The 112146-nt window shown below is 59.6% G+C and carries 106 protein-coding genes and 2 pseudogenes (2 of these 108 running past the window's edge); 58 read left to right on the forward strand and 50 right to left on the reverse strand.

Going from position 1 to position 112146, the window contains the following annotated elements; genetic code table 11:
- On the forward strand, nt 1-1067 hold the 3' portion of the coding sequence (fumC, locus tag ET34_RS0112500; RefSeq protein WP_031522537.1) for a class II fumarate hydratase. 331 nt of this gene lie to the left of the window's left edge; only the last 1067 of its 1398 coding nucleotides appear in the window; its start codon lies beyond the left edge, outside the window; its stop codon occupies nt 1065-1067.
- Here the strand turns inward: fumC and tus are convergent.
- The 6 genes from tus to ydgH form a co-directional block, all read right to left on the reverse strand.
- Nucleotides 1064-1993 (reverse strand): DNA replication terminus site-binding protein, encoded by a 930-nt coding sequence (gene tus, locus ET34_RS0112505; protein ID WP_031522539.1) that lies wholly within the window; start codon nt 1991-1993, stop codon nt 1064-1066. The two genes, fumC and tus, sit on opposite strands and share 4 nt — an antisense overlap.
- 892 nt (nt 1994-2885) lie before the next feature.
- On the reverse strand, nt 2886-4166 hold the full coding sequence (gene rstB, locus ET34_RS0112510; RefSeq protein WP_031522540.1) for a two-component system sensor histidine kinase RstB: 1281 nt from the start codon (nt 4164-4166) through the stop codon (nt 2886-2888).
- Nucleotides 4166-4885 (reverse strand): two-component system response regulator RstA, encoded by a 720-nt coding sequence (gene rstA / locus ET34_RS0112515; RefSeq protein WP_031522542.1) that lies wholly within the window; start codon nt 4883-4885, stop codon nt 4166-4168. The genes rstB and rstA overlap by 1 nt, the downstream gene beginning before the upstream one ends.
- Nucleotides 4886-4960: 75 nt before the next feature.
- Entirely contained in the window at nt 4961-5683 is a 723-nt protein-coding gene (folM, locus tag ET34_RS0112520) for a dihydromonapterin reductase (RefSeq protein ID WP_031522543.1), read from the reverse strand.
- Nucleotides 5684-5708: 25 nt separating this feature from the next.
- On the reverse strand, nt 5709-7091 hold the full coding sequence (locus ET34_RS0112525) for an amino acid permease (RefSeq protein ID WP_031522546.1): 1383 nt from the start codon (nt 7089-7091) through the stop codon (nt 5709-5711).
- Between the two features lie 188 nt (nt 7092-7279).
- Entirely contained in the window at nt 7280-8224 is a 945-nt protein-coding gene (gene ydgH / locus ET34_RS0112530) for a DUF1471 family protein YdgH (RefSeq protein ID WP_031522548.1), read from the reverse strand.
- Nucleotides 8225-8746: 522 nt separating this feature from the next.
- On the opposite strand from ydgH, the gene pntA reads away from it, so the two are divergent.
- From pntA to ET34_RS0112545, 3 genes are all read left to right on the forward strand, one after another.
- On the forward strand, nt 8747-10276 hold the full coding sequence (gene pntA / locus ET34_RS0112535; protein ID WP_031522549.1) for a Re/Si-specific NAD(P)(+) transhydrogenase subunit alpha: 1530 nt from the start codon (nt 8747-8749) through the stop codon (nt 10274-10276).
- 10 nt (nt 10277-10286) lie between these two features.
- Entirely contained in the window at nt 10287-11675 is a 1389-nt protein-coding gene (gene pntB / locus ET34_RS0112540; RefSeq protein WP_031522550.1) for a Re/Si-specific NAD(P)(+) transhydrogenase subunit beta, read from the forward strand.
- A gap of 135 nt (nt 11676-11810) precedes the next feature.
- Nucleotides 11811-12932, forward strand: a complete 1122-nt coding sequence (locus ET34_RS0112545) for a mechanosensitive ion channel family protein (RefSeq protein WP_031522551.1) — start codon at nt 11811-11813, stop codon at nt 12930-12932.
- Between the two features lie 130 nt (nt 12933-13062).
- Here ET34_RS0112545 and uspE read toward each other — a convergent pair whose 3' ends face one another.
- From uspE to ogt, 3 genes are all read right to left on the reverse strand, one after another.
- Nucleotides 13063-14013: a universal stress protein UspE gene (uspE, locus tag ET34_RS0112550; protein ID WP_031522552.1), complete on the reverse strand. Its 951-nt coding sequence runs from the start codon at nt 14011-14013 to the stop codon at nt 13063-13065.
- Between the two features lie 194 nt (nt 14014-14207).
- Nucleotides 14208-14960, reverse strand: a complete 753-nt coding sequence (gene fnr / locus ET34_RS0112555) for a fumarate/nitrate reduction transcriptional regulator Fnr (protein ID WP_031522553.1) — start codon at nt 14958-14960, stop codon at nt 14208-14210.
- 176 nt (nt 14961-15136) lie between these two features.
- Complete coding sequence (gene ogt / locus ET34_RS0112560) at nt 15137-15652, reverse strand: methylated-DNA--[protein]-cysteine S-methyltransferase (RefSeq protein ID WP_031522554.1); 516 nt, start codon at nt 15650-15652, stop codon at nt 15137-15139.
- Between the two features lie 815 nt (nt 15653-16467).
- On the opposite strand from ogt, the gene smrA reads away from it, so the two are divergent.
- Nucleotides 16468-17025, forward strand: a complete 558-nt coding sequence (smrA, locus tag ET34_RS0112565; RefSeq protein ID WP_031522556.1) for a DNA endonuclease SmrA — start codon at nt 16468-16470, stop codon at nt 17023-17025.
- A gap of 23 nt (nt 17026-17048) precedes the next feature.
- Here the strand turns inward: smrA and umuC are convergent, their stop codons facing one another.
- The 3 genes from umuC to ET34_RS0112585 form a co-directional block, all read right to left on the reverse strand.
- Complete coding sequence (gene umuC / locus ET34_RS0112570; protein WP_031522558.1) at nt 17049-18311, reverse strand: translesion error-prone DNA polymerase V subunit UmuC; 1263 nt, start codon at nt 18309-18311, stop codon at nt 17049-17051.
- Between the two features lie 137 nt (nt 18312-18448).
- Nucleotides 18449-19906 (reverse strand): glycine betaine/L-proline transporter ProP, encoded by a 1458-nt coding sequence (proP, locus tag ET34_RS0112575; protein WP_031522560.1) that lies wholly within the window; start codon nt 19904-19906, stop codon nt 18449-18451.
- 344 nt (nt 19907-20250) lie between these two features.
- Nucleotides 20251-21132 (reverse strand): alpha/beta fold hydrolase, encoded by an 882-nt coding sequence (locus tag ET34_RS0112585; protein WP_031522564.1) that lies wholly within the window; start codon nt 21130-21132, stop codon nt 20251-20253.
- Nucleotides 21133-21360: 228 nt separating this feature from the next.
- Between ET34_RS0112585 and ET34_RS0112590 the strand changes: the two genes are divergently transcribed.
- A complete protein-coding gene (locus tag ET34_RS0112590) occupies nt 21361-21948 on the forward strand; it encodes a CGNR zinc finger domain-containing protein (RefSeq protein WP_031522566.1) in 588 nt (195 codons plus the stop codon).
- 10 nt (nt 21949-21958) lie between these two features.
- On the opposite strand, the gene ET34_RS0112595 is transcribed toward ET34_RS0112590, so the two are convergent.
- Entirely contained in the window at nt 21959-22831 is an 873-nt protein-coding gene (locus tag ET34_RS0112595; RefSeq protein WP_031522567.1) for a LysR family transcriptional regulator, read from the reverse strand.
- 136 nt (nt 22832-22967) lie between these two features.
- Between ET34_RS0112595 and ET34_RS0112600 the strand changes: the two genes are divergently transcribed.
- The gene (locus tag ET34_RS0112600) at nt 22968-24065 is read left to right on the forward strand and encodes an oxidoreductase (protein ID WP_031522569.1); all 1098 of its coding nucleotides are present in this window, start codon (nt 22968-22970) and stop codon (nt 24063-24065) included.
- A 677-nt stretch (nt 24066-24742) separates the two neighbouring features.
- Here the strand turns inward: ET34_RS0112600 and ET34_RS0112605 are convergent.
- Entirely contained in the window at nt 24743-25339 is a 597-nt protein-coding gene (locus tag ET34_RS0112605) for a TetR/AcrR family transcriptional regulator (protein ID WP_031522570.1), read from the reverse strand.
- A 159-nt stretch (nt 25340-25498) separates the two neighbouring features.
- On the opposite strand from ET34_RS0112605, the gene ET34_RS0112610 reads away from it, so the two are divergent.
- Both ET34_RS0112610 and ET34_RS21875 read left to right on the forward strand, forming a co-directional pair.
- Nucleotides 25499-25903, forward strand: a complete 405-nt coding sequence (locus ET34_RS0112610; RefSeq protein ID WP_031522572.1) for a RidA family protein — start codon at nt 25499-25501, stop codon at nt 25901-25903.
- A 110-nt stretch (nt 25904-26013) separates the two neighbouring features.
- A complete protein-coding gene (locus ET34_RS21875; protein ID WP_072002024.1) occupies nt 26014-26286 on the forward strand; it encodes a DUF1272 domain-containing protein in 273 nt (90 codons plus the stop codon).
- Here the strand turns inward: ET34_RS21875 and umuD are convergent.
- Both umuD and ET34_RS0112620 read right to left on the reverse strand, forming a co-directional pair.
- Nucleotides 26277-26705 carry a translesion error-prone DNA polymerase V autoproteolytic subunit gene (gene umuD, locus ET34_RS0112615; RefSeq protein WP_031522574.1) on the reverse strand — a complete coding sequence of 143 codons (429 nt, stop codon included), beginning with the start codon at nt 26703-26705 and terminating at the stop codon, nt 26277-26279. The two genes, ET34_RS21875 and umuD, sit on opposite strands and share 10 nt — an antisense overlap.
- Before the next feature lie 172 nt (nt 26706-26877).
- Entirely contained in the window at nt 26878-27660 is a 783-nt protein-coding gene (locus ET34_RS0112620) for a DeoR/GlpR family DNA-binding transcription regulator (protein WP_031522576.1), read from the reverse strand.
- 303 nt (nt 27661-27963) lie between these two features.
- On the opposite strand from ET34_RS0112620, the gene gatZ reads away from it, so the two are divergent.
- From gatZ to ET34_RS0112650, 6 genes are read left to right on the forward strand one after another with little or no spacing between them, the layout of a single operon-like run.
- A complete protein-coding gene (gene gatZ, locus ET34_RS0112625) occupies nt 27964-29259 on the forward strand; it encodes a tagatose-bisphosphate aldolase subunit GatZ (protein WP_031522578.1) in 1296 nt (431 codons plus the stop codon).
- Nucleotides 29252-29710 (forward strand): PTS galactitol transporter subunit IIA, encoded by a 459-nt coding sequence (gene gatA, locus ET34_RS0112630; RefSeq protein ID WP_031522580.1) that lies wholly within the window; start codon nt 29252-29254, stop codon nt 29708-29710. Before gatZ ends, gatA begins: the two co-directional genes overlap by 8 nt.
- A gap of 33 nt (nt 29711-29743) precedes the next feature.
- Nucleotides 29744-30028, forward strand: a complete 285-nt coding sequence (gatB, locus tag ET34_RS0112635) for a PTS galactitol transporter subunit IIB (RefSeq protein ID WP_031522581.1) — start codon at nt 29744-29746, stop codon at nt 30026-30028.
- Nucleotides 30029-30032: 4 nt separating this feature from the next.
- A complete protein-coding gene (locus tag ET34_RS0112640; RefSeq protein WP_031522583.1) occupies nt 30033-31376 on the forward strand; it encodes a PTS galactitol transporter subunit IIC in 1344 nt (447 codons plus the stop codon).
- 42 nt (nt 31377-31418) lie between these two features.
- Nucleotides 31419-32483: a galactitol-1-phosphate 5-dehydrogenase gene (gene gatD / locus ET34_RS0112645; protein WP_031522585.1), complete on the forward strand. Its 1065-nt coding sequence runs from the start codon at nt 31419-31421 to the stop codon at nt 32481-32483.
- Nucleotides 32483-33337, forward strand: a complete 855-nt coding sequence (locus tag ET34_RS0112650) for a tagatose bisphosphate family class II aldolase (protein WP_031522587.1) — start codon at nt 32483-32485, stop codon at nt 33335-33337. Before gatD ends, ET34_RS0112650 begins: the two co-directional genes overlap by 1 nt.
- A 99-nt stretch (nt 33338-33436) precedes the next feature.
- On the opposite strand, the gene ET34_RS0112655 is transcribed toward ET34_RS0112650, so the two are convergent.
- Complete coding sequence (locus ET34_RS0112655) at nt 33437-33907, reverse strand: hypothetical protein (protein ID WP_051640533.1); 471 nt, start codon at nt 33905-33907, stop codon at nt 33437-33439.
- Nucleotides 33876-34073 carry a hypothetical protein gene (locus ET34_RS0112660; protein WP_031522590.1) on the reverse strand — a complete coding sequence of 66 codons (198 nt, stop codon included), beginning with the start codon at nt 34071-34073 and terminating at the stop codon, nt 33876-33878. The genes ET34_RS0112655 and ET34_RS0112660 overlap by 32 nt, the downstream gene beginning before the upstream one ends.
- A 255-nt stretch (nt 34074-34328) precedes the next feature.
- On the opposite strand from ET34_RS0112660, the gene mdcA reads away from it, so the two are divergent.
- From mdcA to mdcH, 8 genes are all read left to right on the forward strand, one after another.
- The gene (gene mdcA / locus ET34_RS0112665) at nt 34329-35981 is read left to right on the forward strand and encodes a malonate decarboxylase subunit alpha (RefSeq protein ID WP_031522591.1); all 1653 of its coding nucleotides are present in this window, start codon (nt 34329-34331) and stop codon (nt 35979-35981) included.
- Nucleotides 35981-36847, forward strand: coding sequence for a triphosphoribosyl-dephospho-CoA synthase (locus ET34_RS0112670; protein ID WP_031522593.1), 867 nt, complete (start codon nt 35981-35983; stop codon nt 36845-36847). The genes mdcA and ET34_RS0112670 overlap by 1 nt, the downstream gene beginning before the upstream one ends.
- Nucleotides 36848-36856: 9 nt before the next feature.
- Nucleotides 36857-37156, forward strand: a complete 300-nt coding sequence (mdcC, locus tag ET34_RS0112675; protein ID WP_031522595.1) for a malonate decarboxylase acyl carrier protein — start codon at nt 36857-36859, stop codon at nt 37154-37156.
- Nucleotides 37149-37985, forward strand: a complete 837-nt coding sequence (locus ET34_RS0112680) for a biotin-independent malonate decarboxylase subunit beta (RefSeq protein WP_031522596.1) — start codon at nt 37149-37151, stop codon at nt 37983-37985. The genes mdcC and ET34_RS0112680 overlap by 8 nt, the downstream gene beginning before the upstream one ends.
- Nucleotides 37982-38782 (forward strand): biotin-independent malonate decarboxylase subunit gamma, encoded by an 801-nt coding sequence (mdcE, locus tag ET34_RS0112685; RefSeq protein ID WP_031522598.1) that lies wholly within the window; start codon nt 37982-37984, stop codon nt 38780-38782. The genes ET34_RS0112680 and mdcE overlap by 4 nt, the downstream gene beginning before the upstream one ends.
- 153 nt (nt 38783-38935) lie before the next feature.
- Nucleotides 38936-39895 (forward strand): AEC family transporter, encoded by a 960-nt coding sequence (locus ET34_RS0112690; RefSeq protein ID WP_031522600.1) that lies wholly within the window; start codon nt 38936-38938, stop codon nt 39893-39895.
- Between the two features lie 3 nt (nt 39896-39898).
- On the forward strand, nt 39899-40507 hold the full coding sequence (locus ET34_RS0112695; protein ID WP_031522601.1) for a malonate decarboxylase holo-ACP synthase: 609 nt from the start codon (nt 39899-39901) through the stop codon (nt 40505-40507).
- On the forward strand, nt 40508-41413 hold the full coding sequence (gene mdcH / locus ET34_RS0112700; RefSeq protein WP_031522603.1) for a malonate decarboxylase subunit epsilon: 906 nt from the start codon (nt 40508-40510) through the stop codon (nt 41411-41413). It abuts the gene before it with no gap.
- Nucleotide 41414: 1 nt separating this feature from the next.
- On the opposite strand, the gene ET34_RS0112705 is transcribed toward mdcH, so the two are convergent.
- Both ET34_RS0112705 and ET34_RS0112710 read right to left on the reverse strand, forming a co-directional pair.
- Nucleotides 41415-42350, reverse strand: coding sequence for a LysR family transcriptional regulator (locus ET34_RS0112705; protein WP_031522605.1), 936 nt, complete (start codon nt 42348-42350; stop codon nt 41415-41417).
- Nucleotides 42347-42760, reverse strand: coding sequence for an ASCH domain-containing protein (locus ET34_RS0112710; RefSeq protein ID WP_031522606.1), 414 nt, complete (start codon nt 42758-42760; stop codon nt 42347-42349). Before ET34_RS0112710 ends, ET34_RS0112705 begins: the two co-directional genes overlap by 4 nt.
- Before the next feature lie 488 nt (nt 42761-43248).
- Here ET34_RS0112710 and mdtJ point away from each other — a divergent pair, with 488 nt between their 5' ends.
- The 3 genes from mdtJ to ET34_RS0112725 all read left to right on the forward strand — a co-directional run bounded on the left by mdtJ (nt 43249) and on the right by ET34_RS0112725 (nt 46214).
- Nucleotides 43249-43611, forward strand: a complete 363-nt coding sequence (gene mdtJ / locus ET34_RS0112715) for a multidrug/spermidine efflux SMR transporter subunit MdtJ (RefSeq protein WP_201770434.1) — start codon at nt 43249-43251, stop codon at nt 43609-43611.
- Nucleotides 43598-43927, forward strand: coding sequence for a multidrug/spermidine efflux SMR transporter subunit MdtI (gene mdtI / locus ET34_RS0112720; RefSeq protein ID WP_031522611.1), 330 nt, complete (start codon nt 43598-43600; stop codon nt 43925-43927). The genes mdtJ and mdtI overlap by 14 nt, the downstream gene beginning before the upstream one ends.
- Nucleotides 43928-44054: 127 nt before the next feature.
- Nucleotides 44055-46214 carry a putative bifunctional diguanylate cyclase/phosphodiesterase gene (locus ET34_RS0112725; protein WP_031522613.1) on the forward strand — a complete coding sequence of 720 codons (2160 nt, stop codon included), beginning with the start codon at nt 44055-44057 and terminating at the stop codon, nt 46212-46214.
- Here the strand turns inward: ET34_RS0112725 and ET34_RS0112730 are convergent.
- The 4 genes from ET34_RS0112730 to ET34_RS0112740 all read right to left on the reverse strand — a co-directional run bounded on the left by ET34_RS0112730 (nt 46211) and on the right by ET34_RS0112740 (nt 49258).
- Nucleotides 46211-47038: a trypsin-like serine peptidase gene (locus ET34_RS0112730; RefSeq protein ID WP_031522615.1), complete on the reverse strand. Its 828-nt coding sequence runs from the start codon at nt 47036-47038 to the stop codon at nt 46211-46213. The genes ET34_RS0112725 and ET34_RS0112730 overlap by 4 nt on opposite strands.
- Before the next feature lie 102 nt (nt 47039-47140).
- Nucleotides 47141-47221: a small membrane protein YdgU gene (gene ydgU / locus ET34_RS23240; protein ID WP_455431297.1), complete on the reverse strand. Its 81-nt coding sequence runs from the start codon at nt 47219-47221 to the stop codon at nt 47141-47143.
- Nucleotides 47222-47319: 98 nt separating this feature from the next.
- Entirely contained in the window at nt 47320-47622 is a 303-nt protein-coding gene (gene asr / locus ET34_RS0112735) for an acid resistance repetitive basic protein Asr (RefSeq protein ID WP_031522617.1), read from the reverse strand.
- Nucleotides 47623-47773: 151 nt separating this feature from the next.
- On the reverse strand, nt 47774-49258 hold the full coding sequence (locus tag ET34_RS0112740) for a carboxypeptidase M32 (RefSeq protein WP_031522618.1): 1485 nt from the start codon (nt 49256-49258) through the stop codon (nt 47774-47776).
- A 133-nt stretch (nt 49259-49391) separates the two neighbouring features.
- Between ET34_RS0112740 and ET34_RS22970 the strand changes: the two are divergent.
- Nucleotides 49392-49523, forward strand: a pseudogene (locus ET34_RS22970) (hypothetical protein); the annotation flags it as partial.
- An 88-nt stretch (nt 49524-49611) separates the two neighbouring features.
- On the opposite strand, the gene tssD reads toward ET34_RS22970, so the two are convergent.
- The 3 genes from tssD to ET34_RS0112760 all read right to left on the reverse strand — a co-directional run bounded on the left by tssD (nt 49612) and on the right by ET34_RS0112760 (nt 52170).
- On the reverse strand, nt 49612-49947 hold the full coding sequence (gene tssD / locus ET34_RS20985; RefSeq protein ID WP_330218004.1) for a type VI secretion system tube protein TssD: 336 nt from the start codon (nt 49945-49947) through the stop codon (nt 49612-49614).
- Between the two features lie 357 nt (nt 49948-50304).
- Complete coding sequence (locus ET34_RS0112755) at nt 50305-51009, reverse strand: hypothetical protein (RefSeq protein ID WP_031522620.1); 705 nt, start codon at nt 51007-51009, stop codon at nt 50305-50307.
- Between the two features lie 411 nt (nt 51010-51420).
- A complete protein-coding gene (locus ET34_RS0112760; RefSeq protein WP_031522622.1) occupies nt 51421-52170 on the reverse strand; it encodes an SDR family NAD(P)-dependent oxidoreductase in 750 nt (249 codons plus the stop codon).
- A gap of 92 nt (nt 52171-52262) precedes the next feature.
- Between ET34_RS0112760 and ET34_RS0112765 the strand changes: the two genes are divergently transcribed.
- The 6 genes and pseudogenes from ET34_RS0112765 to glgX all read left to right on the forward strand — a co-directional run bounded on the left by ET34_RS0112765 (nt 52263) and on the right by glgX (nt 61571).
- Nucleotides 52263-52592 (forward strand): winged helix-turn-helix transcriptional regulator, encoded by a 330-nt coding sequence (locus ET34_RS0112765; protein WP_031522624.1) that lies wholly within the window; start codon nt 52263-52265, stop codon nt 52590-52592.
- Between the two features lie 45 nt (nt 52593-52637).
- Nucleotides 52638-53178 (forward strand): annotated as a pseudogene (locus ET34_RS23210) (5' nucleotidase, NT5C type).
- Between the two features lie 672 nt (nt 53179-53850).
- The gene (locus ET34_RS0112775) at nt 53851-54747 is read left to right on the forward strand and encodes a dihydrodipicolinate synthase family protein (RefSeq protein WP_031522625.1); all 897 of its coding nucleotides are present in this window, start codon (nt 53851-53853) and stop codon (nt 54745-54747) included.
- 367 nt (nt 54748-55114) lie between these two features.
- The gene (treZ, locus tag ET34_RS0112780) at nt 55115-56905 is read left to right on the forward strand and encodes a malto-oligosyltrehalose trehalohydrolase (protein ID WP_031522628.1); all 1791 of its coding nucleotides are present in this window, start codon (nt 55115-55117) and stop codon (nt 56903-56905) included.
- Nucleotides 56902-59427, forward strand: a complete 2526-nt coding sequence (treY, locus tag ET34_RS0112785) for a malto-oligosyltrehalose synthase (protein ID WP_031522629.1) — start codon at nt 56902-56904, stop codon at nt 59425-59427. The genes treZ and treY overlap by 4 nt, the downstream gene beginning before the upstream one ends.
- Before the next feature lie 68 nt (nt 59428-59495).
- The gene (gene glgX / locus ET34_RS0112790; RefSeq protein ID WP_031522631.1) at nt 59496-61571 is read left to right on the forward strand and encodes a glycogen debranching protein GlgX; all 2076 of its coding nucleotides are present in this window, start codon (nt 59496-59498) and stop codon (nt 61569-61571) included.
- Nucleotides 61572-61619: 48 nt separating this feature from the next.
- Here the strand turns inward: glgX and ET34_RS0112795 are convergent, their stop codons facing one another.
- Nucleotides 61620-62870 (reverse strand): MFS transporter, encoded by a 1251-nt coding sequence (locus tag ET34_RS0112795; RefSeq protein WP_031522632.1) that lies wholly within the window; start codon nt 62868-62870, stop codon nt 61620-61622.
- Between the two features lie 113 nt (nt 62871-62983).
- On the opposite strand from ET34_RS0112795, the gene ET34_RS0112800 reads away from it, so the two are divergent.
- The 3 genes from ET34_RS0112800 to bioD all read left to right on the forward strand — a co-directional run bounded on the left by ET34_RS0112800 (nt 62984) and on the right by bioD (nt 66031).
- Nucleotides 62984-63934 (forward strand): LysR family transcriptional regulator, encoded by a 951-nt coding sequence (locus ET34_RS0112800; protein WP_051640534.1) that lies wholly within the window; start codon nt 62984-62986, stop codon nt 63932-63934.
- Between the two features lie 76 nt (nt 63935-64010).
- Complete coding sequence (gene mlc / locus ET34_RS0112805) at nt 64011-65228, forward strand: sugar metabolism global transcriptional regulator Mlc (protein ID WP_031522636.1); 1218 nt, start codon at nt 64011-64013, stop codon at nt 65226-65228.
- 125 nt (nt 65229-65353) lie between these two features.
- Complete coding sequence (gene bioD, locus ET34_RS0112810; protein WP_031522638.1) at nt 65354-66031, forward strand: dethiobiotin synthase; 678 nt, start codon at nt 65354-65356, stop codon at nt 66029-66031.
- Between the two features lie 217 nt (nt 66032-66248).
- Here the strand turns inward: bioD and osmV are convergent, their stop codons facing one another.
- From osmV to ET34_RS0112830, 4 genes are read right to left on the reverse strand one after another with little or no spacing between them, the layout of a single operon-like run.
- Complete coding sequence (osmV, locus tag ET34_RS0112815; RefSeq protein WP_031522639.1) at nt 66249-67394, reverse strand: osmoprotectant ABC transporter ATP-binding protein OsmV; 1146 nt, start codon at nt 67392-67394, stop codon at nt 66249-66251.
- A complete protein-coding gene (gene osmW / locus ET34_RS0112820; protein WP_031522641.1) occupies nt 67394-68041 on the reverse strand; it encodes an osmoprotectant ABC transporter permease OsmW in 648 nt (215 codons plus the stop codon). The genes osmV and osmW overlap by 1 nt, the downstream gene beginning before the upstream one ends.
- A 9-nt stretch (nt 68042-68050) precedes the next feature.
- On the reverse strand, nt 68051-68953 hold the full coding sequence (locus tag ET34_RS0112825; protein WP_031522643.1) for a glycine betaine ABC transporter substrate-binding protein: 903 nt from the start codon (nt 68951-68953) through the stop codon (nt 68051-68053).
- A gap of 14 nt (nt 68954-68967) precedes the next feature.
- Nucleotides 68968-69678 (reverse strand): ABC transporter permease, encoded by a 711-nt coding sequence (locus ET34_RS0112830; RefSeq protein ID WP_031522645.1) that lies wholly within the window; start codon nt 69676-69678, stop codon nt 68968-68970.
- Between the two features lie 321 nt (nt 69679-69999).
- Between ET34_RS0112830 and ET34_RS0112835 the strand changes: the two genes are divergently transcribed.
- On the forward strand, nt 70000-70335 hold the full coding sequence (locus ET34_RS0112835) for a GlpM family protein (protein ID WP_031522647.1): 336 nt from the start codon (nt 70000-70002) through the stop codon (nt 70333-70335).
- Between the two features lie 28 nt (nt 70336-70363).
- On the opposite strand, the gene dmsD is transcribed toward ET34_RS0112835, so the two are convergent.
- From dmsD to ET34_RS0112860, 5 genes are all read right to left on the reverse strand, one after another.
- The gene (dmsD, locus tag ET34_RS0112840) at nt 70364-71002 is read right to left on the reverse strand and encodes a Tat proofreading chaperone DmsD (protein WP_051640536.1); all 639 of its coding nucleotides are present in this window, start codon (nt 71000-71002) and stop codon (nt 70364-70366) included.
- Nucleotides 71003-71004: 2 nt separating this feature from the next.
- Entirely contained in the window at nt 71005-71862 is an 858-nt protein-coding gene (locus ET34_RS0112845; protein WP_031522651.1) for a dimethyl sulfoxide reductase anchor subunit family protein, read from the reverse strand.
- A gap of 1 nt (nt 71863) precedes the next feature.
- Nucleotides 71864-72481 carry a DMSO/selenate family reductase complex B subunit gene (locus ET34_RS0112850; protein ID WP_031522653.1) on the reverse strand — a complete coding sequence of 206 codons (618 nt, stop codon included), beginning with the start codon at nt 72479-72481 and terminating at the stop codon, nt 71864-71866.
- Between the two features lie 10 nt (nt 72482-72491).
- The gene (gene dmsA / locus ET34_RS0112855; RefSeq protein WP_031522655.1) at nt 72492-74921 is read right to left on the reverse strand and encodes a dimethylsulfoxide reductase subunit A; all 2430 of its coding nucleotides are present in this window, start codon (nt 74919-74921) and stop codon (nt 72492-72494) included.
- A gap of 192 nt (nt 74922-75113) precedes the next feature.
- Nucleotides 75114-75416 (reverse strand): DUF1161 domain-containing protein, encoded by a 303-nt coding sequence (locus ET34_RS0112860; RefSeq protein ID WP_031522658.1) that lies wholly within the window; start codon nt 75414-75416, stop codon nt 75114-75116.
- Between the two features lie 107 nt (nt 75417-75523).
- Between ET34_RS0112860 and ET34_RS0112865 the strand changes: the two genes are divergently transcribed.
- The gene (locus tag ET34_RS0112865) at nt 75524-76234 is read left to right on the forward strand and encodes a YnfC family lipoprotein (protein ID WP_031522660.1); all 711 of its coding nucleotides are present in this window, start codon (nt 75524-75526) and stop codon (nt 76232-76234) included.
- 20 nt (nt 76235-76254) lie between these two features.
- On the opposite strand, the gene speG is transcribed toward ET34_RS0112865, so the two are convergent.
- Together speG and ET34_RS0112875 are read right to left on the reverse strand one after the other, a co-directional pair.
- A complete protein-coding gene (speG, locus tag ET34_RS0112870) occupies nt 76255-76812 on the reverse strand; it encodes a spermidine N1-acetyltransferase (RefSeq protein WP_031522663.1) in 558 nt (185 codons plus the stop codon).
- 47 nt (nt 76813-76859) lie between these two features.
- Nucleotides 76860-77201 carry a DUF1283 family protein gene (locus tag ET34_RS0112875; RefSeq protein ID WP_031522664.1) on the reverse strand — a complete coding sequence of 114 codons (342 nt, stop codon included), beginning with the start codon at nt 77199-77201 and terminating at the stop codon, nt 76860-76862.
- A gap of 117 nt (nt 77202-77318) precedes the next feature.
- Here ET34_RS0112875 and ET34_RS0112880 point away from each other — a divergent pair, with 117 nt between their 5' ends.
- The 5 genes from ET34_RS0112880 to ET34_RS0112900 all read left to right on the forward strand — a co-directional run bounded on the left by ET34_RS0112880 (nt 77319) and on the right by ET34_RS0112900 (nt 83105).
- Nucleotides 77319-77645 carry a YnfA family protein gene (locus ET34_RS0112880; protein WP_035891319.1) on the forward strand — a complete coding sequence of 109 codons (327 nt, stop codon included), beginning with the start codon at nt 77319-77321 and terminating at the stop codon, nt 77643-77645.
- Between the two features lie 111 nt (nt 77646-77756).
- Nucleotides 77757-78971, forward strand: coding sequence for a D-mannonate dehydratase ManD (manD, locus tag ET34_RS0112885; RefSeq protein ID WP_031522668.1), 1215 nt, complete (start codon nt 77757-77759; stop codon nt 78969-78971).
- A gap of 11 nt (nt 78972-78982) precedes the next feature.
- Nucleotides 78983-80002: a Zn-dependent oxidoreductase gene (locus ET34_RS0112890; protein WP_031522670.1), complete on the forward strand. Its 1020-nt coding sequence runs from the start codon at nt 78983-78985 to the stop codon at nt 80000-80002.
- Between the two features lie 87 nt (nt 80003-80089).
- Nucleotides 80090-81463, forward strand: coding sequence for an MFS transporter (locus tag ET34_RS0112895; protein ID WP_031522672.1), 1374 nt, complete (start codon nt 80090-80092; stop codon nt 81461-81463).
- A 175-nt stretch (nt 81464-81638) separates the two neighbouring features.
- Nucleotides 81639-83105, forward strand: a complete 1467-nt coding sequence (locus tag ET34_RS0112900) for a mannitol dehydrogenase family protein (protein WP_031522674.1) — start codon at nt 81639-81641, stop codon at nt 83103-83105.
- A gap of 36 nt (nt 83106-83141) precedes the next feature.
- Here the strand turns inward: ET34_RS0112900 and ydfZ are convergent, their stop codons facing one another.
- The 3 genes from ydfZ to ydfG form a co-directional block, all read right to left on the reverse strand.
- Nucleotides 83142-83345: a putative selenium delivery protein YdfZ gene (ydfZ, locus tag ET34_RS0112905; protein WP_031522676.1), complete on the reverse strand. Its 204-nt coding sequence runs from the start codon at nt 83343-83345 to the stop codon at nt 83142-83144.
- A gap of 128 nt (nt 83346-83473) precedes the next feature.
- Nucleotides 83474-84160, reverse strand: coding sequence for a GntR family transcriptional regulator (locus ET34_RS0112910; RefSeq protein ID WP_031522677.1), 687 nt, complete (start codon nt 84158-84160; stop codon nt 83474-83476).
- An 88-nt stretch (nt 84161-84248) separates the two neighbouring features.
- Nucleotides 84249-84998 (reverse strand): bifunctional NADP-dependent 3-hydroxy acid dehydrogenase/3-hydroxypropionate dehydrogenase YdfG, encoded by a 750-nt coding sequence (gene ydfG / locus ET34_RS0112915; protein ID WP_031522679.1) that lies wholly within the window; start codon nt 84996-84998, stop codon nt 84249-84251.
- Nucleotides 84999-85160: 162 nt separating this feature from the next.
- Here ydfG and dcp point away from each other — a divergent pair, with 162 nt between their 5' ends.
- Nucleotides 85161-87206, forward strand: coding sequence for a peptidyl-dipeptidase Dcp (gene dcp / locus ET34_RS0112920; protein WP_031522681.1), 2046 nt, complete (start codon nt 85161-85163; stop codon nt 87204-87206).
- Nucleotides 87207-87605: 399 nt separating this feature from the next.
- On the opposite strand, the gene ET34_RS0112925 is transcribed toward dcp, so the two are convergent.
- From ET34_RS0112925 to ET34_RS0112935, 3 genes are all read right to left on the reverse strand, one after another.
- On the reverse strand, nt 87606-89393 hold the full coding sequence (locus tag ET34_RS0112925) for a sensor domain-containing diguanylate cyclase (protein ID WP_031522683.1): 1788 nt from the start codon (nt 89391-89393) through the stop codon (nt 87606-87608).
- Nucleotides 89394-89446: 53 nt separating this feature from the next.
- Nucleotides 89447-90100: an epoxyqueuosine reductase QueH gene (locus tag ET34_RS0112930; RefSeq protein WP_031522685.1), complete on the reverse strand. Its 654-nt coding sequence runs from the start codon at nt 90098-90100 to the stop codon at nt 89447-89449.
- 283 nt (nt 90101-90383) lie between these two features.
- A complete protein-coding gene (locus ET34_RS0112935; RefSeq protein ID WP_031522686.1) occupies nt 90384-91178 on the reverse strand; it encodes a MerR family transcriptional regulator in 795 nt (264 codons plus the stop codon).
- A gap of 343 nt (nt 91179-91521) precedes the next feature.
- On the opposite strand from ET34_RS0112935, the gene ET34_RS0112940 reads away from it, so the two are divergent.
- The gene (locus ET34_RS0112940) at nt 91522-92625 is read left to right on the forward strand and encodes a cobalamin-independent methionine synthase II family protein (protein WP_031522687.1); all 1104 of its coding nucleotides are present in this window, start codon (nt 91522-91524) and stop codon (nt 92623-92625) included.
- 86 nt (nt 92626-92711) lie between these two features.
- Here the strand turns inward: ET34_RS0112940 and ET34_RS0112945 are convergent, their stop codons facing one another.
- Nucleotides 92712-93752 carry an NAD(P)-dependent alcohol dehydrogenase gene (locus ET34_RS0112945; RefSeq protein WP_031522688.1) on the reverse strand — a complete coding sequence of 347 codons (1041 nt, stop codon included), beginning with the start codon at nt 93750-93752 and terminating at the stop codon, nt 92712-92714.
- A 341-nt stretch (nt 93753-94093) separates the two neighbouring features.
- On the opposite strand from ET34_RS0112945, the gene atzF reads away from it, so the two are divergent.
- The 10 genes from atzF to ET34_RS0112995 all read left to right on the forward strand — a co-directional run bounded on the left by atzF (nt 94094) and on the right by ET34_RS0112995 (nt 106646).
- Nucleotides 94094-95911 carry an allophanate hydrolase gene (atzF, locus tag ET34_RS0112950; protein WP_031522689.1) on the forward strand — a complete coding sequence of 606 codons (1818 nt, stop codon included), beginning with the start codon at nt 94094-94096 and terminating at the stop codon, nt 95909-95911.
- A gap of 9 nt (nt 95912-95920) precedes the next feature.
- The gene (gene uca, locus ET34_RS0112955) at nt 95921-99541 is read left to right on the forward strand and encodes an urea carboxylase (RefSeq protein WP_031522690.1); all 3621 of its coding nucleotides are present in this window, start codon (nt 95921-95923) and stop codon (nt 99539-99541) included.
- A gap of 280 nt (nt 99542-99821) precedes the next feature.
- Nucleotides 99822-100523 (forward strand): GntR family transcriptional regulator, encoded by a 702-nt coding sequence (locus ET34_RS0112960; RefSeq protein ID WP_031522691.1) that lies wholly within the window; start codon nt 99822-99824, stop codon nt 100521-100523.
- 32 nt (nt 100524-100555) lie between these two features.
- Complete coding sequence (urtA, locus tag ET34_RS0112965) at nt 100556-101827, forward strand: urea ABC transporter substrate-binding protein (RefSeq protein WP_031522692.1); 1272 nt, start codon at nt 100556-100558, stop codon at nt 101825-101827.
- Nucleotides 101828-101898: 71 nt separating this feature from the next.
- Nucleotides 101899-103464 carry an urea ABC transporter permease subunit UrtB gene (gene urtB / locus ET34_RS0112970; RefSeq protein ID WP_031522694.1) on the forward strand — a complete coding sequence of 522 codons (1566 nt, stop codon included), beginning with the start codon at nt 101899-101901 and terminating at the stop codon, nt 103462-103464.
- Nucleotides 103464-104537 (forward strand): urea ABC transporter permease subunit UrtC, encoded by a 1074-nt coding sequence (urtC, locus tag ET34_RS0112975; protein ID WP_031522696.1) that lies wholly within the window; start codon nt 103464-103466, stop codon nt 104535-104537. Before urtB ends, urtC begins: the two co-directional genes overlap by 1 nt.
- Nucleotides 104537-105334: an urea ABC transporter ATP-binding protein UrtD gene (gene urtD / locus ET34_RS0112980; RefSeq protein WP_031522698.1), complete on the forward strand. Its 798-nt coding sequence runs from the start codon at nt 104537-104539 to the stop codon at nt 105332-105334. Before urtC ends, urtD begins: the two co-directional genes overlap by 1 nt.
- A 26-nt stretch (nt 105335-105360) precedes the next feature.
- Nucleotides 105361-106059: an urea ABC transporter ATP-binding subunit UrtE gene (gene urtE / locus ET34_RS0112985; RefSeq protein WP_031522700.1), complete on the forward strand. Its 699-nt coding sequence runs from the start codon at nt 105361-105363 to the stop codon at nt 106057-106059.
- Between the two features lie 64 nt (nt 106060-106123).
- A complete protein-coding gene (locus ET34_RS0112990; RefSeq protein WP_031522702.1) occupies nt 106124-106372 on the forward strand; it encodes a type II toxin-antitoxin system Phd/YefM family antitoxin in 249 nt (82 codons plus the stop codon).
- Nucleotides 106362-106646 carry a type II toxin-antitoxin system RelE family toxin gene (locus tag ET34_RS0112995; RefSeq protein WP_031522704.1) on the forward strand — a complete coding sequence of 95 codons (285 nt, stop codon included), beginning with the start codon at nt 106362-106364 and terminating at the stop codon, nt 106644-106646. The genes ET34_RS0112990 and ET34_RS0112995 overlap by 11 nt, the downstream gene beginning before the upstream one ends.
- Before the next feature lie 65 nt (nt 106647-106711).
- Here ET34_RS0112995 and ydeE read toward each other — a convergent pair whose 3' ends face one another.
- A complete protein-coding gene (gene ydeE / locus ET34_RS0113000; protein WP_031522705.1) occupies nt 106712-107911 on the reverse strand; it encodes an efflux MFS transporter YdeE in 1200 nt (399 codons plus the stop codon).
- Nucleotides 107912-108115: 204 nt separating this feature from the next.
- Between ydeE and eamA the strand changes: the two genes are divergently transcribed.
- A complete protein-coding gene (gene eamA, locus ET34_RS0113005; protein ID WP_031522706.1) occupies nt 108116-109015 on the forward strand; it encodes an O-acetylserine/cysteine exporter in 900 nt (299 codons plus the stop codon).
- A 34-nt stretch (nt 109016-109049) separates the two neighbouring features.
- On the opposite strand, the gene ET34_RS0113010 is transcribed toward eamA, so the two are convergent.
- The 3 genes from ET34_RS0113010 to marR are packed head-to-tail and all read right to left on the reverse strand — an operon-like array spanning nt 109050 to nt 110152.
- The gene (locus tag ET34_RS0113010; protein ID WP_031522708.1) at nt 109050-109265 is read right to left on the reverse strand and encodes a multiple antibiotic resistance protein MarB; all 216 of its coding nucleotides are present in this window, start codon (nt 109263-109265) and stop codon (nt 109050-109052) included.
- A 59-nt stretch (nt 109266-109324) separates the two neighbouring features.
- On the reverse strand, nt 109325-109699 hold the full coding sequence (gene marA / locus ET34_RS0113015) for an MDR efflux pump AcrAB transcriptional activator MarA (protein ID WP_024548731.1): 375 nt from the start codon (nt 109697-109699) through the stop codon (nt 109325-109327).
- Between the two features lie 18 nt (nt 109700-109717).
- Nucleotides 109718-110152, reverse strand: coding sequence for a multiple antibiotic resistance transcriptional regulator MarR (marR, locus tag ET34_RS0113020; protein ID WP_031522710.1), 435 nt, complete (start codon nt 110150-110152; stop codon nt 109718-109720).
- 271 nt (nt 110153-110423) lie between these two features.
- Here marR and ET34_RS0113025 point away from each other — a divergent pair, with 271 nt between their 5' ends.
- Together ET34_RS0113025 and ET34_RS0113030 are read left to right on the forward strand one after the other, a co-directional pair.
- Nucleotides 110424-111095, forward strand: coding sequence for a MarC family NAAT transporter (locus ET34_RS0113025; protein ID WP_031522711.1), 672 nt, complete (start codon nt 110424-110426; stop codon nt 111093-111095).
- Nucleotides 111096-111109: 14 nt separating this feature from the next.
- On the forward strand, nt 111110-112146 hold the 5' portion of the coding sequence (locus ET34_RS0113030) for an alpha/beta hydrolase (RefSeq protein WP_031522713.1). 109 nt of this gene lie beyond the right edge of the window; only the first 1037 of its 1146 coding nucleotides appear in the window; it begins with the start codon at nt 111110-111112; its stop codon lies beyond the right edge, outside the window.

The raw sequence follows: 112146 nt of genomic DNA on the forward strand, positions 1-112146 counted from the left end.
CCAACCGCGGCAGCGAGATCCTCGGCGGCGTGCGCGGTATGGAGCGTAAAATCCACCCCAACGACGACGTCAACAAGAGCCAGAGTTCCAACGACGTTTTCCCCACGGCGATGCACGTGGCGGCGGTGATTGCCCTGCGCGAACAGCTTATCCCGCAGCTGAAGGTGCTGAAAAAGACGCTGCATGAGAAATCCCAGGCCTTTGCCGGGATCGTGAAAATTGGTCGTACCCACCTGCAGGATGCCACGCCGCTGACCCTCGGCCAGGAGATCTCCGGCTGGGTGGCGATGCTTGAGCACAACCTGCGCCATATCGAGCAGAGCCTGCCGCACCTCTCTGAACTGGCGCTCGGCGGTACGGCAGTGGGAACCGGGCTGAATACCCATCCGGAATACGCGGTGCGGGTCGCGAAAGCGCTGGCGGATCACACCGGGCAGCCGTTTGTGACCGCCCCGAACAAATTCGAAGCGCTGGCGACCTGCGATGCGCTGGTGCACAGTCACGGCGCGCTGAAAGGGCTGGCGGCCTCGCTGATGAAAATAGCCAACGACGTGCGCTGGCTGGCGTCCGGGCCGCGCTGCGGGATTGGCGAGCTGGCGATCCCGGAAAACGAGCCGGGCAGCTCCATCATGCCGGGTAAAGTCAACCCGACCCAGTGCGAGGCTATGACCATGCTCTGCTGCCAGGTGATGGGCAACGACGTGGCGGTGAATATCGGTGGGGCGTCGGGCAACTTCGAACTGAACGTCTATCGCCCGATGGTGATCCATAACTTCCTGCAGTCGGTGCGTCTGCTGGCGGACGGCATGGAGAGCTTCAACGAGCACTGCGCCATCGGCATTGAGCCGGTACGCGAGCGCATCGATCAGCTGCTCAACGAATCCCTGATGCTGGTTACCGCGCTCAATACCCACATCGGGTACGACAAAGCGGCGGAGATCGCCAAGAAAGCGCACAAAGAGGGGCTGACGCTGAAGGCCGCCGCACTGAAGCTGGGCTATCTCAGCGAGGCGGAGTTTGATGAGTGGGTACGGCCGGAGCAGATGGTCGGCAGCATGAACCCTTAACGCGCCAGGTAAAGGTGCAGACGCGGGATCAGCGGCGTCAGCGGCTCCGCCAGCGGTTTATGGCGGTGTTGCACATTATCGGCGTTGTAGTTCAGCAGCTCGCCGAGGTCGGGCACGCTGCTTCCCGGCGCTGGCGGGCAGAGCGCAATAACCGGCGTGGCGCAGGCGTACTGCACCTGTTTCTGATCCTGTGAATACCAGACCCGCGCCACCGGCTGCACCTTCACCGGTCGTTTGATCTTCAGCCGCGCCTGCTCGGGCAGGGCGGCGATATCGTTATACTCCTGCTCAAGATGCGCCAGCCACTGCTCACGGGTCCAGGGAGCCTGGGCGCGCGGCGACTTCATGCTTTTCTCCAGCATCGTCAGCACCTCATCGCGGGTGAGATTTTTAATCACGTGCTTGTTGGCCCAGCCGAAACGCAGCGTTGCCGGATTATCCACCACCACCAGCTTGCGGTAGGCGTTCAGCGTAATCAGCCCCGGCAGCTGGCGATGCACCCACTCGAAGCGCTGCGCAGGCGGTAGGCCGCTCTCTTTCGCAATAATCTTTTCCAGCTCGGTCTTCAGCCTGTTTACTTCGCCGATCCGCTGGTGCAGCAGGGCGCGCTCCTCATCGCTCACCGCGTAACATACCGCCCCGGGCAGCCGCAGCGCGGCTTTGCTGCTGCGATTTTCCGACTGCTGCTGGATGAACAGGCGTGTGAAGTGCTTCAGTGCCGCTTCATGGGCCTGTTTACCGATCAGCTGGTTTACCGCGATGGTTTCCAGCGGGTCATGCTCTTCGCCTTTTTTTACCTCGGGCAGCGTGAACACGCGCCCGGTCAGCAGATGGCTGGTGGAGAGCAGCTCGCGCACCCCGGCGAGCTGGCGCTCCAGCTCGCGAAAGGTAGTAGTCAGGCGTTCAATCAGATCGTATTGCGGCATAGCGACACCAATTAGTTACAACATACTTTATGTTATAGCACATCCGACACGTTGCAGGCCACGGTGTTTGCTTGTTCCTGTAGGGTGGGTAAGCGCAGCGCACCCACCATCAAATCACCCATGCCGGAGGGATGGCCCCGTCCGGCATCAAAACCGCCGCGCCGCAGGCGTTGAGTCCGGGCTGGCGGTCGGGAACCGCCAGAGGGCGCGAGCCCCGGGATGGGGTATCGCGCCCGACCGGAAGCGAAACGCCGGAGGCAAGGGCAGCCCGCAGGGCCGGTTTTATTGGCCGGGAGCCGGGATGGTGAAGGGGGCGGCGGCGAGCCCCCTTCACCCGTTCACATGCGGCAGCGTTCCCATGTGAGCGCGGTGCCACGGTGAACGGAACCCTCACCGCGATCACATAGACCGCACACCACAAACGGCGGGTGCACGTTAAAGGTGGGTGCGCTGCGCTTACCCCACCCTACGAGCGCACCTTAAATCATGAAAAATAACCCATGCCGGAGGGATGGCCCCGTCCGGCATCAAAACCGCCGCGGCGCAGGCGTTGAGTCCGGGCTGGCGGTCGGGAACCGCCAGAGGGCGCGAGCCCCGGGATGGGGTATCGCGCCCGACCGGAAGCGAAACGCCGGAGGCAAGGGCAGCCCGCAGGGCCGGTTTTGTTGGCCGGGAGCCGGGATAGTGAAGGGGGCGGCGGCGAGCCCCCTTCACCCGTTCACGTGCGCAGCGTTCCCATGTGAGCGCAGTGCCACGGTGAACGGAACCCTCACCGCAATCAGATAGACCGCACACCCCAAACGGCGGATGCACGTTAAAGGTGGGTGCACTCCGTTTACCCACCCTACGGGTTGGAGATACGTGTAGGGTGGGTAAGCGCAGCGCACCCACCTCAATCCCCATCACCCGGCCAGCTGAAACGAAAACGCGCACCGCCGGCGCGGCTGCTTTCTGCCGTGACCTGGCCCTTCATCGCCACTGCCACCGAGCGCACAATGGCCAATCCGAGTCCGCAGCCGCCGGTGGCGCGGTCGCGGCTTGGGTCGAGGCGTACAAACGGCTCAAACACGCGCTCGCGTTCCGCTGCCGGAATACCCGGCCCGTCGTCCTCTACCGCCAGCACCCACTGCCGCTCATCCTGTTGCAGGGAAACAGACAGCGTCTGCTGGCTGTAGCGCAGAGCGTTATTGATAAGGTTATCCAGCACCCGATCCATCAGGCGTACGTCCACGCTGGCGATGGCTGCCACCGTCGGGAGCGTCAGCAGGATCTCCCGCTCGGGATGGATATAGCGTATCTCTTCAATGCGCTCTTTCAGCCAGTTCGTCAGGTTAATGCGCGACAGCGTCAGCTCCGTCTCCGGGCGGTCGAGGCGGGCGTAGGTCAGCAGTTCGTCAATCAGCCCCTCCAGCTGGCCGATATCGCGGTTCAGTCCGCGCGCCTCGTCGGGGCTGAGGTTGTCGCTCATCGCCAGACGATAGCGCAGGCGCACCAGCGGCGTGCGCAGCTCGTGGGCAATGCCGTCGATCAGCTGCTTCTTGCTGGCGATCAGCGCGTTGATGTTGTCCGCCATCTGGTTGAAGGCAACGCCCATGCGCTCGAAGCTGGAATCCGGCTCAAAATGAATGCGTTCGTCGAGCTTGCCGCTGCCCAGGCGCCGGGCCGCCGACTCCAGCTTCAGCATCTCCTGCCAGTGTGGACGCATCCAGATAAACACCGGAACCGCGAGGGAGAAGGCGATAAAGGCGATCAGCGCGATGTCCAGCAGCCGCATCTGGTGCAGGAAAAACAGATAGGGCACCGGCCCGACGGCCAGCACGTAGTTGCTCTGGGGGATGCGCTGGATAAAGGTGTACTCCTTATCCAGAGCGATAATATCCCCGTCGCGCAGCCGCTTCATGGTCGGGGCGTTGAGCGTAAAGGTATTCAGCGGTTCGATGCGCAGTTTAAACGACAGATTGAGATCCAGCTCGCCGATGGTTTTATTCCAGTCCTTCGGTGGGATCTCGTCCAGCTCGCTGCGCATAAGATAGAGCGAGCTTTTCATCAGGTCGTCCAGCGACTGCCGGCCCGCGCGCTCGGCGGTGAACTTATACACCAGCCCGACCAGCATGGTCATCACCAGGAAACAGGCGAACAGCAGCAGGTAAAACTGCACGAACAGCTTTCTCATCAGGCGTCGTCCCAGGCGTGGGGGGCAAACAGATAACCTTTATTGCGCACGGTTTTGATGCGGTACGGCTCGGTGGCGCTGTCGTTAAGCTTTTTACGCAGCCGGGATATCGCCACGTCCACGCTGCGATCGAGGCCGTCGTAGCTCACGCCGCGCAGGTTCTTCAGCAGCGCATCGCGATCCATAATCAGCCCGGCGTGCGTTGCCAGCTCCCACAGCAAATCAAAATCAGCCGTGGAAAGACTGACCTGCGCGCGGCCGAGCGTCACCTGGCGGTTTAGCGGGTCGATGCACAGCGTACCAAACTGCAGGGCTTTGTGCGGGCGCAGCGTCGTGGTGGCAGGCTCAGAGGGCGGGCTCTGATGCTGGCGCAGGTGCAGACGCAGGCGCGCCAGCAGCACTGGCGGCGGGGTGGTTTTCAGGATGTAGTCGTTGGCACCCATCTCCAGCGCCAGGATATGGTTCATGTCGCTGTCCAGCGAGGTCAGCAGCACAATCGGGCCGTGCCACTGCGGACGCAGATCGCGGCACAGCGTCATGCCATCTTTACCCGGCAGCATAATGTCCAGCAGCACCAGGTCCGGCTGTTCGCGCGCGATGGTGGCTTCTGCCAGATCGCCCCGGTTTTCAATAATGACATCAATGTCATGCTTACCCAGCCAGGCGGCGATCAGCGACCCGACCTCCGGATCATCTTCGACAAAGACTATCTTGCTCATCGTGCATAGCGCTCACGAAAAAAATCCAGGATACACGGCCCTGGATTTGAATACTATCAATCGTGGTTAAACGGATCAGCGAAGGGGTCTGCCGCCGTCTACCGCAAAAGAGCGGCCCGTAACGAAACAGCTGGTGAGCAGATAATCCACCAGATCGATGATCTCTTTTTCGCCCGGTGCGGTTTTCATCAGGGATTTGCTGAGCGCCTTCTGGCGGTACTCCGCATCGTCGCCCTCGTTGAACAGGATCAGCGACGGCGCGATGGCATTGACCTTCACTTCCGGTGCCATCTTCTTCGCAAACGAACGCGTCATGTTATCCAGCGCCGCTTTACTGGCCGCGTAGGCAATGTGCTTATCGCTGCCGCGCTCCACCACGTAGTCGGTGAAGTGGATGATATCTGCGGCAGCATGGCCCTGACCGCGCAGCAGCGGCTCAAAGGCGGTGTTGAGCAGGTAGGGGGCATGAACGTGGATCTGCAGCATGGCGCTCAGTACCTCAGCCGGCTGATGCGCCGGGGACTCCGACATCCAGGCGCTGGCGTTGTGCAGCACAGCGCGCAGGCTGGTGGTGCGGCGCTTTACGTCCTCGGCGAAGGCGAGAATGCCGTCATCGGTGCAGAAGTCGGCTTCGATACAGATGCCGCCGGCCTCTTCGATAACGTCGATCGCCGGGTAGCGCGTGCGGTAGCTGACGATGACCGACTGGTGCTGGGCAAGGAAATGGTGCGCCAGCGCAAGACCGATGCGACGGCCTCCACCGGTAATCAGTATCGGGCGGTCAGGACTCTTTCCCATCGGTCACTCCTCGTTATTCAGGGGATCAGCGCATCAGCATCCATGTTGCCGGCAGGGCCGCAATCAGCAGCACTACCATCGCGGCTTTCTCCCGCAGGTTAAGCTGAACGTTATCGCTATGGGTACGGCGGGCGTACATAAACACCAGCAAGCCCGGTGCGTACAGCACCACGGACAGCAGCAGGTGCATCGGGCCTGAGGCATACAATAACCATAAGCCATAAATGCACGCGCCGATACCAACGAACTGATGCAACGGTTTTTTTGCGATTTTAAGCAGATATGCACCCACCAGGAAGTAGGGCACGAGGATCATTTCTGAGGCGATGGTCAGCAGGGTGTTGTAGTCCGACCCGGTGAGCCAGATCAGCACCAGGCAGATTTGCACGCTGATGTTGGTCAGCCACAGCGAGGCAGACGGCGCGTTGCGCGCGTTCTGACGGGCAAAACGCTTTGGAAAGGCTTTGTGGGTCGCGGCCAGAAGCGGCACTTCCGCTGCCATAATGGTCCAGCTCAGGTACGCCCCGCACACCGAGACGATAAGCCCGACGGCGATGACTACTTCGCCCCATTTGCCCATCATATCCACCATCAGCCCGGCCATCGACGGGTTGCGCATCTGCGCCAGCTCCGGGCGAGCGACGACGCCCAGCGACAGCAGCGTCACCAGCAGATAGACCACCAGCGCGGCCAGCACCGCCAGCAGGGTGGCGCGGCCCACGTCGGCGCGGTTACGGGCGCGGGCGGAAACCACCACCGCGCCTTCCACACCGATGAACACCCACAGGGTGATGAGCATGGTGTTTTTCACCTGTTCCCACACCGGCACGCCGAGCGATACGCCGGTGAAATCGAGGGCGAAGACGTCCATCTTAAACGCCATTACCGCCAGCACCACAAACAGCCCGAGGGGCAGCAGCTTCGCCATTGTGGCGGCAAGGTTAATGCTCGCCGCGGTCTGCACGCCGCGCAGCACCAGCCAGTGCACGACCCACAACAGCACCGACGCGCCAACGATGGACTGCCAGGTATTGCCGTCGCCAAACAGGCGCAGCTCCGGGGTATCGGTAAAGAAACTCAGGGCGGAGAAAACAATCACCAGATAAGAGACGTTGGCGATGACGGCACACAGCCAGTAACCCCAGGCCGAGCAGAAGCCCATCAGCTCGCCGAAGCCTTCGCGCGCGTAGGTGAAGATACCGCCATCCAGGTCCGGACGCAGACGCGAGAGGATCAGCATGGCCACCGCCAGCATCAGGATACCGACGCCGGTGATCGCCCAGCCAATCAGCAGCGCCGCCGGGCTTGCCACCGCCGCCATGTTCTGCGGCAGGCTGAACACCCCGGCCCCCAGCATTGAGCTAAGCACCAGCGCAGTCAGTGCCGCCAGACCCAGTTTCTTATCCATAGTTATCCTGTCAGTAAAGAGAGATGATCCAGAATAATTATTACGTCATAACGCATAAAAATGGCGGATCGCACTAAGGCGCGGGATTTTACGCAGTGGGTGACGCGCTTGCAATGAGATGTGCAGCAAATAATAGCAAAAGACAAAAAAGGCAGCCCGCAGGCTGCCTTATGCTGTAACGGCGAGGCTTATTTGAACAGGTCGGCGCTGATGGTCATGTTGCCACCGCGCTCCTGCCACTGGCGGGTAACGTGGTAGTACTTCGCGCCTTTTTTCGCAGCACGCTTCGCCACCTGATAGGAGACGTCGGTCATGCTGTGGTAGTTGCCGGTGAACTTCACGCTGTCAAACGGCACCATCTGCGCGGCGGTGACTTTATTCACTTCCTGAATCTCAGTACCGTCCGGCAGGGTGACAGTGTAACGCCCGCCTTTAGAGGACTGGGTTTCGAAGAAACGGCCTACTTCGGTCGACGGGGACGAAGTGGTTGCCACGCCCGGGATCTCAACTTTCTTCGCTTCTTCACCGCCTTTTGCCAGCGCGGCGCGGCCGGCATCGGAGTCGGCTGGAATCGCATCCGGGCTCTGCAGTACGCGTTTCTTCGCATCCGCTTTATAGATGAACGCGGTGATCAGCTGGTTGCCGCCCTGGTTGGCATCAACCTGACGCACGATGTAGAACGCGTGCGCGCCTTTGTTTTTCGCCTGTTTGGTGATGGCGTCATTCACTTCCGGCTGGCTGCGGAAGAAGCCTTTCACGGTAACGGTATCGTAAGGCTCCAGCGCAAACGCCTGGTCTTTCGGCAACTCAACCACGCCGTTGATCACGCGATTCTCCGGCGCATCGGCTTTCGGTGCGTCTTCGCGATAGACATCGGCCACTACGCGCCAGTTGCCGCTGTTGCCGGTGTCGTTAGTATCCAGAATATAGAAAGAGGCGGCGCCCATTGAATCTGCACGACGGGAAACCGCAGTGGCTGCTTCGTTGATGGCATTAAAACGCCCGGTGATCGTAATACGATCGTAAGGTTTCAGAGCGGCGGCCTGGTCCGGCGTTAATTCTGTCGCGGCATGAGCGGACAGCGTGGTTGCAGCAATTACTGCGGACGCCAGAAGGGTGTTCTTGATCTTCATAAAAAATAATCCTTCGCCTTGCGCAAACCAGATACTGGTGTTGTGTATATGAATAAATCGTTAGCGCCCGATTATGGCATTGTTCAGCCAGCACTGTCTGCGTCATTTTTCACATGCTGTGCCGCGGTTTGATCAAAACCCATAACCTTTGGTAATAGGTGCGTGAAATGGGCCGTTGACCGGTTAAAACGATAAAGCTTATGAGTTTTTACGTTAAAGTATTGTTAAACAACAGGCGAAGCACCGCGCAGAATCATGTTTTCCCGCTCCGCTTAAGCGGATTATCGGCCTTCCGGGGTTAAATTCCGGTAAAAAAACCTGTCAGCGCCGGTGGACGCTACACTTTCACAGATAAAACCATAATTTCCTGACGCCAGATGTGGATCACAGGCGCTAATTTCAGTAGGTTATAGAAAGTTTGTTACAGCTTCTTTTCTCTGGTTCTGTATCCGGCGCGGCTTTTTTCGCCGCTACAGCGCCTGTCTGACAAACCATCAATCGAAACCGATGGAAGGGAATACTATGCGTATTGGGGTACCGAAAGAGGGGTTAGCCAATGAAACCCGCGTGGCTGCGACGCCAAAAACCGTCGAACAGCTGCTGAAACTGGGTTTCACCGTTGCGGTAGAGCGCGACGCCGGCAAACTGGCGAGTTTTGATGATGCCGCGTTCCTCGCGGCCGGGGCGCTGGTCGAACCGGCAAGCGACGTCTGGGCATCCGACATTATTCTGAAGGTGAACGCGCCGCTGGAGCAGGAAATTGACCTGCTGCGTCCGGGCACTACGCTGGTGAGTTTCATCTGGCCGGCGCAGAATCCTGAGCTGCTGGAGAAACTGGCTGCGCGCGATATTACCGTGATGGCGATGGACTCGGTGCCGCGTATCTCGCGCGCCCAGTCGCTCGACGCGCTCAGCTCAATGGCGAACATCGCAGGCTACCGCGCCATCGTTGAGGCCGCCAACCAGTTTGGTCGCTTCTTCACCGGGCAGATCACCGCCGCCGGTAAAGTGCCGCCGGCCAAAGTGATGGTGATCGGTGCCGGGGTGGCGGGTCTGGCTGCTATCGGCGCCGCCTCAAGCCTGGGGGCCATCGTGCGCGCCTTCGATACCCGTCCTGAAGTGAAGGACCAGGTTAAAAGCATGGGCGGCGAATTCCTTGAGCTGGATTTCGAAGAGGAAGCCGGCAGCGGCGACGGCTATGCCAAAGTGATGTCCGAGGCCTTCATCAAAGCGGAAATGGCGCTGTTTGCCGCCCAGGCAAAAGAGGTGGACATCATCGTTACCACCGCGCTGATCCCGGGCAAGCCAGCGCCGAAACTTATCACCCGTGACATGGTCGACAGCATGACGCCGGGCAGCGTGGTGGTGGATCTTGCCGCTCAGAACGGCGGCAACTGCGAGTACACCGTGCCGGGGGAAATCTTTACCACCCCGAACGGCGTGAAGGTGATTGGCTATACCGATCTGGCGGGCCGCCTGCCGACCCAGTCTTCCCAGCTCTACGGCACCAACCTCGTTAACCTGCTGAAGCTGCTGTGTAAAGAGAAAGACGGCAATCTGACCGTGGACTTCGAGGATGTAGTAGTACGTGGCGTAACCGTCATCCGTGACGGCGAAATCACCTGGCCGGCACCGCCGATTCAGGTCTCCGCCCAGCCACAGGCCGCACCGAAAGTAGACACCGCGCCCAAAGCGCCGGAAGTGCCTGCCTCTCCGTGGCGTAAATACGCATTGATGGCGCTGGCAATCATCTTGTTCGGCTGGCTGGCAGACGTTGCACCGCCGTCGTTCCTTGGCCACTTCACCGTCTTTGCGCTCTCCTGCGTGGTGGGTTACTACGTGGTGTGGAACGTCTCCCACGCTCTGCATACGCCGCTGATGTCGGTGACCAATGCCATCTCCGGCATCATCGTGGTCGGCGCGCTGCTGCAAATTGGCGACGGCGGCTGGGTCAGCTTCTTCAGCTTTATTGCGGTGCTCATTGCAAGCATCAATATCTTTGGTGGTTTCACCGTTACTCAGCGCATGCTGAAAATGTTCCGGAAAAATTAAGGGGTAACACATGTCTGGAGGATTAGTTACAGCTGCATACATTGTTGCCGCGATCCTGTTTATTTTCAGCCTTGCCGGGTTATCAAAGCATGAAACCTCGCAGCAGGGTAACCGCTTCGGTATTGCCGGGATGGCGATTGCGCTGCTGGCGACCATTTTTGGCCCGGACACCGGCAACGTGGTGTGGATCATCGTAGCAATGGTGATCGGGGGTGCTATCGGTATGCACCTGGCGAAAAAAGTTGAAATGACCGAGATGCCGGAGCTGGTGGCGATCCTGCACAGCTTTGTCGGTCTGGCGGCGGTGCTGGTGGGCTTTAACAGCTATCTGCATCACGACGCCGGCCTCGACCCGGTGCTGGTCAATATTCACCTTACCGAAGTGTTCCTCGGCATCTTCATCGGCGCGGTGACCTTCACCGGCTCGGTGGTGGCGTTTGGTAAGCTGCGCGGCAAAATTTCATCAAAGCCGCTGATGCTGCCGAACCGTCACAAGCTGAACCTCGCGGCGCTGGTGGTCTCCTTCCTGCTGCTGGTGACCTTCGTGCGTGCCGAGAGCGTCGGCCTTCAGGTGCTGGCGCTGCTGCTGATGACCATCATCGCGCTGGCGTTTGGCTGGCACCTGGTGGCTTCCATCGGCGGAGCGGACATGCCGGTGGTGGTATCGATGCTCAACTCCTACTCCGGCTGGGCGGCGGCGGCGGCGGGCTTTATGCTCAGCAACGACCTGCTGATCGTTACCGGTGCGCTGGTGGGTTCGTCGGGCGCCATCCTCTCGTACATCATGTGTAAGGCGATGAACCGTTCGTTCTTCAGCGTGATTGCCGGGGGCTTTGGCACCGACGGGCAGACCGGCGGCGACAGCGAAGAAGCCGGTGAGCATCGCGAAATCAGCGCCGTGGAAACCGCGGAAATGCTGAAAAACTCCAGCTCGGTGATCATCACCCCGGGCTACGGCATGGCGGTGGCGCAGGCTCAGTATCCGGTAGCGGAAATCACCGAGAAGCTGCGCGCCCGCGGCGTGAAAGTCCGTTTTGGTATTCACCCGGTAGCCGGGCGTCTGCCGGGCCACATGAACGTGCTGCTGGCCGAAGCGAAAGTGCCTTATGACATCGTGCTGGAAATGGACGAGATTAACGACGACTTCGCCGATACCGACACCGTGCTGGTGATCGGGGCCAACGATACCGTTAACCCGGCCGCGCAGGACGATCCGAAAAGCCCTATCGCCGGGATGCCGGTGCTGGAAGTCTGGAAAGCTCAGAACGTGGTGGTGTTTAAACGCTCCATGAATACCGGTTATGCCGGGGTGCAGAATCCGCTGTTCTTCAAAGAGAACACCCAGATGCTGTTTGGCGACGCTAAAGCCAGCGTGGACGACATCCTGAAAGCGCTCTGATTGCGCACTCCCCGAACCGCTCTCCGGAGCGGTTTTTTTATGCCCGCTGCCGGGCTTATCCGATTCTTGCCGCTATCACCAACGCTTCTCGTCAGCTGTCTATACTGTTACTTCGCTGTAAAAAGAGGAGGAGTCATGGATTTTCTGGAACGGTTCAATTTTGTGTCGCTGTTGATGGCACCCTCATTCTGGATTGGCGTTGCCACGGTGGTGGTGGTGACGCTGGTGGTGTACTGGCTGCTTAACCGCCTGCTGGCCGTACTGCATAAGGGCGTTCAGAACTGGCGCGGCAACCATCAGGAGGCAAATCACAGGCTGCGCGTGATCCTGTTCGATATGCTCAATCGCACCAGCAAGGTGCTGATCTTCATCGCCGCCTTCCTGTTCAGTCTGCGCTTTGTGGCGCTCCCGGATCGCCTGTTCGGCACCATCTCTCACGCCTGGTTCCTGGTACTGGCGGTGCAGGTGGCGCTGTGGCTCGATCAGGGCGTGCAGTCCTGGCTGCGTCATCTGCTTTATGCGCCAGGCAGCAATAAAAATCCGGTAACGCTGGTGATTGTCGGTATGCTGCTGCGTGCCCTGGTGTGGTCGATCATGCTGCTGTCGATTCTGGCAAATGCCGGGGTGGACATCACCGCGCTGATTGCCAGCCTGGGGGTAGGGGGTATCGCGATTGCGCTGGCGGTGCAGACCATCCTCAGCGACGTGTTTGCCTCACTGTCGATTGGTTTCGATAAGCCGTTTGAGATCGGTGACTTCGTGGTATTTGGTGATGTCGCGGGTACCATTGAGCATATCGGGCTGAAAACCACCCGCATCCGCAGCCTGAGCGGGGAGCAGATCGTCTGCGCTAACGCCATTCTGCTGCAGCAGACCATACACAACTACAAACGCATGCAGACCCGCCGTATCGTCTTCTCATTCGGCGTTGCCTACTCAACCCCGCCGGAGAAGCTGCGTCTGATTGGTGAGCTGGTGAAAAACATCATTACCGATGTCGGCGAAACCAAATTCGACCGCGCCCACTTCCAGGCTTTCAGCCAGGATCGCCTGACCTACGAAGTGGTGCATATCGTTGATACCGCAGACTACAACCGGTACATGGATATTCAGCAGGAGATTAATATCCGCATCATCGAAGCGCTGGCCGAGCATGACGTGGAGCTGGCACTGCCGAGCCTGATCGTCAAGGCACCGTTCGCGAGCGGCCCTGGCGAGGATGCGCCTCAGCATCAGGCACCGCCGACGCTGAACTGATGTCCCGCAGGAAAAAAAAGCCCACCGTATGGTCCAGAGGTGGGTGCGCTACGCTTACCCACCCTACGTGTTGAGTTTTTCGCAGGCAAAAAAAAGCCCACCGTCTGGTGGGCTTTTTCATGATGAGGGCTTAATCGTCCTCGTCATCATCCATTTCAACCGGGGTCTGGTAGTCGTCCGGCTTAATCACCAGCAGGTCGCAGCGCAGATGATCGATCACCTGCTCGGCGGTGTTACCGAGGAAGGCAGCAGAGATACCGGTGCGTCCGACGGTGCCCAGCACCACAATCCCGGCCTGTAAATGCTCCGCCAGATTCGGGATCACCTCTTCCGGCAGGCCTTTTTCGACGTGGGTAAATTTCTCATCAATGCCGAAACGCTGGCGCAGCGCTTTCATCGCCAGCAGGTGCTGCCCGCGAATCGCATCGTTATAGACGCTGGGGTCGAAGTCCGGCAGTTCGATGGCGATATTAATTGGCGTTACCGGATACGCGCCAACCAGCCGCACTTCGGTATGGTTGACGTCTTCCGCCAGCTGTTGCGTCTCTTTGATCAGCTTTTCGTTGAGCGCGTTATGATACGGCTCTTCGCTGGCAAGGTTCACCGCCACGACCGCTTTACCGCCTTCAGGCCACGGCTGGTCTTTCACCACCCACACCGGGCAGGGGCATTTGCGCAGCAGGTGCCAGTCGGTGGGGGTGAAAATGACGGATTCCAGCCGGTCGTGCTGGTGGGCCATCTTCAGCAGCAGATCGTGTCCGCCGCTGATCACTTCCTGGATGATGGCTTCGAACGGACGGTTATGCCACACCACTTTGATCTCAATCGGCACGCCCGCTTCCAGGTAGTACTGGGCCTGCTCGCGTATCCAGGCGGTACGCTGGCTGATCACGCCCTGACGCATGGCGGTCCGCTCGTCCGGAGACAAGAGGGTGGTCATTTCGTAAGAGAAGTCATAGATAGGCAGGAAAGCTTTGATCCGGCCACCAATCCGTTGATGCAGGTAAACTGCGCGCCGTAACGCTGGCTGATCGTCCTGGTTCGGATCGATGGCCACCAGCATGTTTTGATACTTTGCCATACAGGGTCTCCTTACAACCGCTAACCACTTATTCCCGCTATTTATCACGTTCCAGCCGTTACGCTGAAGCCTGAACGATGTCGGGCAGAGTTAAGGTTAAGAGTAACCCATAAGGATTGAATGAAACAGGTGAGAACCCTTTGCCGGATCAATAAATCGGGAAAATCTGGCGATCCGGCAAAAGGTGAGGAAAATCAGGCGACGCTACGGGATTGCCCGGCAAGCTGGGAGAGAATTTCGCTGTTCTCAATGGTGATGTATTTGCCTTTCACCGCCAGCATGCCGCTTTTCTGGAAGCGACCCAGCAGACGGCTGATGGTTTCCACCGTCAGGCCCAGATAGTTACCGATATCGCCGCGGGTCATGGTCAGGCGGAACTCACGCGGAGAGAAACCGCGCTGCGCGAAACGGCGCGACAGGTTATAGATAAAGGCCGCCAGACGCTCCTCAGCGTTTTTCTTGGAGAGAAGCAGGATCATATCCTGATCGCCTTTGATTTCACCGCTCATCAGACGCATCATCTGCTGGCGCAGGTTCGGCATTTTGCCGGAGAGATCGTCCAGCGTCTCAAACGGGATCTCGCACACCATTGAGGTTTCCAGCGCCTGGGCAAAGCTTGGGTGATGCGCGGTGCCGATGGCGTCAAAGCCAACCAGGTCGCCCGCCAGATGAAAACCGGTGATCTGCTCATCACCCTGTTCGGTGATGGTGTAGCTTTTGATGGTGCCGGAACGAATAGCGTACAGCGATTTCAGCTCATCACCGGCTTTAAACAGCGTCTGCCCCTTCTGAATAGGTTTTTTACGCTCAATGATATTATCGAGCTGGTCCAGCTCGTGCTCATTCAGGGTAAAAGGGATGCATAGCTGGCTGATGCTGCAATCCTGGCAATGGATGGCACAACCGCCAGACTGAATTCGTTTAATAATTCGTTTTTCCGGGATCATAGGCTCGCTCAGACCGTATAATTGATGTTGGTCAATTTTAACATCATTTTCTCTTACAGGTAAGCCCGCATAAACAGCAATTTCGGAATATCGAAATAAAACCTTGCCGCAGACAAAATTGTTCAGCCACCGTGTTATTAACGCAGCGCTATATTGTGACTAATGTTAATAGCGGGTTATATAAGTAAATAACCTTCATGGCGTAATAACCACTCTTTACGCTGTACGCCACCGGCATAGCCGGTCATCGTGCCGTTACGGCCAATTACCCGATGGCAGGGTACGACGATACTCACCGGATTCGAGCCGTTCGCCGCACCTACAGCCCGTGCAGCGCCGGCGCGCCCGAGCTGCTCCGCCAGCTGGCCGTAATGCATGACCTGCCCGCAGGGGATGGTGCGCAATATTGCCCATACCTCACGCTGAAAAGGCGTCCCGCCCGTGGCGGTCGGCAGGGTGGTGATAATATCAAGATCGCCCTCAAAATAACGGCGCAGTTTATCGCTCAGCCCGCCGGGATTCTGCGCCGCGATGCGCTGGTAGCCGCCGGTGCGATAATGAATATTCAGCAACTGTACCATGCGATCGCTGTGCTCCTCCCACTCGACGGCGCGCAGCTGATACTGCTCGTCGCAGATAACCCACAGCGGGCCAAGCGGGGTGGCGATCTTATCTTCCAGAAGCGTCAGCATGTTTGCTCTCCGCGGATGCAATTCAGGGTGGCGTAACATAGCATGCCGGTTCGCTGTGCTGCCAGCGCGGCGGTGACTTTACCGGAATAAATTCCAGCCGGCAGCGATTATTTCAGCGTTATTTATGCCGTAGCTTGATGGTCGCGATTAATTATCTTTTGCCGTTGCGCGTTATTGACGTTAATAATATAAAGTGCGCAGTAAAACAGAGCCTCCAGTTAATATTATCTGGTTGATAATATAAGGCTGTGACGATCGCCGTTTTGATTGTTGTGTTAATGCAAACTGTTTTTATTTTTCTCCCGGCGCAATATTTTCCGCTCATTGGTTTGTAAAATAAATCTTAACGTTCCGCTTCGTGAAATAGCGCTTATCGATAGTTATCTGACCCGGCTAATTATCGTCAGGGCCGTGCGGCGCGGGCTAAGGCTGCAAAAAAAACAGAGCCTGCCGACATCCGTCAGGCTCCGCAGTGCACAGCATTGCCTCCACAATATTCCCCGGCTTTATTCCTCTCAATGCCGGGGTTATTTATTTATAGCGATTTTTCAGCGCGGCGTGAGCGACGTTTAGTGATGTGTTTCACGTATCCTTAACGTAAATTTTCGGGTGCTATTTCATCTCTGTATGAATATTTTACCGTTACTAAATAGTCCGGCGTGCTTTTAATATCGCCACGGTCAGTGCGGGTAAATAACCCTGAAATCAGCAGGGAAGTGGTGCGCCTGTCACGCCTTTTGCGCTATCTCACCATTGAGACTGTGTCTTTATACAGTTATAGTGTGCCGGTCATGCAGTACCCCGGAGGATTGACCATGAACTCTGATGATAAAGCGCTGTTTCTCGACGCCATGGAGGATGTCAAACCCCTGAAGCAGGCCACGCAGTGGCTTAAGCCCGCGGCTCCGCGCCCGCGTCACCAGCTCGATACGCTGCAGCTGGACAACTTCCTCACCACCGGTTTTCTGGAGATCGTGCCGCTTGCCGAGCCGCTGACCTTCAAACGCGAAGGGTTACAGAATGGCGTGCTGGAGAAGCTGCGCCAGGGCAAGTATGACCAGCAGGCGAGCCTGAATCTGCTGCGTCAGCCGGTGGAGCAGTGCCGCCAGCAGCTGTTTGCCTTTATTCACAGCGCCAGTGAGCAGGGGTTGCGCAATCTGCTGATCGTTCACGGCAAAGGCCGCGATGATAATTCCCATGCCAATATCGTGCGCAGCTATCTGGCGCGCTGGCTCACCGAGTTCGCACAGGTGCAGGCGTTCTGCAGCGCCTTACCCCATCACGGCGGGAACGGTGCCTGCTACGTAGCGCTGAAAAAATCCGCTGCCGCGAAACTCGATACCTGGGAGCGGCACGCCAAGCGCAGCCGTTAGGATGGTAGCCAGGCGCAGCCGCCTTACCAGTCCGCCCGGGCCACCGGCACGTCGCCAAGCCGGGTGGTCCAGGCCGGCGACAGTAAATTACGCTTCATCCCCCACGCCTGCTGCATCCCCTGGCCCGCAAACCACAGCGTCTGGCCGTTTTTCTGGTTGATCTCATCCATCAGGTGCATCAGCACATCGCCGTTCGCCCGCGGCTGGCGCTCATCGAACAGATTAAGCTGGGCCACGCCCTGGCTGAAGAAGTCGCCCAGCATCACCCCGGCTTTTTGATAGCGCAGCCCGTCGCGCCACACCCTCTCCAGGCAGTGGGTCGCGGCGGCGATGATGTCGCGGGTATCCTGCGTCGGGGTGGTGAGGGCGATCCCGGCCCGCTGGCTGTAGTAGGGTTCGTCCGGATCGTGCGGACTGTTTTTCAGAAAGGTGGAGACGTAGCGGCAATACTGGTGCTCAGCGCGCAGCTTCTGCGCCGCCCGCGCCGCCCAGGTGCAGATGGCTTCCCGCACCGCGCCGTAGTCGCTGACGCGCTCGCCAAACGAGCGCGAGCTGATGATCTCCTGTTTCGCGGGCGCAAACTCTTCAAACGCCAGGCAGGGCTCGCCGCGCAGCTCGCGCACCGTGCGCTCCAGCACCACGTTAAAATTCTTACGGATAAACCACAGGTCGCTTTGCGCCAGCTGCAGGGCATTATTGATGCCCATTGCGTTAAGCTTTTTCGACAGGCGTCGCCCGACGCCCCAGACCGTATCCACCGGCACCAGCTGCATCAGCCGCCGCTGACGCGCCGGATCGGAGAGATCCACCACGCCGCCGGTTTTTGACCATTTTTTTGCCGCATGGTTAGCCAGCTTGGCGAGGGTTTTGGTGGGCGCGATGCCGACGCCAACGGTCAGCATGGTGTGCTGAAAGATGCGCTCGCGAATGGTGCGCCCGAATGCTTCCAGCTCCCGGATGCCGGTGAGATCGGCAAACACCTCATCGATACTGTAGATCTCCACCTGCGGGCAGAGCTGCTCCAGGGTGTCCATTACCCGCTGGCTCATATCGCCATACAGCGCGTAGTTACTGCTGAATACCGCGACCCCGTGCCGCTCCAGCATCGCCTTCTGCTTAAAGTACGGCTCTGCCATGGTGATCCCCAGCGCCTTCGCCTCAGCAGAGCGGGAGATAATGCAGCCGTCGTTATTCGACAGCACCACTACCGGCTTGCCAAGCAGGTCAGGGCGCCACGCGGTTTCGCAGCTGGTATAGAACGAATTGACATCAATAAGCGCAAGCATGGTCAGTTTCTTATTTTACTGTGTTTATATACAGTATCGTTGCTCTGCGCCGGGGATCAAGGGGTAAGATAGCGAAATCGCGTTAACCGAGTAGATAAGCGGCATAAAAAAGCCGGATAACAATCCGGCTTCAGGGGTTAGCGGGCAGACATCTGCGGCACCGGCTGTTTTTTGTGGCGCTGTTTGCGCAGCTTATCAATCAGCTTGTGCGCTTCCGCGTGGGTCGCAACTGCCGGAGAGGAGCCACTCAGCGGTTTACGGGCGGTTTCACGCAGGGTAAACACCGTGATCAGGCCAATGGCACCGGCACCCATCATATAGTAGGCCGGCATCATCACGTTCTGGGTGGTATCGACCAGCCATGCGGTGACCAGTGGCGTGGTACCGCCAAACAGCGATACCGAAAGGTTAAAGCCGATGGCCAGCGCGCTGTAGCGAATGTCGGTGACGAACAGCGCCGGCAGCGTAGCCGGCATGGTGCCGCTAAAGCAGGTGTGCAGCACCCCGAGCACCACCAGGCCGCCAAATACCGCTAGCATGTTGCCTGAGCCAATCAGCATGAAGCACGGAATGGCGAACAGTACCAGGCCTAGCGCGCCGAGGCCAATCACCGGACGGCGTCCGATACGATCGGTCCAGTGGCCCCATAGCAGGGTCAGCGGCATCATTACGAACATGACCACCATCACCAGCAGCAGGCCGGTTAGCTCGCTCAGCCCCAGTACCCCGGTCAGGTAGCTCGGCATATAAGAGGTCAGCATATAGTTGGAGACGTTAAATACCAGTACCAGGCCGATGCACTTCAGCAGCTGCTTTTTATATTTGTTAAGCATCGGCAGCAGGCCGAGACGCGGGCGCGCGTGTTCGAGCGCGTCCTGTTTATCCATGTGATCCTTAAACGCCGGCGTCTCTTCAAGCTTCAGGCGGATATAGAGACCAAACAGCCCTAAGGGTGCGGCGAGGAAGAACGGAATGCGCCAGCCCCAGTCGAGCATCGCCTGCGCCGGTAGCAGGGCGATCATGGCAGTAACCAGCGTCGCGCCCAGCAGATAACCGCCGAGCGTACCGAACTCGAGGAAGCTGCCCATAAAGCCGCGGCGTTTATCGGTGGAGTATTCGGCAATAAAGGTCGCCGCACCGCCGTACTCGCCGCCGGTTGAGAAGCCCTGTACCAGACGCGCTACCAGCAGCAGGATCGGTGCCATGATGCCAATGCTTTCATAGTCAGGAATTAACCCGATACAGAAGGTGCCGACCGACATCATGATCATGGTAAACGCCAGCACTTTCTGGCGGCCAAAACGGTCGCCAAGGGGGCCGAACACCATGCCGCCGATGGGGCGGACGAGGAACGCGGCCGCGAAGGTACCAAATGAGGCGATAAGCTGCGCGGTGCTGCTGGCGTCGGGGAAAAAGACCTTGCCGATGATCACGGCCAGGTAGCTGTACACCCCGAAGTCGAACCACTCCATGGTGTTGCCGAGTGCGGCAGCGCCAACGGCGCGTTTCAGTAATTTGCTGTCGATAACCGTGATGTCATCGACGGTCAGTTCGGTTTTTTTATCCGCATGAGTTGCTGTTGTACTGGTGGTCATAAACTCCCCGTCAGTGTTGATGGAGCAGCTTATAGCTTTCGCAGCCGGGACGTTCAAAGAAGGAAAAGAAAGCTATAAGAGGCTAAAAGTTGAGCCAGGTCACATTGTGTGGCCGGGTGTCACCTTAAAGAAAAGTCTGCTTGCATGCAAATTTGTGGCTATAAACGCCGTTTTTATGAGGGTATTGCTCTTGTTTGCGCTATCATTGGAAGATAATTCAGAATAATAAATTATGCTGCTGGCGCTGTGAAATTTACTTCAGGGCTACAGATAATGTGGTGAGAGCCGGGTGGTGTAGCGAGATATGTTACAAAGCGGCGCGCCGGGCAGCGCGCCGCCGCAGGTTACGCCGTTTCGCCGCCGATGACCTCGCGAATGCGTTTTGCGATGTGGGCGACATGGGTTTCCAGTGCAAAATGGCCGCTGTCCAGCAGCTCAACCACGGCATTTGGGTTGTCACGCTGATACGCTGCCGCGCCAGGTGGAATGAAGAACGGATCGTGTTTGCCCCAGATAACCAGTGTCGGTAGCTGCGTCTGGCGGAAGAACGCCTGGAAATCCGGGTAGCGGGTCAGGTTGTTGGCGTAATCAAGGAACAGATCCAGCTGAATATCCTTATTGCCCGGGCGTTCCATCAGCAGCGTCGCGAGATAATACGTTTCCGGTGCGACCTGCTTAGGGTCGGTCACGCCGTGCAGATACTGCCAGCGTATGCCTTCCAGATTCAGCACGGCATCGTTCACCACTTGACGATGTGCTGCCGTCGGCTGGTCCCAGTAAGCGCGCACCGGCTCCCAGGCATCTCCCAGTCCTTCCAGATAGGCATTACCGTTCTGGGAAATCAGACCGGTCACCCGCTCGGGAGCGGCAAGCGCCAGCCGCAGCCCGGCGGGCGCGCCGTAGTCAAAGACATAGAGCGCATAGCGTTCCAGCCCCAGCGCGTCGACAAAATGCACCAGCGTCTGGCCGAGGGCGTCAAAGGTGTAGCGGTAGTCGCGCTCTGCCGGCACATCGGTAAAACCGAAGCCGGGCAGATCCGGTGCCACCAGATGGAACTTGTCCGCCAGCAGCGGGATCAGCTCGCGGAACTGATGGGACGATGCGCCAAAGCCGTGCAGCAGGAGCAGCGTCGGGTTGGTCGGTTCACCGGCCTCACGGTAAAAAACGCGTATGCCGTCGGCATCAACCCAGGCGTTGCGTACGGGGAAATGGGTATTCATCGGCATCTCTTTTCTCCTGTAACTGATAAATTACTTTTTAGTGGTTACCTGCTTTCAGTATGGCGAGGTTGCGTAACCAGTCAACTGCAATTTTAATGGTTACTGAGGTGTGCGAAGGGATACCCGACAAGAAGCGTCGCTAAATCATTGCGTTACTCACACATTGTCTGTAACTGTTATTTTTAAATTTTATGGGTTACGATCGCAGGTGATGTCATCCTGAGGAGAAATAGCATGTCCGGTAGTCCATCGCTGTTAACCAGCAACGCGCCACTGTTCATCGCCGATCACGGCGCGCTCGACTTTGTGAATACCGTGGCGCAGGTGGAGGGGCAGCCGCGGGATTTCTGGCAGTCCGGGGAGGACGTGCAGCACTGGCTGACCCACGCCGGGCTGGCGACGCTGCCGGATCGGCTGCCGTTTCCTGCGGGCGAGCTGCTGCAGGAGGCGCGTCGGCTGCGGGAGGTGATACGCCGTCTGGTGATGCAGAAAAAAGCGGGCGAGGCGGTGGACGTCACGGCGCTGAACCGCTATCTGGCAGAGGCCCGCAGCTATCAGCAGCTGGTGACGGACCCGCAGGGCGGGCTGCGGCTGGAACGTATCTATGGAACGCAAACCCCGGTGCAGGTGCTGGAGCCGGTAGCCGCGCTGGCGGCCTCCCTGATGAGCGACCCGCACATTGAACTGGTGCGCGAATGCGAACACCCGGAGTGCACGCTGTGGTTTTACGATCGTACCAAAGCCCATCGCCGCCGCTGGTGCAGCATGGCGCTGTGCGGTAATCGCGCGAAGGTGGCCCGCTTTCGTCAGCAGCAAAAATAGCGCGTCGGCGTTATGCCAGCGACGCTTTCAGGCTGTCGATAAAATGGCTTACCCGCAGCGGCAAATAGCGGGTAGTGGGCAGCAATGCCTGGATCGGCAGGTTTTGCGGCTGCACATCGGCGAGTGAAATTGCCACCAGCGATCCTTCCTGCAACTCCTGTTTGATATCCCACAGCGTCAGCTGCGCAATGCCCAGCCCCTGAACGCAGAGCGATCTGACGCTCTCTACACTACTGGCGCTGAAACGGCCATCAACGCTGATGCTGGTGGGCTGACCGTCCAGGTCAAACGTCCACTGCAGCACGCTGGTCAGCCGCAGACAGTGATGGTCCGCCAGATCCGCCAGGGTTTTCGGTGTGCCGTGGTCGCGCAGCCAGGCGGGCGATGCGCACAGCACCCTGGGGTTATCAGCGATTTTACGCGCCACCAGCCCGGAGTCGCGTAGCGGGGCGATGCGAATGGCGACGTCGAAGCCGCCGCCGACAATATCCACCACCGCTTCACTCAGTTGCAGGTCGATACGCATAGCCGGATTCTCCGCCAGTAGCCGGGGCACCAGCGGCAGAATATGACGCTGCCCGAAGCCGGACGGCGCGGTCACCCGCAGCAGACCGGTCACGCCTTTAACCTTCGGATCGAACAGCGCTCTGGCACCTTCCTCCGCCTCCAGCAGTGCCCGGGCGTAAGGCAAAAATTCTGCGCCTTCCTGTGTCAGCGATACCGAACGCGTGGTGCGCTGCACCAGACGGGTATTGAGTTGTCGTTCAAGGCTCGCCAGCCGCCGGGAAACCGCCATGGGCGACACATCCAGCCGCCGCGCCGCCTGGGTCAGACTGCGGGTTTCGGTAATGATCAGAAACAGCTGCACATCGCGAAGATCCATAACGTCATCATTTTTCAGCGGTAAAAGCGGATTATAACGCGTATTGATATACAAGCTTATCCGTTTACGCCGTTTAAGGCGGTTAACGGCGGGATTATAGTTATCCGCCTGATAAATCAACCACCGGAATAACGATATGCACGCTACACCTCTGTTTACCCCTGCCACTATTGGCACCCTGACGCTGAATAATCGCCTCGCGGTTGCGCCCATGACCCGCGTTTCCGCCTCAGAAGAGGGTCTGGCCAGCGAAAAAATGGCGCATTACTACGCCGATTTCGCCCGCGGTGGCTTTGCCCTGATTATTTCCGAAGGCATCTATATCGATCGCGCATGGTCGCAGACCTATGCTTTTCAGAGCGGGCTGGTTAATGCCGAACAGGCCGCGGCCTGGCGACGCGCCACCGACGCGGTGCACGCCCGGGGCGGTAAGATTTTTGCTCAGATCCAGCACGGCGGTGCGCTCTCACAGGGCAATTATTATCGACAGGAAACCGTTGGCCCGTCGGCCATCCAGCCAGTGGGTCAGCAGATGACCTTTTACCGGGGAGAGGGGGCGTATCCGATCCCGCAGATGCTGACGGAAGAGGCGATCCAGGCGATTATCGCCAGCTTTGCCGACGCGGCGTCACGCGCGGTTGAGGAGGCCGGGTTTGACGGGGTGGAAATCCACGGTGCGAACGGCTATCTGCTTGACCAGTTTTTTACCGACTACACTAACGCGCGTACGGACCGCTGGGGCGGGAATATTGCGGAGCGTCTGACCCTCAGCCTGGAGGTGATCCGCGCGGTGCGTGCCAGCGTCGGCCCGGATGTGCCGGTGGGCATTCGCATTTCTCAGGGCAAGGTGAATGACTTTTTCCACAAGTGGGCCAACGGCGAAGAGGATGCGCGCGTGGTATTCACCCTGCTGGCCGCAGCCGGCATCGATTATCTGCATCTGACGGAGTATGAAGCCTGGAAACCGGCATTTGCCGATAACCCGCTCTCACTGGTAGCCCTGGCGCGTAAGTATGCTCCCGATCTGACCCTTATGGCGAACGGTAGCCTGCACGATCCGGCTCGCGCTGAAGAGGTGATGGCCACAGGCGCGGATTTCATCGCGCTGGGCCGCGGTGCGCTGGCGAATCATGCCTGGCCGCAAAAGGTGGCGCAGGGCGAGGCGCTGTGTAAATTCGACAGTGCGATTCTGGGACCAATTGCTGATATTAAAGCGAGTGAACTCCCCGACTGACAGCCGGTTATTTGCCCGCCAGATCTGGCGCTGAAATATGAAAAAAAAGCCGGGCGTTACGCCCGGTAATAAATAAGGCACACAGAAAGTAAGCCGCTAAAACAGGGCTTGATGAGGGTTAATGCGGCGGCACAATACACGCCGATGTGGCGTTTATTGTTATCAAAAGATGCCCTTAATTCTTACGTCAGGCTATTTTATGACGTGTTTTTCGCCCTTGTTATAGTGAATTTTTTATGCGTTATCCTGAATTGATTAATAGTTATTAAAAAATCCATGCGTAATTACTGATTAATTATTCATAGTGACCGGATAACCGGCGCTGTCTGCCATGCCTGCCTCTCGCGCGTTGCAGTTAGCGTTCACTGTGCCGCTTGCGTGTAAGTCTGCTCCCGCAGTTGCGAGAAGAATCTGCACCGGCGCGCAGGCTAACGACGCGCTTTGCTTAACGATGTCGCTCACATTATATCCTCTGGTCTGAATAAACAGCGCCCCATTTTGAGGATTATCCGATATGTCCAGATAAACGACATAATTACTTCTGTAACACAGGAAAGCAGCGCGTTGTTTATATTATCAGCGGCGTTGTGGTCGGCCATGTTGATATTCAGACGACGAAACGCTGTCTTATTTTAACCTTTCCGCACCAGATATTTCCCCCGCAGGTCAACTGCACCTCAGGCTTTTTCCGCCAGCAGTCCCGACACCAGCACCCTGAATGCCTCAATTGCCCGGGGCAGTACCGCGTGCGGATCGTCCGCGGCGGCAATCCATAAGGCCGCGTTCAGCGCCGCGCCGTTAACCAGTCGCGCCGCCGCTTCCGCATCCACCTGACGCACCGTACCTTCTGCTATCAGCGCCTCAATCGCTTCGGTGGTGGTGCGCAGACAGGCGGTCTGATTAGGCCACTGCGAGGGATCGCCGAGCACCGCCGGGCCATCAAGCAGCATAATGCGCTGTACCTCCGGCTCCAGCGACATCTCAATGTAAGTGATGGCTTCGGCAATAAACCCGTCCCACTTTGTCGCCTCGCGCGCGCTGGCTTCGCGCATCTGCAGCAGAATTTCTGCGTCCATCTGGTCGATCACCGCCTGCAGCAGGCCTTTCTTGTCGCCGAAGTTGTGGTACAGCGCACCGCGGGTCAACCCGGCGGCAGCCGTCAGTTCATCCATCGACGCCGCCGCGTAGCCCTTGTCAGAAAATGCCTGACGCGCTGCCTGAATCAGCTTACTGCGGGTTTCTTCCACCATCTCTGCACGTCGTTTCGCTGCCATACCTGCTCCTGGAATTAATGCTGTTGCCCATTGACATACGCGGCGTATGTTTAATATTTTACATACACGGCGTATGTGAGTTCACTCTATCACATCCGGCGGATGAGCAGGCGGTTTGTTCCGCCACTTTGATCCCTTCTGCTGCACTGGAGTATGAGTATGACGATACGTGACGCTGTTTTCCCCCCGGGCCGCCAGGCGCTGTATGACATCAACCGCTACTCGGCGGCGATTCGCTCAGGCGATCTGCTGTTTGTGTCCGGGCAGGTGGGTAGCCGGGAAGATGGTTCTCCCGAGCCTGATTTTGCAAAGCAGGTTGAGCTGGCATTCACCAACCTCAAGGCGGTGCTGCAGGCCGCGGGCTGCACCCTTGACGACGTGGTGGACGTGACGACCTTCCACACCGATCCCGCCGCACAGTTTGACATCATTAACCCGATCCGCCTGAAAGCCTTCGGCGATGGGCCTGCGCCAAACTGGACCGCGCTGGGCGTGACCTGGCTGGCAGGTTTTGATTTTGAAATTAAAGTGATTGCCCGCATCCCGGCGGGAGCCGGCAGCTAATCTGCGGAAAAGGGGAGGGCGGATGACCGTTTCAGGCAGCAGCTCGTCCGGAAACGGTCTTACGCAGCGCGGGCGGACGGGGTAAGGTAGCCGAAACCCAGGAGGACGCCATGCTTGAACTACGACCCAACTGTGAATGCTGTGACCAGGAGCTGCCGCCGGATTCCCGCGATGCGCGGATATGCTCTTTCGAATGCACCTTCTGCGTGAGCTGCGCAGAAGGAACGCTTGCCCGGCATTGCCCCAACTGCGGCGGAGAGCTGGTGCCTCGCCCCGTCAGGCCCGCAGAGAAATTACTCACCTCACCCGCGTCCACGCAGCGCGTTGTTCGGGCGCATCCCGGCTGCGGGGCGCTACCGCATCCCGATCGGCGTCAGCCGTAGCGTGACGGAGAGTGGATCACCGTCGTGACCACGCCAACGATATGCACGTCTTCTTCATCCGTGAGCGGAATTGGCGGATAGGCCGGATTTTCAGCACGAAGATGCGGAGAGGGCGCAAGTTGCAGACGCTTCACAGTAAAGTCGCCACGTAACCGGGCAACGACAATATCGCCGTGGCCAGGCCGCAGGCTGGCATCGACCAGCAGCAGCGAGCCGTTAACGATAGCGGCGTCGCGCATTGAGTCACCCGCTACCCGCAATATATAGGTAGAGGAGGGGTGCGGGATCAGGTGCTTGACCAGATCGATCGCGTTGTCCATGTAGTCTGTGGCCGGGCTGGGAAACCCGGCTGAAACCCGCTCAAGATAAAGCGGTAAACGTACGGTGTGAGGCGAAGGGGTTAACTGATATAGCGCCATCGCAGCGGTCCCGATAATTATACTGTATTTATAGCCAGTATAAATCAGTGTTCGCTATTGGCAAGCGTTGCCCCGGCTGCTTCGCTTGTTATTGGCGCTATCTTACTGTTCGCTGAGAGAAAAAAATTTATCGCTGGTCACGGCGTCGGCTGTACGCATTATGTACGCGGGATCAGACGAGAATCACATTTTTCCCTTGTTCTTTCAGGCGGTTAATTGCCTCTTCTGGTGCTTTTTTATCGGTAACGATCGTATTGATCTTTTCGATCGAAAGCACGGTGTTAAAGCCCTTACGCCCAAATTTACTGGAATCACTGACTACCACCACCTGCTGCGCCGCCGCGGCCATTACTGCGCTGATGGCGTAGCCCTCGTTAAACGTTGTGATACCGTTTTCACAGTCAAAGCCATCCGCCCCGACAAACATCAGGTTAGCCGACACCCCGCGCAGGGCATGCTCGGCAATACTGCCGTGCAGCGATATGGTTTTATGCCGCAGCGTGCCGCCGCACACCACCAGCGTGATATCCGTGTTTTCCAGCAGCACGTTAGCCGCAGGCAGGTTGTTGGTAATCACCGTGATGTTGTTCATGCCGACCAGTTCTTCGGCCAGCAGCTTAGTGGTGCTGCCGCTGTCGAGGATCACGGTATCGCCCTCCCTGACCAGCCGCGCCGCTTCAATCGCGATGCGCCTTTTAGGGTCCGCCGCCAGCTTATAGCGCTCGTGCAGGCTGACTTCACTGCTTTCGGCAGCGCTGTCAAACGCCAGCAGAGCGCCGCTGCGTGCCGCACCGCCGTGAAAGCGCGTCAGCAGTCCATGCTCTTCCAGCATACGCAGATCGGTACGCACTGTGACTTCGGTCACCCCCAGTTCGGCGGCGATGTCATTCACCATCAGGCTGCCGGATGCGTTAACCATTTCCACAATCCTGTTTCTGCGCTCGAACGTATTCATAAACACTCCTCGAAAATGTGAGCTCATCCTAAAACGAAAGCGTTAGAAAGTAAAACGACAATTAAAAGAGTGTGAAGGATTACGCAATTAATCGAAACCCTAACGCCGGAAGCATTCACGACATAACTAAAAATCCCCAATGTATTGATGTGGAATGTTATTTTTGCACGGATCGTGGCGGCTATTAAGAAAAAGCAGCGCGGCCATATGAAATTAAACGATCGCGATCACACAACCAAAAGAAAGCAATTGAGATGAAAACGAAAAGAAACGATTTTAAATGTCAGGCATTCGGAGGACATTATGAAAACGTTACTACAACAGCACAAAAGTGGTCTTGATTGCGGCATCTGTTCCGTCTGTTCAGCGCATCCGCTGGTGATCGAAGCGGCACTGCGCCTTGATTTACACAGCCGTCGCAAGGTGCTAATCGAAGCCACCTCAAATCAGGTCAACCAGTACGGCGGGTATACCGGTATGCAGCCCGCGGCATTTCGCGATTACGTGCTGGCGATTGCGCAGCGCGTCGGTTTCCCGGCCGCACGGCTGATCCTCGGGGGCGATCATCTGGGGCCAAACTGCTGGCAAAACGAGCCGGCCCAGGAGGCGATGGCGAAAGCCCGGACGTTGATTGCGGAATACGTTAAAGCAGGGTTCAGCAAAATTCACCTCGATGCGTCCATGTCCTGTGCGGACGATCCCGTGCCGCTGCCCCCGGCGCTGGTCGCGGAGCGCGCCGCCGATCTGTGCCGCGTTGCGGAAGCGTGTGCGACGCCAGCGCAAAAAGCGGCCCTGACCTATGTGATCGGCACTGAAGTGCCGGTGCCGGGCGGCGAGGCGTCGGCGATTGAGCGCGTGCACATCACCCGGCCCGAGGATGCCGCAGAGACCCTTGAGCTGCACCACCAGGCCTTTCGCCAGGCCGGGCTGGAGGAGGCCATTCCACGGATTGTGGCGCTGGTGGTACAACCGGGCGTCGAGTTCGACCACAGCAGCGTGGTGCACTATGACCCGGCAAAAGCGCAGGCGCTGAGCGCCTTTATCACCGGCACACCGGTGGTCTACGAGGCGCACTCCACCGATTACCAGACCCGCAAGGCGTATCGCGCGCTGGTGGCGGATCACTTCGCCATCCTGAAAGTCGGTCCGGCGCTCACCTTCGCATTGCGCGAAGCCATTTTTGCCCTCGCGAGCATGGAGCAGGTACTGGTGGCACCGGAAAGCCAGAGCCGCATCGTTGAGGTGATCGACCAGGTAATGCTGGATGAGCCGGGCTACTGGAAAAAGTATTACCGCCAGGTGTGGTCGGAATCACGGGTGGATATTCATTTCAGCCTGTCAGATCGCATCCGCTATTACTGGCCAAACGGGCGCATCAGCCGCGCGCTGGAGACCCTGCTGAGCAACCTTAATGCGACCACCCTCCCGCTGGGGATGCTGAGCCAGTATCTGCCGAAGCAGTACGACCGCGTGCTGAACGGCACCCTGGTACCGTCGCCTCACCATCTCATCATCGACAAAATTCAGGACGTGCTGCGGGATTATGCCTGCGGCTGCCATCCACAGCTGCATCACGCCCGGCAGGTGAGCCATGCATAACTATCAACTGCTAACCGCCAGCGGGCTGCATTTTAACGATGCCCATGAGGCGCTGGTTCATATTGGGGAAACCCTGGTGCAGGCGGGAATATGTCGGGAGAGCTATCCCGCCGCGCTGCGCGCCCGCGAAGCCGCATATCCCACCGGCATCGTCCTCGACAGCCACTGCGTCGCCATTCCTCACTGCGACGCCAGCCACGCCCTGCAGCCCGCCCTCTATCTGATTCGTCCCCGGCAGCCGGTGCCATTCGCGCAGGCGGATGATGACATACAGATTGGCGCTGAGCTGATTATCGCCCTGGTGGTGACGCATCCGCAGGAGCAACTGAACCTGCTGCGGACGCTGTTCGGCCTGCTGCAGCAGCCTGATGTTATCGACAGCCTGTTAACGGTGCCGGATGCGGGGCTGGCGACGTGCCTGCGCCAGCATCTTCTCGCCCCGGCGACGTAACGTTTTACCTGTACCTGCAAACGGAGAATAAAAATGAAACGAAAGATCATCGTAGCGTGCGGAGGGGCGGTCGCGACCTCCACCCTGGCGGCGCAAGAAATTCAGGAGCTGTGCGACGAGCACCATATTGCGCTGGAGCTGGTCCAGTGCCGCGTCAACGAAATCGAAACCTATCTGCACGGCGTGGATCTGATCTGCACCACCGCCCGGGTCGATCGTAGCTTTGGCGATATTCCGGTGGTGCACGGCATGCCGTTCGTCTCGGGCGTCGGCATTGACGCGCTGCGGCAGAAAATCCTGACCCTGTTGCAGGAGTAGCGCCATGTTTAGCGAAATTATGCGTTATATCCTCGATCTGGGGCCGGCGGTGATGCTGCCGATTGTGATCGTGCTGTTCTCCCTGTGCCTCGGCATGAAGCCGGGCGACGCGTTTAAGTCCGGTCTGCATATCGGTATCGGGTTTGTCGGCATCGGTCTGGTAATTGGCCTGATGCTCGACTCTATCGGGCCGGCAGCTAAGGCGATGGCGGAGCATTTCGAAATCGGCCTTGAGGTGGTGGACGTCGGCTGGCCGGGTTCCTCACCCATGACCTGGGCCTCGCAGATTGCGCTCATTGCCATTCCGGTAGCCATTGGCGTCAACATCCTGATGCTGCTGACGCGCCTGACCCGCGTGGTGAACGTCGATATCTGGAATATCTGGCATATGACCTTCACCGGCGCGCTGGTGCACCTCGCTACCGGCTCGTACTGGCTGGGCATGCTGGGCGTCGTGGTCCATGCGGCCTTTGCCTACAAGCTGGGCGACTGGTTCTCCCGGGATACCCGCGACTACTTCGGGCTGGACGGCATTGCTGTGCCGCACGGCACCTCAGCCTGGTTCGGGCCGATCGCGGTGCTGGTGGACACGGTTATCGAAAAAGTGCCGGGTCTGCGCCGTATCCACTTCAGCGCAGACGACGTACAGAAACGCTTCGGCGCGTTCGGCGAGCCGGTCACCGTCGGCTTTATGATGGGCGCGATTATCGGCGTGCTGGCCTCCTGGGATGCTAAAAGCGTACTGCAGCTGGCAGTGAAAACCGCCGCGGTGATGCTGCTGATGCCGCGCGTGATCAAGCCGATCATGGACGGGCTGACGCCTATTGCCCGCCAGGCGCGCTCGCGGCTACAGGCAAAATTTGGCGGCGAGGATTTCCTGATTGGCCTCGATCCGGCGCTGCTGCTCGGCCATACCGCCGTGGTATCTGCCAGCCTGATCTTTATCCCGCTGACCATTCTGATTGCCGTGCTGCTGCCCGGAAATAAGGTGCTGCCGTTCGGCGACCTCGCCACCATCGGCTTCTTTGTGGCGATGGCGGTCGCGGTACACCGCGGGAACCTGTTCCGCACCCTGATCTCCGGCGTCATCATCATGAGTATGACGCTGTGGATCGCCACCCAGACCATCGGGCTGCACACCCAACTGGCCGCCAACGCCGGCGCGCTGAAGGCCGGTGGTCAGGTCGCCTCTATGGATCAGGGCGGGTCGCCGGTGACGTATCTGCTTATCCAGCTATTGACCTGGCAGAACGTTACCGCGCTGGTGGTCATCGGCGTCATCTATGGCCTCGGTGTCCTGCTCACCTGGCGTCGGGCACGTCAGGTAACCACTGCCGAACACGAATAATATGACGGGGGCGTCAGCCCTCGTGTTTCAGGAGTCTGTGCCATGAAATCTGTCGTGATACACGCCGGAGGCAGCGTTACGGTTGAAGAACAGCCGATGCCTCAGCTACAGAATGAGCAGGAGGTGCTGGTAGAGGTGCTCTGCTCCGGGCTGTGCGGGTCCGATCTCCCGCGCATTTTCCACGAGGGGGCGCACTTTTACCCCATTACTCTCGGACATGAATTTAGCGGGCAGGTGAGGGCATGCGGCAGCGCGGTTGACGACCTCGAACCGGGGGAGCGGGTCTGCTGCGTGCCTTTACAACCCTGCTTTATTTGCGACGAGTGCCAGCGCCAGCTGTGGTCGCAGTGCCGACATTATCAGTTTATCGGCTCGCGCAGCGACGGCGGCAACCGGCAGTATGTGGTGCTGCCGCGGCGCAACCTGTTTCGCTTACCCCCGGAGGTATCGCCGGTGGCGGGTGCCTTTTTTGAGCCGCTGACGGTCGGGCTGCACGCCATGCAGCTGGCAGGCGGCTGCGCCAACAAGCAGGTGGTGATTATCGGTGCGGGAACCATTGGCCTGCTGGCGCTGCAGGCCGCAAAGGCGCTCGGCGCGCGGTCGGTCACCGCCATTGATATCAACCCGGAGCGGCTGGCGCTGGCTCGCACGCTGGGGGCGGACCAGGTATTTAACAGCCAGGAGATGACAGCGCAGGCGATACATGCGGCGCTGACCCCACAGCGCTTCGACCAGCTCATCCTTGAAACCGCCGGTAGCCCGCAGACCGTGACGCTGTCCATTGAGATCGCCGGGCCGCAGGCCCAGGTCGGGCTGATCGGCACTCTCCATCGCGACATCACCCTGAGCAGCGCCTGTTTTGGCCTGATCCTGCGGCGCGAGCTGCGGTTGCTCGGCAGCTGGATGAACTATTCCGGCCCCTGGCCGGGGGTGGAGTGGCAGCAGGCGATGCAGCTGTTTGAAGCGGGAAGCATCAATCTCGATGCGCTGATCGCGGTCCAGGCGGGGCCGCAGGGCTACGCCGACGCGGTGCGCGCCCTCAATGGCCAACCGATGAACGGTAAGATCGTACTTGATTTCAGTGCGCCAGAAATGGAGAAGAGCTGATGTACCTGATTGCCAGCCATGCCATGCTGCAGAAGGCGCAGCGCGAAGGGTACGCGGTACCCGCGTTTAACGTTCATAACCTCGAAACCGTTCAGGTGGTCGCCGAAACCGCGGCGCAGATGCGTTCCCCGGTGATCCTGGCCGGCACGCCCGGCACGTATCGTTACGCCGGGCTGGGGTATCTGGTGGCTATCTGCCAGCAGGCGGCACGGCGCTACGATCTGCCGCTGGCGCTGCATCTCGACCACCACGAGGCGGCGGAGGATATTCATACCAAAGTCAAAGCCGGGGTGCGCTCGGTGATGATTGACGCTTCTCATTTTCCGTTTGAGCAGAATATTGCCGCCGTGGCGGAGGTGGTGGCGATCTGCCGTCGCTATGACGTGACCGTCGAAGCCGAGCTGGGCAGACTGGGTGGGCAGGAAGACGACCTGATAGTGGATGAAACGGAGAGCCTGTTTACCGATCCGCTGATGGCGCGGGAATACGTGCGGCGCACCGGCATCGATTCGCTGGCGGTGGCGATTGGGTCGGCGCACGGCCTCTATCAGGGGGAACCGAAGCTCGATTTTGCCCGGCTGGAGCGTATTCGCGAGCAGGTCAGCATTCCGCTGGTACTGCACGGCGCATCAGGGCTTCCGGCGCGTATGGTGCAGGACGCCATCGCCCGCGGCATCTGCAAGGTTAACGTAGCCACCGAGCTGAAGATCGCCTTTGCCGATGCGGTAAAAGGCTATTTTCACGCCTGCCCGCAGGCGAACGATCCGCGCGAATACATGGAGCCGGGCAAGCTGGCGATGAAGCAGGTGGTGCAGGAGAAAATCCGCATCTGCGGCAGCGAAGGGAAGCTGTAAGCGCATAAGCAAAGAGGGGAAAGCGTGTTGCTGTCCCCTCATCGTATGCGGCGTAACGCCCCGCGAATAACGACGTTATAAAGCGAACTGATATGAATGCTACTCAGAGCGGGAAGGGTAGCGAACTAACGCATCCAGACGTTGATGAATAAGGCGCATCTGCTGCTCGTTATGCTTTGCAGGGCCTGTTTCGCCAAACATATCCGCATGATCGAGCATGGTAAGAATGACAAGCGCTGGTTCGGCTATGCCTTCTCGTTGTTCAAAAGAGAGAACCAGTAAAGGATCGGTTTCCCTTTCATCGTCCAGTACCCGGGTATGGTGTAAGCCAATATAAAAAGGAACCAGCGCGCCATTGCCTTTGATATGGGATTGCTTAATCCAGCCATGTTGATGTTTTTCGCCCTGAGAATAGACCCAGACGCACTTGTCGCGTTCCCACATTTGAATCAGATCGTCGATATCCTGGAAATACGATAAAACCACATCCGTGGTGAAACCATACTCTGCGGAAATAACATGAAACAACGCGCTGGTTTCAACGGACGAAATTTTTTCTCTTCTGCCCATGGTTAATTCCTTTAACCAACTGCGAGTCATCCATCTCCAGTACCTCTTGCATAAACTGCTGACGGCGTTCTTCCTGAGTATTGCCCGTTAAGCGAACGCTACCTGCGCTACGCGCTTTAGCCAACAAACCGGAAAGGTTAGCGGCATTGACCGGGGTGTTTTTCATACATCCTCCTGTGCATTTATTCGACAAGTATACCACAGGCAGCGTGCTTTCCACGCCCGGAGGCTGGTTTTATAGGGCGGCTCGCAAAACGATGATCTCAAACCGTTTGCGACCCACCTCACATTTATCAACACCGATTATTACTCTCAGGCTAATGATTCGCCCGCGAACTTAATTGATGGGGACGGCAGGCGGGTCCACACTACCTCCAGCGTTAAGCAAATCACAAAGATTCGCTAAATCAGGAGGTTAATAATGAGTGGCAACCAAACGGCTCGTGTGTGGAACACGCGCCGCACGGAGAAACAGCGGCGCATCGCCTCGGTTCCCGTGCAGGGCAAAGTGCTTCCCACCGACCAGCTTACCGGGATGCTGGAAAAACTGATCGCCCCCGGTGACCGCGTGGTACTGGAAGGGAACAACCAGAAGCAGGCGGATTTTCTCTCCCGCATGCTGGCTGAAGTCAACCCGTCGAAAGTCCACGACCTGCATATGATTATGCCGAGCGTCGGACGCAGCGAACATCTGGATATTTTTGAAAAGGGCATCGCCCGCAAGCTCGACTTCTCCTTCTCCGGTACCCAGAGCCTGCGTATTTCGCAGCTGCTGGAAGATGGCCTGCTGGAAATCGGCGCCATCCACACCTACATCGAGCTTTACTCCCGTCTCTATGTCGATCTGGCGCCGAACGTGGCGCTGATTGCCGGCTTCAAAGCCGACCGCAAGGGGAACCTCTACACCGGGGCCAGTACCGAAGATACCCCGGCGCTGGTGGAAGCCGCCGCGTTCCATGACGGTATCGTCATCGCCCAGGTCAACGAGCTGGTGGACGACGAAAGCGATCTGCCGCGCGTCGATATTCCTGGCTCGTGGGTGGATTTCGTGGTGGTAGCGGACAAACCGTTCTTTATCGAACCGCTGTTTACCCGCGACCCGCGTCTGATCAAACAGGAACATATCCTGATGGCGATGATGGCCATCAAAGGCATCTACGCCGAGCATCAGGTGCAGTCTCTCAATCACGGTATCGGCTTTAACACCGCCGCCATCGAACTGCTGCTGCCAACCTACGGCGAACAGCTCGGTCTGAAGGGCAAAATCTGTAAGCACTGGACCCTGAACCCGCATCCGACGCTGATCCCGGCGATCGAAAGCGGCTGGGTAGAGAGCGTGCACTGCTTCGGCGGCGAGCTGGGGATGGAAGAGTACATCCGCGCCCGCCCGGACGTGTTCTTTACCGGGGCAGATGGCTCAATGCGTTCTAACCGCGCCTTTTGCCAGCTGGCAGGGCAGTACGCGGTGGATATGTTTATCGGTTCCACCCTGCAGGTTGACGGCTTCGCCAACTCCTCCACCGTAACCCGCGGACGCCTCTCCGGCTTCGGCGGCGCGCCAAACATGGGGCATGACCCGCACGGTCGTCGCCACGCCACCCCGGCCTGGCTGAACATGATCACCGAGCCGGACCCGATGCAGCGCGGTAAAAAACTGGTGGTGCAGATGGTGGAAACCTTCCAGGCGGGCGTGAAACCGACCTTCGTGGAAAAACTCGATGCGGTTGAGGTGGCGAAAGCCTCCGGCATGCCGCTGGCGCCGGTGATGATCTACGGCGATGACGTGACCCACGTGCTGACCGAAGAGGGGATTGCCTACCTCTATCGTGCCGAAAGCCTTGAGGAGCGCCGCGCCATGGTCGCCGCCGTAGCCGGTATCACCGACATCGGTCTGGGCGTTGACGCCGCACGCGTTGCCGGGCTGCGCCGCAGCGGCAAAGTGGTGTACCCGGAAGATATGGGTATCCGCCGCTCCGACGCCACCCGCTCACTGCTGGCTGCCAGCAGCGTCTCTGACCTGGTTGAATGGTCAGGCGGTCTTTATAACCCACCTGCGAAATTCCGGAGCTGGTAATGAAACATCTTCCACAGACTCACGCCGACGGGATGGCTGGCTGGCTGGCGCGCGTCGCCACCGTCTGCCTGATTGATGAAGCGCGTTTAACCCCGAAGCCGGGTCTGGTGGATGCCCGGGGAAGCGGCGCCCATCACGACCTGACTCTGGCCCTGATGGAGCGTTCGGCGCACAGCCTGACCCCGGCGTTTCAACATATGGCGGAGCACAGCTGGCTGCGCCCGGCAGATATCGCGCTGCGGGAGACCGTAGGGCGGCTGGGACGCGAAGGCGAACAGGCAATGATGGCGGCCACCGGCGGGGTTAACACCCATCGCGGTGCCATTTGGGCGCTCGGGTTACTGGTCAGCGCCGTCGCCATGCTGGGCGAAGCGGCACCGAGTGACGTTGTCACGCAAACTGCCGCCCGTCTGGCGCAGCTGCCGGACAACGCCGCGCCGAAGGGCTTCAGCAAAGGGCTACGCGCTACCCACCGCTATCAGGTGCCGGGAGCGCGGGAAGAGGCTCAGCAGGGGTTCCCGCACGTCACCCGTCTGGCACTACCGCAGCTGTGGGCCAGCCGGGCGCAGGGGGCCAGTGAAACGCAGGCCCGCCTCGATGCGCTGATGGCCATCATGACTTCCCTGACCGACACCTGCGTGCTTAACCGCGCCGGGCTGGAGGGACTGGAAGCCATGCAGCAGGGTGCCCGCGCGGTACTGGCTGCCGGCGGCACCGCACAGGCCGCCGGACGCGACGCGCTGGCCCGCCTCGATGCCGATATGCTGGCGCGCAATGCCTCGCCGGGCGGCGCAGCCGACCTGCTCGCTGCCACGCTGTTTCTGGATCGCACGAGCCTGCCGCAGGCAGCTCAACTAACACATTAAGAGGGCGTTATGGAACACATTACGTTGTCATTCCCCGCAAGCCGTTCCCTGAACGGTAAAGCACTGGCGGGGGTTGTCGGTTCCGGTGATATGGAAGTGCTGTACACCGCCGACGCCGCAAAAACCCTGACGGTGGATATCACTACCTCCGTCGATAACAGCACCGCGCGCTGGACCGCGCTGTTTGACCGACTGAACATGCAGAACGGTCTGCCATCCGGCCAGCTGATTATTCACGACTTCGGCGCGACGCCGGGTGTGGCGCGCATTCGCATTGAGCAGGTTTTCGAGGAGGTGGAGCATGCGTAACGATCGCAGTTTTATCGAGCTTCGGGCCCGTGCCCGTGCGCACGAACTGCTGGATGAGGGCAGCTACCGCGAACTGCTCGATCCGTTTGAGGGTGTGATGTCGCCGTGGCTCGGCGCGCAGGGCATTGTCCCGCAGGCCGACGACGGCATGGTGGTGGCGAAAGGCACCATCAACGGCCAGCCGGCGGTGGTGATTGCCATCGAAGGCACCTTCCAGGGCGGCAGTATGGGCGAAGTGTCCGGCGCGAAAATGGCCGCTGCCCTTGAACTGGCCGCAGAAGATAACCGCAACGGCATCCCGACTCAGGCGGTGCTGTGCCTCGAAACCGGTGGCGTGCGCCTGCAGGAGGCCAACCTCGGCCTGGCGGCGATTGCCGACATCCACGCCGCGATTGTCGATCTGCGTCGCTACACCCCGGTTATTGGCATCATTACCGGCACCGTCGGCTGCTTCGGCGGGATGTCCATCGCCGCCGCGCTGTGCAGCTACCTGATCGTCACCCGCGAGGCGCGTCTCGGCCTCAACGGCCCACAGGTCATCGAGCAGGAAGCGGGGATTGAAGAGTATGACTCCCGCGACCGGCCGTTTATCTGGAGCATGACCGGGGGTGAAACCCGCTATCAGAGCGGCCTGGTGGATGCGCTGGTGGGCGACGGGGTCAACGCCGTCAAAGCCGCGATGAACGACGCGATTGCCAAAGGCGTGCCTGCGCAGCACCGCAGCGACAACTACGCCTGGTATCTTGAACGTCTGAGTCAGTTCGATACCCGCCAGCAGGCGGATGCTGAGCAGATCAAACAGGTATTTGCACCGGAGGTGAAAGGATGAGCGAATCAGTAAGCCGGGGTGCGTTATGGCTGGAAAAACTGGCACCCAACGCAACACGTATGGCGGGTCTCTGCCCGTCGGTTCAGGTGGCTGATGGCGAACTGAACGGGGAAACGGCACGCTTTATCGCCGTAGTCCCGGATGCCGGAAACCACTATCCGCGCGCCGCAAACGGCGAAGTGGGTCTGCTGGAAGGCTGGACGCTGGCAAAAGTGGTGAATGAGACCATCGATGCCGATGCCAGCAGCGCGGTAAAACGCCCGATTATCGCGGTGATCGATGTCCCGAGTCAGGCCTATGGCCGTCGCGAAGAGGCGTTCGGGATTCACCAGGCGCTGGCCGGGGCGGCAGGCGCATATGCCAAAGCGCGTCTCGCCGGACATCCGGTAATTGGCCTTATTGTCGGCAAAGCGATGTCCGGCGCGTTTCTCGCTCACGGCTACCAGGCCAACCGCCTGATCGCGTTCAACGACAGCGGCGTGCTGGTGCATGCGATGGGTAAAGAATCCGCGGCGCGTATTACACTGCGTACCGTCGACGCGCTGGAAAAACTGGCGGCGACCATTCCGCCAATGGCCTATGACGTGGCGAACTATGCCACCCTCGGGCTGCTCTCCGATCTGCTGGACATCAGCAACCCGGATGCGCCGTCCACCGACGATCTCTCCCTCGTTAACCGCACGCTGGCCGATGCCGTCCGCGATGCGCGTCAGGACCCGAGCCTGAAAAATCGCCTCGGGGCTGAAAACCGTCGTAGCTCCGCACTGGTACGCGAACGCCTGCGCGCCAGCTGGTAAGAAAAGTAAGAGACCTGCCGGATAGCGGTGTCGGTTGTGCCGACGCCGCTACTGAAAAAAATAAATGTTCATCACCATGCGGGGCGCTACGCCTCGCAGGATGAGGAGCAACACATCGCGCCAGTGCTACTTTCTCTTTCATACAGGTGATTTATGACTTACGTGATTGTTCATGCTCTTGCACCCATTTTTGTCATCATGCTGCTTGGCTTCTGGGCCGGTAAGGCAAAAATGGTCGATAACCAGAATGTTTCCCTGCTCAATATCTTCGTAATGGATTTCGCGCTCCCGGCTGCGCTGTTCAGCGCCACCGTACAGACCCCGTGGAGCGGCATCGTCGCGCAGTCACCGCTGATTGTGGTGCTGGTGCTGGCGATGTGGATCACCTATGCCGCCATCTACTTCATGGCGACCAAGGTGTTTAAAAAGTCGCCGCAGGATGCCGCAGTGCTGACCCTGACCGTGGCGCTGCCGAACTACGCCGCGCTGGGCCTGCCGATCCTCGGCAGCGTGCTGGGGGAAGGGCCGTCCACTTCGCTGTCGGTGGCGGTATCCATCGCCTGTGGTTCGGTGCTGATGACCCCGTTCTGCCTGCTGATCCTCGAACGTGAAAAAGCCCGCGCGGCCGGTGAGAACAGCGGCTCGACGCTGGCGATGCTGCCGGTGCTGATGTGGCGCTCGGTGAAAAAACCGATTGTCTGGGGTCCGCTGCTGGGGGTGGTGCTCTCCGCCATTGGCATCAAAATGCCGGATCTGCTGCTGTCAGCGATTAAACCGCTGGGCCTGTCCGCTACCGCGGCGGCGCTGTTCCTCACCGGGGTGATCCTCTCGGCGCGTAAACTGCAAATCAACACCGTGGTGGTGACCTCGACCCTCGCCAAACTGCTGATCCAGCCGGCTATCGCCTGGGGGATTGTGCTGGCGCTTGGCCTGTCCGGCTCGGTGGCGATTACCGCTATCCTGATGATTGCGCTGGCAGCCGGTTTCTTCGGCGTGGTATTCGGTAACCGGTTTGGCGTACAGTCCCCGGATGCCGAGGCGGTACTGCTGCTTAGCTCGGTGCTGAGCATCCTGTCACTGCCGCTGTTCATCTCACTCACTTCAGGGATCTAAACCATGACGCCACGCCCTCACGATCTGCTCTGGCTGCGCGACCGCGCTTCACTTCACGGCATCACTGATGCCTGGGTGGAGACGCTGTGGCATAGCGGCCTGCCGGTGGTGGTGCGGCGTGATGTTGACGGCGAGCGCATCCCGGTCGGGGTGCGCGGCATGCGCCGCGAGCAGCGCGCCGCCGGATGGGTGGCGGCAGAGGCGGTAGTGAAGCGCGTAACGCCAGAGGATCTGACCGATCTGAACCTGCTGCTGCGTTCGCCGTTTGTCTCGCAGCAGCCGGTGCAGGCTGCTATTCAGCTGGCGCAGCGGCGCTGGCCCTGGGCGTGGGGCGTAACCGGCAGCACCGGGTACGCGCTGGCTACGGAAATCCCGGTGCTGCACGCCGCCAGCGATCTCGATCTCACCCTGCGCGCACCCGAGCCGCTGCAGCCCGCGCAGTTTGCCGCCTGGCAGGCGCTGATTGCACAGCTGCCATGCCGGGCCGATACCCAGGTGGAAACCCCGGCGGGCGCGTTCTCCCTCAACGAGTGGCTGCGTGACGGGCGGGTTCTGCTGAAAATCAATCAGGGGCCGCGTCTGGTACGCGACCCCTGGCACAGGGAGGCATAAATGAAAATCGTCATGACCTTTCCCGGTCAGGGCACCCAGCGTGCCGGTATGCTGGCGCACCTGAAAGCCAGCGCCACCTGGCGCGAAGCGCGTGAGGTGCTGGGCGACGAACTGGATACCCTCGATACCCCTGACGCGCTGCGCCATACCCGGGCGGTGCAGCTGGCGTTGCTGATTGCCGGTGTCGCGGGCGCGCGTGCGCTGGCTGAGCGCGGCGTCACGCCGGATATCGTCAGCGGACTGTCGATCGGCGCTTATCCGGCGGCAGTTATCGCCGGGGCGCTCGATTTTCGCGATGCGCTGCGGCTGGTGGCCCTGCGTGGCGATCTGATGGAGCAGGCTTATCCGCAGGGCTATGGGCTGACGGCCATCATCGGCCTGCGCCAGCCGCAGGTAGAAAAATTGCTGGCGGGCAGCGGGGCGTACATCGCCAACCTGAATGCCGAGACCCAGATAGTGATTGCCGGGCGTGACGAGCAGATGGCTGCGGTCGGCAACGCGGCGCTGGCGATAGGGGCCAGCAAGGTGAATCGCCTGGCGGTGAGCGTGCCGTCGCACTGCGAGCTGCTGAACGAACCCGCCCGCAAGCTGGCCGCGGCCTTTGAGACGGTGACGCTGCGGCGCCCGGAATGCGCCTACCTGAGCGGCAGCAGCGCGAGGGTGCTGTGGCAGCCGGAGCGGATCGCGGAGGATTTAGCCTTTAACATGGCGCGCACCGTGCGCTGGCAGGAGGCGATGGTGGCGGCCAACGAACGCGACGGGCGGCTGGCGATTGAGATGCCGCCGGGCGGCGTGCTGACCTGTCTGACCCGCCAGGCGGGCTGGGAGGGGGAGAGCATCTCCCTGGAGCGCAGCGGCGTTGATGTGGCGGTTCACCTGGCGACAAAGCTGCGCCAGCGCGCCTGAGCTAGGCTTTTACCTCCTGACGGCTGAGGGCGTACATGCGCCCTTCGGCAGCCAGCGCCAGCAGATTGGGGTCGCGCTCGCGGTTATGGGCGAAGACAATGGCGATCTGCTGTCGCATCTGGTACGGCTCCGCCAGCTTCAGCAGCTGCAGGTTATTCTCATACAGCGTCTTCATTCTTCCCGGCACCAGCGAAAACCCCACGCCGGCCTGCACCAGGCTCAGCATCGAGAAAATATCATTGACCCTGGCGACGATGTCCGGCTCAAACCCGGCAACGTGACAGGCTTCCTGAAAGCCCGCATAGGTGGCAAACCCCTCGGCCAGCGAGACAAATTTGCGGTCGCTGTAGTCGCGCAGGTCGGCTTCGGTGCGGCCATCCGGCACCTGTTCGGCAGGGGCTGCCAGCCAGATGTCGTCCTGGAACAGCGGCATCACTTCCAGGGTTTTCGGGTCGATCTGCGCTTCCGTAACCGAGATCAGGATCGCGTCCAGCAGGCCGTCTTCCAGCTTGCTGAGCAGCACCTGGTTGGACCCCATCGTCAGCTCCATCTCCAGCTCAGGCCGCCGGAGTTTCATACCCATGATCAGGCGCGGCACGGTTTCCAGCGTCAGGGAGTAGAGGGTGCCGACCCGCAGGCGTCCCTGGCCGACGCCGGCGATGCGCCGCGTCTCTTCCAGGCCGCGGGCCATCAGCTGTGTCACCTCCTGGCAATATTCGAGCAGCGTCCAGGCGGCGGGCAGGGGAACCAGGTTGCGGCCTTTATGGGTAAACAGCGGGCAGCGCAGCCCCTCTTCAAGGGTGTGCAGCGCCCGGTGGACGCTGACGGCGCTGATATCCAGCGCCTCGGCGGTGCGGGCAATGTTGCCGCGCTCCATAAAGGCCGTAAAAATGGCGAGCTTGCGAAAGGTCAGTTCGCTGTTGATGTCCACGCTCATGGCAGCGTCTCGATCAGCGAGAACTCCTCGAAGATCAGCTCCATGTCGGGGGCGTAGCATCCGGCGCGGGTGAAGAAGCTCTCATGGCCGTCGCGCCAGTAGGCGAGGCTCTTGTCGCCTTCACCTTCCAGTGCTGCCAGCTCGGGGGTGACGTCGCAGAAACGCACCAGCCGCAAGGTAAGGGTGCGGATCACGCATGCCGGTTCGCCGGCCCCGTTCAGAACGATATGATAGTCCCCCGGCACCACTTTTAATCCTTCCTCATGAAAGGCGCTGGCTGCGCTGCAGGTGGCGCGCTTGTCGCCGTGAACCACATAGTTGAGCAGTTCATCCGCCAGTTCGGGTGAGTCGCCGAAGGCCCAGACGTGGGCTGCGGGGTATTTCTGTTTGAGCAGGGTCAGAGTGTCCATCGAAAAAGCTCCAGAAGCTGATTATTATTGTCAAAACGATAATAGCGGCAGCCAGCATAATAATGCTACTTATTTCGTGTTTGCTGCATGATCATGCAATGGATAATAAAATGAAATGTTAATTATAAAAACCACCGCGATTACAAACGCATAACGTTGCGTAAATTAATATAAAGACGTTGAGTAAATTCCTGGCCTGTGCAAAAATCATGGCGTGTTTAACTACCGGGGACATTATTCATCCGCAATGACGAGAAGCAACACCGCGGATAACTTGTAATTATATGGATAAGCAATTCAGGATTAGCGTTTCAACTCAACCTCTTCATATCTCATCTCTTTTCTCGCCTCGTAGCGAGCAGCACTGGCATTCCGGGCTTTAGTATCTTCTCCTGATATCACGTTTTTATGGTCTTTACTGGCTCGATTTTCGCTCGCGTAAATAGCGTGGAAAAACCGGGTTTATTTATTCTCATTCAGGAGAAGAAATCGTGTTTTACTGGATATTATTAGGCCTGGCTATTATTGCTGAGATTACCGGCACGCTGTCGATGAAATGGGCCAGCGTGAGCGGTGGTAACGCAGGTTATATTTTAATGCTGGTGATGATCGCCATCTCTTATATTTTTCTGTCGTTTTCCGTCAAGCGCATTGCGCTCGGCGTCGCCTACGCCCTGTGGGAAGGGGTAGGAATTGTATTGATTACCCTGTTCAGCGTGCTGCTGTTCGATGAGAGCCTGTCGCTGATGAAAGTGGCGGGGCTGGTGACCCTGATTGTCGGCATTCTGCTGATTAAATCCGGCAGCAGCGCGCCCCGCGCTATGAAAGGGGGCCGCCATGCACGCGTTTGAATGGGTACATATCCTCTGGCTGATGGCAGCCATCGTGCTGGAGATCGCCGCCAACATTCTGCTTAAGTTCTCCGACGGTTTTCGCCGCGTCGGTTACGGCGTGCTGTCCCTGCTGGCGGTGCTCGCCGCCTTCAGCGCGCTCTCCCTGGCGGTGAAGGGCATCGATCTCTCCGTTGCCTATGCGCTGTGGGGCGGCTTCGGCGTCGCGGCGACCATCGCTGCCGGCTGGGTGCTGTTCGGCCAGCGCCTGAACCGTAAGGGCTGGATTGGTATGGGGCTGCTGTTAGTCGGTATGGTCCTGATTAAGCTCGCCTGATCCCATTGCCGCCCGTGATGCGGGCGGCAAAATTCCCGCGATGTCGTACTATTACTACACACATGTTAACAACTTGTTTCATACTAAAGTAATAGCTAACCTCACCGACTGACGAAGCGAGCGGCGAATGCATAAACCGTTTTCCTGGCGCACTCTTTCTACGGCACGGACGCTTTTTATCATGATTTTTATGGCCGGTATTGGCCTCACCGTGTCTGTGGTGGCGCTGCTGTATCTGTCGCTACATCTGATCAGCGCCAAAACCAATGAGATTGACGAACAGCGCTCGGCGCTGTCGGTACAGGGCGCGGTGCAGACCTCGATAAACCGTATGTGGGGGCTGGTGACCGACAACGCGGTTTGGGACGATGCGGTCGCGCAGGTGTATCGCCCGACGCTGGATACCGGCTGGCTGTTCAGTGCCTGGGGCGCGGGCTACAAAATCAATAACCTCTACGACGGCACCTTCGTGCTGGATGAAAACTTTCACCCGCTGTGGGGCGCGTTCCGCAGCCAGCCTGTTGCGCAGCCGGATGTGCGTTTTCTCGGTGCGGGATTCCAGGCGCTGCTGACGCAACACCGCAACGCGCTGCGCGACGATAAACAGATTTTTGCGGGCATCACCCGCACCGAGGCCGGGATCGCTATCGTCGGCATCGGCCTGATCCGCCCGATGTCGGGCCGGTTGCAGGTGAACGATGCCACCCGCCGCTACCTGGTGATCACCCGCCACCTCAACAGCGAGATCCTGCGCGACCTCGGCAATACCTTTCAGATCAACAACCTGAGCTGGCGCAACCAGCGCCCGGACGCGTCGAGCATTGCGCTGACGAGCGCTGCAGGGGAAACCCTCGGCTGGCTCGACTGGACTCCGCGCCAGCCGGGCATGCAGGCCGCCGAAGCCGCCTCAGATGACATCACGCGTATCGTGGCGCTGGCCGCCGCGCTGATTGTGCTGTTTATCACCCTGAGCAGCGTCGGGCTGTACAAGCTGGCGCGCGGGGAAAAGCTGGCGCGGGAGCTGGCGATGACCGACTGGCTCAGCCATCTGCCGAACCGCCGGGCGCTGCTCGAACGGCTGGAGGCGGTAAGCGAAAGCGGCTCGCCGGAGATCACCTGCGTGGTGTTTATCGATCTCGATGGCTTTAAGGATGTGAATGACATCTACGGGCATAACGTCGGCGACAAGCTGATCGTCAGCATTGGCAGCGCGCTGCGCAACCTGGTGCCGGAAGGGGGAATGCTGGCCCGCCTGGGGGGCGATGAGTTTGCGCTGACGCTGGGCGGTGAACACGCCGGGGAGCAGGCCGCCTCGTTTGCCAGCGCGGTACTGGAGTATCTTAACCAGCCGCTGCGCGTCGGGGAGCGCACCATTCACATCAGCGCCAGCATCGGGATTGCCGCCTGCTCGCTGGTGGAGTGCAACAGCTCGGAGCTGTTCCGCCGCGCCGATATCGCCATGTATCACTCGAAGGTGACCGGAAAAGGGCGCATCACCCATTACGACGCCGAGCTGAATAATGCCCGCGAGCATCAGTTAAATATTGAAAACGACATTCGCGACGGGCTGCTGCGCAATGAGTTCGACGTCTGGTATCAGCCGATCGTGGATGCCCGCACCCTCGCCACCGTCGGGGTGGAAGCCCTGGTGCGCTGGCCGCGTCGCCCGGCCGGCGCGCTGCCGCCGGACCAGTTTATCGGTATCGCCGAAACCAGCGGGCTGATTTATGCCCTCGGCCAGTTTGTGCTGCGCCGTGCCTGTCAGGATCTGCTCTCGCTCAGCGATCTGAAGCTGTCGGTGAATATCTCCCCGGCGCAGTTCCGCGACCCGGAGTTTGAGAACAAGGTGGCGGGGGTGATCACCGGCAGCGGCTTCCCGGCGCACCGCCTGCAGCTGGAAGTGACCGAAACCTACGTGCTGGAGAACCCGGAGCGGGCGCGGACCGCGATTGTGAACCTGAAAGGGCTAGGGACGGCGGTGGCGCTGGATGATTTCGGCACCGGCTACTCCAGCATTGGCTATCTGCGGCGCTTCAACTTCGACACCATCAAGATCGACAAATCCCTCGCCGGGCTGATTGATACCGACGAACAGGCGGCGGCGCTGGTGGGCGGCACCATCCGCATCGCCAGCGCGCTGGGCATGGCGGTGACCGCCGAGGGTATCGAGAATGAAAAACAGATGAAGCTGCTGCGTCTGGCGGGCTGCGATCAGCTGCAGGGTTACTGGTTCAGCGAACCGATGCCGATTGAAGATCTGCGCAGCCTGCGCCAGCAGCACGGCTAAGGCATCTGCTGCGCTAAGGTCTCCAGCTCGTCGCGAAACCCGGTCACCGAAATCGCGCGGTTGTCCGCCCGGTAGCGATCTTTGGCCGCCGGCGCGGAGCTTTGTACGCCGATAAGCTGCCAGCCGTTGTCGCTGTTCAGCATCAGCGGCGAACCGCTGTCGCCGGGCAGGGTATCGCACTGGTGCGACAGCACGCTGCGCTGCGCCCAGCCGGTGATCAGACAGTCGCGGTGGCTGTAAAGCCCGTCAAGGTGATCCTGCGGATAGCCGGCCTGGGTGACGCGCCGCGCCTGGGTTTTCAGCGCTGCGGTGAGATCGTCGCGGTTGCCGCTAAACAGCGGCAGCGGCGTGATGCCCGACGGCGGATTGCGCAGCAGTACCAGCCCAAAATCATAGGGCGCGGCGGATGACGGCACGATCCAGCCGTCACCGTCCGGTTTCAGGCGGCGGCCCAGCGAGGCCTCGACGCGCCCTTCAATATCGTGGATCTCATAGCGCCATCCCCCTTTTTGCGCCACGAAGCGCAGCACCACGGCTTTGTCGGGTTTCCCCGTCGGCGGGCTGAGCAGGCAGTGTCCGGCGGTTAACGCCAGATGCGGGGAGATCAGGGTGGCGGTGCAAAGGTTGCCGCTGGCGGTTTCCAGCTGGCCGATGGCGTCCCAGGGGGCAGCGGTGGGGTCCATCACGGCTGTGCGGTCGTCCTTGCCAAAAAACAGCGTCGTCACGTCGCTGCTACTCATTTCACTCTCACCGCCGTCGTCAGCGTGAGCACATAAAGCGGTCAGGCAAAGCGTTCCCAGAAAAAACACAACGGTTTTACGCATATCACTCTCTGTTGGGGCAATTATGATTATTAAAGTAAACCCTGTGGCTTAACTATAGACGGGACGCGGAAAAAAGGGGATGAAATCAGCGCGCTACGGCGCTTAAAGATAGAAACTGGCCGCTATCGCGCCGCAGCAGATAAGCAAAAGAAGCAGGAGTTCGAACTGATAGCGACGAAACATGCACGGCCTCCGGTAAAAAGCGTATCTGGCGCGGTGGGGCGGCCAGGGGGAAGCCGCCGACAATCCGGCACCAGATACGAAATCAGATCATTCAGGCATTACGCGGCCGGCTGTGCTGCCGGTGCGGCTGCGGTGTGCGCCGGTTTTTTGTGATGCTTTTTCGCCGCCTGCGCTTTCTGTTCTACCGGTTTCTGTTCAGCGGTTTTCGCATCGGCTTTCTTGTGGTGTTTCTTTGCGGCCTGGGCTTTTTGCTCGGCAGCCTTATGGTGTTTTTTGTGATGGGTGGTTTTGGCGACGGAGGTCTGGGTAGCAGACGCCGGTACGGTAGCGGTGTCGGCCGCGAAGGCAGCAGAAGAGAGGCCCATAGCAGCGGCAACAACCAGAGCTAATACTTTTTTCATCGTGAATCCCTCAAATTGGTTTTGGTTTCAACCCCACTGCGGGGCCGTTGACAGCAACTATAGGGGGAGACGCGAAGGGCTTCAGTGAGTGATTGGTATCGGCGTGTAACGCTTTGTACAACGCCGGGGTACAACCCCCCGGCGGCATTCGTTACAGGTAGCGCGCTTCCAGATGCTGGCGAAAATAGAGCGGGTTGAGATCTTCCCCGGTGGCGTTGGTCATCAGCGCCGAGGTGGAGAAGCGGCTGCCGTGCTGCCAGATGTTCTGACGCAGCCAGTCGAACAGCGCACTGAAGTCGCCCGCCGCGATAGCCTGGTCGAGATGCGGCAGGGCGCGGTGTGCGGCGTGGAACAGTTGGGCGGCGTACATCGCACCGAGGGTGTAGGACGGGAAGTAGCCGAAGCCGCCGTCGGTCCAGTGGATGTCCTGCATACAGCCGTTGCGGTAGTTGCCTTTGGTGGACAGCCCGAGCCACGCCTGCATTTTTTCATCCCACAGCGCCGGAATGTCGTCCACTTCGATATCGCCGTCGATCAGCGCCCGCTCGATCTCGTAGCGCAGCACGATGTGTGCCGGGTAGCTCACCTCGTCGGCATCAACGCGGATGTAGCCCGGCTTCACGCGCTGGTTCCACGCGATGTAGTTATGCGCTTCAAACGCCGGCTGGTTGCCGAAGCGGCTGACGATCTGCGGCAGCAGGCGCTGGAGGAAGGCTTCGCTGCGCCCGAGCTGCATCTCAAAGAACAGGCTCTGGGATTCGTGAATGGCGGTGGAGCGGGCGAGGGCCACCGGCTGGCCGAGCCATTCGCGCGGCAGGTTCTGCTCATAGCGCGCGTGGCCGGTTTCATGCACCACGCCAAACAGGGCGCTGAACAGTTCGTTCTCGTCGTAGCGCGTGGTGATGCGCACATCTTCCGGTACGCCGCCGCAGAACGGATGGGCGCTGACGTCCAGACGACCGGCGTTAAAATCGAAGCCCAGCAGCGCCATCGCATCAAGACCGAGATCGCGCTGCGTCTCAATCGGGAACGGCCCGGTGGGTGCCACCAGGTTTGCCGCCGCCTGTTTGTCGGTCACCTTCTCCAGCAGCGACGGCAGCCAGCTTTTCAGGTCGGCAAACAGCACGTCGAGGCGGGCGCTGGTCATGTCCGGCTCGAAGATATCGAGCAGCGCATCATAGCGCGAGCCGCCCTTTGCCTCGGCACGCAGACGCGCCTCTTCACGGCTGAGCTTCACCACCTCTTTCAGATTGGCAGAGAACCCTTCCCAGTCATTGGCCGGACGCTGGGTGCGCCAGGCGTGCTCGCACTTGCTGCCCGCCAGGCTTTTGGCCTCCACCAGCGACTCCGGCAGCAGCACCGCCTGCTGATAGTGCCGCTGCATCTCGCGCAGGTTGGCGCGCTCCACGTCGTTAAGATTTTCCTGCTCGGCGGCGCTGAGCCACTGGCCCACCTGCTTATCGGTGAGGATCTGATGCTGCAGCACGCCGATCTCCGCCAGCGCGGCACCGCGCGCGGCGCTGCCCGCCGGCGGCATCATCGCGAACATATCCCAGCTGGCGATAGCCGAGAGGTGAGAGAAGCGGGAGAGTCGGGCAAACGTGCGGGTAAGGTTCTGATAATGCGTGTTTTCCATAGGGCCTCGCGTCAGGGGAGTGCTTTTTTCTGAAGGTAGCATTATGCGCCGGGGAAGGCGAGGGGTGGGCAGGCGCAGAGTGGATGCTGGGTTGCAGGTTACGATGGTTGAGCGGTGTATGGCGGTGCCTTAACGGCTTGAGCAACCGGTCATAGTCTCGATCAACGATAAAACCCAGACCATCAGCACCCCGGGAGCCATCGCGCTGATGCCGCTATTTCCGCTGTACATGATGTACGGTTGCGCCCGCGGGCCTTGTGTTTGAGGTGATCGAGCCAGCACAGAGAAGTCAGGGCTGCCCGGAAGACTTGTCTTCCTGAATTTATAAAGCCCGGTTGAACCGGGCAAAGTACTTACTCTTCTTTCCAGCTAGCCCATGCCGAAGTATTTGCAATAATGTGTTCCATCGTAATAGTTGCAAAGCTTAATGATACCAACTCCTGAGGTTGAATATCATTGTGAGTCATCGAGTTCGGGTAGGCGTAACTAATCTCTGTTATTCTTGCTTTGTTTAAATGAATTATGAAATAAAGTTCATTGCCACCGTTGGCTGAAGTTCTGTAAAAATCCAGTGTGCAATCAAGTTTTTCTTTATCGTTTAAGGCCTGAAGCATTAAAGGGGTTGCTTTGTCTATTGGTTTTCTTAAGGTATATGCATGAAATGATATATTATCCTCAGCGGAGACCACATTATTTGCCTCAAAAATGAATATCTGGTCCTCATGCCCCTTTTGCCCCTTTTGTCACTTGTTACCGATAGATTTCTCTGTGCCGCATCCTGATGATATCAAACCTTGCATTATCACCAGTAATGCTAAGATAAATTAAGTTCGCCATGCGTATATCCTTTTATTTAACAAGGTAATTATAAATTCAAAACCATTTAGAGTATTTTATGTATAAATAACAAACTAAGAACGCCCACCCAAACACAAAGAAAATAGTATACTTTGGAATGAATAAAACGATAATAACGCCACCTACAGCAATCAGCGCTACAGGCAGCAAATGACCAAAAAACTGCCCTATAAATTCAATTATCCATTTCATTTGTTTCTCACTAATTCGCGAATGAGGAAAAGTAATTCTTCCTCGTCGTTTGAACCAGATATAATAAAATAAATGATTTTTGACATTTCACTCTCAATGAGGTGATACAGCATCTCTATTTTATTATTATAAAGTTCCCAATAATATTCCGGATGTAATGTTTTTAATTTTCGGGCGGAAAGTGCTGCATTTTGCACCTTTCCATAGAATGAGACAGCGCCGATAACTGTACCCATGCTTTTGGTTATCGCTTTCACCACTGCTTCTTTGAAATTTCTTGAGCTTAAAACAATAATTGCTAAAAAATAAGCTAGCGTTTGTTTGTTCAATCTTTCTGATGCGATATCTGCGAAATATTGGGCGACGCTCGCAAGAAGAGATTGTTCTGCCGAATCTGAAATTTGAACTATCTCTTTTTTGAAATAGATTTCTACCATATCCAGTATGACATCTTCACGGCGCGCTGCCTGGTAAAGGCCGTAAAAATATCTGATGTCTTCATGACTCTGTTCACGACATACATCAGCGTAGGCGGGAGTGAGACAGGACAGATACCAGGCTGCTCTCTCTGCACCCGCAAGTGCATCACTGGCCATATCATATAAGTTCTGACCCACCTGATTTACAGCTTTATCGAGGATTGATGCCAGCTTGCGATCTGATTTGATTTTAAGTTTTAGATAGGAGCTATAGTTATCCATTTGTCATCCTGACAATCTGTTTTTGGGCATTATAACGGGTCACATTCAAGAATTAAACCTACCAAAAATACCGGCAGAGCAAAGATTATTTAAAAAAGATATTTATGAAATATTGAGTTTTTAAAAGGAAAATTTTACGGTTTTTCGCGTAAATTCGCCTTGTCCATATCGTGGTAATACTCGCCGCTTGTACAGATTAATGAGCATCACAAACACTGACCTTTCACAATCACGACGATGATCAGAGCAGCAACAGTGATAGCTCAGGAAATGAATAATCGCCTGATTAAATCTGTGCAATTACGGCGATGTATTGTGGGTTATCGAAAGTGAAAATATCCGCTCTCGCGCTGGACCAGACACACAACCCCGAACCCCCCAATTCAGGGCTTTTTTATCAGCTGCCCACACTCAAATCTGTGCAGCGCCGCCATCGACAAACAGTTCGCTGCCGTTAACGTAACTGCTGTCATCCGAGGCGAGGAATAACGCGGCGGCGGCGACTTCGGCGGGATCGGCCAGTCGGCCGAGCGGGGTGGTGGCTTCCACGGCGCGGATCATCTCCTGATTAAATTCCTGATCCGAGGCGAGACCATGCCAGCCGGGGGTTGAAGTTGCGCCCGGCACCAGCACATTGACTCTGATTTTTCGCGGGGCCAGTTCCAGGATCCAGCTGCGGGCAAAATTGCGTATCGCCGCTTTACTGGCGCTGTACACGCTGAATGCGGGCACGCCGGTGGTGGCGCTGGTCGAGCCGGTCAGAATAATCGAAGCGCCATCCTTTAACAGCGGCAGCGCTTTCTGCACGGTAAACAGCGTGCCTTTCACGTTGGTGCTGAAGATACGGTCGTAATGCGCTTCGGTGATATCCGTTAACGTAGCGAAATCACCGCCGCCGGCATTGGCAAACAGCACGTCAATCTGTCCCGCTTCGCGTTTAACCTGCGCGAACAACGTATCCAGATCCTGCATATTTGAGATATCACTCGGGATACCGACGGCGTTATGGCCCACGGCGTTTACCGCATCTTCCAGTTCGCGCGCCCGGCGTCCGGTCATAAATACCCGCGCGCCTTCGGCGGCAAAACGTTTTGCCGATGCCAGACCGATGCCGCTGTTTGCACCGGTTATGACCACTACTTTACCTGCTAACTTTCCCATGTTTATTACCCTGTTGATGAAGCGGAAAACCAGAGTAATGGCTTGCTTTCGTATATACTAGTACCTACCAAAAGGTATGTATGGAGAAAATTATGGAACCCGTTTGCGGGCTTGATGTGGCCCTGCGTTACATTGGTGGGAAATGGAAACCCATCCTGCTGTTTCACTTTCAGCACGGTCCGCGTCGCTTCGGCGAAATCAAGCGGCTGGCGGAGGGGATCAGCGAGAAAGTGTTAATCCAGCAGCTCAAGGACTTAACGGAAGACGGCATCCTGGTAAGGCATGACTTCAAAGAGGTGCCGCCGCGGGTGGAGTACACCATTACTGAGTTTGGCCGCACGCTGGCCCACGCGCTGCAACCGCTATGCGAGTGGGGAAATGCCAACCGGGCGCGCGCTGCTGCGGAGCACTGCGACGTCTGAACCTGCCATCATCATCTGTCGCTGCGGCACAAAGGAGAAAACGTCATGTCAAGAATTGCCATCGATATGGATGAGGTCATCGCCGACTTCAACAGCAAGCTGCTTCCTCACATGAACACCCGCTTTAATACGCACATCACCCTGGCCGATCTCAACGGCCTGACCATTCAGCAACTGCGCCCGGACATCAAAGAGCAGATTGAAGCGATGATTGGTGAGGTAGATTTTTTTTGCCGACCTGGCGGTGATCCCCGACAGCCAGCGGGTGATTGAAAAGTTGACGCATATGCACGAGGTCTTTATCACCACGGCAGCGATGGAGTTTCCGCTGTCGTTCGATGCCAAGTTCCGCTGGCTGGCAGCGCATTTCCCGTTTATCAGTCCGATGAATATAGTCTTCTGCGGCAATAAAAGCATTCTTAACGCTGATTATCTTATCGACGACAATGCCCGCCATTTTGCGCATTTTCGTGGCGAGGGCATTTTGTTTTCCGCACCGCATAACCAAAACGTCACGGGATTTCGCCGGGTGAATAGCTGGCAGGAGATCGACGCGCTGTTTGCTTCTGATGGAATTTTGTCCTGAACGGATCAACGCGTTAAACAATGCTCTCCCGGCGGGGAGAGCAGAGGTGTAAGGCAATTAACAGCCGGACAAACATCCACGCCCTTACTGATTCGGTCGATAACAACGTTTTGCATATCAATAATAACGGCTGTAGACATTATGTTTTCTTAGTTCTCCGTCACATGTGCAGGGTTGAGGTTAGCTGAGCGAATAAACCGCTTAATGCTGTTAAGGGTTAACACTAAATCTGGTGGTAGAACATCAACTCTGCATTGCGTTAGTCTGCACGCGCCCGCTAAATAATAAATAAGAAGTTTCATACGGAAATTATTTTTCGCCCCCCCGGAAAAAGACCTTCACCAATATTACCAGGGTTACCTTTCCGATAAGGCAGAGGGCGTGTCGGTGGCAAAAAAATATAGTCCGGCCGTCACGATAAGCGGTTTCAGGGGGCGATTGATTAATAACACGAGAACATAGTTGAAATTTGACTGACAGAAGGGCGACGGCTTCTGGATTAACGGCCACTTTACTCTGGAGCACCCTCGTACGCCTGATCAGGGCCGTTACGGACGCCCCCGGTGCGGCAGGAGGGGCTGCGAGGTTCTCCACGTTCAGCGCGCTGATGTTAAGCACGGGCTACCCGAAAAAATAACTGCATTCCACACCTTCGCAACTCAGGAGAACACGATGTTTAACGGCCTTAGTGCGTTTCCGCTTACCCCGCTGGTAAACGGCAACGTGGATGAAAAAGCGTTTACCGCGCTGATTGAAACCCTGGTTGCCGCGAAGGTGGACGCCATCGGAGCGCTGGGCTCGACGGGGAGCTATGCATATCTGTCGCGTGCCCAGCGGGCGCGGGTGGCGCAACTGGCAACCGCCGCGGCGGGCGATGTGCCGGTGGTGGTCAGTATCGGGGCGGTCAATATTGACGACGTGTTACGTCTGGCCGAGGACGCGCAGCAGGCGGGCGTCAGCGGGGTGCTGATGGCCCCGGTATCTTATCAACCCCTGAGCCGGGATGAGGTGTATCGCCTGTATGAGCGGGTGAGCCAGGCGGTGGCGGTGCCGCTGTGTGTGTATGACAACCCCGCCACCACGCGGTTTTCCTTTGATGATGAACTGCTGATCGCGGTATGCCAGCTGCCGAATATCGGGTCGCTTAAGCTCGGCCCGCTCTCCGGCACGCGCGCGGAGGCCTCGGCGCGGCTACAGGCGCTGCGGCAGGCCATTCCGGAAACCATCACGCTCGGCATCAGCGGCGATGCCCACGCCGCCGCCGGACTGCTCGCCGGGTGCGACGTCTGGTATTCGGTACTGGCCGGGCTGTTTCCCCACGCGGCACGCAGGCTGTCGCAGGCGGCGTTTCTGGGCAGGGAAGAGGAGGTGGCGCGGCTCAACGCGGAGCTGGCCCCGCTGTGGGCGCTGTTTCAGCGTTATGGCAGTCTGCGCCCCATCGCCACGCTGGCCGAGCTGTCAGGCGCGGTACAGCCGCCGTGCCTGCCGTTTCCGCTGCGCACCCTGCAGGGCGAGGATCGTGAGCAGCTGGCGGCGCTGCTCTCCGGCCCGGCGTTACGTCCGGAATGAGAAATCACACCGTTACCGGTAATGCTTGTCAGTAGCCAGAGGTGGGTGCGCTACGCTTACCCACCCTGAGAATTGGGGCGCGAATAACGTCATGGTGCCTGCCTCCCGCAGGCGCTTTCGCCTCCCGTCACCCTTCACTTCTTCCGCAATGGTCTATGATTGATTTTCAAGTGCTGCCTGGGGTCGCGACACGCTGACACCGCTCATAGCACGTTTTTCGCTGCGCTAACTTCTGGCGCGGCGGGGAGCGTCGACCCTGCACGGCATCCGATTCACGCTTATACGTTTTGCTATCTGAGCTCGCATCGCCGGGGCCGCCCGCGCGATGTCGTGCATTGCTCACTTCCGGAACAAACGAGGCATCAGAATGGAATCCACATCATTTGCGAAGAGTTGGGGGGCCGAGCTGGTGGCCGAAAACGTGGCGCGCTTTCGCCTGTGGGCGACCGGCCAGCAACGCGTCACGCTGCGGCTTAACGGCAACGATCTTGAGATGACCCCGTCGGGCGACGGCTGGTTCGAGCGTGAGGTCAGCGGCGTGGCCCCCGGTACGGAATATAACTTTGTGCTGGCCGACGGCATGGTGGTGCCGGACCCGGCGTCCCGCGCCCAGAAAGCCGACGTCAATGGCCCGTCGCTGGTGATTGACCCTGAACAGTACCGCTGGCAGAACACCCAGTGGCGAGGCCGGCCGTGGGAAGAGGCGGTGGTCTACGAAATGCACATCGGCACCTTTACCCCGCAGGGAACGTTCCGTGCCGCGATTGAGAAGCTGCCTTATCTGGCTGAGCTGGGCATCACCATGCTGGAAGTGCTGCCGGTATCGCAGTTCGGCGGCAACCGCGGCTGGGGCTATGACGGCGTGCTGCTGTATGCTCCGCATTCGGCCTATGGTACGCCGGACGATTTCAAAGCCTTTATCGACGCTGCGCACGGGCATGGCCTGTCGGTAGTGCTGGATATCGTGCTTAACCACTTCGGGCCGGAAGGTAACTACCTGCCGCTGCTGGCCCCGGATTTCTTCCACAAAGAGCGTCATACCCCCTGGGGTGCCGGGATTGCTTACGATGTGGATGCCGCCCGCCGCTATATCGCGGAAGCGCCGCTCTACTGGCTGCAGGAGTACCGTCTCGACGGGCTGCGCTTCGACGCCATCGATCAGATTGAAGACAGTTCGGAAAAACACGTGCTGATTGAGATTGCCGAGCGTATTCGCGCCGACATCACCGATCGGCCGATTCACCTCACCACCGAAGACTGCCGCAACGTCACCTTCCTGCATCCGCGCAACGAGGATGGTTCGGTACCGCTGTTTACCGGGGAGTGGAACGACGATTTCCACAACGCCATTCACGTCCTGGCCACCGGCGAGACGCACGCCTATTACCGGGATTTTGCCGACGAGCCGGAAAAACGGGTCGCCCGCGTGCTGGCCGAAGGGTTTGCGTATCAGGGGGAAATTTCACCCCAGAGCGGCGACGCGCGTGGGGTGGACAGCAAAAATCAGCCGCCGGTGGCGTTTGTGGATTTCATCCAGAACCATGACCAGGTGGGCAACCGCGCCCAGGGCGAGCGTCTGATTACCCTTGCGGGTGCCGCGCGCACCCGGGTGCTGCTCGCCACGCTGCTGCTCTCCCCGCATATTCCGCTGCTGTTTATGGGCGAGGAGTACGGCGAGACCAATCCGTTCCTGTTCTTCACCGACTTCCACGGCGATCTGGCGAAAGCGGTGCGCGAGGGGCGGGCGAAGGAGTTTGACGGCCATGCCGGGCATGAGGGCGAAAGCGTGCCCGATCCCAATGAGGAAAGCACTTTTACCCGCTCGAAACTCGACTGGCATAAGCCGGACGAAGAAGAGGGCGAGGCCTGGCTGGCGCTGACGCGCAAACTGCTGGCGCTGCGCCAGCGCTATCTGGTACCGCTGCTGGCGACCGCTGACGGACAGAGCGGTCACGTCCTGGCCACGGCACCGGGTTTCCTCGCCGTCAGCTGGCGCTTCCCGAAAGGGACGCTGTCGCTGGCGCTTAATATTGGTGAGCAGCCGCAGACGCTGCCGGAGATGCCGGGCGAGACGCTGTTTGCCTGGCCACAGGCGGCGGAAAAACTGCCGCAGCACGCCATTCTGGTTCGCCTCGATCAGGGAGATGCCGCGCTATGATCCCCACCGCAACCTATCGTATTCAGTTTCGCAACGGCATGACCTTTGACCGCGCGGCGGCGCTGGTGCCGTACATAAAGCTGTTGGGCATCAGCCACCTGTATGCTTCCCCGATTTTTACCGCCACCTCAGGCTCGACCCACGGCTATGACGTCACCGATGCTAACGAGATCGAGCCGTCAATCGGCGGGCGCGAAGGCTTTGACCGTATGGCGCAGGCCCTGAAGCAGGCCGGGCTGGGGTTGATCCTCGATATCGTGCCTAACCATATGGCGGCCTCGCTGGAAAACCCCTGGTGGCGCGATGTTATCGAGCACGGGGAGCACAGCCGCTATGCCCGCTATTTCGACATCGACTGGTCGCGTCGCCTGACGCTGCCATTCCTCGGCGACAGCTTTGAGGCGGTGGTGGAGAACGGCGAAATCAGCGTGAAACCGGACCCGCAGAGCGGTAAACCGGCGCTGGCCTACTATGACAATTTCTATCCGCTGACCCCGGCGAGCTGGCAGGGGCGCGAAAGCGAGATACTGGGGCTGAGCGACCCCGCCGCGCTCATCGCACTGCACGATGAGCAGCCGTACCGGCTGATGTCCTGGCGCGACGCGCCGCGCGATCTCTCTTATCGCCGCTTCTTTGAAATCACCGGCCTGGCAGGGGTGCGGGTCGAAGACGATGCGGTGTTTGATGACTGCCACCGTCTGATCCTCGAGCTGGTGCACAGCGGGGTGGTGGACGGGCTGCGGGTCGATCATGTGGATGGCCTCGCCGATCCCCAGGGCTATCTGGAGCGTCTGCGTCAGCAGGCGGGGCCTGAGTGCTACATCACGGTAGAGAAAATTCTTGGCAAAGGCGAGCACCTGCCTGCGGAGTGGCCGATCTCCGGCACCACCGGCTACGAATTTATCGCCGCGCTGGCGGAAGTGCTGGTGGACGATGACAACCTTGACCGGCTGCGCGATGCCTGGCATGAAGTGGCGGGCCAGCCGGTGGATATGCGCGCCGAGCTGCGCGATGCCCGGCTGCTGATGGTGGACCGCAACTTTGAAGGGGAATTCACCCGGCTGCTGCAGCTGGCGGGTGAGATCGCCGAGGGTGAGGGCGTTGCGCTGAAGCCTGAACTACTGCGTCAGGCGCTGCGCGAGCTGCTGATCGCCTTCCCGGTATACCGCACCTACGGACGGGCTCAGGGGCTGAGCGCCGCCGACCAGGCTTTGCTGGATAAGGTCGTGGCGCGGGTGAAAGCCAGCGCCAGCGCACCGGACGCTGACGCGCTTGATGTCCTGACGCGCATTCTCCGCGGCGCGGTAACGGCGCAGCAGGAGGCCGCCACCTTCCGCACCCGTTTCCAGCAGCTCACCGGGCCGCTGATGGCGAAATCGGTGGAGGACACGCTGTTCTTCCGTCAGCACCTGGATCTGGCACTTAACGAAGTGGGGGCCGAGCCGATCCCGCGCGGCTTCTCGGTTGCGCGCTTCCACGCGGAAATGAAAACCCGGCTGGAACGCCAGCCGGATGCGCTGTCCGGCACCTCGACCCATGATACCAAACGCGGGGAAGATGCCCGGGCGCGGCTCTACACCCTGACCGAAGCGCCGGAGCTGTGGGCCGAATGCGTGGCGCGCTGGCGGCAGGTGAACCAGACCAAAGTGGTGTTCCTGAACGACGGCACCGCCCCCCGTGGCGTGGATACCTGGATGCTGTACCAGGCGCTGGCCGGGGTCTGGCCGCCCACCCTCGACCCGCGTGATGCGGCGGGCCTGCAGGCGCTGGAAACGCGTTTTGTCGAGTTCGTTGAAAAAGCGCTGCGCGAAGCCAAGCTGCGCACCGACTGGGTGGACAGCAACGATGCCTATGAGAAAGCGGTGCTGGACTACGCCCGGCATCTGCTCTCTCCGGACAATCAGGATTTCCTGCAGGACTTCGCCGCATCGCTGCAGCCATTTATCCGGGCCGGACTGGTGAACAGCCTGACCCAGGCGGTGATCAAGCTCACCGCGCCGGGCGTGCCCGATATCTATCAGGGCAGCGAGGGGCTGAACTTCAGCCTGGTTGACCCGGATAACCGCCGCGAGCCGGATTTCGTCGCGCTGGCGCAGATGCTGAACGACGACACCAGCGCCCCGCTGTACAGCGAGCAGAGCTGGCTGAGCGGACAGCTCAAGCAGCACGTCACCGCGAAGCTGCTGCGCCTGCGCCAGCAGAAGCCGCCGCTGTTCCGCCGGGGAGCGTACCTGCCGCTGGCGGCGCAGGGGGAGCACGCTGAGGACGTGATTGCGTTTGCCCGCACCCACGCCGATGACGCGGTGATTGTTATCGCGCCGCGGCTGGTATTTAACGCCCTCGACGGTACCCTGGCAGGCCCGCACGCCGAACGCTGGGAGGCCACGCACATCGCGCTGCCCGCCGGGCTGGCGCATCGCCGCTACCGGGATCTGCTGAGCGGAGAAGTGCTGACGCTGGAGGCCAGCCTCGATCCTGGCGCCGTGGCGCTCAATGGTTGTGTATTGTTAGTAAGTGTGTGATTTAAATCATATAAAAAGTCATAAATCGCTGTTGCACGTTAAATTGTACTTTCGATGGAGAGGAATGCATGTCAAACGGTAAGGCTTATGAAATTACGGCGGGGAACAGCCATCAGCTGGGCGCCAACTACGATGGCGAAGGGGTTAACTTCGCGATATTTTCGGCACACGCCCAGCGCGTAGAGCTTTGCCTCTACGATCCGAGCGGCAAAACGGAAATCGCACGCTTCGACCTGCCGGAATATACCCACGAAGTGTGGCACGGCTACGTGCCCGGCCTTCAGCCCGGGGCGCTGTACGGCTATCGCGTTCACGGCCCCTACGATCCGGAGAACGGTCACCGCTTCAACCCTAACAAGCTGCTGATCGACCCTTATGCCCGGGAGCTGGTGGGCGATATCGAGTGGAACGAGGCGCACTTTGCTTACGAGCTGCTGCACGAAGACAAAGACCTCACCTTTGACGAGCGCGACAGCGCCCCGTTCACGCCGAAATGTAAGGTCATCGATCCGCATCAGTTCGACTGGCAGGACAATAACCGGCCTGTCATCACCTGGCCGCACACCGTGGTGTACGAAACCCACGTCAAAGGCTTCACCCAGCTCAACCCGGCGCTGCCGCCGGAGCTGCGCGGCACCTTTGAAGGCATGGGGCATAAGGCGTCGGTGGACTACATTAAAAGCCTCGGCATCACCTCGGTAGAGCTGCTGCCGGTGCACTGGTTCCCGGACGATCAGCACCTGCTCGACAAGGGGCTGAAGAACTTCTGGGGCTATAACAGCCTCGGCTTCTTTGCGCCGGCCTCGCGCTACTACGGGCCGAACGGCATCCAGGGCTTCCGCGATATGATGCGCGCCTTCCACGATGCCGGTATCGAGGTGATCCTCGACGTGGTCTACAACCACACTGCCGAAGGCAACGAACTGGGGCCGACGCTCTCCTTTAAGGGCATCGATAACTTCTCCTACTACCGCACACTGCCGGGCCAGCATCGCTATTACATCAACGATACCGGGACCGGCAACACGGTGAACACCTCGCATCCGCGCGTGCTGCAGATGGTGATGGACTCCCTGCGCTACTGGGCGGAATCGATGCACATCGACGGCTTCCGCTTCGACCTCGGCACCATTCTCGGTCGCGAGCCGGAAGGCTTTGACCAGCGCGGCGGCTTCTTCGATGCCGTCACTCAGGACCCGGTGCTGTCGAAGCTGAAACTCATCGGCGAGCCGTGGGATATCGGACCCGGCGGCTATCAGGTGGGCGGCTTCCCGCCGGGCTGGGCGGAGTGGAACGACAAATACCGCGATACGGTACGCGAATACTGGAAGGGCGATAACGTGCCGACCGATTTCGCCGCCCGGCTGCTGGGGTCCGGCGATCTCTACGATCAGCGCGGCCGCCGCCCCTGGGCCAGCGTTAACTTCATCACCGCCCACGACGGCTTCACGCTGAACGATCTGGTGTCGTACAACGAGAAGCACAACGAGGAGAACGGGGAAGATAACAACGACGGCCACAACGATAACCGCTCGTACAACTACGGTGCTGAAGGCCCGACGGAGGATGAAGGCATCAATGCCGTGCGCGAGCGCCAGAAGCGCAACTTCCTCGCCACGCTGTTCTTCTCCCACGGGACGCCGATGCTGCTGGCGGGAGACGAGTTCGGCCGCAGCCAGATGGGTAATAACAATGGCTACTGCCAGGACAGCGAGATCTCCTGGGTGCACTGGGAAAACCTGCCGGAGAGCGCGGAGGCGCTGCGGGAGTTCACCCGCAAGGTGATCGCCCTGCGTGCCGCCCAGCCGCTGCTGCGCCGTGAAAACTGGCGTGACGGCATGGTGATCGAGTGGTTCAACGCCGGTGGTGGCCTGCAGACCCCGGAGCAGTGGGATGAAGGCTCAACGCTTGGCGTCTACATCGGGCGTCCGGATCTGCAGACCGAAGAGGGCATCTGGCATGACGTGCTGATGCTGATCAACCCGTTCGAAGGCAACGTGCCGTTCCGGATCCCGCAGTTTGGCGAAGGCGGCTGGGTGCTGGAGCTGACCACCTCGGACAGCGCGAAGCACGGGCTGGTGATCACCAAAGAGAAGGATTTTGAACTGGAGGGCCGCAGTCTGGCGCTGTTCAGACGCCCGTAGTGTTACAGAAAGTCATCGCCCGCCCGGCATTTCACCGGGCGGGCTTTTTTATTGCACCCTGCGGTGCAGACGCCGCCCGACCAGCAGGGCCAGCACCAGCAGCACGCCGATAAACGCCCCCACGCCGTTCCAGCCGTAGTCATGCCAGAAGAACCCGCCGGTAGTGCCCGCCAGGCTCGAACCCAGGTAGTAGCTGAACAGATACAGGGAAGATGCCTGACCTTTGGCGCGCCGCGCCCGGACGCCGATCCAGCTGCTTGCCACCGAGTGCGCGGCGAAAAAGCCCGCCGAGAACAGCAGCATGCCGGCAAAAATCACCCACAGCGAGCTGAACAGCGTCAACAGCACGCCGCCGAGCATAATGCCGGTGAAAGCCAGCAGCACCGGGCCGCGTCCGTAGCGGGCGGTCATCGCGCCGGCTTTTGGTGAGCTCCAGGTGCCGGTGAGATAGGCCACCGACAGCAGTCCCACCACCGCCTGGCTGAGATGCCACGGGGAGAGCATCAGGCGATAGCCGATGTAGTTGAACAGCGTCACGAACGCGCCCATCAGCAGAAAGCCTTCAGCAAACAGCAGCGGCAGACCCGCATCGCGCCAGTGCAGGCGGAAGTTGATCGCCAGGGTGCGCGGGCGCAGCGAGGTCGGGCGGAAGTGGCGCGAGGCCGGTAAAATTTTCCAGAACATCAGCGCCGAGGCGAGGGCGAAGCAGCCGATGGTCGCCACCGCCACGCGCCAGCTGAAGAAGTCGGTAAGCACGCCGCTCAGCAGACGGCCGCTCATCCCGCCGATGGAGTTGCCGCTGATGTACAGCCCCATAGAGAACGCCACCACCGCCGGGTGCATCTCTTCGCTCAGGTACGTCATGCCGACGGCCGCGACGCCGCTGAGCGACAGGCCGATCAGGGCGCGCATGATCAGTATGCCGTGCCAGCTGGTCATCATAGTAGAGAGCAGCGTACAGCTGGAGGCGAGCAGCAGGGCGGTGACCATCACCGATTTGCGGCCCACGGCATCAGAGAGCGGGCCGGTGATCAACAAACCCAGCGCCATCAGGCCAGTGGAAATCGACAGCGACACGCTGCTGCTGGCCGCTGAAATACCGAACTCATGCGAGAGCACCGGCAGGATCGGCTGGACGCAGTAGAGCAGGGCAAAGGTGGCAAGCCCGGCGGAAAACAGCGCCAGCGTGACGCGCATAAAGGCGGGAGTGCCGCGTTTGATAAAGGTGACCGGAGGGGGAGAAAGCGGTGCGTCGGCCTCGCGGGTCGGGGCGGGACTGACGTCGGCAGTACGACTCAAAATTACATCCTGTGCGTGGGCGCCCGCGCGGCGGGCTGTATTGTCCACACAGCGTAGAAAATCGCGATTTATCTGTCTAATATATTAATAATCTCAAATGATATGTATTAAATATGGCTATCGAACTGCGTCATCTGCGTTACTTCGTGGCGGTCGCCGAGGAGCTGCACTTTGGCCGCGCCGCCGCGCGTCTTAATATCTCCCAGCCACCGCTGAGCCAGCAAATTCAGCAGCTGGAGCAGGAAACCGGCGCGCGCTTGCTGGCGCGCACCAATCGCAGCGTCAGCCTGACCCCCGCCGGAACGCAGTTTCTGGCTGACAGCCGCCAGATCCTGAGCCAGGTGGACGCCGCCGCCACCCGTGCGGCCCGCTTACATCAGGGGGAAACCGGGGAGCTGCGCATCGGCTTTACCTCGTCGGCACCCTTTATCTCTGCGGTCTCTGACAGCCTCTCCACGTTTCGCCAGCGCTATCCCGATGTGCATATCCAGACGCTGGAGATTAATACCCGGGCGCAGATTGGCCCGCTCAGCGAAGGGGCGCTGGATCTCGGCCTGATGCGCAATACGCGGCTACCAGATTCCCTGGCGTGGCAGCTGATCCTGCGCGAGCCGCTGCTGGCGATGATCCATCGCGACCACCCGCTGGCAGCCTTGCCGACGGTGTCGCTCCACCAGCTGGCCAGCGAGCCGTTTGTCTTTTTCGACCCCCACGTCGGCACCGGGCTGTATGACGATATTCTTGGGCTGCTGCACCGCTACGGGATTTCGCCGTATATCACCCAGGAAGTGGGGGAGGCGATGACCATTATCGGGCTGGTGGCGGCCGGGCTGGGGGTATCGATTTTGCCCGCGTCCTTTAAGCGCGTGCAGCTGGCCGAGATGCGCTGGGTCCCCATTACCGAGCCGGATGCGATTTCGGAGATGTGGCTGGTCTGGCCGAAACACCGCGAGCGCAGTGCGGCGACCCAGCGCTTTATGTCGCTGCTCACCGGGGCCGCCCTTTCGCTTAATCCCGCAGCAGCCGGTGGGGAAAAACGTGCGGCAAATCACAAGCCTGGGTAAAAAGTTGACGGCGGCTGGTTAAGTGTTTCACCATAGCCAACAATTTATTTCGCAGCGTGAAAATAAGGGAGTTAACGTGGGTGCTGATAGCCAGCCGGGGCATATCGATCAGATTAAACAGACGAACGCAGGTGCGGTGTACCGTCTGATCGACCAGCTTGGGCCGATATCGCGTATCGACCTGTCACGCCTTGCGCAACTGGCTCCCGCCAGCATTACCAAAATCGTGCGCGAAATGCTCGAAGCCCACCTGGTGCAGGAGACTGAAATCCAGGAGCCGGGCAGCCGCGGTCGCCCGGCCGTCGGGCTGATGGTCGAGACACAGGCCTGGCATTTTCTCTCGGTGCGCATCAATCGCGGTGAAATTAACCTCGCGCTGCGCGATCTCAGCAGCCAGCTGGTGGTGGAAGAGCAGCTCGATCTGCCGCTCGACGATCCGCAGCCGTTTGTTGAGCGCATCGTCGCCCACGTTGACCAGTTCTTTATTCGGCACCAGCAAAAGCTGGAGCGCCTGACGGCCATCGCCATTACCCTGCCGGGGGTGATTGATACCGGCAACGGCATCGTCCACAGCATGCCGTTTTACGAGGTGGAGAGCGCGCCGCTGGGTGAAGTGCTGGAGCGCCATACCGGGGTACCTGTGTTTATTCAGCACGACATCAGCGCCTGGACGATGGCGGAAGGGCTGTTCGGCGCGGCGCGCGGTGCGCGGGATGTGATTCAGGTGGTGATCGACCATAACGTCGGGGCCGGTATCATCACCGATGGCCGCCTGCTGCACGGCGGCAGCAGCAGCCTGGTGGAGATGGGGCATACCCAGGTCGACCCTTTCGGTAAACGCTGCTACTGCGGCAACCACGGCTGCCTGGAAACCATCGCCAGCATCGACAGCGTGCTGGAACTGGCGCAGCAGCGCATGGGCCAGTCGATGAGCTCGCTGCTGCACGGCAGGCCGCTCACCGTTGAGTCGCTGTGCGAGGCCGCCTGTCAGGGCGATCTGCTGGCAAAGGACATCATCGTCGGCGTCGGCACCCACGTCGGGCGCATTCTCGCGATTATGGTTAACCTGTTCAATCCGCAAAAAATCCTTATCGGTTCCCCGCTAAATCTGGCGTCGGAGATCCTCTTTCCCGCCATCAGCAACTGCATCACCCAGCAGGCGCTCCCGGCTTACAGCCGCAACACCTGGGTGGAGGCGACGCACTTTACCCACCGCGGCACTATGGCAGGGGCGGCGCTGGTCAAAGAAGCGCTTTACAACGGTACGCTGTTAATCAGGTTGTTACAGGGATAACAAATTTTTACCGATCCGGGAAAAATTGCGCTATCTCAAGCCCGGCCTGTGGGTCCTGTCGTAGACTTTCGCCACTGAATTATTCTCTTTAGTTATATTTCCAGAGCATAACCGTGGAGTAAGTGATGCTTAAGCGTTTCTTTATTACTGGAACCGATACCTCGGTAGGGAAGACGGTCGTGTCGCGTGCGCTGTTACAGGCGCTGGGGTCCAGCGGCAGCCAGGTCGTGGGCTACAAGCCCGTCGCCAAAGGCAGCAAGGAGACGCCGGACGGCCTGAGAAACAAAGACGCGCTGGTGCTGCAAAGCGTTTCCACCCTCGACCTGCCCTATAGCGCCATCAATCCCATTGCCTTCAGCGAAGAAGAGAGCAGCGTGGCGCACAGCTGCCCGATTAACTATTCGCTGCTCTCGGACGGGCTGGCGACGCTCAGCGCCCAGGCCGAATACGTGGTGGTGGAAGGAACCGGCGGCTGGCGCAGCCTGATGAACGATCTGCGCCCGCTCTCCGAGTGGGTAGTACAGGAGCAGTTACCGGTGGTGATGGTGGTGGGGATCCAGGAAGGGTGCCTCAATCACGCGCTGCTGACGGCGCAAGCCATTACCAGCGACGGGCTGCCGCTGATGGGCTGGGTTGCTAACCGCATCAATCCGGGCCTGGCGCATTATGCCGAGGTGATTGACGTGCTCAGCAAGAAACTCTCTGCGCCGATGGTGGGGGAGTTACCCTATCTGCCGCGCGCCGAGCAGCGCGAGCTGGGGCAGTACATCAACCTGCCGCTGCTGGAGCGTTGCTGGGGTTAACGCCGTTATGCTGAGTGGTGGTGGGTGCGCTGCGCTTACCCACCCTACGATTTAAGAGGGGCTGTGGTGCTGCGGTGGGTGCGCGTTGCTTACCCACCCTACGATTTAAGAGGGGCTGTGGTGCTGTGGTGGGTGCGCGTTGCTTACCCACCCTACAAACAAAATAATGGTGGCGGGCGGGCCGCCGTTTACCTGGCGCACCCGCCTTCTTTGATGATTACGCGGTTTGAATATTCAGCGCCCGGCGGGTACGGCCGGAGCTGAGATAGTCGGCGATATAATCCTGCGAAATCTCCCCGCTGTAACGACCCTCTTCATCGACAATCGGCATCCAGACGGTGTTGTGCTCATACAGTTTCGAGAGCACCACGCGCAGGTTGTCCTCCGCCTTGCCTGTCACGCGGAACGGGTGCAGCAGGTCAGCGCATTCACCGGTGGCACCACGTGCTTCCCGACGCTTCACGAACCCGAGCGGCTTTTCATTTTCATCCACCACCGTGATGGAACGCATGTCGTTGTCATCCATCACCGCGAAGGCTTCAGCCAGCGGGGTGGAGCGGCGTACCGTGATGGTCGGCTGCTGATCGGTAACGTCGCCCGCCTGCACCAGCAGCAGGCGCTTCAGGGTGCGGTCCTGGCCGACGAAGCTGCCGACAAACTCGTTAGCCGGTTTGGCCAGCAGCTCGTCCGGGCTGGCGCACTGCACGATTTTGCCCTGGCGGAACACCGCAATGCGGTCGCCCAGCTTCAGCGCTTCATCAATATCGTGGCTTACCAGCAGCACGGTTTTCTTCAGCTTGCGCTGCATCTCGAGGAACTCATTCTGGATCACCTCGCGGTTGATGGGGTCCACCGCGCCGAAAGGCTCATCCATCAGCAGCACCGGCGGATCTGCCGCCAGGGCGCGGATCACGCCGATACGCTGCTGCTGACCGCCGGAAAGCTCTTTCGGGTAGCGGTGCAGGTAGCGTTTCGGATCCAGCGCCACCATCTCCATCAGCTCGGCAGCGCGCGCTTTGCAGCGGGCTTTATCCCAGCCCAGCATGCGCGGCACCACCACAATGTTCTCTTCAATGGTCATGTTCGGGAACAGGCCAATCTGCTGGATCACATAGCCGATATTGCGGCGCAGCGTCACGGTATCCATGCCGCTGGTGTCTTCGCCGTTAATCAGGATCTTCCCGCTGGTGGAGGGGATGAGGCGGTTAATCATCTTCAGGGTGGTGGTCTTGCCGCAGCCGGACGGGCCGAGCAGCACGCAAATTTCCCCCTGCGGTACCGTCAGGCTGACGTTATCCACCGCGTTAACTTTCTGGCCGTTTTTCTGCACGAACTCTTTAGTCAGATTTTCCAGTGTAATCATTATCGAATCCCCTTAGGTGTCAGCAGAACCTGCAGACGGTGGAGTAACCAGTCCAGCACAATCGCCAGTAAACAAATCATTACCGCACCGGCAATGAGCATACGAATGTCGCTCCCGCCGATGCCGTTGAGTAACAGTAAGCCGAGGCCTCCCGCGCCGATCACCGCCGCAATCGCCATCACGCCAATGTTCATCACCACCGCGGTGCGAATACCGCCGAAAATCACCGGCAGCGCCATCGGGATCTCAACCCAGCGCAGACGCTGCCAGAAAGTCATGCCGATACCGCGGCCGGCTTCACGCAGGCCCGGCGGCAGGCTGTCCAGCGCGGTAAAGGTGTTACGCATGATCGGCAGCAGCGAGTAAAGGAACACGGCGGTGATGGCCGGCAGGGCGCCGATGCCGTGACCAATCATCGAAAACAGCGGGATCATCAGGCCAAACAGCGCAATCGACGGAATGGTCAGCAGCAGGGTTGCCAGGCCCAGCACCGGCGGCGCCAGCCATTTATGGCGGGTGATGATGATGCCGAGCGGAACGCCAATCACAATCGCCAGCCCCACCGCCAGCAGTACCAGCCACAGATGTTGCAGCGTCAGGCTCGCGAGGTACGGCGCGTTGTCCATCATGTAGTGAATCGTATCCATAGTGCCTCCTTACAGCAGCCCGTTTTCACGCAGGAAGTCGCGGGCGACCTGTTGCGGCGTCTGGTGATCGATATCCACTCTGGCGTTCAGGGTGGTGATCGCCTCGTTGGTCAGTTTACCGGAGAGGGTATTGAGCGCCTCAGCCAGTCCCGGATTGGCATCCAGCGTGTCCTGGCGCACGACCGGCGTCACCGCATAGCTCGGGAAGAAGCCTTTATCGTCTTCCAGCACTTTCAGATCGAAGCCCTTCACGCGTCCGTCGGTGGCATACACCAGGCCGGCTTCCACAAAGCCGTCGCGGATGGCGTTATACACCAGGCCCGGGTCCATCTGGCGGATCTGCGGGCGATCCAGTTCCATGTTGTAGGCCTTCTGCAGCGGCTTCATGCCGTCGCTGCGCCCGGAGAACTCCAGATCCAGGCCGAGCATCCAGTTGTTATCCGGGTCGGTCTGGCGGATATGTTCAATCTTCTCCACCAGCTGCGACATGGTGGAGATGTTCTCCGCCTCGGCGCGCTTGCGCTGCATGGCGAAAGCGTAGGTGTTGTTCATGTTGGCTGGGTTAAGCCACACCAGCCCGAGCTTCCCGTCGAGGCGCTTCACGGTCTGGTAGCTCTCTTCCGGGGTCATCCGTTTGTTGATGTGGTTGAAGATAATCAGCGAGGTGCCGGTGTACTCCCAGGTCATGTCCACCTGCTTGTTGATCATCGCATTACGCGAGATAACGGTGGCGATATTGGTTTGCGGCTGCACGTCAAAACCCATTTTGCGCAGGTACTGCACCGTCATCGCCGAAAGAATATGCTGCTCGGTAAAACTTTTGGTCGCGAGGATCAGCGGGGCGGCCTGCACCTGGCTGGTCAGCAGCGAGAGGGCAGCCACCAGGCCGCACAGAGTTGCTTTTAGTTTCATCTCAACGCTCCTTATCAGGCGGTATGTGGGCTAAGCAGGCGACCCAGTCCGGCCAGCGCCATATCAAGGATCAGCGCAAACAGGGCCGTGGCGGCCGCGCCCAGGATGAGCGTCGGGAAGTCGTTCAGGTAGATGCCGGGGAAAATAAGCTCGCCGTAGCTGCTGGCCCCGATGAGGAACGCCAGCGGTGCGGTGCCGACGTTAATCGCGGTAGCGATGCGGATGCCTGAAAGAATCACCGGCAGGGCGGCGGGCACTTCCACCTGACGCAGACGCTGCCAGCGCGTCATGCCGATGCCCTTCGCCGCTTCGGTGAGCGAGGCCGGTACCGCGCACAGCCCGGCATAGGTATTACGCACGATGGGCAGCAGCGAGGCGAGAAACAGCGCGACAATTGCCGGCTTATCCCCGATACCCACCACGATCATCGCCAGCGCCAGTACAGCCAGCGGCGGCAGGGTGTTACCCACGTTAAAGATCTGCATCACCGGTTCAGCGAAACGGCGGGCAGCCGGACGGCTCAACAGCACGCCGCTCGGAATACCGACCGCCAGCGCCAGTGCCATAGAGGTAAAGACCAGCTTGAGGTGCTGTTGCCCGAGGTAGAGTAAATCCACTTTGCGGGCGCTGATGGTATCGAGGCCGATGCCCCACACCAGCGCCGCCACTACGGCAGCGATCAGCAGTATCGCCCCGAAGGTGCGTTGGAGTAGTGAGAAGTGCATTGCTGTTGTCTCCCTGTGCACGGTTTATCGCAACCCAGCGTTGCTTTGTTATGCCTTGTGTTGGCAGGGTGCTTAGAGCTATAGCAACGGATACGACAGGATTCCAGTCAGCGAAGCGCCAGTAATGTCAGTGCCTTAGGATAAAATGGCCGTTTTACCCTGTAACCATAACGAATTGTAACTATTGTCGAGAATAATCTTAAAAGCGAAGCGCTAAGGTGACACCGTAACATAAGCGATTTTTTGTACAGGCCAGATGCGGAGCGGCTTGCCAGCAATATCACCTTATGTCAGGGTGAGAAAAAAACATGAGGGATGCTGATGGGTCTGTTAATCAAGGCGGCGCTCGGCGCGGCCATTGTGCTGTTAATTGGCGTGCTGTCGAAGAGTAAAAACTACTATATCGCCGGGCTGATCCCGCTGTTTCCCACCTTTGCCCTGATTGCCCACTACATCGTCGCCACCGAGCGTAACGTCGAGGCGCTGCGCACCACGGTGATCTTCGGCATGTGGTCGATCATTCCCTATTTCATCTATCTGGCGTCGCTGTGGTATTTCAGCGCCATGATGCGGGTGCCGCTGGCGCTGCTCAGTGCGGTGGCGATGTGGAGCCTGTCGGCGTGGGTGCTGATTGCGCTCTGGACGCGCTTTCACTGACTGGCCCGCCGGGTGGCGGGCCTGAAGATTAACGCCAGAGGGTTTTTTGCGCCACCGGGATCGGCAGGTCGCTGCGCCACGCCGCCAGCGTCAGCCGGGTCAGCTCGCCGAGCGCGACGTAAAACGGATGGCGCGCTTCGGCAATAAACACCTCCAGAAAACGCCCGGACCAGGGCAGAAGATGCCAGGCGAGCAGGCAATCGACGTCGTGTTCCCGCCCGGCCTCAGCCAGCCAGGCGGCCAGCATCAGCAGCGTACCGATGTGATCGCACGGCTCGCGTTCGCTGTGGTTATAGTCGATGCCGCTGGCCGTCATCCACTGGCGCAGCGCCAGCATCGATTCACCAAACAGCACGTTCTCCCGATCCAGCCACACCGACCCCCAGGGCGGCGCAGGTAGCGCCCAGGGGCCAATGAACAGCCGCTGCCAGGCGGCGGGCAGTGGCTCGTCGCCGGACCTCAGCCCGAGGCGCAGGCGCTGGACGATGTCATCGAGCTGCGGATGGGTGACCGGCCAGGCGGCAGCAAATGCCTCGTCCTCAAGCAGCGTCAGTACCGGGGCCAGCGTCGGGCTGTCCGGCGGCTGGCTGAACAGGGCACCGAGGATGCGTCCGCTAAGCGACAGGCTGGCCATGCGCGGGGTCAGCAGAGGTTCAGTGAGGGGCATGCTCATCCCGCCACCGCCATACCGACGGTCATATGCAGGCCGTAGAACAGCCCGCGACCAATCACTTCCGCGGCCACGACCATCATAAATCCGCTTGCCAGCGTCAGCGTGCGCGGTGCGCTGCGGCGCATAAGCGGCACCAGCCAGCATGCCAGCCCGAGCAGCAGCAACCCGAAGCGCCAGAGTTGCAGCGTGGCATAACCCGGCACCAGCGCGCTGGCCTGCTGCACCGAACTGTGGATCGCGCCCAGAGAAACGCCCTGCATCAGCGCCGCGCCCGCGCTGACCAGCAGCGCCAGCACGCTCAGCAAGGCAAATCGGCGGCTGGTACCGCGATAGCGCGCCCCGGAGAGCAGCGCCGCACCCAACAGCGGGCCGCCAAGCAGCACCGTCATAAAGAAGCCGAGGGTGGTGTAGCCGGTGTGCCAGGTGGGAACGGTGTTAATCTGGTAAACGCGGGTCATGGCCCAGACAAACCCCAGCCCTGCAAGCATGGTGACCAGCAGCCACAGCTTTACCAGCGCGGCGGGCAGTCGGCCGGACAGCGCCAGCAGCCATCCGATTCCGCCGAGGGCGAAAAACAGCGACCCGGCGGCGATCTCATTGCTCAGCGCCGACGCTCCGATGCGGTTCAGGGAGTTAAACGCCCGCAGCGGCGAACCGAGGTGCAGCATCGAGGCGACAAAGCCGATGCCCATCAGCAGCCAGAGGAAAAACATGGCGCGCACGATGCGCTGCTGCTGTTCACTGTTTCTGCTGCTGGCGAACCAGGCGCAGCCGGTAACGATAACGCCGCCCACCACGCACTGACCGAGCACGGTAAACAGCACCAGCGGCCATTCATGCCATCCGTTGCCCATCTCACACCTCCTTCGGGTTAGCCAGATAGCCGGTGGTATCCCCGACAGGGCGGCTGTTGGCATTGGGTTTGATCACAATATTGGGTCGGGTAAAACGCGCGGCGGGCAGCGGGGCGATCTGCGCCAGATCGCCGTACTTTTTACGCAGCTCGTCAATCGGTGCCAGATCCAGCGCGCGCAGCGGGCAGGACTCGACGCAGACTGGCTTTTTGCCGTCGGCGATACGGTCGTAGCAGCCGTCGCACTTGGTCATGTGGCCTTTGGCGGCATCGTACTGCGGTGCGCCGTAGGGGCAGGCCATATGGCAGTAGCGACAGCCAATGCACACCTCTTCGTTGACCACCACAAAGCCGTCGTCGCGCTTGTGCATTGCCCCGCTCGGGCAGACTTTGGTACAGGCCGGGTCGGCGCAGTGGTTGCAGGCGATAGACAGATAATACGCAAACACGTTCTGGTGCCAGACGCCGTTATCCTCCTGCCAGTCCCCACCGGCGTACTCGTAAATGCGGCGAAAGCTGACATCCGGGGTGAGATCCTTGTAATCCTTGCACGCCAGCTCGCAGGTTTTGCATCCGGTGCAGCGGCTGGAATCAATATAAAAGCCATATTGGGTTGTCATCGGTTACTCCTTACACCTTCGCGATCTGGACCAGGTTGCTGTGGGACGGGTTACCCTTCGCGAGTGGCGACGGGCGCTGGCTGGTCAGCACGTTAATGCTCCCTGCGCGATCGATACCCTTGTCATCCGGGTCGTACCAGGCACCTTCCCCCAGCGCCACCACGCCCGGCAGGATGCGCGGCGTGACTTTCGCACTGATACGCGTTTCACCGCGCCCGTTCCAGATGCGTACCGTGTCGCCGTTAGCGATGCCGCGCGGGCGCGCATCCAGCGGGTTAATCCACACCTCCTGGCGACAGGCGGCCTTCAGCACCTCCACGTTGCCGTAAGTGGAGTGGGTGCGGGCTTTAAAGTGGAAGCCGGTCAGCTGGAGCGGATAGCGGGCACTCAGCGGATCGTCGTGGTGTTCAAAACCGGGGCTGTACACCGGCAGCGGATCGATGCGGTCGCCGTCGGGCAGCGTCCAGCGAGCGGCAATGTCTGCCAGCTGCGCCGAGTAAATTTCGATTTTTCCCGACGGCGTGGTCAGGGGACTGGCGGCGGGATCGGAGCGAAACGCCTGGTAGGCCACGTGATGGCCCTCGGGATCGCGCTGTTTGAAAATGCCCTGCTGGCGGAAGGTGTCAAAATCAGGCAGCGCCGGAATAGCCTGACGCGAGCGGGCGTAGAGATGGCGCAGCCAGCCCTCCTGGTCGCGGCCTTCGGTAAACTGCTCGCCAACCCCCATACGATGGGCAATCTCGCTGGTCATTTCATACAGGGTTTTGCACTCGAACCTCGGTTTGATCGCCTGGTCGGCGAAAATCACATAACCCATGTTGCCGCACGAGGCGTCAAGGGCGAAATCCATTTGCTCGGAGGCGGTGCAGTCTGGCAGCAACAGGTCGGCGTATCTGGCGGAAGCGGTCATATGACAGTCGATCACCACAATCAGCTCGCACTTCGTCTCGTCCTGCAGAATGTGATGGGTGCGGTTGATCTCCGAGTGCTGGTTTACCAGGCAGTTGCCGGCATAGTTCCAGATCATTTTAATCGGCACGTCGAGCTTATCTTTCCCGCGCACGCCGTCTGCCAGCGCCGTCATCGACGGGCCGCGCTCGATGGCATCGGTCCAGGTAAACATCGAAATGCTGGTCTCAACCGGGTTCTGAAGCGTCGGCATCCGTTCAAAGGGCAGGGCGTAAGAGCCTTCCCGCGCGCCGCTGTTCCCGCCGTTAATCCCGACATTGCCGGTCAGGATCGGCAGCATCGCGATAGCCCGCGACGTCAGCTCACCGTTGGAGTGGCGCTGCGGCCCCCAGCCCTGGGCGATAAAGGCGGGTTTCGTCTGGGCGATTTCTCGTGCCAGCGTGACGATACGCGCCACGGGAATACCGGTGATGCGCGCGGCCCAGTCTGGCGTTTTGGCAACCCCGTCATCGCCCTGACCGAGAATATACGCTTTATAGTGTGCGTTAGCCGGTGCGCCTGCCGGCAGGGTTTTCTCGTCGTAGCCGACGCAGTAGCGGTCGAGAAAGGCTTGATCGACCAGATTTTCATTAATCATCACCCAGGCGAGGGCGGCAACCAGCGCCGCATCGGTGCCGGGACGGATCGGGATCCACTCATCCTCGCGGCCCGCCCCGGTGTCGGTGTAGCGCGGGTCGATGATGATCATGCGGGCATTCGATTTCTGACGCGCCTGCTCCAGGTAATACGTGACGCCGCCGCCGCTCATTCGCGTTTCGCCCGGGTTATTACCGAACAGGACCACCAGCTTGCTGTTTTCGATGTCCGACGGGCTGTTGCCGTCGGCCCAGCCGCCGTAGGTATAGTTCAGGCCAGCCGCGATTTGCGCGGTGGAGTAGTCGCCATAATGGTTGAGATACCCGCCGCAACAGTTCATCAGGCGCGCAATCAGGGTTTCGCCCGGCGGCCACGAGCGCGTCATGGTGCCTCCCAGCGTGCCGGTGCCATAGTTCAGATAGATGGCTTCATTGCCGTACTGGCTGATGATGCGCCGCATCTCCCGGACCAGCATGTCGTAAGCTTCGTCCCAGCTGATCCGCTCGAATTTACCTTCGCCGCGCTTACCGACGCGCTTCATCGGATATTTAAGCCGGTCGGGATTGTAGACGCGACGGCGCATAGAGCGCCCGCGCAGGCAGGCGCGTACCTGATGCAGCCCGTCATAATTATCGTCGCCGGTATTGTCGGTTTCCACATACTGAATAACACCGTCGGCAACGTGCATACGCAGCGGGCAGCGACTCCCGCAGTTAACGGTGCAGGCGCTCCATACCTTGCGATCCTGATGCGTGCTGACCGATTCACCCACCGCGGCGGCGAGCGGGGCGATGCCGAACGGCAACGAAATACCGCCCGCCGCCAGCGCCAGCCCGCCCAGCGTGGTGGTGGTGAGAAATGTGCGACGGCTGATCCCGTCCTGATGGTGTGACATGATTCGCTCCCTGACCGTGTCGCCTGCTGAACCGGCAACCAGATGGTAAGAAAAGTAAAAGCATTAGCGTGCTAATGGATTGGCAGGGGGCGAGTGTTACCCATAATGGGGTAGAAAACGTTAATCCGTATCAAGTCGGATGGAGTCAGCGCGGGCAGGAATAAAAAAAGGCGCCGAAGCGCCTGATGCAGATTATTGCGGTTCGGTGGAAGTGGCGTCCTGGGTGGCCGCGCCGCTGACCGGATTATTACCGCTGCTGGTGCGGGTATAGAGAATTTTTTGCGTGTCGTTGGCGCAGTGGCCAACCACCTGTGCGTCAGGCTGATCCGCCTGATCGTTAGGTACAATCGACAGGGTAAAGCCTGTTTCCGGTACGCCGTTATTAATAATACGCTGAGAGATGTCTGCTTTTACGCGCTCGCACGACCCGGTCGCGGCAAGTGCCGGGCCAGAGGCCATCAGGACCAGAGCGCCTACCCACAATGCTGATTTCATAATCGGCTCCTTAAGCGTGTCGAATCAGATTAAGCATAGCATTGATAGTGTAAATAGTTGTATTTGCTTATATCATCCCGGGTACTTTCGGAAAACTGGACAGTACTGTGAAAAAGTTAATCGCTCTGGCGCTGGTGTCCGCCACGCTGGCGGGCTGCGATGACGCGCCTGCTCCTGACGCCTTCAGCCCGGAAATGGCAAGCTTTTCGAACGAGTTTGATTTCGATCCGTTGCGCGGGCCGGTAAAGGATTTCAGCCAGACGCTAATGAATGAAGAAGATAAAGTGGCGCTGCGCGTCGCCGGCACGCTGTCGAAAGAGGGCTGCTTCGATACGCTCGAATTCCACGACGTGGAAAACAATACCGGTGCCTCGCTGGTGCTGAACGCCAACTTTTATCTCGATGCCATGACCCAGGAGAAACGCGTAAAGCTGCAGGGCAAATGCCAGCTGGCGGAGCTGTCGGGAACCGGCCTCATCTATGAGACCAATGAAAAGGGCTTTGTGGTCGCCGCGCGGAACAACGAGGCGGAAATCATCTATCACTACGACAGCGACGGTTATCCGCTGGGGCGCACGGCAAAAAGCAAAGACAAAACGCTGTCGGTAGAAGCCACGGTATCGTCGGACAAGCGCAAGAAGCACGACTACACTGCCGAAACGACGCTTAACGACGAGGTGGTGGGGCGCGCAAATCAGAGCTGCCGCTATGACAGCCATTTCAACCCGTTAAGCTGTGAGCTGGTGATGACGGATCTCTCCGTCACCCCCCATAAAATTCAAAAATTCACCATCAAAAACACCATCAGCTACTACTGAGTGTGATGCCTGCCGCGGCTTTACTGCGCGGTAGGCTTCAACAGGCTTCCCGGCGTTTTGTGCTCGGACAGATACTGATGCTGTAAGATGCACATGCGGATGGTGTTGCGGTACTCGCCGTTGATAAAGAACTCGTGGATCAGTTCCCCCTCGACCATAAACCCAAGCTTACGGTAGATGTGGATGGCTTTCTCGTTCTCTTTATCGACGATGAGATAGAGCTTGTAGAGGTTGAGGACGGTGAAACCGTAATCCATCGCCAGCTTCGCCGCCCTGGAAGCGAGGCCTTTGCCCTGCTGCTCGGGGGAGATGATTATCTGAAACTCGGCGCGGCGGTGCACGTGGTTGATCTCCACCAGCTCCACTAACCCGGCTTTGTCGCCGTCGCACTCCACCACGAAGCGGCGCTCGCTCTGATCGTGAATGTGCTTGTCGTAAAGATCGGACAGCTCAACGAAAGCCTCGTACGGCTCTTCGAACCAGTAGCGCATTACGCTGGCGTTGTTATCAAGCTGGTGGACGAAGCGCAGATCTTCGCGCTCCAGCGGACGGAGTTTTACCTGTAGTTGGTCAGACATGCAGAATCCTGAAAGCAGCAGGCTCCGGGTGGAGCCTGCAAAGGTCATTACGGGGCGACGGTGCGGCCGGTACGGCGGTCAAGACAGCGCTGAGTGTTGCTTTCCCAGTAAGCGTTAACGTTGACGCTCTGCTGACATTTATCGCGCAGGTCGAACGCCACGTCGTCTTTATCCCACTCTTTTTCCACGCGGGTGTTCACCTTGTGGCGCAGGGAGCGGGTATCGTTCCACTGCTCTTTTTCCATTGCGGCGTGCTGGCGGCTCTGGGCGCTGTCGCCGGACTCGATCACCAGACGGCTGGTTTCGGCCTGAACCGCCGGGCTGAAGGCGAGGGAAGCGGCAAATGCCAGCGGCATCAGCGCCAGTAAGGGACGAAGGATTGTATTCATAACCGTTTCCTTTTAGGGTGTGCGGTGCTTCGGTTGCACAGACTGACGATTATATCACCGCACCTCAGGGGCGGACAGCGTCAGCCGGTTACAAATTATTCCGCCCTGAGGTTCAACATGATCAAAACAACCCTGCTGTTTTTTGCCACCGCGCTGGCGGAAATTATCGGCTGCTATCTTCCCTGGCTGTGGCTTAAGCGCGGCGTCACACCGCTGGTGCTGCTGCCCGCCGCGCTGTCGCTGGGGATGTTCGTCTGGCTGCTGACGCTGCACCCGGCGGCGAGCGGGCGCGTCTATGCCGCCTATGGCGGGGTGTACGTCTGTGCGGCGCTGCTGTGGCTGCGCGTAGTGGATGGCGAAAAGCTGTCGCTCTACGACTGGCTCGGCGCAGGTGTGGCCCTGTGCGGCATGCTGATCATCGTCGCCGGATGGGGGCGTGCCTGAGCGCCTGAAGTGTGACCGTGCGCGGATTTTTGCGATCTTATACTTGTATGGTAGTAGCGCAGTTGCGTAAGTTTAGCGCTATTGAGGCCATTACAGAGGTAAAGATCCCCCATGAAAATCGTCGCGGCTGAAGTGTTTGTTACCTGCCCTGGACGTAACTTTGTTACGCTGAAAATCACCACCGACAGCGGCCTGACCGGGCTGGGCGATGCCACCCTGAACGGGCGTGAGCTGCCAGTTGCCTCCTATCTGAAAGATCATCTCTGCCCGCAGCTGATTGGCCGCGATGCGCACCGTATCGAAGATATCTGGCAGTTTTTCTATAAGGGCGCCTACTGGCGTCGTGGCCCGGTAACCATGTCCGCCATTTCCGCCATCGATACCGCGCTGTGGGATATAAAAGCGAAAGCCGCCGGGATGCCGCTCTACCAGCTGCTGGGCGGCGCGTCGCGCGAGGGGGTAATGGTCTACTGCCACACCACCGGGCACAGCATTGATGAGGTGCTGGAAGATTATGCCCGCCACAAAGAGCAGGGCTTCAAAGCGATTCGCGTCCAGTGCGGCGTGCCGGGCATGAAAACCACCTACGGCATGGCGAAGGGCAAAGGGCTGGCGTATGAACCCGCCACCAAAGGGCAGTGGCCGGAAGAGCAGCTCTGGTCTACCGAAAAGTACCTCGACTTTACGCCGAAACTGTTCGATGCCGTGCGCAACGAATTTGGTTTTGACGAACACCTGCTGCACGACATGCACCACCGCCTGACCCCCATCGAAGCCGCGCGTTTTGGTAAGAGCATCGAAGAGTACCGCATGTTCTGGATGGAAGACCCGACCCCGGCGGAAAACCAGGCCTGCTTCCGTCTGATCCGCCAGCACACCGTGACGCCGATTGCGGTCGGGGAAGTGTTCAACAGCATCTGGGACTGCAAACAGCTGATTGAAGAGCAGCTCATCGACTACATCCGCACCACCATCACTCACGCAGGGGGCATCACCGGCATGCGCCGCATCGCCGACTTCGCCTCGCTGTATCAGGTGCGTACCGGCTCTCACGGCCCGTCGGATCTCTCCCCAATCTGCCATGCGGCGGCGCTGCACTTTGACCTGTGGGTGCCAAACTTTGGCGTGCAGGAGTACATGGGCTATTCCGAGCAGATGCTGGAGGTGTTCCCGCACAGCTGGACCTTTGACAACGGCTATATGCATCCGGGCGACAAGCTGGGCCTCGGCATTGAGTTCGATGAGAAGCTGGCTGCGAAATACCCCTACGATCCAGCGTACCTGCCGGTGGCCCGCCTCGAAGACGGCACGCTGTGGAACTGGTAACAGGAGCAATGATGAAAAGTATTGTTATCCAGCAGCCGAACCGGCTGGACATTGAAACCCGCAGCCTGCCCGAACCCGCTGCGGGAGAGGTGCGTGTTAAGGTGAAACTGGCGGGCATCTGCGGCTCGGACAGCCACATCTACCGCGGTCATAATCCGTTCGCGAAATACCCGCGCGTTATCGGCCACGAGTTCTTTGGCCTTATCGACGCGGTGGGCGAGGGCGTATCCAGCGCCCGTCTCGGCGAGCGCGTGGCGGTCGATCCGGTGATCAGCTGCGGTCACTGCTACCCGTGTTCGGTGGGCAAGCCTAACGTCTGCACGTCGCTGGTGGTGCTCGGTGTGCACCGCGACGGCGGTTTCAGTGAGTACGCGGTAGTGCCTGAGCGCAACGCCTGGACGGTGCCGGACGCCATCCCCGACGCCGATGCAGTCATGATTGAACCCTTTACCATCGCCGCCAACGTCACCGGCCAGGTCAACCCGACCCCGCGCGATGTGGCGCTGGTTTACGGCGCGGGCCCGATGGGGCTCACCACCATTCAGGTGCTGAAGGGCGTCTATAACGTCGGGCAGGTGATTGTGGTGGACCGCATCGAGGAGCGGCTGGAGATGGCGCGCCAGAGCGGGGCCGATATGGCGATTAACAATCTCAATCAACCGCTGGCGGCGGTGCTGGAGGCGCAGGGCATCAGGCCGACGCTGATTGTCGATGCCGCCTGTCATCCGTCAATTTTACAGGAGGCGGTGCTGCTGGCCTCCCCGGCGGCGCGCGTTGTGCTGATGGGCTTCTCCAGCGAGCCGAGCAGCATCACCCAGCAGAGCATCACCGGCAAAGAGATTTCCATCTTTTCCTCGCGACTTAATGCGAAGAAATTCCCCGTGGTTATCGACTGGCTAAGCCGGGGGCTTATCAGCCCGGCGAAGCTGGTGACCCACACGTTTGCTTATCAACACGTTACCGACGCCATTGAACTGTTTGAGAATAACCAGCGGCAGTGCTGCAAGGTGCTTCTCACCTTCAATGAATAAAAACGGACAACCCGGCCGCTCGTCGCGCCGGGAAAATAGTCATGCGAGTACGTGGTCCGCATCTTACCCTTTGCAGAGATAGCCATTATGACGCAAGTAAAAGCCGAGAGATCGACCTCAGACCTGGTTAAAGCCGCCGTATCGGGCTGGCTGGGTACCGCCCTTGAATTTATGGATTTCCAGCTCTATTCGCTGGGCGCGGCGCTGGTGTTTCATGAAATATTCTTCCCGGAACAGTCTGCCGCAATGGCGCTGATCCTGGCGATGGGCACCTACGGCGCGGGCTACATCGCCCGTATTGTCGGCGCATTCATTTTTGGCAAGATGGGCGACCGCATTGGCCGCAAAAAAGTGCTGTTTATTACCATCACCATGATGGGGATCTGTACCACGCTGATCGGCGTGCTGCCCACCTACGCCCAGATCGGTATTTTCGCACCAATCCTGCTGGTGACGCTGCGTATCGTGCAGGGGCTGGGCGCCGGGGCGGAGATTTCCGGGGCCGGCACCATGCTGGCCGAGTACGCGCCGAAAGGCCGTCGCGGCATTATCTCCTCGCTGGTGGCGATGGGCACCAACTGCGGCACCCTGAGCGCGACTGCCATCTGGGCGGTGATGTTCTTTGTGCTGGAGCGCGAAGAACTGGTGGCCTGGGGCTGGCGCGTGCCGTTCCTCGCCAGCGTGGTGGTGATGATCTTCGCCATCTGGCTGCGCATGAACCTGAAAGAAAGCCCGGTGTTTGAACAGGTCAGCGAGGGCGATAAAGCCCCGGCGCAGATCGAACCGCGTGAAACCACGCTCGGGGCGATGTTCACCAGTAAATCCTTCTGGCTGGCGACCGGGTTGCGCTTCGGCCAGGCCGGTAACTCCGGGCTGATCCAGACCTTCCTTGCCGGTTATCTGGTGCAGACCCTGCTGTTTGATAAAGCCATTCCTACCGATGCGCTGATGATCAGCTCGTTTATAGGCTTCATCACCATTCCGCTGCTCGGCTGGCTGTCGGATAAATACGGGCGGCGCGTGCCCTATATTCTGCTGAATATCTCGGCGATTATCCTGGCGTACCCGATGCTGTCGATTATTGTCGATAAGAGTTACGCCCCCGGCACCATCATGCTCTCTATCATCGTTATCCATAACTTCGCGGTGCTGGGGCTGTTTGCGCTGGAAAACATCACGATGGCGGAGATGTTCGGTGCGCGAAATCGCTTCACCCGAATGGCTATCTCGAAAGAGGTGGGTGGTCTGGTGGCGGTCGGTTTTGGGCCGCTGGTGGCGGGCATTCTGTGCAACATGACCGGCAGCTGGTTACCCATCGTGGCCATGATTGTGGTCTACTCCCTGATTGGCCTCGTCTCGGCACTTATGATGCCTGAAGTGCGCGACCGTGACCTGAATGTGCTGGAGGATGCCGCAGAGCCTGCCGCGCGAGCGACGGAGCGGGTGGGGCATTACGTCTGATATGCTTGTCATTTTCTTAACCTCAACGCCTGCCTGACCGCAGGCGTTTTTTTTGACACATCCGGTTACCATTCTAGTCATGATAGTCAGCAAATCCTGTCTCAGGTCAATATCGCTGACGGAGTGAGACGTAATCTGTTGAACCACTGTTTCATTTCCAAGACGAGTCTCTTCTATGGCACATAAACTACTTTCTGCCCGGGCTGTGACCCCGACTTACTCGCGTGACGCGCTGGTCCCGCGCATCGTTCATCTCGGCTTCGGCGCGTTTCACCGGGCGCATCAGGCGCTGTACGCCGATATGCTCGCCGCAGAGCACGGCAGCGACTGGGGCTACTGCGAAGTCAATCTGATTGGCGGCGAGCAGCAGATCGCCGATCTGCGCGCTCAGGACAATCTCTATACCGTGGCAGAGATGTCGGCCGATGGCTGGAATGCGCGGGTCGTTGGGGTGGTGAAACGCGCGCTGCACGCCGGAGTGGACGGGCTGGAGGCGGTGCTTGACGCGCTGTGCGAGCCGCAGGTGGCTATCGTCTCACTCACCATTACCGAGAAAGGCTACTGCCATGCGCCGGCCACCGGTCAGCTGGTGCTGGACCATCCGCTGATTGTCGCCGACCTGCAGCATCCGCAGCGGCCGGGGTCGGCTCCGGGCGTGATCGTCGAAGCGCTGGCGCGGCGTAAGGCGGCGGGGCTGCCCCCGTTCAGCGTCATGTCCTGCGATAACATGCCGGAAAATGGGCACGTGCTGAAAAACGTGGTGCTGGCCTTTGCCGCCGCGCGCGACGCCGCGCTGGCGCAGTGGATCGCCGATAAGGTGACTTTTCCGTCAACTATGGTGGATCGCATCGTCCCGGCCGTCACGCCGCAGACGCTGGAGAAAATTGAGCAACTTACCGGCGTGCGCGACCCGGCGGCGGTGGCCTGCGAGCCGTTCCGCCAGTGGGTGATTGAGGATAACTTCGTCGCCGGGCGTCCGGCGTGGGAAAAGGCCGGGGCGGAACTGGTGTCCGACGTTATTCCATTCGAAGAGATGAAACTGCGCATGCTCAACGGCAGCCACTCGTTTCTGGCTTACACCGGCTACCTGGCCGGGTATCAGCACATCAACGACTGCATGGAAGATGTGCATTTCAGACGTGCGGCGCGGGCGCTGATGCTGAACGAGCAGGCCCCGACGCTGCGGGTGAAAGGCGTGGATCTTGCGCGCTATGCCGATCTGCTGATTGAGCGCTACAGCAACCCGGCGCTGCGCCACCGCACCTGGCAGATCGCGATGGACGGCAGCCAGAAGCTGCCCCAGCGCCTGCTCGATTCGGTGCGCTGGCATCGGGTACACGGCAGCCGCTTCGAACTACTGGCGCTGGGGATTGCGGCCTGGATGCGTTACGTGGGCGGCGTGGACGAGCAGGGGGCAGCCATTGACGTCAGCGATCCGCTGCTGCCGGTTATTCAGCAGGCGGTTGAGCGTAGCGACGACGGCGCGGCGCGGGTGAAGGCGTTACTGGGGATTGTGGCGATATTTGGTAACGAGCTGCCTTGTGATGCGGCGTTTACCGCGGCGGTCACCCAGGCGTATCTGATGCTGTGCGAGAAGGGGGCGAAAGCAACGGTGGCGGCTTACGCTGAACGGGTAGCGTAACAAACATTGGTGCCGCCCTAAGGCGGCACGTTTCCTTTAGTGCAAACCAAGCCGGATCAGCTCAACCGGGGCATACTGCCCGTCGCACCCTTCCACTTCCACGGTTTTTTCACGGCGTACTTTCTCTGCGCTCAGGCCGTCGGCGTGAATAGCTTTGATAACGCCGGTCTGGCCACTGCCGCTAATCATCACGCGGCTGCCGGTGGAAATCGGGTTGCGGTTACGGTCGTAAGTTCTCATGGTGGTTTCTCCTCTGAACAGCGATAAAAATTCAGACGCTGTAAAGTGTAAAAACGCGACCGCAGAAAACCTTAACCTCGATCAAAATCTGATGGATTTGTGTGATGAATATCACGCTGTGCAGCAGGCTACTCTTCGCTGAACCACTCGCGGTTTTCCTGACGGATCAGCTGCACCGACTCGCTGATCTCCTGCAGATGGACCGTCATGGCGTGCTCTACCGCGTCGCCGTCGCGCTTTTCCAGCGCGAGGAAAATATCGTTGTGCTGGCGCAGCAGCATCTCGGGCGGCGAGACGTGATCGAGGCTCATATAGCGCACGCGGTCGATGGTCGCCTTGATGTTTTCGATGGTGTCCCAGGCTAGCTGGCAGTCTGCCACCTGGGCCAGGCGCTGGTGGAACTCATCGTCGAGCTGGAAGAAATCGTTAAGCTGCTTGCGCTCAATGGCGATGCGCTGCTGGTTCAGGTTTTGCTCCAGCTGATAGCACTGGGCATCGTCAATCAACGACGCCGCGCGCCGCGCCACCGCGCACTCAATCGCCTGACGCACAAAGCAGCCGTTGCGCACCTGGGAAAGGGAGATCTTATTTACGTAGCTGCCGCGCTGGGGGCGGATCTGAATCAAGCCATTTTCAGCCAGCTTGATAAACGCTTCCCGCACCGGCTGGCGCGACACGTCGAACCGTACTGACACCTCTTTTTCCGACAGCGGCGTTCCCGGTGGGATCAGGCAGTGCACGATATCACGTCGTAAAATACGATAGATTTGCTGGTTAACCGGTTGGGTGGGATTGAGTTGCGTTTCGGCGGCCATTATTTCTTACTTTTTAAGCGGGTATGCGCGTAATCTATCACCTTTTGGCGGGTCAGCCCATACCCGGCCCGCAGGCCGGGCGGGAGGATCACTCGCCGCGATGGACGCTCAGCCCGGCAAAGGACTGGCTGACCGGCATCATTTCCACGGTATTGATGTTGACGTGCGCTGGCAGCGTCGCCACCCACCACACCGCCTCGGTGACGTCGTCCGGCGTCAGGGCGCTGGTGTTCTCGTAGGTTTTACCCGCTTTGGCATCATCACCTTTGAAACGCACGTTGGAGAACTCGGTACCGCCCACCAGGCCCGGCTCAATGTCGGTGACGCGCACCGCGGTGCCGTGCAGATCGGTACGCAGGTTCAGGCTGAACTGGCGCACAAAGGCTTTGGTTGCGCCGTAGACGTTGCCGCCCGCGTAAGGCCAGCTGCCTGCGGTGGAGCCAATGTTAATGATATGGCCGCAATTACGCTCCACCATGCCCGGCAGCACCGCGCGGGTCATGTACACCAGCCCTTTGTTGTTGGTGTCGATCATGTTTTCCCAGTCTTCGAGGCTCGCTTTGTGGGCTGGCTCCAGACCGAGCGCCAGGCCTGCGTTGTTGACCAGGATATCAATTGCCTGCCACTCAGCGGGCAGGGCGCTCAGCATCTCCTCAATGGCAGCGCGGTTGCGCACGTCGAGCTGCGCGGTGTGAATGCCGTCGCCCAGTTCGTCCTTCAGCTCCTGCAGACGCTCCTGGCGGCGGCCGGTCGCGATAACCTTATGACCATTTTTTACGAAGCGACGGGTGATATGTTCGCCAAACCCGGAGGTGGCTCCGGTAACTAATATAATCATCTCACTGTTCCTCAACGCTTTTTGTGTTGTATTACCTTAGCACGCTCACTGCTTTTCAGGGAACCTGGATACGTATCAGCCTGTTTCCCGCCTGCCCATTGCCGGAGGGGGCATCGTTGCATAAGCTAGAGGATTGTCATGATGACCTAACCGGAGCCGACGATGTCCGCACAGAATCCGTTTTTTGAGACCAGCCTGCTGCCTTACGAGGCCCCCCGTTTTGATGTGATAACCGATCAACATTACCGTCCGGCGTTCGATGAAGCGGTGCGCATCAAGCGCGAGGAGATTGCCGCCATTGTGGCTAACACAGCCGCACCGGACTTCGACAACACCGTGCTGGCGCTGGAGAACAGCGGGCGCACGTTGAGCCGCGTCACCGCCGTGTTTTTTGCCATGACCGCCGCGCACACTAACGATTATTTGCAGACGCTGGACGAAGCGTTCAGCGCTGAACTGGCGGAGCTGGCAGATGATATCTACCTCAACGAGCCGCTGTTTGTGCGCGTCGATGCGGTATATCAGACGCGTCACAGCCTCGGGCTGGACGCCGAGTCGCTGCGGCTGGTCGAAACCCTCTGGCAGCGCTTTATGCTGGCCGGGGCGCGCCTCGGCCATGAGCAGAAGGCGCAGCTGAAAGCCCTGAATAAAGAGGCCGCGCAACTGACCAGCCAGTTCAATAACCGTCTGCTGGCGGCGAATAAAGCCGGTGCGCTGGTGGTGGATGACGTGGCGCAGCTTGCCGGGCTGAGCGAGGAGGAGATCGCGGCGGCTGCGGAAGCCGCCCGGGCGCGTGGCCTGCAAGGGCGCTGGGTGTTGCCGCTGCTCAACACCACCCAACAGCCAGCGCTGGCAGCCCTGGAAAACCGTGCCACGCGGGAAACCCTGTTTAATGCCGCCTGGGAGCGTGCGCAGCGCGGCGACGATAACGATACCCGAGCGCTGGTGCTGCGTCTGGTGGAGCTCCGGGCGCAGCAGGCGAAACTGCTGGGCTTCAATGACTATGCCAGCTGGAAGATCGCCGACCAGATGGCGAAAACGCCCCAGGCCGCCCAGCGTTTTATGCGCAACATTGCTCCGGCGGCCCGCGCCCGTGCCGAGCGCGAGCGGGAAGATATTCAGCAGGTGATCGATCGCCTGGGCGAGGATTTCAGCGTCCGGGCCTGGGACTGGAACTACTACGCCGGACAGGTGCGCCGCGAAAAATATGCCCTCGACGAAAACGAGATCAAACCTTACTTCGAGCTGGATAACGTCCTGACCCGCGGCGTGTTCTGGGCGGCCAGCAGCCTGTTTGGCATTCGCTTCGTCGAGCGCTTCGACATCCCGCGCTATCATGACGATGTGCGCACCTGGGAAATTTTTGATAAGGACGGGCGAGGCCTGGCGCTGTTCTACGGCGATTTCTTCGCCCGGGAAAGCAAAAGCGGCGGGGCATGGATGGGTAACTTCGTTGAGCAGTCCACGCTGACCGGCAACGAGCCGGTAATCTATAACGTCTGCAACTACCCGAAACCCGCGCCCGGTAAACCTGCGCTGATCTCCTGGGATGACGTTATCACGCTGTTCCACGAATTTGGCCATACCCTGCACGGCCTGTTTGCCAACACGCGCTACGCCAGCCTCTCCGGCACCAATACCCCGCGTGATTTCGTTGAGTTCCCGTCGCAGATCAATGAGCACTGGGCCAGCCACCCGGAAGTGTTCACCCGCTACGCCCGCCACTACCAGACCGACGCGCCGATGCCGGAGGCGCTGCGCGAGAAGCTGTTCCGCTCCGCGCAGTTCAACAAGGGCTACGACATGACCGAACTGCTGGCGGCGGCGCTGCTCGACCTGAACTGGCACAGCATCAATGCCGGACAGAGCATTAAGGACGTTACCTGGTTTGAAACCGCTTCGCTGGCGCGGGAAAACCTGCTGCTGGAAGCGGTGCCGCCGCGCTACCGCTCAAGCTATTTCGCGCACATTTTCGGCGGTGGCTACGCGGCGGGCTACTACGCCTATCTCTGGACGCAGATGCTGGCCGATGATGGCTATCAGTGGTTTGTCGAGCAGGGCGGGTTGAATGAGGAAAACGGACAGCGCTTCCGCGACGCGATCCTGTCGCGCGGCAACACCTCAGATCTTGAGGCGCTGTACCGCGACTGGCGCGGCCACGATCCAAAGATCGAGCCAATGCTGAAAAATCGGGGATTACGTGACTGACGGGTCATCGGGCCGGGGTAACACCCGGCCCCTTAAGACAAACAGAGGCGTTTGGCCTCTGTTTTATACGGTGGTTCTGGAAGCATGCCGTTTTTTGGGAAGGCAGGCGCGAGCCGTAACCCGGGTTCCACACACTGAGCAGACGGCTCCGTGGGGATGATTTTTGTCCGTGCAGGCGTTGGTAAAATAAAAACAGTTGCCGCTACAGACAGGACAGACAAATTTTGAACTGGGGATAACCCCTCCAGGCTGTACTGTTGAAGCTTCACACTAGCACGTTTTTTATACATTCATACTACTAATGATTTCGCCGGAAATCAGTGTAAGCGGTATCAACTGAGCAACCGCGCGGCCTGGATGACTTAAAATAAATTTTTATTTCAGCTCAGGCGGTTACGCTTACATGCTGCTGAACGGATCGTGCTGTTCCAGCCAGCCTGCAATCTCCGCCGGAGGGATGGGTCGGGAGCAAAAATAGCCCTGAATCTCATCGCAGCCAAAGGTTTTCAGCAGGCGCGCCGTGTCGGCATCTTCCACCCCCTCCGCCAGTACCAGATAATCCAGCTCCTTGAGCATCACGATGACGTTGCGGGCAATGACCCGGCTGCCGGTATCGCGGGTGATCTGGCTTATCAACGTGCGGTCGAGTTTGATGATGTCGATGGGAATGCGCCGCAGGTAATTGATGTTGCTGTAGCCCGCGCCGAAGTCATCAAGCAGGATTTTAAAACCGCGCAGCTTAAGCATATCCAGCTCCTGCAACGCCGTTGCACTCTCCAGCACTTTTTCGGTTTCCAGGCACTCAATGCGCAAATCCGCTGGCGTCAGCCCGGCGGCCAGCACTTTTGCTTCCAGCGCGTCGGCAAATCCAGGGGCCGAGAAGTCGCTGACCGTTACGTTAATCGAGACCGGAAGCATAATCCCCACGCTGCGCCAGCAGATGAGTTGCCGCAGCACTTCGGCGGTCACCCAGTCAGTAATCGCCGTCATCAGGCTGGTACGTTCGGCGAGGGCAACGATTTTTGACGGCGGAATATCGCCCATCTGCGGGTGGGTCCAGCGTAACAGGGCTTCCAGCCCGACGGTGCGACCGTCATGCAGCGATACCTTCGGCTGGTAGACCAGATAAAGCTCGCCGCCATTTTTTACCGCTTCGCCGAGATCGTACAGCAGGCGGAAGTCATCATTACGCTTGCCGTCCAGCACCGCATCGAACGCCTGAACGGTGTTCCCCTGACGAATTGCTTCATGCAGGGCGCTCACCGCCTGACGGAACACCTCCTGGCCGGAATCCTGGTTAGGAATAAAACTGGCGTAACCGGCATGCGTGCGCAGCGGGATTTCGGTATCACCGGCAATTTTTGCCCGGGTAGGCGGCAGGGCGAGGGTACGTTTGATCAGGGTACGTGCCAGCTTGTTGTTCACCAGCAGGGCGTAGCGCCCCGCTGCAAAGGCATACAGCGGCACATCCGGTGTAAGGCGCAGGCGCATACGCAGCAGCGGCCCGAAGTTGCGCAGCAGTTTCTCCACCGCCGCCAGCCCGAGATAGCGCGACAACTCGTAGGCGCGGGTAATGTCGATGCAGTCGAAGATCATCATCACCAGCGGTTCATCCACTCCTGCGAAAGAGAGACGATCCATCTCTTTGAGCAGCGTCTGCCGATTCGGCAGCCCGGTCAGCGCATCAATGCGGCCCACCGAGTACCAGGTATCAAGCCAGGCGCTGGCGAGGCCCGCCAGCTGAATAAACTGCGCGATCCGTTCGGGTGAAGGCATCACCGGGGAGGCGTGGCTGACGCACAGGGTACCGAGCGCCAGGCCGTCGCGGGTGGTCAGCGGCGCAGCAGCATAGAAAATCACCACCCCGCGCTGGACCAGCGGATGATCGATAAAGCGCTCGTCAAGGCGGGTATCCTGGCAGATCACCGGCTCGCAGGTCAGCACCGAATACTGGCACATCGCCTCATCCACCGGCATTTTTTCCAGCAGATGCGGTACGTTCTCCGCAAACTTAATGTACTGGAAATTATTGTCGAAGACGGTGACGAAACACCCCTCCACACCCATGATGCTTTTTGCCAGACGGGCAAATTCCCCCAGCGTGCGATCGCGGGTGCCGTCTTCCTGGCGCAACAGCTCTACGGCTGCCAGTTTTTTACTTTGATGCTTGTTCAACCCGGAGAACATAGAGGGTTCCTGCCAGAAAAAAGGCGTATTCAGAGTCAAAAGCGGCAATGCGCTCAGTCGTCATCGCCGTAATAGAGTTTACCCAGTTTGATCAGCGACCGACCCTGGGATTTTCGGTGCAGATTGCTGTCACGCAGCGAATAAACGCAGCCGCAGTACTCCTGCTGATAAAAACGTTCGCGCTTGCTGATCTCAATCATGCGCGAGGAGCCGCCCTGTTTGCGCCAGTTATAGTCCCAGTAAACCATGCCCTCATAAGGCGCTGCTGCACGCTGGCCGCAGTCATTAATCTGCTGCATGTTTTTCCAGCGTGAAATACCCAGCGAGCTACTGATCACGCGAAAACCGTGTTCGTGGGCATACAGCGCGGTGCGCTCGAAACGCATATCGAAGCACATGGTGCAGCGCACGCCGCGCTCAGGCTCCCACTCCATCCCTTTTGCCCGCTCAAACCAGTTATCGGTGTCGTAATCCGCATCGACAAAGGGCACGCCGTGTTTCTCGGCAAAGCGAATATTTTCCTCTTTGCGCAGCAGATACTCTTTTTCCGGGTGAATATTGGGATTGTAGAAAAAGATGGTGTAGTCGATACCAGAGGCGTGCAGTGCCTCCATCACTTCACCGGAGCAGGGTGCGCAGCAGGAGTGCAACAGGAGTTTTGGTGCGTTGTTCGGCAGCTGAAGCTGCGGGCGTTTTACGTCAGTCATCATCTCAGTTCAGTCGGTTTGCTTAACAATCATTATTGACCTTACCAGGAAAAAAGGGGCCTGGTAAGGCTTTAATTTATGGCCTGAGGCGTAAAGCGCGGTGAAGCATAAATGATCGTGTTGTTTAAGCGCCGTTAAGAATCACGATGCTAGCGTAGGTACGCGATCCGTTATGCGCCAGGAAATGCGCATAGCGATAAAAGATAAAACAGTCTATCCATGCAAGCATTGCCGCCGGTTACCCTGGCGGTTTTTTTTTGCACATTATCCAGCGCAGAAGGCATCAGCCGACATCTTCCAGCGCGTCGTTGTACAGCGTTGACGGGAAGGTGCTAAGCGACTGAAACGCCCGGCCCGCGAAAAACAGCGGCATGCCCTCGCTCTGCCACTGCTGAAGCTGGACCTCCTGGAGCGGCGTCAGGGGGAGATCGCTGTAGAGCATGTAGTGCTCAGCGACGAACATCTTCAGCTCCGGATGCTGTACCGCCTCGCACAGCACCTCAATGCGAAAGCCTTCGCTGGAAGAGCGTAACGCTTCCAGCCATACCGCCAGCGGATCGTTCATATTCAGCGGAATGATGACCAGCGAGGCCGCGGGGCGCTTGCGCATCGTCTGTAGCACCCAGGTGATATACTCCAGCACCAGCGTATCAAACCGCACCCGGCGCGTGTTCTGGGTAGCATTCTGGCCTTGCTGCAACCACAGACGCAGCGGGGCGATGATATTGTCTACCATCAAGCCTGCGGGCAACTCCCGCCCCAGACGGCGCAGCAGCGCCCGTAGCTTATCGCTGGTTGGCTTCTCCAGCGCCGACAGGAGGCTCTCCTGATACAGCGCCCACTGGCTGTTCAGGGTGGCATGTTCACCCTTCACCAGCTTCGCGATTTCCGTGAGCGGGATACCGCGTTCCAGCCACTTCACGATCATCTGCGTACGCATCAGGTGGCTGTAATCATAGAAGCGCCGCCCGTTACCATCGCGCGCCGGTTTCAGCAGGCCGTAACGTTGCCAGGTGCGGAGGTTAGGTATACTTACACCGCACTGATCGGAAAGCATTTCGATAGTAAACTGGGCCATGTATTTCCTGACGAAGGTAAACGGGCGGTGGAAGTTCGGGCCTCAGTACGAGGAGGAGCAGCGACTGCGTGGCATAAAAATACCGGGAACGTTCCTCACTTGCTAATAGTTTCGCAAAATAACTACATTTATTAATAGCCTGCTTTCATTCGCAATCATGACGCCTTTTATCCGCCTGGCGCTGACCACCAACATGAAGAAAATTCATGGATGATGAATTTTCTTCGTTTGGCGAATCATCGTGTGCATGGCATGCTTTGGACATATAGCCATCCAGAAGTCTAAAGTTCAGACTGTGAATTATCACCCTGCTAAATTACTGCGCAGGGCAGGAGAGAGAAGAATGCAACGACAGCACGCCCCGTTCCGCGCCGACGTAGTCGGCAGCTTTTTACGCCCGGATACCATCAAAGCGGCGCGTCAGCAGTTTGCGCGCGGCGAAATCGATGCCGCTGCGCTGCGCCAGATTGAGAACGATGAGATCCGCCACGTGGTGGAGCAGCAGTGCAACTGCGGTCTGCATGTGGTGACAGACGGTGAGTTCCGCCGCGCCTGGTGGCACTTCGATTTCTTTGACGGCCTACAGGGCGTTGAGCGCTACGATTCACAGCAGGGGATTCAGTTCAACGGCGTGCAGACCAAAGCGCACGGCGTGCGCGTCGTCGGTAAGCTCGGCTTCGGCGATCATCCGATGCTGGAAGATTTCAAATTCCTGAAGAGCATCAGCGGTAACGCCGAGCCGAAAATGACCATTCCCAGCCCGAGCGTGCTGCACTTCCGCGGCGGTCGCAAGGATATCGATGCCAGCGTATATCCGGATCTTGATGTGTATTTCGACGATCTCGCCACCACCTGGCGCGATGCGATTCACGCCTTCTATAACGCCGGCTGCCGCTATCTGCAGCTCGACGATACCGTCTGGGCGTACCTGTGCTCCGATGATCAGCGCCGCCAGATCCGCGAACGCGGTGACGACCCGGACCAGCTGGCGCGCACTTACGCTCGCGTGCTGAACAAGGCGCTGGAGGGCAAACCCGCCGATCTGACCATCGGGCTGCACGTCTGCCGCGGCAACTTCCGCTCCACCTGGATCTCTGAAGGCGGCTACGAGCCGGTAGCGGAAGTGCTGTTCGGCAGCGTCAACGTGGATGCCTTCTTCCTTGAATACGATAATGACCGCTCCGGCGATTTCGCGCCGCTACGCTTTATCCGTCCAGGTCATCAGCAGGTAGTACTGGGCCTGATCACCACCAAAAACGGCGAGCTGGAAAATCCGGAAGGGGTGAAAGCGCGTCTGCAGGAAGCGGCGAAGTATGTCGATCTCAAGCAGATCTGCCTGAGCCCGCAGTGTGGATTTGCCTCTACCGAAGAGGGCAACACCCTGACGCCGGAACAGCAGTGGGACAAGGTGCGCCTCGTCACCCGCATCGCAGAGCAGGTGTGGTAAGCCAGCGCGCGTAACCGGCAGGAACTAAAAAGGGATGCACAGTGTGCATCCCTTTTTTAATGGCGCGGTTCCGCCACAGGCGCGTGTTACAGGTTCGCCATATCGATTACAAAGCGATAGCGCACGTCGCTTTTCAGCACGCGCTCGTAGGCTTCGTTGATCTGGTCGATGTTAATCATCTCGATTTCAGACACGATGTTGTGTTCGCCGCAGAAATCGAGCATCTCCTGGGTTTCTTTGATAGAGCCAATCATCGAACCGGAAATGGTACGGCGGGCGCTGACCAGCGGCATGGCGGAGATCGGGATCTGCTGCTCCGGAATACCCAGCACCACAAAAGTACCGTCCGGCTTCAGCAACTGCAGGTAGGCGTTCCAGTCGATGTTAGCCGATACGGTGCAGATGATCAGATCGAAGTGGTTCTGCAGCTTCTCAAAGGTTTCTGCATCTTTGGTGGCGTAGTAGTGATCGGCCCCCAGACGCAAGCCGTCCTCTTTTTTGGACAGCGACTGGCTCAGCACAGTGATTTCCGCCCCCAGCGCGTGACCAAGCTTAACACCCATATGACCCAGACCACCCATACCGACGATCGCCACCTTCTTGCCCGGACCGGCGTTCCAGCGTTTCAGCGGCGACCACAGGGTGATACCCGCGCACAGCAGCGGGGCGGTGGCATTCAGTTCCAGATTATCCGGTACGCGCAGCACATAGCCCTCTTTTACCACGATATGGTCAGAGTAGCCGCCGTAGGTGGGCTTGTCGGTGCCCACTTCCGGGCTGTTGTAGGTCATCACCAGACCCGGCAGATACTGCTCGATATCTTCGTCGCGATGCCCGCAGGTGGTGCAGGAGTCGACGAAGCAGCCGATACCCACTTTGTCGCCCGGCTTAAATTTCGTCACCTTCGCACCCACCGATTTCACGATGCCAACGATCTCATGACCCGGCACCATCGGATAGGTCGCGCCGCCCCACTCGTTGCGCACCATGTGGATATCGGAGTGACAGACGCCGCAATATTTAATATCGATCACCACATCGTCTTCACGTGCCTCGCGGCGTTCAAAAGAGAAGGGACCGAGGGGCGTTGTAGCCGCGAAGGCGGCATAACCTTTAGCTTGAGACATTGTCATTATCCTGTCGTGATAGCGGGAATAAGATTCAGGACAACTATAGTACATGCCTGCACCTCTCCCCGCCGGGTAATGACCGGTTGAGCGCACAAGTTGCCAACAAATATAAGCTAATCGTCTCATAAATAACCGATGCATGCATTTTTATTATCCTTGCTGCACATAAATAACGCAGCGCGCACCATAATTGCCCGCAAAGCCTCACACCCGGCGAGAAATTAGCGGCAAATAATGCAAACATTTATTTTATATTGTTGAAATGTATAACTTAATTAAATCTGGCACTCTCTTTGCTACAGGTATCCCAACTTGTATACCAGAAAGGATGCCAGCGCATGACACTCACATGGTCTTTATTTCAGGGATATACCCTTACGCAATGGCGGGAATATTACGCCGCGCAGCCTGAGCGTATCAGCGATATTTTCGATGCCTTTACCCGCGAGCAAAATAATGACGACTGCGCCTGGATATGTCGCGCCGATAACGCTGCGCTGAGCGCGCAAATAACCGCTCTGCAGACGGCGTTACGTCAGGGAGAAAAGACGCTGGCTGACTTTCCGCTCTACGGCGTTCCCTTCGCCGTGAAGGACAATATCGATGTCGCGGGGATGCCGACCACCGCCGCCTGTCCGGCCTTTCGCTATCTGCCCGACCACGACGCCACTGTGGTGGCGCGCCTGAAAGCCGCCGGGGCGATTGTGGTGGGAAAAACCAATCTCGATCAGTTCGCTACCGGGCTGGTGGGCACGCGTTCTCCCTACGGCGCCGTGCCTAACACCTTCAACCCGGACTATGTCAGCGGCGGGTCAAGCTCAGGTTCGGCGTCGGTGGTAGCTCGCGGGCTGGTGGCGTTTGCGCTGGGCACCGACACCGCCGGTTCCGGGCGCGTCCCCGCCGGGTTCAACAATATTATCGGTCTCAAGCCAACCAAAGGCTGGCTCTCCACCCGGGGCGTAGTGCCTGCCTGTCGGCTCAATGACTGCGTCTCGATCTTCGCGCTGACGGTGGCTGATGCCTGGTCCGTGGCGACGCTTGCCGGGGGCTATGACGCCGCCGATCCCTATTCGCGTCAGCATCCGCGCACCGCCCCGGCGCGCTTCACGGATGCGCCACGCATCGCGGTGCCGGACCGGCTGGAATTCTTCGGTGACGCGCAGAGCGAGGCCGCCTTCAGCCGTAGCCTGGCGCAGCTTGAAGCGATGGGCGCCACGCTTGAGCATATCGATTTCAGCGCCTTCAGCGAGCTGGCGGCCCAGCTCTATTCCGGTGCCTGGGTGGCGGAGCGCACCGTGGCCGTGGGGAAAATGCTGGCCCGCGACCCTGACGAAATGGACCCGACGGTGCGCGGAATTGTTGCCGGCGGGCTGAACTACAGCGCCTGCGACGCCTGGCAGGCGGAATACACCCGCGCCGGGCTGGCGCGCCGCATCCAGCAGCAGCTGGCCCGGTATGACGCGCTGGTGGTGCCGACATCGCCCACCATCCGCACCCTGCATGAGATGGCGCAGGAGCCGGTGCGTTACAACTCGCAGTTTGGCACCTACACCAACTTCACCAACCTCGCCGATCTCAGCGCCCTGGCGCTGCCCGCGGGCTTCCGTGCCGACGGCCTGCCGTTCGGGATCACGCTTATCGCCCCGGCCTGGCACGATCTGGCGCTGAGCGCGTTTGGCGTGCGCTGGCAGCAGGCGCAGAGCCTGCCGCCCGGCACCACGGAGAAACCGCTTGCACCACAGACGCACCCGGAGATCGGAAAGGATCACGTGCGCGTCGCGGTGGTGGGGGCGCACCTGCGCGGCCAGCCTTTGAATCATCAGCTGACGACGCGCGATGCGCGCTTCGTCTGCGAAACCACCACCGGCGACGGGTACCGCCTGTATGCCCTCGCCAATACCACGCCGCCAAAGCCGGGTCTGGTGCGCAGCGACGAGGGGCAGCCCATCGCGCTGGAGCTGTGGGACATTCCGCTGGCACGCTTTGGCGAGTTCGTCGCCGAAATCCCGGCCCCGCTCGGCATCGGCACGCTTGAGCTGGACGACGGTAGCAGCGTGAAGGGCTTCATCTGTGAACCGCAGGCGCTTAACCACGCCACCGACATTACATCCTGGGGCGGCTGGAAAGCCTGGCTTGCCCGCCACCACCGTGCCTGAGGAGCCACCATGTTCAGTAAAGTGTTAATTGCCAACCGCGGCGAAATCGCCTGTCGCGCCATTCGCACCCTGGATGCCCTGGGAATTGCCAGCGTTGCGATCTACTCCGATGCCGACCGCAATGCCCCGCACGTCACCGCGGCCAGTGAAGCCATTGCCCTCGGCGGAGACAGCGCAGCGCAGACCTATCTCGATATCGATAAAATCCTTAGCGCTGCCGCCCGCAGCGGCGCGCAGGCGATCTTCCCCGGCTACGGTTTTCTCTCCGAACGCGCCGGGTTCGCTGAGGCCTGCGAGGCGGCGGGGATCGTCTTTATCGGCCCGACCGCACAGCAGATAGCCGATTTTGGCCTTAAGCACCGCGCTCGTGCGCTGGCCGCCGAAGCGGGCGTGCCGATGACGCCGGGCACCGGTCTGCTCACCAGCCTGGCAGAAGCCCAGCTGGCGGCGGCGGAGATGGGGTTTCCGGTCATGCTGAAAACCACGGCGGGGGGCGGCGGCATCGGCCTGACGCGCTGTGACACCCCGGCGGCGCTGGACGAGGCCTGGAGCAGCGTTAAGCGGCTGGGGGCGCAGTTCTTCAGCGATGACGGCGTGTTCCTTGAGCGTTTTGTAGACCGCGCCCGCCACCTTGAAGTGCAGATCTTTGGTGACGGCAACGGCACCGTGGTCGCCCTGGGCGAGCGCGACTGCACGCTCCAGCGCCGCAATCAGAAAGTGGTGGAGGAGACCCCGGCACCGAACCTGCCGCAGGCGACCCGTGAGGCGCTGCACCGCGCGGCGGTGGCGCTCGGCGAGTCGGTTAACTATCGCAGCGCGGGGACCGTGGAGTTTATCTACGATCCGTTGCAGGACCGCTTCTTCTTCCTGGAAGTGAACACCCGGCTGCAGGTTGAGCATCCGGTCACGGAGATGGTCACCGGCGTCGATCTGGTGGCCTGTATGGTCAACGTCGCCGCAGGCGTAACCCCGGACTGGACGCGGCTGCGTCAGGCACCGCAGGGCGCCGCGATTGAGGTACGCCTGTATGCCGAAGATCCGATCCGGCAGTTCCAGCCCAGCCCCGGTGTGCTGACCGAGGTGGCATTCCCGCCCGATGTGCGCGTTGACGGCTGGGTCAGCACCGGCACGGAAGTCAGCGGTTTCTACGATCCGATGATCGCCAAAATTATCGTCCGGGGTGAAACCCGGCAGCAGGCGCTGGATAAGCTTGATGCCGCGCTGGCCGCGACGCGTCTGCACGGCATTGCCACCAACCTGGATTATCTGCGCCAGATCGTGCGCCTCGATGAGTTCCGCGCCGGGGTGATGTGGACCCGTCTGCTGGATGAGGTGAGCTGGCAGGCTCATGCCATTGAGGTGCTGGAGCCGGGCACCTGGAGCAGCGTGCAGGATTATCCGGGCCGCACCGGCTACTGGGATGTCGGCGTGCCGCCCTCAGGGCCAATGGATGATTTTGCTTTCCGGCTGGCCAACCGCATCGTCGGTAACCACCCGGACGCCGCCGGCCTGGAGTTCACGCTGCAGGGACCGACGCTGCGTTTTCATACTGATGCCACCGTGGCACTGACCGGGGCAAACTGCCCGGCGGATCTCGATGGCACGCCGGTGCCGTACTGGCAGCCGGTGATCGTGAAAGCCGGGCAGATCCTGACCCTGGGGCGCGCCACCACCGGGTGCCGCACCTGCCTTGCGGTGCGCAACGGCATTGATGTGCCGGTCTATCTCGGCAGCCGCGCCACCTTCGCCCTCGGGCAGTTTGGCGGTCAGAGCGGACGCACGCTGCGTCCGGGCGACGTGCTGGCTATCTCCCAGCCGGCGCTGCCGGCCTGTACCACGCCGGCCCCCATTGCGCTACCGCAAGCCCCGGAGCCAGCGCTGATCCCGACCTACGGCGAGGTATGGGATATCGGGGTGCTCTACGGGCCGCACGGCGCACCGGACTTTTTCACCCCGGAATCGATGGCGACCTTCTTTGATGCCGAGTGGCAGGTGCACTACAACTCCAACCGCCTCGGCGTGCGGCTGGTTGGCCCGAAACCGGAATGGACCCGCGCCGACGGCGGCGAGGCCGGGCTGCATCCCTCCAACGTTCACGACTGCGAATATGCCATCGGGGCGATCAACTTTACCGGCGACTTTCCGGTGATCCTGACCCGCGACGGGCCGAGCCTCGGCGGCTTTGTTTGTCCGGTAACCATCGCGAAGGCGGAGCTGTGGAAAGTGGGCCAGGTGAAGCCGGGGGATCGCATCCGTTTCCACGCCATTACCTTTGAGCACGCCCAGTCGCTGGAAATTGCTCAGCAGGTGGCAGTGACCAACCTGTGCGCGGTGGCGACGCTGCCGGATGTGCACCCGTCGATCCTGCCCGAAACCACCTCCAGCGCCGCTATCCTCGCGGAGCGCCCGGCGCAGGGGAATATCCCGGCGGTGGTCTGGCGTCAGGCCGGGGACAACTACGTGCTGATTGAGTACGGCGAGAACGTGATGGATCTGGCGCTGCGCCTGCGGGTGCATCTGCTGATGGAGGCTATTCGCGGCCTGAAGGAGCCGGGCATCGCCGAGCTGTCGCCGGGGGTGCGCTCGTTACAGGTGCGCTATGACAGCCAGCTGATTTCCCAGCGCCAGCTGCTGGCGCTGCTGGTGGAAATTGACGGCAGCCTCGGTGACGTCAGCGAACTGAAAGTGCCGTCGCGCGTGGTCTGGTTGCCGATGGCGTTTGAAGACAGCGCCACGCTGGCGGCGGTGGATCGCTACCAGCAGACGGTGCGCAGCGACGCGCCGTGGTTGCCGAACAACGTCGATTTCATCTGCCGCGCCAACGGGCTGGAGAGTCGTGAAGAGGTGGAGCGCATTCTGTTTGATGCCAGCTACCTGATCCTCGGGCTGGGTGACGTCTATCTCGGTGCGCCCTGTGCGGTGCCGGTGGACCCGCGTCATCGCCTGCTCAGTTCCAAGTACAACCCGGCGCGCACCTGGACGGCTGAAGGCACGGTGGGCATTGGCGGGATGTACATGTGCATCTACGGCATGGACTCGCCGGGCGGTTATCAGCTGGTGGGGCGCACGCTGCCGATCTGGAACAAGTTCCTGAAAAACGCCCAGTTTGGCGACGAGCCCTGGCTGCTGAAGTTCTTCGACCAGGTGCGTTTCTACCCGGTAACCGAAGCGGAACTCACCGACTTCCGGGAGGCATTCCGCGAAGGGCGAGCGCCGATCCGCATCGAAGAGGGCGAGTTTGATTTTGCGCGCTATCGGCGCTTCCTGGAGGAAAACGCAGCGGATATCGCCGCCTTCCGCACCCGCCAGCAGACCGCCTTCAGCGCCGAAGTGGCGCACTGGCAGGCCCAGGAGAATGCAGCGGCAGAAGCGGCATTCGATGCACCCCAGCAGCAGGAAACCGAGCGCGAAGGCCAGCGGGTCAGCGCCGATCTTAACGGCAATATCTGGAAGATCCTCGTCGAGCCGGGACAGCGCGTGAAGCAGGGCGAACCGCTGATCGTGGTGGAAGCGATGAAGATGGAGCTGATGGTCAGCGCGCCCTGCGACGGCACGGTGTCGCATATCCATTGCCAGCAGGGGCGGACGGTGGCGCCGGGGGATGCATTGCTGTGGCTGGCGGGCGCCTGACGGGGATCTGACCTGGCTCACTGGCCAGCTTGCGCCTGGGCTGTACTCCCGAGGGTCACGTACTGCGTGTACGTTCTCCTCGGTCCGTGCAGTCCGCGCGCAATCTGCCTGCGCCGCCGACGGTCAGACGGTCATAAGGGGGCTGGCCTCGGTTTTACTCGGGTGACGGAAGGTGGGTGCGCGTTGCTTACCCACCCTACGAACTGCACCTCGTTCTCCCGTTTTGTAGGGCGGGTAAGCGCCGCGCACCCGCAATGGCACACGACTCAGGAGCATCACCATGCCCGTGCAAAAACGGTTAAAGCCGCTGAACGCCGAAGGCCAGGCCGATCGCATCTACCGGCTGCTGAAGCAGGAGATCTTCGATTTCCAGCTGCTGCCCGGCGATCGCTTCAGTGAAAACGACATTGCCGCGCGGATGGCGGCCAGCCGCACGCCGGTGCGTCAGGCGCTGTATGCCCTGGAGCAGGAGGGTTATCTGGCGGTGCAGCCGCGCAGCGGCTGGCAGGTGAAGACCATCGATTTTGACTACCTGGAGGCGCTGTACGACCTGCGCGTGGTGCTGGAGTGCGAGGCGGTGAAGCGCCTGTGCGCCTTGCCTCCGGACGTGACTCCGCTGGCACTGCAGGCCTTAAAGCAGTTCTGGATCGACGCGCCGCCGTTGCCGGAGGGCCAGAGCGTGGCGCGTCACGATGAAGCGTTCCACATGGCGCTGCTGGAGGCCGCAGGCAACCCGGAGATGGCGCGGGTGCATCGCGACGTCACCGACAAAATTCGCATCGTGCGCCGCATGGACTTCACCCAACCGGCGCGCGTACAGGCCACCTATGCCGAGCACAGCCAGATCCTGCTCGCTATTCTCAACCGCAACCTGAAGGAGGCGCACACCCTGTTGTCCGGTCATATCGCTCAGAGTCAGCAAGAGGTTCGCAAAATAACGCTTCATATGCTGCACGAGGCGCGGCAGTCGAAGTTTCGCTAATTACACACAGCCCATTTTTCAGGAGTGAAGTTATGCATCGTCGTACCTTAATAAAAGCTTTCGCACTTTCTGCATCGGTTATCAGCATGGGGTTCGCCTTCAGCGCTCAGGCCGCCGACACCATCAAAGTGGGCATTATGCACTCGCTCTCCGGCACCATGGCGATTTCAGAGACGCCGCTCAAGGACGTGGCGTTGATGACCATCAATGAGATCAACGCCAGCGGCGGCGTGCTGGGTAAAAAGCTTGAACCGGTGGTGGTGGACCCGGCATCCAACTGGCCGCTGTTCGCCGAAAAAGCGCGCCAGCTGCTGAGCCAGGACAAGGTGGCCGCGGTGTTCGGCTGCTGGACCTCGGTATCGCGTAAATCGGTGCTGCCGGTGTTTGAGGAGCTGAACGGCCTGCTGTTCTACCCGGTGCAGTACGAGGGCGAAGAGATGTCGCCGAACGTCTTCTACACCGGCGCGGCACCGAACCAGCAGGCGATCCCGGCGGTGGAATACCTGATGAGCGAGGACGGCGGGGAGGCGAAGCGCTTCTTCCTGCTCGGCACCGACTACGTCTATCCGCGCACCACCAACAAAATCCTGCGCGCCTTCCTGCATTCGAAAGGGGTGCAGGATAAGGATATCCAGGAGGTGTATACCCCGTTCGGCTACAGCGATTACCAGACCATCGTCGCCGACATCAAGAAATTCTCCGCCGGTGGTAAAACCGCCGTGGTCTCTACCATCAACGGCGATTCCAACGTTCCCTTCTATAAAGAGCTGGCTAACCAGGGCCTGAAGGCCACTGACGTGCCGGTGGTGGCCTTCTCGGTGGGGGAAGAGGAGTTGCGCGGCATCGATGCCAAACCGCTGGTGGGTAACCTGGCGGCATGGAACTACTTCGAATCGGTGGATAACCCGACTAACGCGAAATTTGTTGCCGCCTACCGGGCCTGGGCCAAAGCGCACAAGCTGCCGAACGCCGACACCGTGGTGACTAACGACCCGATGGAAGCGACGTATGTCGGTCTGCATATGTGGGCGCAGGCCGTTGAGAAAGCGGGCACCACGGATGTGGATAAGGTGCGTGCGGCGATGGCGGGGCAAACCTTCAGTGCGCCGTCGGGCTTCACCCTGACCATGGATAAAACCAACCACCACCTGCACAAGCCGGTGATGATCGGTGAAATCGAAGGTAACGGTCAGTTCAACGTGGTGTGGCAGACCGAACAGCCGGTGCGCGCCCAGCCGTGGAGCCCGTTTATCGCCGGGAATGACAAGAAGTCCGATGCGCCGGTGAAAACTGCCGCTAACTGACGAAAAATCCCCTCAGGCAAGGCGCTGGCGCTGAGGGAATTTTCCATCCGCTGAATACCAGGGAGACGACCATGCAATTTCTACGCTGGCTGCTGATAGCCGCCTGGCTGCTTCCCGGCCTGGCGCGCGCCGCCGATGCCGACGCCTTCACTGCGGCGAACCGCACGCAGCAAACCGCGCTGCTGCAACACTGGGCCGCGGCACCCGATGCGGCACGTCTGCCGCTGCTGCAGGCGCTGGCGGCGGAGAGCCTGGTGGTGGATGAGGCGAAACACCCGTTTGCCCGGCACGGCGAGACGCTGACGCCGCTGGGCGACGCCGCGACGCCTTCCGGGGCGATAAAGCAGGTGCGCCTGACCAATCGCCTGCGCAACCTGACCCGTACCGCCCTCGCCACGCACCAGCTGGTGAGTGACAACGTCACGAAAAGAGCGGCCGCAGCCCGTGAACTGGGACGCGATCCGCAGCCCGAGATGCTGCCGCTGATCGAAGCCCGGCTGGCGGTGGAGCAAGATGACGATGTGCGCGATGCCCTGAATGGCGCGCTGGCGGGACTGCAGCTCACCAGCCCGGATGCGGCGCTGCGCTTACAGGCGGTAGAGCGGCTGGGAAGCATTGCCGATCCGGAAATGCGCGCCCGGCTGGCTCCCTTCGCCGGGGCGGAACATGAACCCGATGCCCGCGTGCGCGATGCCGCCAGCCAGAGCCTGCGCAAAATCGACCAGCGCCTGATGGTGGGCGAGCTGCTGGGGCAGGCGTTTATGGGCGTGTCCCTCGGCTCGATCCTGCTGCTGGCGGCTCTGGGCCTCGCCATTACCTACGGCCTGCTGGGCGTCATTAACATGGCGCATGGGGAGATGCTGATGCTGGGCGCGTACAGCGCCTGGCTGGTGCAGAGCGCTTTCATCCAGTTTGCGCCGCAGTGGCTTGCCCTCTATCCGGTGGTAGCGCTGCCGGTTGCGTTTGTTATTACCGCGGGTATCGGCATGGCGCTGGAGCGCACGGTGATCCGCCACCTGTATGGTCGTCCGCTCGAGACGCTGCTGGCGACCTGGGGGATAAGTCTGATGTTGATCCAGCTGGTGCGCATGACCTTCGGCGCGCAAAACCTCGAAGTGGCAAATCCCGGCTGGCTTTCCGGCGGGCTGCAGGTGCTGCCGAACCTGATCCTGCCGTGGAACCGGCTGGTTGTGGTCGGCTTCGTGCTGCTGGTGCTGTTCTTCACCTGGCTTATTCTCAGCCGCACCCGGCTGGGGATGCAGATCCGCGCCGTCACCCAGAATCGTTCGATGGCGGCCTGCTGCGGCGTGCCGACGGGCCGCGTCGATATGCTGGCCTTCGGGCTGGGGTCGGGCATTGCCGGGCTGGGCGGCGTGGCGCTGTCGCAGCTGGGTAACGTCGGGCCGGAACTGGGCCAGGGGTACATCATCGACTCTTTCCTGGTGGTGGTGCTGGGCGGTGTCGGGCAGCTGGCGGGCAGCGTCGCCGCGGCGTTTGGCCTTGGCATCTTCAATAAAATCCTTGAACCGCAGACCGGCGCGGTACTGGCGAAAATCGCCATTCTGGTGCTGGTGATCCTGTTTATTCAGAAACGCCCGCAGGGGCTGTTCGCACTCAAAGGGAGGGTGATGGACTGATGAGCCAGCCGCTGACGTTAACCCTGACGCGCCGCGCGCCGCGCCTGAGCCTGCTGCTCGGGTCGGTGCTGGTGGCGCTGCTGCTGATTATGCCATTTCTGGCGCTGCTTCCCGCTGCGCATCCGCTGGCGCTGTCAACCTGGACCCTGACGCTGGTGGGTAAGGTGCTCTGCTATGCCGTCGTCGCCGTAGCGCTCGACCTCGTCTGGGGCTATGCCGGGCTGCTGTCGCTGGGGCACGGGCTGTTTTTCGCCCTCGGCGGCTATGCGATGGGGATGTATCTGATGCGCCAGGCCGCCGGGGACGGGCTACCGGCGTTTATGTCGTTTCTCTCCTGGAGCGAGCTGCCGTGGTACTGGTGGGGCACCCAGCATTTCGCCTGGGCAATGGTGCTGGTGGTGGCGCTGCCGGGGCTGCTCGGCCTGGTATTTGGCTGGTTTGCCTTCCGCTCGAAAATCAAAGGCGTCTACTTCTCGATCATGACCCAGGCGCTGACCTATGCCGGCATGCTGCTGTTCTTTCGCAATGAAACTGGCTTTGGCGGTAATAACGGCTTCACCGGCTTCACCACGCTGCTGGGCCAGCCGGTGACCGCGGTATCAACGCGCATCGGCCTGTTTCTGGCAACGGTGATCCTGCTGCTGGCGACACTGCTCATCGGCTTCATGCTGGCGCGCAGCAAGTTTGGCCGCATCTTGACCGCGGTGCGTGATGCGGAGAACCGGCTGATGTACTGCGGCTACGATCCGCGCGGCTTCAAGCTGCTGGTATGGACGCTGTCGGCGGTGTTGTGTGGCCTGGCCGGGGCGCTGTACGTGCCGCAGGTGGGGATCATCAACCCCGGCGAGATGTCGCCCACCAACTCTATTGAAGCCGCGATTTGGGTCGCCCTCGGCGGACGCGGGACCCTGGTTGGCCCGGTGCTCGGTGCCGGACTGGTTAACGGAGCAAAAAGCCTGTTTACCGTGGCGATGCCGGAGTACTGGCAGCTGTTCCTCGGACTGATCTTCATTGTGGTTACGCTGTTTTTACCGCGCGGGGTGATTGGCCTGCTGCGCAGAGGAGAGAAATGATGCAGCCGTCAGACCAACCCTTTACCCGCCAGCAGCCGAGCGACCGCTTTCGCGCCCATACCGACCCGGTGCTGCAGCTGGAAGAGATCAACGTCAGCTTCGACGGCTTTCAGGCGCTGACCAATCTGTCGATGCGCATCGGCGTGGGCGAATTACGCTGCGTAATCGGCCCCAACGGAGCCGGCAAGACCACGCTGATGGATGTCATCACCGGTAAAACCCGGCCCCAGACCGGCCGCGCCTGGTACGATCAGTCCACCGATCTTACGGCGCTCAGCCCGGCAGAGATAGCCCGGCGCGGTATCGGACGCAAGTTTCAGAAGCCGACGGTGTTTGAGGCGCTGACGGTGTTCGAGAATCTGGAGATTGCCCAGAAGGGTGACAAAACCGTGTGGGGCACGCTGCGCGCGGCCCTGAGCGGCGAACAGCGCGACCGCATCGACGAGATGCTGACGCTGCTGCGCCTGGGCGGGGAGCGGCACCGCCGCGCCGGACAGCTCTCGCACGGACAGAAACAGTTTCTGGAGATCGGCATGCTGCTGGTGCAGGAGCCGCATCTGCTGCTGCTCGATGAGCCTGCGGCCGGGATGACCGATGCCGAAACCGAGTACACCGCCGAGCTGTTTCGCACCCTCGCCGGAAAGCACTCCCTGATGGTGGTGGAGCACGATATGGGCTTTGTGGAAACCATTGCCGATCACGTGACCGTGCTGCACCAGGGGCAGGTGCTGGCCGAGGGCTCGCTGCGCGACGTGCAGGCCAATGAGCAGGTGATTGAGGTCTACCTTGGGCGCTGAAGCGCAGAGATAACGAGGAGTAACAGATGCTACAGGTCAACGAGCTTAACCAGTATTACGGCGGCAGCCACATTCTGCGCAGCGTCTCCTTTGAGGCGCGCATTGGCGAGGTCACCTGCCTGCTGGGACGCAACGGGGTGGGTAAAACCACGCTGCTGAAGTGCCTGATGGGCCTGGTGCCCGCCCGTTCCGGGAGCGTCAGCTGGCAGGATAAAACCATCACCGCGCGCAAGCCGCACCAGCGGGTGCAGGCCGGTATCGCTTACGTCCCGCAGGGGCGGGAAATTTTCCCCCGTCTGACGGTGGAAGAAAACCTGCTGATGGGCCTGGCGCGTTTCCCGGCGCGGCAGGCTCATCAGGTTCCGGACGAGATTTATCAGCTGTTCCCGGTGCTGCATGCCATGAAACACCGGCGCGGCGGCGATCTCTCCGGCGGGCAGCAGCAGCAGCTTGCGATCGGTCGCGCGCTGGCGACGCAACCGCAGCTGCTGATTCTGGATGAACCCACCGAAGGTATTCAGCCTTCGGTGATCAAGGAGATCGGGGCGGTGATACGCCAGCTGGCGAACCGGGGCGATATGGCGATCCTGCTGGTGGAGCAGTTCTATGATTTCGCCGCTGAACTGGCTGACCATTATCTGGTGATGTCGCGCGGCGCGGTGATCCAGCGCGGTAGCGGGGCGGATATGGAACGCGAAGGGGTGCGGGGGCTGGTGATGATTTAAGCTCGCTGTATTGAAAGAAGCACTTTTTATAGTACACTTAAAGGTGCTTTTAAGAGGACTTTATATGCCATTTCAAATTCTGTCCAGAACGGCAGCGAGCATCACCGATCTTAAGCGTAACCCCATGGGCACTGTGTCTGAAGGCGGAGGAGAAGCTGTTGCCATTCTTAATCGTAATGAACCTGCGTTCTATTGCGTTCCCCCGGCGCTTTATGCGCGTTTACTTGAGCTGGCTGAGGATGCTGAGCTGGCACTCATCGCGGAAGAACGTAAAAACGGAGATACCGTCGAGGTAAGTCTGGATGACTTATAAACTTCATTTCGAAGTACATGCTCTGGCTGAGTGGAAGAAGCTGGGGCATAACGTGCGGGAGGCATTTAAAAAGGCGCTCGCGAAACGGCTGGAGAATCCGCGAGTGCCTGCCGCCCGTCTGCACGGTTACAAAGACTATTACAAAATCAAACAGCGCGCGTCAGGCTATCGCCTGGTGTACCAGGTGCGTGACGACACGATCACGGTACTGGTGCTTAGCGTTGGCAAACGCGAGCGTGGAGCAGTTTATTCCGTCCTTGATGACAGGTCTTAAAACATCGAGTCCTGCCACCGCTGTTACGGCTATTGTTCGATGCGAGAAAATCGCACCATGCCTGTCTACACCGCCGTCAGCCGCGGCGTATCCCAGGAGCGGCCATGCATCCCTTTCAACATGCAGAGCCATGCCAGCACGATAGCGCCAGTCAGAATGGCAAACAGCGACCATGCCGGGAGCGTGGTGAGAATAACGCCGGTCACCAGCGGGTTAAGCGCGCCGCCGAGCCAGCCGAGGGACTGCGCGGAGAAGTAGCTGGATTTCATGCCCGCCGGGGCGATGTGATCGATCAGCATGTACTCTCCCGGCGCATAGATAAGCTCGCCGATAGTAAAGACAGCCACCGACACGCCCCACAGCAGCAGATTGGTGTCGGCGATCATAAAGCCGCCCAGACCAAGAATAAAACAGAGTGTACCCAGCCCCATCAGTGGTTTCAGGTTCTGCGCCGTCAGCCGGCGGCCCACGGCGTACTGCAGTAACACCACCACGGCGGCGTTAACCGGCAGCACCAGGCCTACGGCTTTCTGGGCGAAGTCGCTGTCGGCCACCGCCAGCAGATATTGTGAAATGCAGGAGGCAAACGAGCCACCCACCAGCGAGCCAAGAAAGGCCGAGAGGGTAAACCACATCAGGGCGCGATCGTGCAGCATCACCGACGGTGACCATTTCACCGCAGCCTGATCCGGGCCGGCGCGGGCAATCTGCACCGACTGGACATAACGCTGGATCAGCACCAGCGGAATGGCCGAGGTAAATACCGCCATCCAGAACGGCATATCGATGCTGTAGACCACCAGCAGGGTGCCGAGCGGCGGGCCAATGGTCCAGCCGATGTTAAGAAAGGTGTAGTTGAGCGAGAAAATCTTCGCTTTCGCGCCAGGTTCCAGGGTATCGGCAAAGTAGCCCTTGAGCACCGTGGAGAATACCGAGTAAGCGCAGTTAATCAGCGAGAAAAAGATCACCACCAGCAGCGGGTCATGCACCAGCGGGATGGCGATAAAACCCGTAATGAATACCAGAATCGACAGCAGCATATAGCGTTTTTTATCGAAGCGGTCGGCCAGAATGCCAAAACCGAGACTGAATACCACGCCAACGGTCAGGGCGATGCTCATGGCGATGCCAACAGCATCCACCGCCATGCCATATTTGCGCGTCAGGTAGATTGCCATAAAGGGGAGCGTGGCCCCTCGGCCAATGGTGAGAAGCAGCGAAGAGGCGAGTAACCCGCCGGTAGATATCGTCGTTTTTGATAACATTTTCTTATCTTTTTCCCTGTGGCATTGAAAGCACTTATCTGAAATGCGCTGTTATTTAGCAATACCATGCCAAATCAGGGCTGTATACGGCACCAGGTGTTCTGAAGTGCCATTTTACCCCTGCCAGAATTAGTGGGGGATGACTATACAGCGGCCTCAATTCCCGATAAGTTTTAACAAATTATTAAAAAGACTGGGGCAGGTATGACGCGTAAAGACGGGTTATTGGCAATGCTGGTGGTGGTGGCCTGGGGGCTGAATTTTGTGGTGATCAAAGTGGGCCTGCACAACATGCCGCCGCTGTTGCTGGCAGGGCTGCGCTTCCTGCTGGTGGCGTTTCCGGCGCTGCTGTTCGTGGCGCGCCCTAAAATTCCGCTGCGCCTGATGCTTGGCTATGGTTTGACGATAAGCTTCGGCCAGTTTGCCTTCCTGTTCAGCGCAATTAACTTCGGCATGCCCGCCGGGCTGGCGTCGCTGGTGCTGCAGGCGCAGGCGTTTTTCACCATCATTCTCGGTGCGGTGATGTTCGGCGAGCGGCTGCAGCGACGCCAGCTGGTGGGGATCACCCTCGCAGTGTTCGGCATTCTGGTGCTGGTGGAGGCAAGCCTCACCGGGCAGCATGTGGCGCTGCTCGGGTTTATGCTCACCCTGGCCGCCGCGTTCAGCTGGGCCTGCGGCAATATTTTTAACAAGAAAATCATGATGCTGGAGCAGCGTCCGGCCATTATGTCGCTGGTGGTGTGGAGTGCGCTGATCCCCATCGTACCGTTCTTTGTCGCCAGCCTGTTGCTGGATGGCCCGGCGGTGATGCTGCGCAGTCTGGTCGAAATCGACACCGTAACGGTCGCCTCACTGGTTTATCTGGCATTTGTCGCCACCATTATCGGCTATGGCATCTGGGGCACGCTGCTTGGGCGCTATGAGACCTGGCGGGTGGCCCCCCTGTCGCTGCTGGTGCCGGTGGTGGGGCTGGCCAGCGCCGCACTGCTGCTGGATGAGCATCTCTCCCTGCTGCAGATGATCGGCGCCGTGATGATCATGGCGGGGCTGTATATCAACGTTTTCGGGCTGCGTCTTCGTCGTAAGATCCCGGCGCAGGGATAAAAAAAAGCCCCGCCGGATGGCAGGGCCGTTACGCTTAGCGGCGGGCGTTGTAATAGGGCACGCCCAGCTCATCAGACTTGTCGCTCCCGGCGCCCATATGGTTGAAATCCCACTGGGACTGGTTACTGGCCGGGGCGGCGATCAGGGTCTCGCGCGACGGAAGTGTCGTGGTGCTGGCAGGTTGTTCAGCCAGCACGGAACCCGAGGCCAGCAGCATCAGCACCGCGGCCACACAGGTATAACGTTTCATGATTTCCTCGGTTACGTCTCTCGACGATAGCAGGGGCATGATGCCCCTCTGGTTCGCTATTAATGGTTTAGCGGGTGTAAATATTTTGCCTCGCCCGGCATATCGGTAATGCGGAACTTATGCGGCGGCACCGAAAAATAGTTCTTGAAGGTGCGCGTCAGGGTCTGTTGCGATTCAAACCCGTACCGTTCAGCCAGATAGAGAATTGGCTCGTTACTGTGCTTGAGCTTGCGGGCAATTTCAGTCAGCTTGCGGTTGCGAATATACTGACCCAGGGAGTGCCCGGTCTCTTTCTTAAACATACGTTGCAGATGCCATTTGGAGTAACCCGAGCGTTCCGACACTTTCTCTAACGAGAGCGGGGATTCCAGGTTATCTTCGATCCAGTCCAAAATGCTAAGGATTGTGACAGCATCATTATTACGTCTGGACATTGTCATACCTCTTCTTGTTCAGGGAAGCACCTTCTTGAGCAGGTATTCAAGCGATGCCACTTCCTCTTCTGTCAGGTTTTTAGTCAGTTCTTGATGCAGAGTTTGTCCCACTAAACGGTGGCACTGCTCACACAGCGCGGCGCCATCTGCTGTCAGCCTGACCAGCACACCGCGTTTATCATTAGGGTTCGGCAGGCGTTCAATCCAGCCTTTACATACCAGGCGATCCACCATGCGCGTCAGCGCACCCAGATCGACCGATAAGATTTTTTTAAGCTCCACCGGCGTAATGCACACTTCGCAGCGAATAGAACACAGCACTTTGAACTGCGCAGCGGTGATATCCAGGGGCGAAAGATAATCGTTAAGCAGGCGATCCTTTTTCTGATTCACCAGATGGATTAAACGTCCAAGTGGAATGATTTCATTAAACAGGTCGCTTGTGTTTTTCACGAAGGTTGCCCCGGCAAGTAGTTAGTCACGCGAGATATTATTGCCGCGGCAACCATTTGTCAAATGAATGGGTCATCCTATGCCACGATTAGCTAAACCGATTCAGGGAACAGCGGAAGAGATTGATTTATTATCATTTTTTTTAGCAACCTTAAGCCAAATTCGCCAGTATAACTCGTGACAACGTCACATAAAGAGACAACCCGGTGGCGCTGTACAAGCATTTGTTTCTATACTGCGGAGCCGCTATTTATCGCACACGGAGAGAACCATGCTGGAACTGTTACAGGCCATCGGCCTCGGGCTGGTAGTGCTGTTACCCCTCGCGAATCCCTTGACCACCGTGGCGCTGTTCCTGGGCCTTGCCGGCAACATGAACAGCGCCCAGCGCAATCAGCAGGCGCTGATGGCCTCGGTCTACGTCTTTATTATTATGATTGTCGCCTGGTATGCCGGGCAGCTGGTGATGAACACCTTCGGTATTTCGATACCGGGCCTGCGTATCGCCGGCGGGCTGATCGTGGCGTTTATCGGTTTCCGCATGCTGTTCCCCCAGCAGCACGCCCATGAAAGCCCGGAGGCGAAAAGCAAATCCGAAGAGCTGAGCCAGGAGTCGGATGTCAATATCGCCTTTGTGCCGCTGGCGATGCCCAGCACCGCCGGACCCGGAACCATCGCAATGATCATCAGCTCGGCCTCCACCGTGCGCCACGGCGCGGAGTTTTCGGGCTGGGTGGTGATGCTGGCCCCGCCGCTGGTGTTTGCCCTGATTGGCCTGATCCTCTGGCTGTCACTGCGCAGCTCCGGGGCGATCATGCGCCTGGTGGGCAAGGGCGGCATCGAGGCCATTTCGCGGCTGATGGGCTTCCTGCTGGTCTGCATGGGCGTGCAGTTCATCATTAACGGCGTGCTGGAGATTGTTTCCAGCTATCACCCACAGTGACGCGCGTGCTGTGGATGGCACTGCTTCTGCTGGTACTGGCGGGGTGTCAGCGTCAGCAGGTCGCTGCGCCGCCGCTCGGCCAGCACAGCTTTGCCGCCTATCAGCAGCAGACCCGCGACTGGCTGCTGGCGCACCGCGCGTTTCAGACGCTGGATAAAGCCGGCGAACTGGCCTGGAACAGCCCGCAGGAGTGGCGTCCGGCGGGGCGGGCGCGCAAGGGTATTCTGCTGGTGCACGGGCTGGGAGATTCCCCCGGCTCGTTCAGCGATATCGGCCCGGCGCTGGCGCAGCAGGGTTTTCTGGTGCGCACCGTGCTGCTCCCGGGGCACGGCACGCGCCCGGAAGATATGCTGGCGGTGACGGTCGACGACTGGCGTCAGGTAGTGCGCGAGCAGGCGGCTATGCTGGCCTCTGAGGTGGATACGCTGTGGCTCGGCGGGTTCTCTACCGGGGCCAATCTCGCGCTGGAATATGCCGTCGGGCATGACGTCGACGGGCTGCTGTTGTTCTCTCCGGCGTTCAAATCCGATACCCGTTATGACTTCCTGGCCCCTGCGCTGGCGCTGTTCCGCGACTGGCTGCGCCCGCGCAGCGAGGTGTTCCCGCAGCAGATCGCCACGCGCTATCTGCGGGTGCCGACCAACGGCTTCGCTCAGTTCTGGTACACCAGCGCCACCGCCCGGCGCCTGCTGGCGGCACAGCCGTTTACTAAGCCGGTGGTGATGGTGCTGGCGGAGCATGATTCGGTGCTGGATACCCGCTGGATGCTTGACCGCTTCGACGAGGATTTTCCGCATCCCGCCAGTCGCCTGATCTGGTACGGTAATCCGCGCACGGCGCAACAGGCGGTCTCCCGAGTGCTGGTGCGCACCGACTATCTGCCTGACGAGCGCATCAGCCAGTTCTCCCATATGTCGGTGCTGTTCTCCCCGGATAACCCGCTGTACGGACGTGCGGGCCGGGAACGGCTGTGTGCCAACGGGCAGAGCGAGGCGTTTGCTCAGCGCTGTCTGAAGGGGGAAGAGGTGTGGTACTCCGACTGGGGATTTCA

Source organism: Siccibacter colletis (assembly GCF_000696575.1).
Taxonomy (GTDB): Bacteria; Pseudomonadota; Gammaproteobacteria; order Enterobacterales; family Enterobacteriaceae; genus Siccibacter; species Siccibacter colletis.

Bases quoted from the DNA above. Each gene is read 5' to 3' on its own strand.
- mdtI (WP_031522611.1), top strand. From the start codon at position 43,598: ATGCACGCGTTTGAATGGGTACATATCCTCTGGCTGATGGCAGCCATC.
- glgX (WP_031522631.1), top strand. From the start codon at position 59,496: ATGTCAAACGGTAAGGCTTATGAAATTACGGCGGGGAACAGCCATCAG.
- ET34_RS0112740 (WP_031522618.1), bottom strand. From the start codon at position 49,258: ATGGAAAACACGCATTATCAGAACCTTACCCGCACGTTTGCCCGACTC.
- ET34_RS0112910 (WP_031522677.1), bottom strand. From the start codon at position 84,160: ATGGCCGCCGAAACGCAACTCAATCCCACCCAACCGGTTAACCAGCAA.
- gatA (WP_031522580.1), top strand. From the start codon at position 29,252: ATGCATAACTATCAACTGCTAACCGCCAGCGGGCTGCATTTTAACGAT.
- urtA (WP_031522692.1), top strand. From the start codon at position 100,556: ATGCATCGTCGTACCTTAATAAAAGCTTTCGCACTTTCTGCATCGGTT.
- ET34_RS0112760 (WP_031522622.1), bottom strand. From the start codon at position 52,170: ATGGGAAAGTTAGCAGGTAAAGTAGTGGTCATAACCGGTGCAAACAGC.
- ET34_RS0112605 (WP_031522570.1), bottom strand. From the start codon at position 25,339: ATGGCAGCGAAACGACGTGCAGAGATGGTGGAAGAAACCCGCAGTAAG.
- ET34_RS0112925 (WP_031522683.1), bottom strand. From the start codon at position 89,393: ATGTTCTCCGGGTTGAACAAGCATCAAAGTAAAAAACTGGCAGCCGTA.
- ET34_RS0112845 (WP_031522651.1), bottom strand. From the start codon at position 71,862: ATGGGCAACGGATGGCATGAATGGCCGCTGGTGCTGTTTACCGTGCTC.
- ET34_RS0112775 (WP_031522625.1), top strand. From the start codon at position 53,851: ATGTTTAACGGCCTTAGTGCGTTTCCGCTTACCCCGCTGGTAAACGGC.
- ET34_RS0112690 (WP_031522600.1), top strand. From the start codon at position 38,936: ATGACTTACGTGATTGTTCATGCTCTTGCACCCATTTTTGTCATCATG.
- ET34_RS0112655 (WP_051640533.1), bottom strand. From the start codon at position 33,907: ATGGGCAGAAGAGAAAAAATTTCGTCCGTTGAAACCAGCGCGTTGTTT.
- treY (WP_031522629.1), top strand. From the start codon at position 56,902: ATGATCCCCACCGCAACCTATCGTATTCAGTTTCGCAACGGCATGACC.
- ydgH (WP_031522548.1), bottom strand. From the start codon at position 8,224: ATGAAGATCAAGAACACCCTTCTGGCGTCCGCAGTAATTGCTGCAACC.
- uspE (WP_031522552.1), bottom strand. From the start codon at position 14,013: ATGGCAAAGTATCAAAACATGCTGGTGGCCATCGATCCGAACCAGGAC.
- osmV (WP_031522639.1), bottom strand. From the start codon at position 67,394: ATGATTACACTGGAAAATCTGACTAAAGAGTTCGTGCAGAAAAACGGC.
- ET34_RS0112660 (WP_031522590.1), bottom strand. From the start codon at position 34,073: ATGAAAAACACCCCGGTCAATGCCGCTAACCTTTCCGGTTTGTTGGCT.
- ET34_RS0112640 (WP_031522583.1), top strand. From the start codon at position 30,033: ATGTTTAGCGAAATTATGCGTTATATCCTCGATCTGGGGCCGGCGGTG.
- ET34_RS0112765 (WP_031522624.1), top strand. From the start codon at position 52,263: ATGGAACCCGTTTGCGGGCTTGATGTGGCCCTGCGTTACATTGGTGGG.
- ET34_RS0112960 (WP_031522691.1), top strand. From the start codon at position 99,822: ATGCCCGTGCAAAAACGGTTAAAGCCGCTGAACGCCGAAGGCCAGGCC.
- ET34_RS0112940 (WP_031522687.1), top strand. From the start codon at position 91,522: ATGCAACGACAGCACGCCCCGTTCCGCGCCGACGTAGTCGGCAGCTTT.
- ET34_RS0112800 (WP_051640534.1), top strand. From the start codon at position 62,984: ATGGCTATCGAACTGCGTCATCTGCGTTACTTCGTGGCGGTCGCCGAG.
- rstA (WP_031522542.1), bottom strand. From the start codon at position 4,885: ATGAGCAAGATAGTCTTTGTCGAAGATGATCCGGAGGTCGGGTCGCTG.
- ET34_RS0112860 (WP_031522658.1), bottom strand. From the start codon at position 75,416: ATGAAATCAGCATTGTGGGTAGGCGCTCTGGTCCTGATGGCCTCTGGC.
- umuD (WP_031522574.1), bottom strand. From the start codon at position 26,705: ATGGCGCTATATCAGTTAACCCCTTCGCCTCACACCGTACGTTTACCG.
- ydfG (WP_031522679.1), bottom strand. From the start codon at position 84,998: ATGATTATATTAGTTACCGGAGCCACCTCCGGGTTTGGCGAACATATC.
- ET34_RS0112830 (WP_031522645.1), bottom strand. From the start codon at position 69,678: ATGCACTTCTCACTACTCCAACGCACCTTCGGGGCGATACTGCTGATC.
- mdcA (WP_031522591.1), top strand. From the start codon at position 34,329: ATGAGTGGCAACCAAACGGCTCGTGTGTGGAACACGCGCCGCACGGAG.
- urtE (WP_031522700.1), top strand. From the start codon at position 105,361: ATGCTACAGGTCAACGAGCTTAACCAGTATTACGGCGGCAGCCACATT.
- ET34_RS0112545 (WP_031522551.1), top strand. From the start codon at position 11,811: ATGGATTTTCTGGAACGGTTCAATTTTGTGTCGCTGTTGATGGCACCC.
- osmW (WP_031522641.1), bottom strand. From the start codon at position 68,041: ATGGATACGATTCACTACATGATGGACAACGCGCCGTACCTCGCGAGC.
- pntB (WP_031522550.1), top strand. From the start codon at position 10,287: ATGTCTGGAGGATTAGTTACAGCTGCATACATTGTTGCCGCGATCCTG.
- ET34_RS0112825 (WP_031522643.1), bottom strand. From the start codon at position 68,953: ATGAAACTAAAAGCAACTCTGTGCGGCCTGGTGGCTGCCCTCTCGCTG.
- ET34_RS0112680 (WP_031522596.1), top strand. From the start codon at position 37,149: ATGCGTAACGATCGCAGTTTTATCGAGCTTCGGGCCCGTGCCCGTGCG.
- ydgU (WP_455431297.1), bottom strand. From the start codon at position 47,221: ATGTTTCGTCGCTATCAGTTCGAACTCCTGCTTCTTTTGCTTATCTGC.
- speG (WP_031522663.1), bottom strand. From the start codon at position 76,812: ATGTCTGACCAACTACAGGTAAAACTCCGTCCGCTGGAGCGCGAAGAT.
- ET34_RS0112695 (WP_031522601.1), top strand. From the start codon at position 39,899: ATGACGCCACGCCCTCACGATCTGCTCTGGCTGCGCGACCGCGCTTCA.
- ydfZ (WP_031522676.1), bottom strand. From the start codon at position 83,345: ATGAGAACTTACGACCGTAACCGCAACCCGATTTCCACCGGCAGCCGC.
- proP (WP_031522560.1), bottom strand. From the start codon at position 19,906: ATGACCACCAGTACAACAGCAACTCATGCGGATAAAAAAACCGAACTG.
- manD (WP_031522668.1), top strand. From the start codon at position 77,757: ATGAAAATCGTCGCGGCTGAAGTGTTTGTTACCTGCCCTGGACGTAAC.
- ET34_RS0112725 (WP_031522613.1), top strand. From the start codon at position 44,055: ATGCATAAACCGTTTTCCTGGCGCACTCTTTCTACGGCACGGACGCTT.
- dmsA (WP_031522655.1), bottom strand. From the start codon at position 74,921: ATGTCACACCATCAGGACGGGATCAGCCGTCGCACATTTCTCACCACC.
- ET34_RS0112705 (WP_031522605.1), bottom strand. From the start codon at position 42,350: ATGAGCGTGGACATCAACAGCGAACTGACCTTTCGCAAGCTCGCCATT.
- ET34_RS0112935 (WP_031522686.1), bottom strand. From the start codon at position 91,178: ATGGCCCAGTTTACTATCGAAATGCTTTCCGATCAGTGCGGTGTAAGT.
- ET34_RS0112890 (WP_031522670.1), top strand. From the start codon at position 78,983: ATGAAAAGTATTGTTATCCAGCAGCCGAACCGGCTGGACATTGAAACC.
- ET34_RS0112875 (WP_031522664.1), bottom strand. From the start codon at position 77,201: ATGAATACAATCCTTCGTCCCTTACTGGCGCTGATGCCGCTGGCATTT.
- ET34_RS0112590 (WP_031522566.1), top strand. From the start codon at position 21,361: ATGTCCGGTAGTCCATCGCTGTTAACCAGCAACGCGCCACTGTTCATC.
- ET34_RS21875 (WP_072002024.1), top strand. From the start codon at position 26,014: ATGCTTGAACTACGACCCAACTGTGAATGCTGTGACCAGGAGCTGCCG.
- ET34_RS0112620 (WP_031522576.1), bottom strand. From the start codon at position 27,660: ATGAATACGTTCGAGCGCAGAAACAGGATTGTGGAAATGGTTAACGCA.
- ET34_RS0112710 (WP_031522606.1), bottom strand. From the start codon at position 42,760: ATGGACACTCTGACCCTGCTCAAACAGAAATACCCCGCAGCCCACGTC.
- mdcE (WP_031522598.1), top strand. From the start codon at position 37,982: ATGAGCGAATCAGTAAGCCGGGGTGCGTTATGGCTGGAAAAACTGGCA.
- urtC (WP_031522696.1), top strand. From the start codon at position 103,464: ATGAGCCAGCCGCTGACGTTAACCCTGACGCGCCGCGCGCCGCGCCTG.
- folM (WP_031522543.1), bottom strand. From the start codon at position 5,683: ATGGGAAAGAGTCCTGACCGCCCGATACTGATTACCGGTGGAGGCCGT.
- ET34_RS0113010 (WP_031522708.1), bottom strand. From the start codon at position 109,265: ATGAAACGTTATACCTGTGTGGCCGCGGTGCTGATGCTGCTGGCCTCG.
- ET34_RS0112670 (WP_031522593.1), top strand. From the start codon at position 35,981: ATGAAACATCTTCCACAGACTCACGCCGACGGGATGGCTGGCTGGCTG.
- ET34_RS0112900 (WP_031522674.1), top strand. From the start codon at position 81,639: ATGGCACATAAACTACTTTCTGCCCGGGCTGTGACCCCGACTTACTCG.
- gatB (WP_031522581.1), top strand. From the start codon at position 29,744: ATGAAACGAAAGATCATCGTAGCGTGCGGAGGGGCGGTCGCGACCTCC.
- umuC (WP_031522558.1), bottom strand. From the start codon at position 18,311: ATGCTTGCGCTTATTGATGTCAATTCGTTCTATACCAGCTGCGAAACC.
- ogt (WP_031522554.1), bottom strand. From the start codon at position 15,652: ATGCTGACGCTTCTGGAAGATAAGATCGCCACCCCGCTTGGCCCGCTG.
- atzF (WP_031522689.1), top strand. From the start codon at position 94,094: ATGACACTCACATGGTCTTTATTTCAGGGATATACCCTTACGCAATGG.
- ydeE (WP_031522705.1), bottom strand. From the start codon at position 107,911: ATGTTATCAAAAACGACGATATCTACCGGCGGGTTACTCGCCTCTTCG.
- fnr (WP_031522553.1), bottom strand. From the start codon at position 14,960: ATGATCCCGGAAAAACGAATTATTAAACGAATTCAGTCTGGCGGTTGT.
- marA (WP_024548731.1), bottom strand. From the start codon at position 109,699: ATGTCCAGACGTAATAATGATGCTGTCACAATCCTTAGCATTTTGGAC.
- ET34_RS0112835 (WP_031522647.1), top strand. From the start codon at position 70,000: ATGGGTCTGTTAATCAAGGCGGCGCTCGGCGCGGCCATTGTGCTGTTA.
- gatZ (WP_031522578.1), top strand. From the start codon at position 27,964: ATGAAAACGTTACTACAACAGCACAAAAGTGGTCTTGATTGCGGCATC.
- ET34_RS0112650 (WP_031522587.1), top strand. From the start codon at position 32,483: ATGTACCTGATTGCCAGCCATGCCATGCTGCAGAAGGCGCAGCGCGAA.
- urtD (WP_031522698.1), top strand. From the start codon at position 104,537: ATGCAGCCGTCAGACCAACCCTTTACCCGCCAGCAGCCGAGCGACCGC.
- ET34_RS0112525 (WP_031522546.1), bottom strand. From the start codon at position 7,091: ATGGATAAGAAACTGGGTCTGGCGGCACTGACTGCGCTGGTGCTTAGC.
- pntA (WP_031522549.1), top strand. From the start codon at position 8,747: ATGCGTATTGGGGTACCGAAAGAGGGGTTAGCCAATGAAACCCGCGTG.
- ET34_RS0112585 (WP_031522564.1), bottom strand. From the start codon at position 21,132: ATGCCGATGAATACCCATTTCCCCGTACGCAACGCCTGGGTTGATGCC.
- eamA (WP_031522706.1), top strand. From the start codon at position 108,116: ATGACGCGTAAAGACGGGTTATTGGCAATGCTGGTGGTGGTGGCCTGG.
- dmsD (WP_051640536.1), bottom strand. From the start codon at position 71,002: ATGCCCCTCACTGAACCTCTGCTGACCCCGCGCATGGCCAGCCTGTCG.
- asr (WP_031522617.1), bottom strand. From the start codon at position 47,622: ATGAAAAAAGTATTAGCTCTGGTTGTTGCCGCTGCTATGGGCCTCTCT.
- ET34_RS0112850 (WP_031522653.1), bottom strand. From the start codon at position 72,481: ATGACAACCCAATATGGCTTTTATATTGATTCCAGCCGCTGCACCGGA.
- dcp (WP_031522681.1), top strand. From the start codon at position 85,161: ATGTCCGCACAGAATCCGTTTTTTGAGACCAGCCTGCTGCCTTACGAG.
- ET34_RS0112880 (WP_035891319.1), top strand. From the start codon at position 77,319: ATGATCAAAACAACCCTGCTGTTTTTTGCCACCGCGCTGGCGGAAATT.
- ET34_RS0112595 (WP_031522567.1), bottom strand. From the start codon at position 22,831: ATGGATCTTCGCGATGTGCAGCTGTTTCTGATCATTACCGAAACCCGC.
- ET34_RS0112895 (WP_031522672.1), top strand. From the start codon at position 80,090: ATGACGCAAGTAAAAGCCGAGAGATCGACCTCAGACCTGGTTAAAGCC.
- treZ (WP_031522628.1), top strand. From the start codon at position 55,115: ATGGAATCCACATCATTTGCGAAGAGTTGGGGGGCCGAGCTGGTGGCC.
- mdcC (WP_031522595.1), top strand. From the start codon at position 36,857: ATGGAACACATTACGTTGTCATTCCCCGCAAGCCGTTCCCTGAACGGT.
- ET34_RS0112610 (WP_031522572.1), top strand. From the start codon at position 25,499: ATGACGATACGTGACGCTGTTTTCCCCCCGGGCCGCCAGGCGCTGTAT.
- rstB (WP_031522540.1), bottom strand. From the start codon at position 4,166: ATGAGAAAGCTGTTCGTGCAGTTTTACCTGCTGCTGTTCGCCTGTTTC.
- uca (WP_031522690.1), top strand. From the start codon at position 95,921: ATGTTCAGTAAAGTGTTAATTGCCAACCGCGGCGAAATCGCCTGTCGC.
- ET34_RS0112755 (WP_031522620.1), bottom strand. From the start codon at position 51,009: ATGGATAACTATAGCTCCTATCTAAAACTTAAAATCAAATCAGATCGC.
- ET34_RS0112730 (WP_031522615.1), bottom strand. From the start codon at position 47,038: ATGCGTAAAACCGTTGTGTTTTTTCTGGGAACGCTTTGCCTGACCGCT.
- gatD (WP_031522585.1), top strand. From the start codon at position 31,419: ATGAAATCTGTCGTGATACACGCCGGAGGCAGCGTTACGGTTGAAGAA.
- ET34_RS0112995 (WP_031522704.1), top strand. From the start codon at position 106,362: ATGACTTATAAACTTCATTTCGAAGTACATGCTCTGGCTGAGTGGAAG.
- smrA (WP_031522556.1), top strand. From the start codon at position 16,468: ATGAACTCTGATGATAAAGCGCTGTTTCTCGACGCCATGGAGGATGTC.
- ET34_RS0112930 (WP_031522685.1), bottom strand. From the start codon at position 90,100: ATGACTGACGTAAAACGCCCGCAGCTTCAGCTGCCGAACAACGCACCA.
- urtB (WP_031522694.1), top strand. From the start codon at position 101,899: ATGCAATTTCTACGCTGGCTGCTGATAGCCGCCTGGCTGCTTCCCGGC.
- tus (WP_031522539.1), bottom strand. From the start codon at position 1,993: ATGCCGCAATACGATCTGATTGAACGCCTGACTACTACCTTTCGCGAG.
- bioD (WP_031522638.1), top strand. From the start codon at position 65,354: ATGCTTAAGCGTTTCTTTATTACTGGAACCGATACCTCGGTAGGGAAG.
- ET34_RS0112990 (WP_031522702.1), top strand. From the start codon at position 106,124: ATGCCATTTCAAATTCTGTCCAGAACGGCAGCGAGCATCACCGATCTT.
- ET34_RS0112945 (WP_031522688.1), bottom strand. From the start codon at position 93,752: ATGTCTCAAGCTAAAGGTTATGCCGCCTTCGCGGCTACAACGCCCCTC.
- ET34_RS0112600 (WP_031522569.1), top strand. From the start codon at position 22,968: ATGCACGCTACACCTCTGTTTACCCCTGCCACTATTGGCACCCTGACG.
- mdcH (WP_031522603.1), top strand. From the start codon at position 40,508: ATGAAAATCGTCATGACCTTTCCCGGTCAGGGCACCCAGCGTGCCGGT.
- ET34_RS0113025 (WP_031522711.1), top strand. From the start codon at position 110,424: ATGCTGGAACTGTTACAGGCCATCGGCCTCGGGCTGGTAGTGCTGTTA.